The 115,343-nt window shown below is 47.1% G+C and carries 97 protein-coding genes and 1 tRNA gene (2 of these 98 only partly in view); 61 read left to right on the top strand and 37 right to left on the bottom strand.

Going from position 1 to position 115,343, the window contains the following annotated elements; genetic code table 11:
- The 4 genes from K0H59_RS15955 to K0H59_RS15940 all read left to right on the top strand — a co-directional run.
- Positions 1–1,885, top strand: the 3' portion of a protein-coding gene (locus K0H59_RS15955; RefSeq protein ID WP_220053673.1) for a pitrilysin family protein. It extends 965 nt beyond the left edge of the window; the window shows 1,885 of its 2,850 coding nt (coding positions 966–2,850); its start codon lies beyond the left edge, outside the window; the stop codon is at positions 1,883–1,885.
- A gap of 183 nt (positions 1,886–2,068) precedes the next feature.
- On the top strand, positions 2,069–3,718 hold the full coding sequence (gene gshA, locus K0H59_RS15950) for a glutamate--cysteine ligase (RefSeq protein ID WP_220053672.1): 1,650 nt from the start codon (positions 2,069–2,071) through the stop codon (positions 3,716–3,718).
- Positions 3,718–4,179, top strand: coding sequence for a hypothetical protein (locus tag K0H59_RS15945; protein WP_220053671.1), 462 nt, complete (start codon positions 3,718–3,720; stop codon positions 4,177–4,179). The genes gshA and K0H59_RS15945 overlap by 1 nt, the downstream gene beginning before the upstream one ends.
- Before the next feature lie 156 nt (positions 4,180–4,335).
- On the top strand, positions 4,336–4,953 hold the full coding sequence (locus tag K0H59_RS15940; RefSeq protein WP_011626978.1) for a hypothetical protein: 618 nt from the start codon (positions 4,336–4,338) through the stop codon (positions 4,951–4,953).
- 50 nt (positions 4,954–5,003) lie between these two features.
- On the opposite strand, the gene K0H59_RS15935 is transcribed toward K0H59_RS15940, so the two are convergent.
- The 4 genes from K0H59_RS15935 to dauA all read right to left on the bottom strand — a co-directional run bounded on the left by K0H59_RS15935 (position 5,004) and on the right by dauA (position 10,024).
- Positions 5,004–6,266: a sensor domain-containing diguanylate cyclase gene (locus K0H59_RS15935; RefSeq protein ID WP_220053670.1), complete on the bottom strand. Its 1,263-nt coding sequence runs from the start codon at positions 6,264–6,266 to the stop codon at positions 5,004–5,006.
- Between the two features lie 152 nt (positions 6,267–6,418).
- A complete protein-coding gene (purK, locus tag K0H59_RS15930; RefSeq protein WP_220053669.1) occupies positions 6,419–7,516 on the bottom strand; it encodes a 5-(carboxyamino)imidazole ribonucleotide synthase in 1,098 nt (365 codons plus the stop codon).
- A complete protein-coding gene (gene purE, locus K0H59_RS15925; RefSeq protein ID WP_220053668.1) occupies positions 7,516–8,007 on the bottom strand; it encodes a 5-(carboxyamino)imidazole ribonucleotide mutase in 492 nt (163 codons plus the stop codon). Before purE ends, purK begins: the two co-directional genes overlap by 1 nt.
- A gap of 244 nt (positions 8,008–8,251) precedes the next feature.
- Complete coding sequence (dauA, locus tag K0H59_RS15920; RefSeq protein WP_220053667.1) at positions 8,252–10,024, bottom strand: C4-dicarboxylic acid transporter DauA; 1,773 nt, start codon at positions 10,022–10,024, stop codon at positions 8,252–8,254.
- 225 nt (positions 10,025–10,249) lie between these two features.
- Here dauA and K0H59_RS15915 point away from each other — a divergent pair, with 225 nt between their 5' ends.
- From K0H59_RS15915 to K0H59_RS15900, 4 genes are all read left to right on the top strand, one after another.
- Positions 10,250–12,127 carry a VWA domain-containing protein gene (locus K0H59_RS15915; protein WP_220053666.1) on the top strand — a complete coding sequence of 626 codons (1,878 nt, stop codon included), beginning with the start codon at positions 10,250–10,252 and terminating at the stop codon, positions 12,125–12,127.
- Between the two features lie 44 nt (positions 12,128–12,171).
- Positions 12,172–12,774: a sigma-70 family RNA polymerase sigma factor gene (locus K0H59_RS15910; protein WP_220053665.1), complete on the top strand. Its 603-nt coding sequence runs from the start codon at positions 12,172–12,174 to the stop codon at positions 12,772–12,774.
- Positions 12,767–13,492 carry a hypothetical protein gene (locus tag K0H59_RS15905; protein WP_220053664.1) on the top strand — a complete coding sequence of 242 codons (726 nt, stop codon included), beginning with the start codon at positions 12,767–12,769 and terminating at the stop codon, positions 13,490–13,492. Before K0H59_RS15910 ends, K0H59_RS15905 begins: the two co-directional genes overlap by 8 nt.
- A gap of 222 nt (positions 13,493–13,714) precedes the next feature.
- Positions 13,715–14,251 carry a hemerythrin domain-containing protein gene (locus K0H59_RS15900; RefSeq protein ID WP_011717974.1) on the top strand — a complete coding sequence of 179 codons (537 nt, stop codon included), beginning with the start codon at positions 13,715–13,717 and terminating at the stop codon, positions 14,249–14,251.
- A gap of 67 nt (positions 14,252–14,318) precedes the next feature.
- Here the strand turns inward: K0H59_RS15900 and K0H59_RS15895 are convergent, their stop codons facing one another.
- From K0H59_RS15895 to K0H59_RS15875, 5 genes are all read right to left on the bottom strand, one after another.
- A complete protein-coding gene (locus K0H59_RS15895; protein ID WP_007650190.1) occupies positions 14,319–14,504 on the bottom strand; it encodes a DUF3545 family protein in 186 nt (61 codons plus the stop codon).
- Between the two features lie 216 nt (positions 14,505–14,720).
- Positions 14,721–16,358, bottom strand: a complete 1,638-nt coding sequence (gene pgi, locus K0H59_RS15890) for a glucose-6-phosphate isomerase (RefSeq protein ID WP_088210418.1) — start codon at positions 16,356–16,358, stop codon at positions 14,721–14,723.
- Positions 16,359–16,378: 20 nt separating this feature from the next.
- Positions 16,379–17,335, bottom strand: coding sequence for a transaldolase (tal, locus tag K0H59_RS15885; protein ID WP_039978392.1), 957 nt, complete (start codon positions 17,333–17,335; stop codon positions 16,379–16,381).
- Between the two features lie 248 nt (positions 17,336–17,583).
- Positions 17,584–18,705 carry an OmpA family protein gene (locus K0H59_RS15880; protein WP_176399850.1) on the bottom strand — a complete coding sequence of 374 codons (1,122 nt, stop codon included), beginning with the start codon at positions 18,703–18,705 and terminating at the stop codon, positions 17,584–17,586.
- Between the two features lie 239 nt (positions 18,706–18,944).
- Complete coding sequence (locus K0H59_RS15875) at positions 18,945–21,311, bottom strand: phosphoketolase family protein (protein WP_220053663.1); 2,367 nt, start codon at positions 21,309–21,311, stop codon at positions 18,945–18,947.
- A 430-nt stretch (positions 21,312–21,741) separates the two neighbouring features.
- Between K0H59_RS15875 and K0H59_RS15870 the strand changes: the two genes are divergently transcribed.
- The gene (locus K0H59_RS15870; RefSeq protein WP_220053662.1) at positions 21,742–23,208 is read left to right on the top strand and encodes a sodium:alanine symporter family protein; all 1,467 of its coding nucleotides are present in this window, start codon (positions 21,742–21,744) and stop codon (positions 23,206–23,208) included.
- A gap of 108 nt (positions 23,209–23,316) precedes the next feature.
- On the top strand, positions 23,317–24,090 hold the full coding sequence (gene yaaA / locus K0H59_RS15865; protein ID WP_220053661.1) for a peroxide stress protein YaaA: 774 nt from the start codon (positions 23,317–23,319) through the stop codon (positions 24,088–24,090).
- Between the two features lie 72 nt (positions 24,091–24,162).
- Here yaaA and K0H59_RS15860 read toward each other — a convergent pair whose 3' ends face one another.
- Positions 24,163–25,569 carry a M28 family metallopeptidase gene (locus K0H59_RS15860; RefSeq protein ID WP_088210421.1) on the bottom strand — a complete coding sequence of 469 codons (1,407 nt, stop codon included), beginning with the start codon at positions 25,567–25,569 and terminating at the stop codon, positions 24,163–24,165.
- Positions 25,570–25,704: 135 nt separating this feature from the next.
- Between K0H59_RS15860 and K0H59_RS15855 the strand changes: the two genes are divergently transcribed.
- Entirely contained in the window at positions 25,705–26,001 is a 297-nt protein-coding gene (locus K0H59_RS15855; RefSeq protein ID WP_006084975.1) for a metalloregulator ArsR/SmtB family transcription factor, read from the top strand.
- A gap of 60 nt (positions 26,002–26,061) precedes the next feature.
- Here the strand turns inward: K0H59_RS15855 and rpsT are convergent, their stop codons facing one another.
- Positions 26,062–26,328 (bottom strand): 30S ribosomal protein S20, encoded by a 267-nt coding sequence (rpsT, locus tag K0H59_RS15850; RefSeq protein ID WP_011623708.1) that lies wholly within the window; start codon positions 26,326–26,328, stop codon positions 26,062–26,064.
- Between the two features lie 252 nt (positions 26,329–26,580).
- On the opposite strand from rpsT, the gene murJ reads away from it, so the two are divergent.
- The 12 genes from murJ to K0H59_RS15790 all read left to right on the top strand — a co-directional run bounded on the left by murJ (position 26,581) and on the right by K0H59_RS15790 (position 40,404).
- Positions 26,581–28,140 carry a murein biosynthesis integral membrane protein MurJ gene (murJ, locus tag K0H59_RS15845; RefSeq protein ID WP_088210422.1) on the top strand — a complete coding sequence of 520 codons (1,560 nt, stop codon included), beginning with the start codon at positions 26,581–26,583 and terminating at the stop codon, positions 28,138–28,140.
- A 65-nt stretch (positions 28,141–28,205) separates the two neighbouring features.
- Positions 28,206–29,141 carry a bifunctional riboflavin kinase/FAD synthetase gene (gene ribF / locus K0H59_RS15840; protein WP_088210423.1) on the top strand — a complete coding sequence of 312 codons (936 nt, stop codon included), beginning with the start codon at positions 28,206–28,208 and terminating at the stop codon, positions 29,139–29,141.
- 32 nt (positions 29,142–29,173) lie between these two features.
- Positions 29,174–31,996: an isoleucine--tRNA ligase gene (gene ileS, locus K0H59_RS15835; RefSeq protein WP_088210424.1), complete on the top strand. Its 2,823-nt coding sequence runs from the start codon at positions 29,174–29,176 to the stop codon at positions 31,994–31,996.
- Between the two features lie 9 nt (positions 31,997–32,005).
- A complete protein-coding gene (gene lspA, locus K0H59_RS15830; RefSeq protein WP_011623704.1) occupies positions 32,006–32,518 on the top strand; it encodes a signal peptidase II in 513 nt (170 codons plus the stop codon).
- Positions 32,518–32,940 carry an FKBP-type peptidyl-prolyl cis-trans isomerase gene (fkpB, locus tag K0H59_RS15825; RefSeq protein ID WP_069454418.1) on the top strand — a complete coding sequence of 141 codons (423 nt, stop codon included), beginning with the start codon at positions 32,518–32,520 and terminating at the stop codon, positions 32,938–32,940. Before lspA ends, fkpB begins: the two co-directional genes overlap by 1 nt.
- Before the next feature lies 1 nt (position 32,941).
- Positions 32,942–33,898: a 4-hydroxy-3-methylbut-2-enyl diphosphate reductase gene (gene ispH / locus K0H59_RS15820; protein ID WP_088210425.1), complete on the top strand. Its 957-nt coding sequence runs from the start codon at positions 32,942–32,944 to the stop codon at positions 33,896–33,898.
- Positions 33,899–34,114: 216 nt separating this feature from the next.
- Positions 34,115–34,675 (top strand): type IV pilus modification protein PilV, encoded by a 561-nt coding sequence (gene pilV, locus K0H59_RS15815; RefSeq protein ID WP_088210426.1) that lies wholly within the window; start codon positions 34,115–34,117, stop codon positions 34,673–34,675.
- 18 nt (positions 34,676–34,693) lie between these two features.
- Positions 34,694–35,671, top strand: coding sequence for a PilW family protein (locus tag K0H59_RS15810; protein WP_374911698.1), 978 nt, complete (start codon positions 34,694–34,696; stop codon positions 35,669–35,671).
- Positions 35,672–35,686: 15 nt separating this feature from the next.
- Positions 35,687–36,121, top strand: a complete 435-nt coding sequence (locus K0H59_RS15805) for a PilX N-terminal domain-containing pilus assembly protein (protein ID WP_088210428.1) — start codon at positions 35,687–35,689, stop codon at positions 36,119–36,121.
- Positions 36,122–36,125: 4 nt separating this feature from the next.
- Entirely contained in the window at positions 36,126–39,701 is a 3,576-nt protein-coding gene (locus K0H59_RS15800; protein ID WP_088210429.1) for a pilus assembly protein, read from the top strand.
- 8 nt (positions 39,702–39,709) lie between these two features.
- Positions 39,710–40,108, top strand: a complete 399-nt coding sequence (locus tag K0H59_RS15795; protein WP_220053659.1) for a type IV pilin protein — start codon at positions 39,710–39,712, stop codon at positions 40,106–40,108.
- Positions 40,105–40,404, top strand: a complete 300-nt coding sequence (locus K0H59_RS15790; protein ID WP_220055619.1) for a TapY2 family type IVa secretion system protein — start codon at positions 40,105–40,107, stop codon at positions 40,402–40,404. Before K0H59_RS15795 ends, K0H59_RS15790 begins: the two co-directional genes overlap by 4 nt.
- Positions 40,405–40,429: 25 nt before the next feature.
- Here K0H59_RS15790 and K0H59_RS15785 read toward each other — a convergent pair whose 3' ends face one another.
- The gene (locus tag K0H59_RS15785) at positions 40,430–40,912 is read right to left on the bottom strand and encodes a GspH/FimT family pseudopilin (RefSeq protein WP_088210432.1); all 483 of its coding nucleotides are present in this window, start codon (positions 40,910–40,912) and stop codon (positions 40,430–40,432) included.
- 154 nt (positions 40,913–41,066) lie between these two features.
- Positions 41,067–41,579 carry a GspH/FimT family pseudopilin gene (locus tag K0H59_RS15780; protein ID WP_220053658.1) on the bottom strand — a complete coding sequence of 171 codons (513 nt, stop codon included), beginning with the start codon at positions 41,577–41,579 and terminating at the stop codon, positions 41,067–41,069.
- 237 nt (positions 41,580–41,816) lie between these two features.
- On the opposite strand from K0H59_RS15780, the gene glnB reads away from it, so the two are divergent.
- Together glnB and K0H59_RS15770 are read left to right on the top strand one after the other, a co-directional pair.
- A complete protein-coding gene (gene glnB, locus K0H59_RS15775) occupies positions 41,817–42,155 on the top strand; it encodes a nitrogen regulatory protein P-II (protein ID WP_011073353.1) in 339 nt (112 codons plus the stop codon).
- Between the two features lie 192 nt (positions 42,156–42,347).
- The gene (locus K0H59_RS15770) at positions 42,348–43,637 is read left to right on the top strand and encodes an NAD(P)/FAD-dependent oxidoreductase (protein WP_011717954.1); all 1,290 of its coding nucleotides are present in this window, start codon (positions 42,348–42,350) and stop codon (positions 43,635–43,637) included.
- 69 nt (positions 43,638–43,706) lie between these two features.
- On the opposite strand, the gene K0H59_RS15765 is transcribed toward K0H59_RS15770, so the two are convergent.
- Complete coding sequence (locus tag K0H59_RS15765) at positions 43,707–44,723, bottom strand: LacI family DNA-binding transcriptional regulator (RefSeq protein WP_086903855.1); 1,017 nt, start codon at positions 44,721–44,723, stop codon at positions 43,707–43,709.
- Positions 44,724–45,149: 426 nt separating this feature from the next.
- Here K0H59_RS15765 and K0H59_RS15760 point away from each other — a divergent pair, with 426 nt between their 5' ends.
- From K0H59_RS15760 to K0H59_RS15750, 3 genes are all read left to right on the top strand, one after another.
- Positions 45,150–47,777 carry a TonB-dependent receptor gene (locus K0H59_RS15760; protein ID WP_220055618.1) on the top strand — a complete coding sequence of 876 codons (2,628 nt, stop codon included), beginning with the start codon at positions 45,150–45,152 and terminating at the stop codon, positions 47,775–47,777.
- Between the two features lie 96 nt (positions 47,778–47,873).
- On the top strand, positions 47,874–49,397 hold the full coding sequence (locus tag K0H59_RS15755) for a tryptophan halogenase family protein (RefSeq protein WP_220053657.1): 1,524 nt from the start codon (positions 47,874–47,876) through the stop codon (positions 49,395–49,397).
- Between the two features lie 36 nt (positions 49,398–49,433).
- The gene (locus tag K0H59_RS15750) at positions 49,434–50,123 is read left to right on the top strand and encodes a SapC family protein (protein WP_220053656.1); all 690 of its coding nucleotides are present in this window, start codon (positions 49,434–49,436) and stop codon (positions 50,121–50,123) included.
- Between the two features lie 18 nt (positions 50,124–50,141).
- Here the strand turns inward: K0H59_RS15750 and K0H59_RS15745 are convergent, their stop codons facing one another.
- Positions 50,142–51,050, bottom strand: a complete 909-nt coding sequence (locus K0H59_RS15745; RefSeq protein ID WP_088210765.1) for a sulfite exporter TauE/SafE family protein — start codon at positions 51,048–51,050, stop codon at positions 50,142–50,144.
- A 490-nt stretch (positions 51,051–51,540) separates the two neighbouring features.
- On the opposite strand from K0H59_RS15745, the gene K0H59_RS15740 reads away from it, so the two are divergent.
- The 8 genes from K0H59_RS15740 to nagP all read left to right on the top strand — a co-directional run bounded on the left by K0H59_RS15740 (position 51,541) and on the right by nagP (position 63,189).
- On the top strand, positions 51,541–52,530 hold the full coding sequence (locus K0H59_RS15740; protein WP_220053655.1) for an ABC transporter substrate-binding protein: 990 nt from the start codon (positions 51,541–51,543) through the stop codon (positions 52,528–52,530).
- Positions 52,530–54,017, top strand: coding sequence for a methyl-accepting chemotaxis protein (locus K0H59_RS15735; protein WP_220053654.1), 1,488 nt, complete (start codon positions 52,530–52,532; stop codon positions 54,015–54,017). The genes K0H59_RS15740 and K0H59_RS15735 overlap by 1 nt, the downstream gene beginning before the upstream one ends.
- A 28-nt stretch (positions 54,018–54,045) precedes the next feature.
- The gene (locus K0H59_RS15730; RefSeq protein WP_220053653.1) at positions 54,046–56,853 is read left to right on the top strand and encodes a family 20 glycosylhydrolase; all 2,808 of its coding nucleotides are present in this window, start codon (positions 54,046–54,048) and stop codon (positions 56,851–56,853) included.
- Positions 56,854–57,077: 224 nt separating this feature from the next.
- Positions 57,078–57,986: an N-acetylglucosamine kinase gene (nagK, locus tag K0H59_RS15725; protein WP_220053652.1), complete on the top strand. Its 909-nt coding sequence runs from the start codon at positions 57,078–57,080 to the stop codon at positions 57,984–57,986.
- Between the two features lie 58 nt (positions 57,987–58,044).
- Entirely contained in the window at positions 58,045–59,043 is a 999-nt protein-coding gene (nagB-II, locus tag K0H59_RS15720) for a glucosamine-6-phosphate deaminase NagB-II (RefSeq protein WP_011623683.1), read from the top strand.
- 42 nt (positions 59,044–59,085) lie between these two features.
- Positions 59,086–60,222: an N-acetylglucosamine-6-phosphate deacetylase gene (gene nagA / locus K0H59_RS15715; RefSeq protein ID WP_220053651.1), complete on the top strand. Its 1,137-nt coding sequence runs from the start codon at positions 59,086–59,088 to the stop codon at positions 60,220–60,222.
- 138 nt (positions 60,223–60,360) lie between these two features.
- Positions 60,361–61,548: a transmembrane glucosamine N-acetyltransferase NagX gene (nagX, locus tag K0H59_RS15710; RefSeq protein ID WP_220053650.1), complete on the top strand. Its 1,188-nt coding sequence runs from the start codon at positions 60,361–60,363 to the stop codon at positions 61,546–61,548.
- A gap of 342 nt (positions 61,549–61,890) precedes the next feature.
- Positions 61,891–63,189, top strand: a complete 1,299-nt coding sequence (nagP, locus tag K0H59_RS15705; RefSeq protein WP_011717943.1) for an N-acetylglucosamine MFS transporter NagP — start codon at positions 61,891–61,893, stop codon at positions 63,187–63,189.
- A gap of 64 nt (positions 63,190–63,253) precedes the next feature.
- Here the strand turns inward: nagP and K0H59_RS15700 are convergent, their stop codons facing one another.
- The 4 genes from K0H59_RS15700 to K0H59_RS15685 form a co-directional block, all read right to left on the bottom strand.
- Positions 63,254–63,976 carry a TorF family putative porin gene (locus K0H59_RS15700; RefSeq protein WP_088210443.1) on the bottom strand — a complete coding sequence of 241 codons (723 nt, stop codon included), beginning with the start codon at positions 63,974–63,976 and terminating at the stop codon, positions 63,254–63,256.
- 185 nt (positions 63,977–64,161) lie between these two features.
- The gene (locus K0H59_RS15695) at positions 64,162–64,527 is read right to left on the bottom strand and encodes a cupin domain-containing protein (RefSeq protein WP_220055617.1); all 366 of its coding nucleotides are present in this window, start codon (positions 64,525–64,527) and stop codon (positions 64,162–64,164) included.
- 17 nt (positions 64,528–64,544) lie between these two features.
- Positions 64,545–66,035, bottom strand: coding sequence for a CoA-acylating methylmalonate-semialdehyde dehydrogenase (locus K0H59_RS15690; RefSeq protein WP_220053649.1), 1,491 nt, complete (start codon positions 66,033–66,035; stop codon positions 64,545–64,547).
- Positions 66,036–66,087: 52 nt separating this feature from the next.
- Positions 66,088–67,428 (bottom strand): aspartate aminotransferase family protein, encoded by a 1,341-nt coding sequence (locus K0H59_RS15685; RefSeq protein ID WP_220053648.1) that lies wholly within the window; start codon positions 67,426–67,428, stop codon positions 66,088–66,090.
- A 280-nt stretch (positions 67,429–67,708) separates the two neighbouring features.
- On the opposite strand from K0H59_RS15685, the gene K0H59_RS15680 reads away from it, so the two are divergent.
- From K0H59_RS15680 to K0H59_RS15665, 4 genes are all read left to right on the top strand, one after another.
- Positions 67,709–69,205, top strand: coding sequence for an aldehyde dehydrogenase (locus tag K0H59_RS15680; protein ID WP_220053647.1), 1,497 nt, complete (start codon positions 67,709–67,711; stop codon positions 69,203–69,205).
- 195 nt (positions 69,206–69,400) lie between these two features.
- Positions 69,401–69,766: a septal ring lytic transglycosylase RlpA family protein gene (locus K0H59_RS15675; RefSeq protein WP_258405927.1), complete on the top strand. Its 366-nt coding sequence runs from the start codon at positions 69,401–69,403 to the stop codon at positions 69,764–69,766.
- A 144-nt stretch (positions 69,767–69,910) separates the two neighbouring features.
- Positions 69,911–70,768 (top strand): sulfurtransferase, encoded by an 858-nt coding sequence (locus tag K0H59_RS15670; RefSeq protein WP_220053645.1) that lies wholly within the window; start codon positions 69,911–69,913, stop codon positions 70,766–70,768.
- An 85-nt stretch (positions 70,769–70,853) separates the two neighbouring features.
- A complete protein-coding gene (locus K0H59_RS15665) occupies positions 70,854–71,366 on the top strand; it encodes a DUF2937 family protein (protein WP_220053644.1) in 513 nt (170 codons plus the stop codon).
- Positions 71,367–71,410: 44 nt separating this feature from the next.
- Here the strand turns inward: K0H59_RS15665 and K0H59_RS15660 are convergent, their stop codons facing one another.
- Entirely contained in the window at positions 71,411–72,718 is a 1,308-nt protein-coding gene (locus K0H59_RS15660) for an FAD-binding oxidoreductase (protein ID WP_220053643.1), read from the bottom strand.
- A gap of 234 nt (positions 72,719–72,952) precedes the next feature.
- Here K0H59_RS15660 and K0H59_RS15655 point away from each other — a divergent pair, with 234 nt between their 5' ends.
- The 10 genes from K0H59_RS15655 to gabT all read left to right on the top strand — a co-directional run bounded on the left by K0H59_RS15655 (position 72,953) and on the right by gabT (position 85,191).
- A complete protein-coding gene (locus K0H59_RS15655) occupies positions 72,953–73,501 on the top strand; it encodes a cupin domain-containing protein (RefSeq protein WP_039977919.1) in 549 nt (182 codons plus the stop codon).
- 391 nt (positions 73,502–73,892) lie between these two features.
- Complete coding sequence (locus K0H59_RS15650; RefSeq protein ID WP_220053642.1) at positions 73,893–74,654, top strand: gamma-glutamyl-gamma-aminobutyrate hydrolase family protein; 762 nt, start codon at positions 73,893–73,895, stop codon at positions 74,652–74,654.
- Between the two features lies 1 nt (position 74,655).
- A complete protein-coding gene (locus K0H59_RS15645) occupies positions 74,656–76,011 on the top strand; it encodes a glutamine synthetase family protein (protein ID WP_011623668.1) in 1,356 nt (451 codons plus the stop codon).
- A gap of 617 nt (positions 76,012–76,628) precedes the next feature.
- Entirely contained in the window at positions 76,629–77,729 is a 1,101-nt protein-coding gene (locus K0H59_RS15640; protein WP_088210452.1) for a polyamine ABC transporter substrate-binding protein, read from the top strand.
- Positions 77,730–77,888: 159 nt separating this feature from the next.
- Complete coding sequence (potA, locus tag K0H59_RS15635) at positions 77,889–79,025, top strand: polyamine ABC transporter ATP-binding protein (RefSeq protein ID WP_011623666.1); 1,137 nt, start codon at positions 77,889–77,891, stop codon at positions 79,023–79,025.
- Positions 79,022–79,927, top strand: coding sequence for an ABC transporter permease subunit (locus K0H59_RS15630; RefSeq protein ID WP_220053641.1), 906 nt, complete (start codon positions 79,022–79,024; stop codon positions 79,925–79,927). Before potA ends, K0H59_RS15630 begins: the two co-directional genes overlap by 4 nt.
- Complete coding sequence (locus tag K0H59_RS15625; RefSeq protein WP_011623664.1) at positions 79,924–80,739, top strand: ABC transporter permease subunit; 816 nt, start codon at positions 79,924–79,926, stop codon at positions 80,737–80,739. Before K0H59_RS15630 ends, K0H59_RS15625 begins: the two co-directional genes overlap by 4 nt.
- Positions 80,740–81,019: 280 nt before the next feature.
- Complete coding sequence (locus tag K0H59_RS15620) at positions 81,020–82,306, top strand: FAD-binding oxidoreductase (protein ID WP_011717931.1); 1,287 nt, start codon at positions 81,020–81,022, stop codon at positions 82,304–82,306.
- Between the two features lie 56 nt (positions 82,307–82,362).
- Positions 82,363–83,811 carry an NADP-dependent succinate-semialdehyde dehydrogenase gene (gabD, locus tag K0H59_RS15615; RefSeq protein WP_220053640.1) on the top strand — a complete coding sequence of 483 codons (1,449 nt, stop codon included), beginning with the start codon at positions 82,363–82,365 and terminating at the stop codon, positions 83,809–83,811.
- 102 nt (positions 83,812–83,913) lie between these two features.
- Positions 83,914–85,191: a 4-aminobutyrate--2-oxoglutarate transaminase gene (gene gabT, locus K0H59_RS15610; RefSeq protein ID WP_220053639.1), complete on the top strand. Its 1,278-nt coding sequence runs from the start codon at positions 83,914–83,916 to the stop codon at positions 85,189–85,191.
- A 53-nt stretch (positions 85,192–85,244) separates the two neighbouring features.
- On the opposite strand, the gene K0H59_RS15605 is transcribed toward gabT, so the two are convergent.
- Together K0H59_RS15605 and K0H59_RS15600 are read right to left on the bottom strand one after the other, a co-directional pair.
- Positions 85,245–86,294, bottom strand: a complete 1,050-nt coding sequence (locus K0H59_RS15605; protein ID WP_220053638.1) for an LLM class flavin-dependent oxidoreductase — start codon at positions 86,292–86,294, stop codon at positions 85,245–85,247.
- Between the two features lie 369 nt (positions 86,295–86,663).
- Positions 86,664–88,214, bottom strand: coding sequence for a peptide MFS transporter (locus K0H59_RS15600; protein ID WP_011717927.1), 1,551 nt, complete (start codon positions 88,212–88,214; stop codon positions 86,664–86,666).
- A gap of 419 nt (positions 88,215–88,633) precedes the next feature.
- Between K0H59_RS15600 and K0H59_RS15595 the strand changes: the two genes are divergently transcribed.
- The gene (locus K0H59_RS15595) at positions 88,634–90,754 is read left to right on the top strand and encodes a methyl-accepting chemotaxis protein (protein ID WP_086903107.1); all 2,121 of its coding nucleotides are present in this window, start codon (positions 88,634–88,636) and stop codon (positions 90,752–90,754) included.
- 226 nt (positions 90,755–90,980) lie between these two features.
- Here the strand turns inward: K0H59_RS15595 and K0H59_RS15590 are convergent.
- The 5 genes from K0H59_RS15590 to rpsU form a co-directional block, all read right to left on the bottom strand.
- A tRNA-Ile gene (locus K0H59_RS15590) sits at positions 90,981–91,057 on the bottom strand.
- Positions 91,058–91,347: 290 nt separating this feature from the next.
- Entirely contained in the window at positions 91,348–93,198 is a 1,851-nt protein-coding gene (rpoD, locus tag K0H59_RS15585; RefSeq protein ID WP_086903108.1) for an RNA polymerase sigma factor RpoD, read from the bottom strand.
- Between the two features lie 135 nt (positions 93,199–93,333).
- On the bottom strand, positions 93,334–95,058 hold the full coding sequence (gene dnaG / locus K0H59_RS15580) for a DNA primase (protein ID WP_220053637.1): 1,725 nt from the start codon (positions 95,056–95,058) through the stop codon (positions 93,334–93,336).
- Positions 95,059–95,141: 83 nt separating this feature from the next.
- Entirely contained in the window at positions 95,142–95,585 is a 444-nt protein-coding gene (locus K0H59_RS15575; protein WP_011717923.1) for a GatB/YqeY domain-containing protein, read from the bottom strand.
- Positions 95,586–95,591: 6 nt separating this feature from the next.
- Positions 95,592–95,807 carry a 30S ribosomal protein S21 gene (gene rpsU / locus K0H59_RS15570; RefSeq protein WP_006080725.1) on the bottom strand — a complete coding sequence of 72 codons (216 nt, stop codon included), beginning with the start codon at positions 95,805–95,807 and terminating at the stop codon, positions 95,592–95,594.
- A gap of 214 nt (positions 95,808–96,021) precedes the next feature.
- Here rpsU and tsaD point away from each other — a divergent pair, with 214 nt between their 5' ends.
- Complete coding sequence (gene tsaD / locus K0H59_RS15565; protein WP_088210467.1) at positions 96,022–97,038, top strand: tRNA (adenosine(37)-N6)-threonylcarbamoyltransferase complex transferase subunit TsaD; 1,017 nt, start codon at positions 96,022–96,024, stop codon at positions 97,036–97,038.
- A gap of 95 nt (positions 97,039–97,133) precedes the next feature.
- Here tsaD and plsY read toward each other — a convergent pair whose 3' ends face one another.
- The gene (gene plsY / locus K0H59_RS15560) at positions 97,134–97,745 is read right to left on the bottom strand and encodes a glycerol-3-phosphate 1-O-acyltransferase PlsY (protein WP_088210468.1); all 612 of its coding nucleotides are present in this window, start codon (positions 97,743–97,745) and stop codon (positions 97,134–97,136) included.
- Positions 97,746–98,006: 261 nt separating this feature from the next.
- Here plsY and folB point away from each other — a divergent pair, with 261 nt between their 5' ends.
- From folB to K0H59_RS15540, 4 genes are all read left to right on the top strand, one after another.
- A complete protein-coding gene (gene folB / locus K0H59_RS15555) occupies positions 98,007–98,357 on the top strand; it encodes a dihydroneopterin aldolase (RefSeq protein ID WP_023266748.1) in 351 nt (116 codons plus the stop codon).
- A gap of 54 nt (positions 98,358–98,411) precedes the next feature.
- A complete protein-coding gene (gene folK / locus K0H59_RS15550) occupies positions 98,412–98,915 on the top strand; it encodes a 2-amino-4-hydroxy-6-hydroxymethyldihydropteridine diphosphokinase (RefSeq protein ID WP_086903112.1) in 504 nt (167 codons plus the stop codon).
- A gap of 18 nt (positions 98,916–98,933) precedes the next feature.
- Positions 98,934–99,734 carry an undecaprenyl-diphosphate phosphatase gene (locus K0H59_RS15545; protein WP_011717919.1) on the top strand — a complete coding sequence of 267 codons (801 nt, stop codon included), beginning with the start codon at positions 98,934–98,936 and terminating at the stop codon, positions 99,732–99,734.
- A gap of 85 nt (positions 99,735–99,819) precedes the next feature.
- Positions 99,820–100,659 carry a putative RNA methyltransferase gene (locus tag K0H59_RS15540; protein WP_220053636.1) on the top strand — a complete coding sequence of 280 codons (840 nt, stop codon included), beginning with the start codon at positions 99,820–99,822 and terminating at the stop codon, positions 100,657–100,659.
- 623 nt (positions 100,660–101,282) lie between these two features.
- Here the strand turns inward: K0H59_RS15540 and K0H59_RS15535 are convergent.
- Positions 101,283–101,549, bottom strand: a complete 267-nt coding sequence (locus K0H59_RS15535; RefSeq protein WP_011623648.1) for an Lpp/OprI family alanine-zipper lipoprotein — start codon at positions 101,547–101,549, stop codon at positions 101,283–101,285.
- Positions 101,550–101,783: 234 nt separating this feature from the next.
- Complete coding sequence (locus tag K0H59_RS15530; protein WP_220053635.1) at positions 101,784–103,034, bottom strand: multifunctional CCA addition/repair protein; 1,251 nt, start codon at positions 103,032–103,034, stop codon at positions 101,784–101,786.
- Between the two features lie 173 nt (positions 103,035–103,207).
- On the opposite strand from K0H59_RS15530, the gene K0H59_RS15525 reads away from it, so the two are divergent.
- On the top strand, positions 103,208–104,896 hold the full coding sequence (locus tag K0H59_RS15525) for an ExeA family protein (RefSeq protein WP_220053634.1): 1,689 nt from the start codon (positions 103,208–103,210) through the stop codon (positions 104,894–104,896).
- Positions 104,896–105,999 (top strand): general secretion pathway protein GspB, encoded by a 1,104-nt coding sequence (locus K0H59_RS15520; RefSeq protein ID WP_220053633.1) that lies wholly within the window; start codon positions 104,896–104,898, stop codon positions 105,997–105,999. Before K0H59_RS15525 ends, K0H59_RS15520 begins: the two co-directional genes overlap by 1 nt.
- Before the next feature lie 63 nt (positions 106,000–106,062).
- Here K0H59_RS15520 and nhaD read toward each other — a convergent pair whose 3' ends face one another.
- Positions 106,063–107,310, bottom strand: coding sequence for a sodium:proton antiporter NhaD (gene nhaD, locus K0H59_RS15515; RefSeq protein ID WP_041412728.1), 1,248 nt, complete (start codon positions 107,308–107,310; stop codon positions 106,063–106,065).
- A 533-nt stretch (positions 107,311–107,843) separates the two neighbouring features.
- Between nhaD and K0H59_RS15510 the strand changes: the two genes are divergently transcribed.
- Positions 107,844–108,041: a hypothetical protein gene (locus K0H59_RS15510; protein ID WP_011717913.1), complete on the top strand. Its 198-nt coding sequence runs from the start codon at positions 107,844–107,846 to the stop codon at positions 108,039–108,041.
- An 86-nt stretch (positions 108,042–108,127) separates the two neighbouring features.
- Here K0H59_RS15510 and hemL read toward each other — a convergent pair whose 3' ends face one another.
- From hemL to K0H59_RS15495, 3 genes are all read right to left on the bottom strand, one after another.
- On the bottom strand, positions 108,128–109,420 hold the full coding sequence (gene hemL / locus K0H59_RS15505) for a glutamate-1-semialdehyde 2,1-aminomutase (protein ID WP_011717912.1): 1,293 nt from the start codon (positions 109,418–109,420) through the stop codon (positions 108,128–108,130).
- A 26-nt stretch (positions 109,421–109,446) separates the two neighbouring features.
- Positions 109,447–110,466 carry an aspartate carbamoyltransferase gene (locus K0H59_RS15500; protein WP_011717911.1) on the bottom strand — a complete coding sequence of 340 codons (1,020 nt, stop codon included), beginning with the start codon at positions 110,464–110,466 and terminating at the stop codon, positions 109,447–109,449.
- A gap of 191 nt (positions 110,467–110,657) precedes the next feature.
- A complete protein-coding gene (locus K0H59_RS15495; protein ID WP_011626912.1) occupies positions 110,658–112,382 on the bottom strand; it encodes a chloride channel protein in 1,725 nt (574 codons plus the stop codon).
- Between the two features lie 74 nt (positions 112,383–112,456).
- On the opposite strand from K0H59_RS15495, the gene K0H59_RS15490 reads away from it, so the two are divergent.
- On the top strand, positions 112,457–113,263 hold the full coding sequence (locus tag K0H59_RS15490) for a DUF6776 family protein (protein WP_220053632.1): 807 nt from the start codon (positions 112,457–112,459) through the stop codon (positions 113,261–113,263).
- Positions 113,256–113,606, top strand: coding sequence for an iron-sulfur cluster insertion protein ErpA (erpA, locus tag K0H59_RS15485; RefSeq protein WP_011623639.1), 351 nt, complete (start codon positions 113,256–113,258; stop codon positions 113,604–113,606). The genes K0H59_RS15490 and erpA overlap by 8 nt, the downstream gene beginning before the upstream one ends.
- A gap of 126 nt (positions 113,607–113,732) precedes the next feature.
- Here the strand turns inward: erpA and K0H59_RS15480 are convergent, their stop codons facing one another.
- The 3 genes from K0H59_RS15480 to aqpZ form a co-directional block, all read right to left on the bottom strand.
- Complete coding sequence (locus tag K0H59_RS15480; RefSeq protein WP_086903120.1) at positions 113,733–114,188, bottom strand: hypothetical protein; 456 nt, start codon at positions 114,186–114,188, stop codon at positions 113,733–113,735.
- Between the two features lie 19 nt (positions 114,189–114,207).
- The gene (locus K0H59_RS15475) at positions 114,208–114,588 is read right to left on the bottom strand and encodes a DUF2750 domain-containing protein (RefSeq protein ID WP_011717908.1); all 381 of its coding nucleotides are present in this window, start codon (positions 114,586–114,588) and stop codon (positions 114,208–114,210) included.
- A gap of 155 nt (positions 114,589–114,743) precedes the next feature.
- Positions 114,744–115,343 carry the 3' portion of an aquaporin Z gene (aqpZ, locus tag K0H59_RS15470; RefSeq protein WP_023266760.1) on the bottom strand. 96 nt of this gene lie beyond the right edge of the window, so the window shows 600 of its 696 coding nt (coding positions 97–696); the start codon falls outside the window, past its right edge; its stop codon occupies positions 114,744–114,746.

Raw genomic sequence — 115,343 nt, 5'->3', positions numbered from 1 at the left:
TAAAACCTCACTCGTTTACAAAAACTTGGTTAAGGACGGTTATGCCGTGCAGGCAAGCGTGAGCCAACCCTGCCAAGAGTTAGCCTGTCAGATGTCGATTTATGCCTTAGCCAATCCGCAAAAAGGCGCGACCTTAGCCGAACTTGAGCAGCGTATTCTCGACTCGATTAATGAGTTTGAGCAGCGCGGTGTGACTGATGATGACCTGCAAAAAGTGAAAGTGCAGTTTGAGGCCGATACCATTTTTGGCCTGCAGAGCGTAAAGGGCAAAGTGTCTATGCTTGCCTTGAATCAGACCATGTTTGGTGAGCCAAATAAGATTGCAGTAGACCTTGCGCGCTACGCCAATGTGACTAAAGACGATGTGATGCGGGTATTTAAAAAGTACATCAAAGACAAGCCCATGGTGGTGATGAGTGTTGTGCCACAGGGAATGACGGCTTTAGTCGCTCATCCGGATAACTTCACCCCTCAAACCTTGCCTGTGGCGGATACGGCTGTAGAGGGGGATTTACCCGCCGCTAAGTTAGTGTCAAGTTTCGACCGCTCCAAAATGCCTGCCTCGGGCGCAGCGCCCGTGCTAAAAGTCCCGACGATTTGGACCACTAAGTTAGCCAGTGGCATCGAAGTGATGGGCACTCAAAGCAGCGAAACCCCGACTGTGGAGTTAGTGATTTATCTTAACGGCGGACACAGATTCGTGCCCGTTGAAAAGGCGGGCCTGGCAAGCTTAACCGCTGAGATGCTGAATGAGTCGACGCAAAAGCGCTCAACCGAGCAGTTGTCGCAGGCGCTTGAGATGCTCGGCAGTACGGTGGACTTTAGTGCCTCCGAAACCCAGAGCATGATTAAGGTGTCGGCGCTTACCGAGCACTTGGATGAAACCTTAGCCATTTTAGAAGAAAAGCTGTTCCAGCCTGCGTTTAACGAGGCCGACTTTGCGCGGGTGAAGCAGCAACAGTTGCAGCAAATTCAGCATATGCAGTCAGATCCTGGCTATGTCGCCAAATCTGCGCTGTATAGCTTGCTCTATGGTAAGAATAACGCTCAAGGCGTTAGCGATGCGGGAACCTTAGATTCCGTTGCTGCGCTGACACTTGCGGATGTGAAGGCGTTTTACGCCGAACAGTACCGTGGGGCAAACGCTAAGATCATTACGGTAGCGAATCTCCCTGAAAGTGCATTGCTACCTAAGCTCGCGGGATTGAGTCAATGGCAAGGGGAGGCGAGTACATTGCCGCCACTCAAGTCATTCCCAGCACTGAAGGGCGGGACTATCTATCTTATCGATAAACCGGGCGCCGCTCAGTCGGTGATTAACATTGCGAAACGTGCCTTACCCTATGATGCAACAGGTAATTATTTTAAATCTTACCTGATGAACTACCCGCTCGGTGGCGCCTTCAATAGCCGTATTAACCTCAACTTACGTGAGAACAAGGGGTATACCTATGGGGCTCGCAGCTCATTCACCGGTGGCGTCGAAGTCGGTGATTTTGTGGCCTCGAGTGATGTGCGCACCGATGTGACGGCCAAGGCGGTAAATGAATTTATCAAAGAGATCAAAGCCTATCAGCAGAATGGGATGACAGACACTGAGCTAGGCTTTATGCGTAACTCGGTTTCCCAAGGGCAAGCATTGGATTATGAGACGCCTTATCAGAAGGCCGGCTTTATGCGGATGATCCAGCGTTACCAGCTGAGCCAAGATTTTACTACCGAGCAGGACAAAATTATAAATACTGTAACAAAAGATGAACTCAATGCCCTCGCGGCTTCCGAGCTAGATATCTCGAAAATGATCATCTTAGTTGTCGGGGATAAGGCTAAAATTGAAGCAGATTTAGCAACTTTAGGCTATCCAATTGAAACTTTAGTATTGTAAATTAGCTTTTCGACCCAATATAAATTGCAGACAAGCTAATTGTGCAGCACAACCTCGCTGCCAGTCTAAAGTATTAACGAGTAAGACGGTGACAGCATTAGCTGTCACCGTCTGCGTTTTATCGCAGAAGAATGTAATTAGGCTTGCCCCACGGACAGGTTTAGATTTATTTTGAGGCGTATTTTGAAAGATAAGCCTCAAAATAAAGGTCTGACTGTTAACCTTGTCGCGATAGCGAATCACCAATCAGAGAAGCGCAAATTGAAGCCATTCAATGAATTAGTACAACATTTCTCGGACGCTCAAGGGCGTGCCGCACTCCTTGGCATGTTACGTGGAATTGAGCGTGAAGCGCTGCGTATCGACGAGTCAGGCTACCTTGCGTTAGATGGTCATCCATTAGAGCTTGGCTCTGCATTAACGCATTCGCGTATTACGACAGATTACAGTGAAGCACTGCTTGAATTTATCACCCCAGTAAACAATCAAGTTGGCCCCCTATTGCAAGGACTCACCGAGACCCATGCCTTTAGCGTGCGTCATTTGCATGGTCAGCGCCTGTGGCCAGTGAGCATGCCATGTTACGTGAAGGATGAGCAGAATATTCCGGTCGCCCGTTATGGCACTTCGAACACGGGTAAGATGAAAACCTTGTATCGCAAGGGCTTAACCTACCGTTATGGCGCCCTGATGCAGATCATCTCCGGGGTGCATTTTAACTTCTCGGTATCGCAAGAATTGTGGCAAAGCCTCTATGAGCTGAGTGATAAAAGCGTGAGCTTTGAGGATTTTATCTCCGAATCTTACTTTGGCCTCATTCGCAATTACCGCCGTTTAGTCTGGGTGTTACCTTACCTGTTTGGGGCGTCACCTGCACTATGTAGCTCGTTTATCAAAGGGCAGAAGACCGATTTACGCTTTGAAAAATCGGGCCGTGGCACCCTGTATCTACCCTATGCGACTTCGCTGCGGATGAGCGATCTGGGTTACACCAATAAAGAGCAGGAAGATCTCAACATCAGCTATAACTCCCTGCCCGAGTATCTAGCAGGGGTGAGAGCCGCGATTAAGATGCCATCGGCCAACTTTGCCAATATCGGCGTGAAGGTGGATGGTGAATATCGCCAGCTCAATGCCAATGTGCTGCAAATTGAAAACGAATTTTACTCGCCTATCCGCGCTAAGCGCGTCACCAAAAGCGGTGAGAAGCCCTCTGAAGCCCTTGCCCGTGCGGGGGTTGAATATATTGAGGTGCGTGCATTAGATGTAAACCCTTTCAGCCCGATTGGGATTGAAGAGAACCAAGTGCGTTTCCTCGACTTGTTCTTACTCTATTGCTTACTAACCGAGTCGCCTAAGTGCGATGCGGCAGAAGAAGCCCGTTTAAGTGCTAACTTAAAATCCGTCGTGCTTGAAGGCCGCAAGCCTGGGCTCGAGTTATTAACCGAGACAGGTACACGCTCACTGCAAACGTGGCTTTTGGATCTGTTTGAGCATTTGGATGCATTGGCCAAATTACTCGATGGTGATAAACAGGAATACCAAGCAGCCTTAGCCCATTGGCGCGAAGCCGTGAATGACCCACAAAAGACCTTGTCAGGGCAAGTCATCCAACAATTAATCACTAACGGCCAAGATCATGGACAATGGGTGATGTCACTGGCGCAGCAATATCACCAATACTTTATGGATTACCCCTTGTCAGCCGAGGTTGTCAGCGATTATCAAGCTGAGGCGCAAGCATCGCTTAACAAGCAAGCGGACATCGAAGCGGCGCAAAGTGCGGTATCCTTTGATGATTATCTGACGGACTATTTCGGGACTTCATCCTAATGAGTCACTATTTTACCGGGCACAAACTTACACTGGCCGCCAGTCTACTTGGGCTGACAGCATTGTTGTCTGGTTGTGCCTCTTCGCCTGAAGATGACTTAAGTTGCGGCACTGTGTCCGGGTATTTACAGCCCGATGCCAGCACCCATTGGTATCGCGTAGTAGTGACCCATCTCAATGGTAAGCCTGTTGTGTCTAAACCTAATTATCAATTGGCGCCGGGGGAATATGAGTTCACTGTCGCCGAGCTGATTGATGATCCTTCCCTTGGGGTTTCCCTCAGTGCGCGTACTCCTAAAACCTTTAAGTTAATGGTGGAAGGGCATCAGCGTTACCATATTGGCGCCTTATTCCACACGGATAAGCGCTATATGGGTAAAGATACCAACTATTGGGAGCCCGGCGTGTGGCAGCAAGAAAACCATGAATGCCAGTTTGATCTCAGCCCTGAAACAAAATAGTCCGATTTAACAATGGATTGTCATTTCTGTTAATGAGTTTGGCCTGATAATAGGCGCTAAGGTGATCTTAGCGCCAAAAACAGGATTGGCGCTTTGCCTCACCCTATGACTGTGCGATGATGGGCCAGTTTTATTTCTTGGGAGAACAAGCGATTAATGAAATGGCTTTCGACAACTCTGTTATGTGCATCCATAGGTTTTCTCTCTGGCTGCGCCACGTCTCCGCCTAAATCTCCCGATAACCTTTGCGATATTTTTCAAGAGCATCGTTCATGGTACGAAGCCGCTAAGGACACCCGTGATAAATGGGGCGTGCCTGTGCATGTACCACTGGCGATGATGTATCAAGAAAGCTCCTTCAAGCATAATGCTGCGCCGCCAATGGAGTACTTTTTAGGGTTTATTCCCATCGGTCGCGCCAGTGATGCCTATGGCTATGCGCAGGCCAAAACCATGACCTGGGATGATTATGTTCGCGAGACGGGAAACAGTTGGTCTTCGCGGAGTAATTTTGATGATGCCATGGATTTTATGGGCTGGTTTATTTACAAGACCAATAAGATCAATGGCGTTTCCAAGTGGGATGCGAGGGCGCAATACCTCAATTATCACGAAGGCTGGGGAGGCTATCGCCGCGGGACTTATAAGTCTAAGGCGTGGCTGGTGAAAGTCGCGGCTAAGGTGGATGACAGGGCTAAGCGCTATGCGGCCCAGTATAAAACTTGTCAGGAGGATTTAGATTCTTCTTGGCTGTGGCGCTTATTCTTCGGCTAGTAATAGATTTATGCGTTCAGGAGCTTATGGTTGATAAGCTCCTAATGTCACTACTGCGCTAATTGGTTATTGGCAGCAATCGCTTCGAGTGCTTTTATCGCTTTCTTCTTACCGCGTTTTTGCTCATACATGGCTTGGTCTGCCAATTTAAATGATTTTGCCCAATCATTGTCGTATGCGGCTATACCCACGCTGAAGTTAAGATTTAAGGATGACTCTTGGTGTAACTTGACGCGCATAGCATCCAAATCGCTTTCAAGCAGCTCTAATGGACCATGGCAGAGGGCGACAAACTCATCCCCCCCGAAGCGCGAGATAATGCCTTTATGCTTCCAATAACTCAGAATGGTATTAGCTACTCGCTTAATGGCCATATCGCCGGCTTGATGCCCATGCTGATCATTAATGGTCTTGAGATTATCCATATCGATAATCACCAAAAAGCTGCCTAGATGAGCCTTAGGTTGCCAATGTTGCAAAGCATCTTCGAAGTTTTTACGGTTATAGAGTCCGGTTAAGTTATCGAAGTTGGCGAGTTTAGTGATTTGCAATGACTTCTGGTACAGGGCAATCGCATTGCTGGCCTCATGGGTGAGAATAGAGACCAGATTGCGGTCGTAATCACTAAAGGCTCCGACACTACTGCTGTCGAGATTAAGCATGCCATAGAGTTTGCCATCGATGCGTATTGGGCTTGAGAGTGTAGAACGTATCGGTTGCTTAGCAGCGGTGAGCAAGATGTGCTGCTCTTCACCGGTGAGCGTACTGGCGGCATTGATGTTTTTCATATCATCCACTACCACCACGCGATCGCATTTGCCCTTAGTGAGTCGATATTCGAAGGATTGCTCGAGGGAAAAATTCAATTGCTTGAGCATGTTAAGATCAAGCCCAACAACGGATTCGAAGTGCAGTTTATGGGTCTCTTCGTTGACTTTGATGATGCTACCCATTTCGGCACCGTTAATGATGCAAACGGCTTTATTCAGCAGTGCATCGAGAAACGCATGTTCATTTTTATACTGGCTCGACAGATGGGCAAGCTCGTAAATGGCGTCGTTAATGCTCACCACTTGCTCTAAGTGTTGCCATAGGCGGGTTAAGCGACCCTGGTGCAGGTAGTAAATAAGGCTGTAGGCAATCACATAGATAAGACAGACAAACAGCAGCGGCAGGATAGTCCAGCCTTCGGTGGGAGCATTAAACACAAACAGTAAGACGAATAATACTATTGGCACTATCAGCAGCAATAGATGATAGCGATAGTCCAAGCGGTCTATGGTTTTACGTTTAAAATTATCCCTTAATTTCACTCGGCAGTTCCTTTGTTCGTGCTCCGGTTAGTCTGCTTTAATCACTACATCACTAACTCATTCACGCTGAGTATGGATAAGTATATAACGAAGATAAAAAAATGACTGATAAGGGAACAAATTTGCTCCCTTATCAGTGGTCTGCGGATCGGTTAGGCTTTAGCGAACTCAGCTAAAATCCACGCGAGTGGCGCTTGGTATTGGCTTGGCATCCAAGTTTGCAGCGCGCTAATGCTGTCTTTTAACACGACAGTATTCGGCACAGAAAGGTTTAAGTGCCCGACTTTACGGCCAGGACGAACCTCTTTGTTGTACCAGTACAGTTCGGCATTAGGCAGGCTTAACCAGCGGGGATCGTTTTCGATACCAATCAAATTGACCATCACGCATTGAAAGTTCACCTGTGGCTGCGGAATCGCAATACCGCACAGGGCTCTTAAATGCAGTTGGAATTGATCCATATGGGTGCCTGCTTGGGTCCAATGGCCAGAGTTGTGTACCCGTGGGGCTAACTCGTTAACCAGTAGCTTATCGCCAACACGGAAACACTCCATCGCCATCACGCCGACATATTCCAGCTCATGCATAATGGCGCTAAGCATGCCTTCCGCTTGGGCTTGCAGGTGATTCAGGCGAGTCAGTGGCGAAATTGAGGCCATCAAAATGCCGTCTTGGTGCAGGTTGAGTGTTAATGGATAAAACACGCATTGACCTTCACGGGTACGTACGCCGACTAAGGAGACTTCTTCATCGAAGTTAATTGCTTGCTCGGCAATGGCCAAGTTACGCCAATCTTGGGGGATCTCTCCCGCTTCGGCTTGTTTTAGCCAATGTTGACCCTTACCGTCGTAGCCACCCGTGCGGCGCTTCATCAGCACGCGAGGACCAAAGGCTTGGTATAGGTTTTCGACGTTGGTCTTATTATCGACGAGTGTCCAAGGCGCGGTTGGGACTTGGATCTGATCGAGTAAGCTTTTTTGGCTGTAACGGTCGGCCAAACGGCTAAATACTGGGCCGTTAACAAAATGAGGATGGGTGCTGAGTTGTAAGCTTAGGGCGGATTCAGGCCACTGCTCGCGTTCGGCGGTGATGATATCCTGAGGTGCCAGCGGCAGGATTTCATCGGTTGGCGTCATGATATCGACGGCGCGAACATCAATAGCCAGAGGTTCGCCCGCATGGGTCAGCATGGCGCCAAGCTGGCCATTACCTAATACCCAAACCTTAGGTTTTGAACTTGCTTGAGTCATTAGGCTTCCCTCGGATCGGGATTGTCCAGCACTGCGCGGGTTTGTTCTTCTCTAAAGGCTTCTAAACGTGTGGCAAGTTCGGCATCGTTATTCGCAAGAATTTGGCAGGCGAGTAGTCCGGCGTTAAAGGCTCCTGCGGTTCCGATGGCCAGAGTGCCAACGGCAATGCCTTTTGGCATCTGCACGATAGACAGTAAGCTATCCATGCCCGACAGCGCTTTGCTTTGTACTGGTACACCTAATACGGGTAAGCGAGTTTTTGAGGCAATCATACCGGGTAAGTGAGCAGCACCGCCCGCACCACCGATAATAATTTTAAAACCACGGTCAGCGGCTCCGGCTGCAAACTCCATCAGTTTATCTGGCGTTCTATGGGCAGATACGACTTCAACATGGTAAGGCACTTGCAGTTTATCCATGATCTCAGCGGCGGCTTCCATTGTGGGCCAATCACTCTTAGAACCCATAACAACAGCAACAAGGGCTTGCATGATAACTCCTTAACTCACTAATTTTAATTATATTTTGACCTTGTATCAGGTCTGGGTACAGTCGATGTCCGCAACCCTTATCAGAGCTGGGAGCATCATGGCGCAGAATAATAGCATGTAAAGCCTGATTTCTGACGTTTTTTGCGCGTAAAAATAGCGCTTTTAGCGTGGATAAAGTGTTCGCTGAATGAGCTTAAATCCCCTGAGACCATTAAAGGTTTCAGGGGACAAGGTATAAGAAGGGTTAACTTGAGGGTGACTGAGTGACAGTCGTGCTTGATTCGAGAATCTGCTCAGGCATAGGCGCTTCTGCCAAGGCTTCGCGCAGGGTGGGATAAAACTTCAGTACGCCCTCAATTGGTTGCACTTTAGCTCTCGCTAGGGTGCGAATAGGCTGGAACTGCAAATCGGCAATGATCAGCTTAGTGTGGTTAAGCTTACATTTATCGATGAGTTTATTGAGCGCCGCAAGACCACCCGCATCGAGAATGGACACCCCATCTAAGTAAAGGACGATGACTTGTTTGTCTTGGGTGAGGCTCGCTATCTCGGCAAAAATTCGATCAGCTGCGGCAAAAAATAATGGGCCGTTAATTTTTATAACCGCCCAGTCAGCGGGTAGGGGTTGATCGACATAGCGCTTATTACTGCTGATATCATAAAGCTTGGTCATCTCAGCAATTTCTTTCATAAACAGCAGTGCGGCTAAGATAATCCCCACACTGATGGCGATCACCATATCGAAAATGACTGTGAGAGAAAAACAGGTTAGAAACACCAAAATATCGCTGGTGGGTGCCGTTTTCAATAAATGCACCGCTTTGGGAGCTTCACTCATATTCCAAGCCACCACCAATAATAATGCGGCCATGGCTGACATGGGTAAGTAGGCTAATACTCCTGCGAGCGCGACTAACCCAACCAAGACCACTATGGCGTGGATCATCGATGCTATCGGACTCTGGGCTCCCGCCTTAACGTTTGCCGCGCTGCGCGCAATGGCCGCCGTTGCTGGGATACCGCCAAAAAATGGGGTAATGATGTTACCTATCCCTTGGCCGAGAAGCTCACTGTTCGCGCTGTGGCGTTTTCCAGTCATGCCATCGAGCACTACTGCACACAGCAGCGATTCAATCGCACCTAACATGGCAATCGCAAAGGCGGCGGGCAGTAAGGCTTGAAAGGTCGCCAGATTAAATTCAAAGGCTTGACCGTTTGCGCCTGTTTGTAACCAAGGCCATTCAAAGTGTGGGAGAACTGCGGGAATACCAGTGCCGAAACTGCCGTCGCTTAATTGATAATGAAAGCGTGTCCCTATGGTTTCAATATCGGCGCCCATGGCATTTAGTACTAGGGCAAGAATACTGCCTAAGGCGATTGCGGGTAGATGGGCTGGTACTGGGATCTTCAATTTAGGCCAGAGTAACATAGTGGCTAAGGTGGCCGCGGCGACTAACAAGCTCGGCAAGTGAAGGCTGGGTAATGCCTGACCTAAGGCCATGATTTTGGAAAAATACTGCTCCGGCATGTGCTCTATATGCAGGCCAAAGAAGTCTTTTAGCTGCAAGGTTGCAATCACTACCCCAATCCCTGCGGTAAAACCTAAGGTAACGGATTCTGGGATGTAGAGGATCAATCGACCCAGTCTTAACATCGCCATGGCGACTAACATCATGCCTGACATCACAGTCGCAATGAGCAGTCCCGCCAAACCAAATTGCTGGGCGATGGGATAGAGTAATACGACGAAGGCGGCCGTTGGCCCTGACACGCTATAACGGGAGCCGCCCGTCATCGCAATGATAAAACCACCGACAATGGCGGTGTATAGGCCATATTGTGGGGCGACGCCACTGGCAATCGCCAGTGCCATTGCGAGCGGAATGGCAATAATCCCGACGGTGAGCCCCGCCAGCAGATCTTGTCCAAAACGTTTAACCGAATACTTATCTTTTACGCACGCCTCGCTAAGGGCGTGGGCAATTCTTAATGAAAACAAATGAGCAGAGTGTGACACGTGTGGGTCCATAAACGCGGCTTGTTACAAGGCTCTATTTTAGAGTCCAGAAAAATGTCCTTGTGTGATCATAGTTGCAAAAGACGGTTAAATGTCTTTGTTTTTGATAAATACTGTGCTTGGTAAAGTGAATGTGACAATTTCTCTTATCAAATAACCCTTTTGTGTCGAAGCTGCGTTTATAGGGATATCCACCATTGAGAACACTTTGATTAGGTAACTGCCATGAGATATCCATCTTCAGTCTTTCGCCATAAAACGCATTTAAGCTTTGTTGTTTCGGGATTAACACTCGCTATTTTGCTCGGCTTGAGTGGTTGCAGTGATAAAGCCGCGGAACAGCAAACCCCTGCAGAATTAGCCGCTCAAGCAAAACTCGTCGCCGAGCAACAGGCGGCGCTTAAACAAAGTGCAGAGCGTCATGAAAGAGCAGAGCGTCAGGCCAATAGGCAAAGAGATGCCGCAATCGCGATGCATGAACAAGCTTCGTCAGCAAAATTGCGGACAATGAGTGCTGAGAGTCGAGCCTATATCGCGCAACCTGCTGCTAGTATCAGTGCGGCGCCCGCGTTAAATGGTGATTGGCCAGGGGCTGTGCCACCCGAGCGCAATCGCTTCGAGAAGCAAGTGCAAAACGGCATCATGGTTGCGGGGGAAATCCCGGTCTCCACCTTTGCAATCGATGTCGATACCGGTAGTTACACGACCTTAAGACGAATGTTGAAGGAAGGGCGATTACCACAGAAGGACACGCTGCGAGTTGAGGAAATGCTGAATTATTTTTCCTATGACTATCAGTTGCCGGGAAAAAATGATGCGCCCTTTAGTGTCACGACCGAGCTTGCTCCATCGCCCTATAACGATGACATGATGTTACTTCGCATCGGTTTGAAGGGATATGAGCAGAGTAAGGCTGAACTGGGGGCCAGTAACTTAGTGTTTCTGCTGGATGTGTCAGGGTCGATGGCATCGCCCGATAAGTTACCTTTGCTGCAAACTGCTTTGAAAATGCTGACTCAGCAATTGGATGCTCAGGATAAGGTATCGATTGTCGTCTACGCCGGCGCCGCTGGCGTAGTGTTAGATGGCGCAGCAGGTAACGATACCCAAACCCTTAACTATGCGTTAGAGCAGCTCAGTGCTGGCGGTTCAACCAATGGGGCGCAGGGAATTCAGCTTGCCTATCAATTAGCACAGAAACATTTTGTTGAAGGCGGTATCAATCGAGTCATTCTCGCGACCGACGGTGACTTTAATGTCGGCACGACCAACCTCGATGAGTTAATCGATTTAGTTAGCATACAGAAACAACAGGGTATAGGGCTCACGACACTCGGCTTTGGCATGGGCGACTACAATGACCATTTGATGGAGCAATTAGCCGATAAGGGCAATGGGCAATACGCCTATATCGATTCTCTCAATGAGGCGAGAAAAGTGCTGGTGGAACAGTTAAGTGCAACCTTACTCACCATAGCGAAAGAAGTGAAAGTGCAGGTCGAGTTTAATCCCGCTCTTGTGGCCGAGTATCGCTTGATTGGCTATGAGAACCGAGCCCTCGCGCGTGAAGATTTTAATAACGATAAGGTGGACGCGGGCGAAATTGGCGCAGGGCATACGGTCACGGCGCTTTACGAGTTGCGTTATGTGGACGCAGGGAATTTGGCCAATGATAAGCTTCGCTATGGTTATAATCCCAAAACGGGCAATGAAAAATATAGCCGCGACGAAATCGCCTTTCTGAAATTACGTTATCAGCTACCGGATGCGACTCAAAGCCAGTTACTGAGTTATCCGATTCGAGCTGAGCAAAGGGTAAAATCATTAGCGCAGGCGAGTGACGATTTTCGTTTTGCCGCTGCAGTGGCTGGTTTAGGACAGTTGCTGAATCAAAGCCACTATTTGCATCAATTTGATTATAATAAGCTTAGTGCGCTCACTCGTTCTGCGCTGGGGGAAGATACCAGCGGTTACCGACATGAATTTATACAACTTGTCGATACCGCTGCGGCACTAGCACAAACACAGCGAGCGCCAATCAAAAAATCCTTTGATGCCGGAGATAGACCTTTCCCGCCCGAGGACAAACTGCATCAGCAATGAGCCAGATAATTATTTTTCAGTTAGTTAACCATTAGGGACCTGCCATGGCCCTAGCGATACCGCAAATGCATGCCCATGAGCATACCGATGAACAGTTAATGCTGCGCTATGCCAAGGGCGATGGCAAAGCGTTTGAGCAGCTTTATCTTAAACACAAAGGCGCTTTGTACCGTTACTTTGTGCGCCAACTCGGTGATAAACAGTTAGCCGAAGATTTATATCAAGAAACCTGGGGACGGGTGATCCGTGCCGCCGCAAACTATGAGCCGAGCGCTAAGTTTAATACTTGGCTCTATCGGATTGCCCATAATCTGTTGATTGACCATGTCAGGGCCGTCAAACCCGTCGACTTAGTCAGCCACGATAACGAGGAAGGGCTAGATACCTTTGTGGGAGCAGAGCAGGAACAACCCGAGGTGCATTGGCAGGAAATACAAAAGAGTCTGTTGCTGAAAACCTGTATTGCCCTGTTACCCCAAGTGCAGAAAGAGGCCTTTATTCTCAATATTGAAATGGGCTTTACCGCAGCTGTGATCAGCGATATTGCCGGGGTGACACTTGAGGCGACTAAGAGCCGCATTCGCTACGCGTATCAAAGCTTAAAAGATTGTGTCAATGCTAAATGGCAGGAGGTTGGCCATGAGTAATTCCACTCTGTCATCGGAAGAAGAGGCACTACGTCAGGAAGTCTCGGCTTGGTATCACAAACAAGCACTGGAAATGCCGCCAGAGAGGCTCGACCAAGATATTTTGCGCCTATCACAGGCCCGCCTAGCTGAAATGAATGTGAGCCAGCTTAAGCCTGTAGCTACGCCCGTGTGGCGCCGTTTTCCATGGGCGTTATCGAGTGCGGCCTCCTTAGTGCTTGTTGTTGGTTTAGTGATCCTTAACCGAGGCCATTTTGAGGAGGAGTTAGTCGCGCCAGCCGCTTTGACTATGAGTGCGCCAATGCCCGCTCAAACTCAGTTAGATAACGCTGCGCAGCAAGCCGAGATGGCGCATCAAGCCAAAGTGGAAGAGGCCGCCACACAAAATCGGCAAAGGGAAGTGATAAAGGCACAGGCTAAGATGTCTGCGCAGGAAAATCAGCAAGTTGAGTCTCGTGCTGCACCACAAATTGCGCGGGCACTGCCGCAGCCAGATCAAGCTGTAATACCTCGTGATGAGGCTTTGATGGAGTATTTAACACGCTTACAAGCCTTGATTGAAGCCAAAGAAACCCAGGAGGCATCTGCCTTAGCGCAAACGCTGCTGAAGCAATATCCTGAGTTGGCAAAAAGCGAAACAGAGCCTGTAATGGTTGATGCTAAGATGATTGCCAAATTTAAAGAATTGCAACAACAGCTTAGTGATTTAAATCCATAATCATCAAGTTACAGTGGGTTAGAGATAGTTGTCCTAACTCACTGTCAGTGCTCACTATTGTGACATAAAGATGTTTTGCCTATTAATATTGCCTTTTTTACAGACTCTCGTGTTAATTACTTGATCATGGTCATAAAGTGAACAGGAATTCGCCTGTTATATTGGAGATCGATAAACGACTTGACTAGTATCAATAGTCAGAGCCCAATTTCAGGAGGCGATATGCTTAAAAGACTCATGCATGATCATAAACATATAGCAGTTTTATTGAATGTCTTGAAAAACAAGCAGATGAAATTAGCTGAAGGCGAGGCGATTAATTTTATCGTGGTTCGGGACATAGTAGAGTATATGCAAGGATATGCTGAGCGTAGCCATCATCCTGTGGAAGACATTATCTATGCTTATTATTTGGCAAATAAGGCAAATGATGAAATTGATAAGCTTAGCGCCGAGCACCAAGTGGTAACCGCGGCCTCCTCGGCATTAATGAATACCTTGAATTTGATCCTGAGTGACATAGTAGTCGCGAGAGATAAATTGGTGGCTGATTTTGCCGAATATGTCGACCTGCAAGAAAAGCATATGCAAATGGAAGAGCGGGAAATCTTCCCGTTATTGGCTAAAACCTTAACTGATAAGGATTGGCACCTTATTGAGCAACAATGCCAAGCCTCGTTAATCGATGATCCGTTATTCCTAGACCGTGAGCAACAGGCCTTTGATGAGCTGCGTTCTTATCTCAGGACAGCTGAGTAGATGAGTGTAGAAACAGAAAAAGCGCCATTGGCGCTTTTTCTTTATATGCTGTTTATCAAACAATGGGTTACAACTGGATAGCGTCTATATCGTAATCAAAGTTGTTATCAATCTCTTGAAGTTCCTTGAGTAAACGATGTTTGTCCTTTAACGCTTCAATTTCTCGCCACTTACGCTTTTTATTGGAGCCTCGCGAGCGATCGGGTCTTTCTACGACTTCATCTAGCGCACAACCATAATCTAAACGATCCATGGTAACCTCCTGTTGTTGTATGTTTTGTCAGCGATTAAATAACATATTTTCAAAACAGGGTGCAAGAATTATGTTTCATTTGTGTTAACTTGAAATGAAGTTTGAATGATATGTCATTGATCTTCGCGAGAGCGCTAGAGGAAGTTGTGAGCGAATATTTTAGGTTTATTAATAAGATAAAATAAAAAAGCCAGCGATTGCTGGCTTTTTGTTCGATCAGATTTTACCCTGTCGATATAGGTTAATTAACCCATTGCTTGAGGCATCTAAGGCGGTGGCGTCTTGCTCGGCGCCGATGCGGGCGAGGACGTCATTACCTAAGCTTTTTCCGAGTTCAACACCCCATTGGTCGAAGGAGTTGATATCCCAAATGGCGCCTTGGACAAAGGTTCTGTGCTCATAGAGCGCAATCAGTGCACCTAAGGTTTCAGGAGTCAGCTTATCCATTAACAGCGTGTTGCTTGGCTTATTGCCTGGCATGACTTTGTGTTTGGCGATAAGTAACTTCTCTTCATCACTTAAGTTGCTCTTGCTCAATTCGGCCAGTGCTTCATCCAAGGTACGGCCTTGCATGAGTGCTTGGGTTTGTCCGAAGCAGTTAGAGGCTAACTGATCATGGTGCTCTCCGATAGGATTATGGCTTTGCAGCGGCATAATGAAATCGGCAGGGATTAATGCGGTACCTTGATGTAGCAGCTGGTGGTAAGCGTGCTGACCGTTTGTGCCTTCGCCGCCCCAAATTACAGGACCCGTGCTGTAATCCACATGAGTACCATTGAGCGTGACCGATTTACCATTACTTTCCATATCCAGTTGTTGGAAGTAAGCGGGAAGTCCGCGTAGGTAATGATCGTAAGTCAGTACCACATGGCTCTGGGCATTAAAGAAATTGCCATACCACAGAGAGAATAAGCCCATGATGACGGGCATATTTTCGGCCAGAGGCGCATTGGCAAAATGGGTATCCATTTGGTGCGCGCCCTTTAATAGGGAGCGGAAGTTATCCATGCCGATAAGTAAAGCGATGGGTAAGCCAATGGCTGACCAAAGTGAATAACGACCACCAACCCAATCCCACATCGGGAAGATATTGTCGGCATCGATACCAAAGTCAGTCGCTTTTACCACGTTAGAGGTCACGGCAACAAAGTGCTTCGCCACATCAGACTGTGAACCACCTTTGGCTAAGAACCACGCCTTGGCAGTTAAGGTATTGGTCAGCGTCTCTTGTGTACCAAAAGACTTAGACGACATGATAAACAGGGTGGTTTCTGGATCGAGCAGCTTAAGTTTTTCACTGATCGAGGTGCCATCTACGTTGGCGACAAAATGGCAATTGAGACCTGTTATCCAGTAAGGGCGTAATGCTTGGGAAACTATCTTAGGGCCAAGGAACGAACCACCGATACCAATGCTGACGATATCGGTAATAGTTTTGCCAGTGAAACCTTTCCATTGTCCAGAGGTAACTGAAGTGACAAATTGCTGCATCTTGTTCAGCGTTTGCTGTACTTCAGGAACGATATCTTGACCCTCGGCAATGATGGTTTGCTCGGCGGTGCTGCGCAGTGCGGTATGCTGCACGGCACGTTTTTCGGTGGTGTTAATAATATCACCAGCAAACATCGCCTTGATTTTAGCGTCAAGCTTTGCCTCTTGCGCCAGTGTCAGCAGCAAGTTGAGTGTCTCTGGTGTCGCTCTATTTTTTGAATAATCTAAAAATAAGCCACAGGTAGAAAGCGACATATTGCTAAAGCGTGCAGGATCGCCTGCAAAGAGTTCCCGCATATGCGGGATCTGCTGGCTATGCGCGGCTAACGCTTGCCAAGTTGTGCTTTGGGTCAAGATAGTCATCGAATCGTCTCCGAAGATACTTAGTTTGCCAGTTTTGCCTTGAGCATGACTTCGAGTTTGCCTTGGTCGATGGCGAAGTTGCGGATACCTTCTGCTAACTTGTCGACAGCCATAGGATCTTGGTTGAAGTCCCAGCGGAATTGCGCTTCGGTTAAAGGCTCACCCGCAGCAACTGTGGTGCTGGCAGGAAGCAGTTTAGGCTGAATAGCAACTTGAGAGTTTGCCAGCTCTTCGAGTAATGAAGGGCCAATAGTCAGGCGGTCACAACCCGCTAATTCGATGATTTCACCGATATTACGGAAACTTGCGCCCATGACGACCGTGTTATAGCCATGCTGTTTGTAGTAGTTGTAAATTTCAGTCACAGAAACGACACCTGGGTCATTTACTGCGTCATAGTCTTTACCTGTGTCTTTTTTGTACCAATCGAGTATGCGGCCAACGAATGGAGAAATTAAGTACACGCCAGCTTCAGCACAGGCACGCGCTTGAGCGAAGCTAAATAGTAGGGTTAAGTTACAGTTGATGCCTTCTTGCTCTAACTCTTTGGCGGCACAAATGCCTTCCCAAGTTGAGGCTAATTTGATCAGAATGCGAGATTTATCCACGCCAGCTTCTTGGTATAGACGTACTAGTTTGTGCGCTTTCGCAATGGATTTTTCTTTATCGAAGGACAAGCGGGCATCGACTTCAGTTGAAATACGGCCTGGAACCAGTTTCAGAATTTCCACGCCAATGTTCACGGCAAGTTTGTCGCTGGCATCATCAATCTGTTGCTCAATATCAGCACTTTGTAATTTAGCCCATGCGATAGCATTGTCGATTAGAGCGCTATACTCGGGGATTTGAGCCGCTTTTAATATGAGTGATGGGTTGGTCGTTGCGTCTTCTGGCTGATAGCGTTTGATCGCTTCAATATCGCCAGTATCGGCCACAATCGTAGTGTATGACTTGAGTTGCTCTAGTGTATTTGCCATGAAAAACATCCTTCTCAGATAGCGGTCTAAACTCAGAAATGAACTGATGACTATTAGAAGCGATTTTGCCAACTTTTCCAACCATCAATGTAAAAAAATTACAAAAATGGTAAAACTATATCGTATTAGCGCGAAAAGCTGTGATTGCATTACAACGATTAGCTAAGCATCATCAGATTGCATAGTGTAGATGTTATAAAAATAAAAAGTCGCTGCAAGCAGCGACTTTTTTATTCTTAAGAGTGCAATTACTTCAGAACAGGCTGTTTTTCAGTAGTTGTCACGATAGCTTCGATGCGACGGTTAGCTGCATGAGCTTCTTTAGAGTCACCAGCCACTAATGGCTTAGTGATACCGTAACCGTTAGAAGTTACACGGCTTTGGCTGATGCCATATTTTTCAACAAGGATCTTAGCAACAGCGTCAGCACGCTTGTCAGACAGAACCATGTTGTATTCTGGTTTACCTACGTTAGAAGCGTGACCCGCAATTTCAACAGTGAATTCTGGGTTCTTGTTCATGTAGTTAGCCAGTCTTTCGATGTCTTTGTAGTACTCTTTCTTCACTACTGCAGAATCGTTAGCAAACTGGATAGAACCTACATCTTCTTGCTTCTTAACGTTTTCGTAGATAGTACAGCCAACAGAGTCAACTTTGTGAGTTGCTGGAGTTGCTGGGCACTGATCTTTATCGTCGTAAACACCATCGTTGTCAGAATCAACTGGGGTTGCTGCAACAACGGCCGCTGCCACTGGTGCTGCCGCGGCAGTACCAAAACGGTAGCTTAATTCTAAGCCCCAGTAGTTGCTGTCTGCATTTACTGGAACGATCGCACTGGCACCAGCGTTATCGTCTAAGTTTTCATAGCGACGGTATTTAGCTTGTAACTTCAGGTTATCAGTGAAGTTATAGCCAACACCCGCACCGAAGTAAGGTGCGAAGTCGTTTTCGCTGTAAGAACTAGATACGCCACCAACGCGTTGGTTGTTTTCTAGGGTGTAGTACATTGCGCCAGCTTCAGCAGACAGACTCCAACGGTTACCTAGTGGCCACACGCCCACTAAGCCAAGAGTTGCACCTTTTACATCTGCATCATTGCCAATGCCTGCATAGGTCCAATCTGCACTACCTAGATCACGATAGCCGATTTCAGCACCAAAGTAGTCATTAAACATATAGCCTGCGAAGATGTCCCATGCGTATGGGTTGTCATCGCCGTTGTCAGTTGCAATGTGTTCATAGTTATTAACGCCTAAACCTGCACCAACATACCAAGGTGTTAGCTCTTGAGATGCACTGGCAGCAAGTGGAAGCATTGATGTAAGCAAAACTACTTTTAATGTATTCTTCATCATTTTCTCTAAGTCCATTGTTTATGATTCTCCACCAATATGCTTTGCAGGTTTTATGCAAAACATTGCTAGCACTTAGTGTGGGGATCCTTTGGTATTGTAGCCAGCGATTAATTATCACTGCATTTGTTAAATTTTTCCAGTGCTTACTCTGAAGTTTTTTTATCGAATAGAATATTGTTACTTTTGATTGATGTTAAAAAGGCATCCCGAAGGATGCCTTTTAATTGTATCAAACTTGTTAATTAAGTTTTGAATTAACGAGTCCAAACCCAATTTTCAATTTCAACAGGGTCAACACCGTTTGCTTTAATATAGTTGCGATGATCAACCAGTCGTTGCAGCATATCGGTCGTGATTGAAACGTGCTTAGTTTCATCAATGACGCCTTGCTGGAATAGTTTGTAAGCCATATCAATAACAAGGTGATAGCGAGAAGTGCCATTGCGAACACCCATATCAAATGGTGTTGTTGTTGAACCTTCTTCCTCATAACCTTTAATTCTGAAACGGCGACTTCCTTTGTAGTCAAAAATTAACTTTTTGATCGTATTTGGATAACCGTGATAGTTAAATACTACCCCTTTATCTTGGGTAAATATTTCATCCATCATCCATGGTTTTTCTTTAAATTTACGGCTACCTAAGCCATCACTGCTTAATTCGGTCACGCTGACAAAACGAATTCTGACCCTTGGTAACAGTTCACGAATAATCACTAAAGAGGCCATACATTCTTGAGTGACATAATCACCACAACCTGCAAGCACGATATCTGGATTTTCATCTGAAGCAAAATCCCATACCATCACACCGTCTTTCGCTTGTTTACGTGCTTCTTCTAAGCTCAACCATTGTGGTAGTTCTTTTTTACCGGCAACTAGGATGTTTAGTTTGTCACGATCTGCAAAAGCGCGTTCGGTATAAACTAAGGTGCTGTTTGCATCAGCAGGTAAATAAGCAGAGATAATCTTTGGATGTTTTTCTAACATCGCACCGAGGAACGATGGGTTTTGATGCGAGTAACCGTTGTGATCCTGACGCTCTAATAGTGAAGAAAGTACCACGTTGCACGCAGGTAAAGGTTTGCGGAAATGCACCCCTTGGCTGGCGTAAACATATTTACAGTATTGGTCGGCCATTGAAGATACAACCTGTGAGAAAGACTCATAGGTTGGGAACATGCCGTGGCGACCCGTTACTGTGTAGCCATGTAACATACCAAATAGTAAGTTCTCAGAGAGTAACTCGAGCACGCGGCCATCACGAGTCATATCCTCGTCCCAACTTTCAATTGGCCATTGCCATGCGCGGTCGGTTTCTTCAAATACTGCTTGCAGTTGGTTTGAATAGGTTTCGTCTGGGCTAAAGATACGTAAGTTGCGTTGGTCACGGTTCAGTTTGAATGCATCACGCATCCATTGACCCATTTTCAACATAGAGTAACCACGGTGTCCACGTGGCACTTCTGGACCGTAGCTGAGTTTTTCGAGATCAGGATTGGATAACGATCTAACAACTTCACCACCATAAGTGAGATGTTGGCGACCACAAGCTAAATGCTTAGGTGGGATCAAGGAGCTAATATCTGCATCAAAAATCAGTTCACCCTGGCCATTGATTTGGTAAAGCTCTTGGAACTGATAGCTAGCCAACCAGCTATCCAGTGCGCTGAGGTGGCCTTTATCGGTCGCACATTTGTTGACGATAACTTGGTGCGATTCGCAGTTACCTTCTAATTTTGTACCATTATATTCGCTTACACCTGTCCAGCCTTTGGCGGTGCGCATTAAGATCACTGGCCAGCGAGGTTTGACAATATCTTCACCCTTGCGTGCGCGGGTTTGGATATCGTTGATCATGCTATAAGCGGTATCCATCGCGGTTGTCATTTGGACGTAGATATCTTCTTCCGCTTCGCTGTCGACAATAATGGGATGATAACCAAGACCGCGGAATTCAAGATCTAGCTCTTCATGGCTCATGCGTCCCATACGGGTTGGGCCTGAAATCTTATAGCCGTTGATATGTACTATAGGTAACACTGCACCGTTGGTGGCAGGGGAGACTAAACGGTTCGCATACCAAGAGGCTGCTAGAGGACCGGTTTCTGATTCACCGTCACCCACTAATACGGTTGCGATAAGATCAGGATTGTCTAATACCGCGCCCCAACCTACAGCTAACGAGTAACCTAATTCGCCCCCTTCAAGGATTTGACCGGGTGCTTCTGGGTTTGCGTGAGAAGGGTAACCATAGGCTGCCGAAAACTTCTTACAGATATCTTCGATACCGGTTTCATTATAAGGAATGGTTTCTGGATAAAAGTGGCTGAGTGAGCCTTCGATGAATAGGTTAGCTTGTACTGCGGGGAAACCATGGCCTGGGCCGACTAAGTAAATAAAAGGACGATTATGTTTTACAATGAGTCGGTTGACGTTGGCATAAACGAAGTTAATCCCTGGACAAGTCCCCCAGTGCCCTAACAGGCGAGGTTTAATGTCCGAATGCGCAAGTGGGCGCTTATGTAATACGTTTTGCTTTAGGTAAATCTGAGAGGTGGCGAGGAAGTTAGTGGCTCTTACATATTTTTTAAGAGCATTTATCTCATGTGTAGTCGTCATATTAAGCCTCACTAGAGCAGACGGAATTGAACTGTGTTGTGTTGGGATTACTATATTTGTAATTTTCTTACAAAAATGTGCCCTGCATCCAAATTTTAAAACTTGTGTTCGTCGTTAACGCATGTGGATTAAGTTTATTAAATTGTTAATTTAATATTAACAGTGACTTATCTAAGCTTTGCGAGTGTGAGGTTGTAGCTATTTAACGATGCAAACCTAGGCTTGATCACATGAGTAATTTCGAATACTGTGCTATTTTGCTGCGTTGAATTCGGTAGCCGTGATGTTGTAAATTCACGGAAGGATAATTTGAAAGAATAAATCTACCGATATTCTTACCTTTATTTGGAAGGATTCATTCACCACAAATGTTGCACCTCGCTAAGTATAGGTGGAGGCGGGCATTTGCTACGGGAAGAAGTAAAATAATATGTTAGAAACGATTGTAAACTTTTTGAACGCACTGCTCTGGGGCAAATTGCTCGTTTACGGATTGGTGGGTGCGGGGCTTTATTTCACCTTACGACTTGTATTTATTCAACTTACACACTTCAAGCACTCTCTAAAAGTCATGACCATGAGTCGCCAAGGCTGTGAAAGTGGTCTGTCTTCATTCCAAGTATTCTGTACGAGTATGGCCGCTCGGGTTGGTGCCGGAAACATGGCCGGTGTTGCCGTGGCGATTGGCGCTGCTGGACCTGGCGCTGTGTTCTGGATGTGGTTAATCGCCATGTTGGGTATGGCTACGGCTATGGTGGAGTCGACGCTTGCACAAGTATATAAGGTACGAGATACCAACGGTCAGTTTCGAGGAGGTCCTTCTTATTATATGGAGAAGGGACTTGGTCAAAGATGGATGGGGGTGTTGTTCGCTTTCTTCCTGATCATCGCCTTTGGTTTGGTGTTTAACGCGGTGCAAGCCAATACCATTACGGGTGCAATGGAGCGGGTGTTTGGCTTCAACCCGACCTATGTGGGTATCGGCTTAGTGTTAGCCAGTGGTTTTGTGATTGTCGGTGGCTTACGTAAAGTTGCGCGAGTGTCTGAGTTTATCGTGCCTATCATGGCACTGGCTTATATTCTGATTGCCTTTATTATCGTGCTGTTCAATTTAGATCAACTGCCAGCCATCATCAGCTTGATTGTAAAGAGTGCGTTCGGTTGGCAAGAGGCCGCCGCAGGTGGTGTTGCCTATACGGTCGCTCAGGCTATGCAAGCAGGTATTGCCCGTGGTTTGTTCTCAAACGAGGCGGGGATGGGCAGCGCGGCAAACGTGGCGGCGAGTGCCTCACCTAATCCTAATCATCCTGCATCCCAAGGTTTTGTGCAAATGATGGGAGTGTTTGTCGATACCATCGTTATCTGTACAGCAACTGCGGCGATTATTTTGCTTTCAGGCGATATCGGTTCTAGCGAAGATGGCATTCGTCTCACCATCAATGCGATGTCAAACCACGTAGGAGATTGGGGCGGCGCCTTTATTGCGATAGCCATCTTCCTATTCTGCTTTACCTCTATTATTGCTAACTATTCCTACGCCGAAACCAATGTGATGTTTTTAACGGGTAACAGCACTAAGGCGTTACCACTATTTCGTCTGTGTGTATTAGGCATGGTGATGTTTGGTGCTGTAGCCAAAATCAGCTTAGTGTGGAACTTAGCGGACGTGTCTATGGGACTGATGGCCACGGTCAATATCATAGCATTGCTGCTGTTATCTGGTTTGGCAATACGGGTTATCAACGATTACTGTGAACAATTGAAGAGTGGCAAAATGCCTGAGTTCGATCGCAGTAAGTTCCCCGAATTGATGGAACAACTCGATGACGGTATTTGGCAGGATAATAGTGCCAACGAGCAGGCGAAAACGCGTACAGAATCTGCGCTTAGTCGCTAAACTCAAGTTCACTGATTAGCGCTATCGGAAAAACCACGTCATCCGTACGTGGTTTTTTTATGCTTGTTCAGTATCATAGTGGCGTATTTTATTTGTTGGAGCGTGTTAATGTTGATTTTGGTTTCACCGGCGAAAACCCTAGATTTTGAGCAACCTCCCTTGACTCAAACCCACACTCGGCCCGATTTTTTAGCTTATAGCCAAGAGCTTATTCAAGTCTGCCAACGGTTAACCCCCAGTGACATAGCAACATTAATGAAGGTGAGCGATAACATCGCAGGTTTAAATGCCGCGCGTTTTGGGGAGTGGGCACCCGATTACAGCATTGATAATGCTAAGCAGGCGATTTTTGCTTTTAGAGGCGATGTTTACACGGGGTTTGATGCTGATACGTTGACACCCGAACAGCTCGAACGCAGCCAGTCACAGTTGCGTATTTTATCTGGGCTCTACGGTTTACTGCGCCCCTTGGATTTGATTTTACCTTACCGCTTAGAAATGGGGACGGCGCTTGCCAATCCTAAAGGTAAGAATCTCTACGATTTTTGGGGTAATACACTCACCGAAGCGGTCAATAATGCGGTCGCTGCGCAGGGGGATGACATCATTATCAACCTCGCATCCAATGAATATTTCAAGGCGATAAAACCAAAACAATTAGCAGGTCAATTAATCACCCCTGTCTTTAAAGATTTTAAAAATGGCCAATATAAAGTCATCAGTTTTTTTGCTAAAAAGGCAAGGGGAATGATGGCAAGATATATCATTGACCAGCAAGTGAGTTCGATTGAGGAATTAAAGGCGTTTGATGTGGCAGATTATTACTACAGTGAAGAATTGAGTAAACCGAATGAGCCAACATTCTTGCGTGAAGCGCAGTAACTCATAATGCGTTAAATAAAAAGAGCAGCCTAGGCTGCTCTTTTTATTTACGAAGGATGTGCTGGCGGAAGATTATTTCGACTCAGTACTAATCGGTGTTAACACTAAATTCGAGTTCGCCATGATATAGGCAAATTGTGCATATGCCGCCACATTTTGCGCGAGCGCCTTAGGATCGATTTTATCTAAGGTATCGTTAGGGGTATGGTGATAATCGAAGTAATCGTGGCCATCCTGTCTTAATGACGCAACAGGTACGCCTAATGCGGGCAACATAGAGACATCAGGGCCACCAGAGGCTTGATTATTACCAAGGGCGACACCGTTATATGTCATTGGCTTTATGCTCTCTTGGACTTGTGCAAAAACGCTATCATTTACCTTGGTATCGATTTGATAAATCGGGCCTGCGCCAAAATCCGATTCGGCAGCAATATAATGCAGAGGTAGCTCGGCTTTGTGTGCTTCAGCATAAGCTTTGCCTCCCACTAAGCCAATTTCTTCGGCAGCGTAAAGTACCACTCGTACAGTACGCGCAGGCTTTTGCGGAAGATCTTGAATATGTTTCGCCGCGGCAGTCACAATCGCAACGCCAGCGCCATCATCAATCGCCCCCGTCCCTTCATCCCAAGAATCTAAATGGGCGCCAATCAGCACGATTTCATTGGGTTTACTACTGCCAGTGACTTCTGCAATCACGTTATAAGAGGTATTCGTACCTAAATCCTTCGGTGACATATGCAGCTCGAGCACCGCATTAGGATCGCGTTTTAACATGGCATCGATTAAGTCGGCATCGGGATTTGACATCGCCGCCGCAGGGATTTTAGCGACTCCATCTTGATAACGCATCACGCCAGTATGCGCCATGCGGTCATGATCGGTGCCAATTGAGCGAATGACAATTGCAACGGCTCCCTTTTGTGCCGCAGCGACTGCGCCTTTTGAGCGGCCGCCGACACTTTTGCCATAACCTTCACCCGTGATGTGACGTTCTGTTTTTTGATCGATAAAGGCAATCTTGCCTTTTACATCATTAGGATTTGCCGCTTGCAGTGCCGCAAGGCTATCAAAACGAGCAATTTTAGCCTTAATACCTTCAATTGGCGTTGCAACACTACCGCCTAGGGCTGTGATCACTAAAGGTTGTTCCACTGGCGAGATAATCTTGGCTTTGGCTTCTCCACGTTCCCAAATAGGAACCTGCACTGGCTCTTTATAAACCTTATCAAACCCGAGGCTGGTTAACTTATTCATTGCCCAGTTCACGGCAATAATGTCTTTTGGGCTACCAGCAAGGCGCGGTCCAACTTCAACCGTAAGGGATTCGACGATGTCATATCCCAAAGAAGAAGCTAACGCGGTTTGCTGTAATTGCACGGGAATATCATTTTTTACGGGTGTTTCTACGTGGGTTTGACAAGCGCTCAAACCGCCAATAAATAGACCAGTTATCAATGTTGTTTGGTAGGATTTCATAGGTTTCCTTTATTTTTATTAAGCATGTCCCATTTTTGAAAACAATCTAGCAAAAAGTGTGCTTTATGTCCCGACTATATCTGTAAGGCAACGCTATATTAGCGCAGGGGTTAGTTTTAGGAGAAAAAGTGCGTAATGAATATTGAATTGATGCAGGAGCGAGCCGATCATGCCGTAGTGCTATTAAAAGCACTCGCAAACGAACGCCGTTTATTTATCCTTTGTTATTTATTGAACGAAGGTGAAATGTGCGTTGGCGAAATGAATAAAAAATTAGGCTTAAGTCAATCGGCACTATCACAACACCTTGCTTGGTTACGCAAAGATAATTTAGTAACCACACGCAAAGAAGCGCAAACCGTATTTTATTCGCTTAAGAGTGATGAAGTGCGTGAGATGATCCATTTACTGAACAATATTTATTGTCATTAATGGTAATCATCAGATATAAAAAAACCGGCAATTGCCGGTTTTTTATATTCACTAAGAAAATTAAGCAGCCAGTGCTTTGATCTTAGCGTTCAAACGAGCCTTATGACGGGCAGCTTTATTCTTGTGAATAAGACCTTTAGTCGCCATACGGTCAACGATTGGTTGTGCAGCAGCGAAAGCTTCAGTTGCTGTTTTGTGATCGCCAGCTTTGATAGCAGCGATTACTTTTTTAACGTATGTACGTAACATTGAGCGACGGCTGGCGTTGTGCTGACGACGCTTTTCAGATTGAAGCGCGCGCTTCTTTGCAGACTTGCTATTAGCCAAGGTGCAACTCCTAAAAACTGGATTTGATACTTTTAAAGGCCGAGGAATATGCCTGCATTTAGTCACTTTGTCAATGACTATGATTGAATAATCATCATAAAGATAAATTAATTCAACCCGCCTTGGCTATCTTCAACCCAACTCGTGTAATATGTGGCGCAATTCTAACAGCTATTGCCGCAGTGTGACAGAGCCTGAGTCGATTTTTTGAGATGAATCACCTAATCCATTCGATGTAGGTCTGGGGGACGTTTGAGTAAAAAATTATTGAAATCTGGCATGATTGTTAGTGCTATGACGTTGATTTCTCGTGTTTTAGGTTTGGTTCGAGATGTAGTTGTTGCCAATTTAATGGGGGCAGGGACAAGCGCCGACGTTTTTTTCTTCGCTAATAAAATTCCTAACTTTTTACGCCGATTATTTGCTGAAGGTGCTTTTGCTCAGGCATTTGTTCCCGTACTGACCGAATATCAAGAAAAAAATACATCGGATGAGACCCGAGAGTTACTCAGTAAAGTGGCGGGGACCTTAGGGCTGTTGGTGACCATTGTGACGCTTGTCGGTGTCATCGCATCCCCCGTATTGTCGGCCTTATTTGGTGGCGGCTGGTTTGTAGCTTGGCTTAACAATGAGCCCGATGGCGCTAAGTTTGAGCTGGCAACCGTTGTGCTTAAAATCACCTTCCCGTATCTGTGGTTTATCACCTTTACTGCGTTAGCGGGATCCATCCTTAATACCCGTGGTCGTTTTGCGGTATCAGCTTTTACCCCTGTATTCTTAAACGTCGCTATTATTGCGGCGGCAATGTTTTTTGCGCCGACGTCTTCCCAGCCTGAAATTACCTTGGCATGGGGGGTGTTCTGTGGCGGTTTAATTCAGTTTTTATTCCAGATTCCCTTCTTACTTAGAGAAAAGGCCTTAGTTAAACCATCATGGGGTTGGAAGCATCCAGGTGTGGTGAAGATCAGAACCTTGATGATCCCTGCGCTGTTTGGTGTGTCAGTTTCACAAATCAATCTATTATTCGATACTTTTATCGCCAGCTTCCTCATGACGGGCTCCATCAGCTGGCTTTACTATTCAGACCGCTTATTAGAATTTCCACTCGGTTTATTCGGTATTGCCATTGGCACCGTGATTTTACCAGCTTTATCTCGCAATCATGTGAATGCCGAAGGGGATGGCTTTGGTAAAACCATGGATTGGGGCATTAAGGCGATTCTTTTATTAGGATTACCCGCCATGATGGGGCTGATTGTGCTGGCCCAACCTATGTTGATGGTGCTGTTTATGCGCGGCGCCTTCTCTATCCAAGACGTCGAGATGGCATCCTACAGCTTGATGGCTTATGGCAGTGGTTTACTCAGCTTTATGCTTATCAAAGTGTTAGCGCCTGGATATTACTCACGCCAAGACACAAAGACTCCTGTGCGTTACGGCATTATCGCCATGATCACTAACATGGGCTTTAACCTCATTTTTGCGATTCCCTTTGGTTATGTTGGCTTAGCGATTGCGACATCGATGTCGGCTTTACTGAATGCGACCCTTTTATATCGCGGCCTACACAAAGCGGGTGTTTACCGAATTTCTAAGCCAACAGTGGTGTTTTTCCTTAAAGCCGTGGTTTCAACGGCCTTGATGGTGGTAGTCTTGTACTATTTCTTACCTACGCAATCCCAATGGTTGGAATGGCAGTTAGTTGGGCGTGCTAAGGCTTTGATTGGTTTGATTGCTGTTGGCGCTATGACGTATTTACTTGGCTTATTGGCGTTAGGAATTCGTCCTTGGTCAATGAAACGGGGAGTTTGATTGCTGATTCTTATCGTTAGCTGTTATATAATCAGCCGATTTGCGCTTGGCAGTTGTCTAAAGTTATGGAATTAATCCGCGGTATACATAACATTTTGTCATCTCACCATGGCTGTGTGCTGACGATAGGTAATTTTGATGGCGTGCATCGCGGCCATGCACAGGTGATTGCTAATCTGGTGCAAAAGGCCAAACAGCTCTCGCTACCGTCGACTGTGATGACATTTGAACCTCAACCACAGGAGTTATTCCGTGGTGAGAATGCGCCCGCGCGTCTGAGTCTATTGCGGGATAAAATCATCCTGCTCGATGAGTTAGGCGTTGAACGGTTAGTGTGTGTTAACTTCAATCGCGCCTTTGCCGATCAACCAGCGGAGCATTTCATCGAAGAACTGCTGGTGCGCAAGCTCGGGGTAAAATACCTTGTCGTTGGCGATGACTTTTGCTTCGGTCAAGGCCGAAAAGGCAATTTTGAAATGCTGATGCAGGCGGGAGCTCGTTATGGCTTTACCGTGGTTAGCACCCAGAGTTTTATGGTGGGCTCGCAACGTGTGAGTTCGACCGCGGTAAGAGAACAATTGGCTAAAGGAAACCTAGAGCAGGCGAGACGCCTACTCGGTCATCCCTTTACCTTAAGCGGCCGCGTGGCCCATGGCCAAAAAATTGGTCGAACCATAGGTTTTCCTACCGCTAATATCGCCCTCAAGCGCAATGTAGTGCCGGTGCGCGGGGTGTTTGCGGTGAAACTCTATTGGGAAGATAGCGATATTTATGAAGGGGTTGCCAACATTGGTTTCCGCCCGACCGTAAATGGTCAAGTTTGTCAGCTTGAGGTGCATCTTTTTGATTTTGAAGGTGACATTTATGGCAAGCATGTTGAGGTTGAGTTAGTGGCAAAACTTCGTGATGAACAACCCTTTGATTCATTGGATGCACTAAAACAACAGATTTTGAATGATGCAAATGAGGCCAGAGCTTTATTTGGTAACGATGCAGGCTGATATTTATCAGTTTAATTAACGGTATAGGATCAATGAGCGACTATAAATTTACTTTGAATTTGCCGGAAACTGAGTTTCCGATGCGTGGTAATTTGGCAAATCGCGAGCCAGAGATGTTAGAACGCTGGACGAAAGACGGTCTGTATCAGCAGATCCGTGATAGCCGAATTGGCCGCACACCTTTTATTTTGCATGACGGCCCACCGTATGCGAACGGCAGTATTCATATTGGTCACTCAGTAAACAAAATTCTTAAGGACATTATCGTTAAGTCAAAAACCATGGCTGGTTTTGACGCGCCATATGTTCCAGGTTGGGATTGCCATGGTCTGCCAATCGAACTAAAAGTGGAGCAAAAAGTCGGTAAGCCAGGTCAAAAGATTTCAGCAGCCGAATTCCGCGAAGAATGCCGTAAATATGCCGCCGAGCAAGTTGATGGCCAGCGCGCTGACTTTATTCGTTTAGGCGTATTAGGTGATTGGCAAAAGCCATATCTGACAATGGACTTTGCGACCGAAGCTAACATCGTTCGCTCGCTATCTAAGGTCATTGAAAACGGTCACCTACATAAAGGTGTTAAACCAGTTCACTGGTGTACTGACTGTGGTTCTGCGCTGGCTGAAGCCGAAGTTGAGTACGAAGATAAAACATCTCCTGCAATCGATGTGGCATTTACTGCGACCGATAGCAAAGATGTGGCCGCTAAGTTTGGTGTAAGCGATTACTCACATCCAGTATCTATGGTGATTTGGACTACTACACCTTGGACACTGCCTGCCAACCGCGCCTTATCTATCAGTCCTGAGCTTGATTACAGCTTGGTTGAATTTGTCAAAGATGGCGTGACGAAAGCCGTTATCCTAGCAGACGTCTTAGTTGAAGCCTGTATGACACGTTACGGCGCCGAGAGCCACAGCGTTTTAGGTAAAATCAAAGGCGCTGTACTAGAGTTGGTTCGCTTCCAGCACCCATTCTTAGCCTTTGATGTACCTGCGATTTTAGGCGACCACGTGACCACTGATGCCGGTACTGGCGTAGTTCACACTGCACCTGGTCACGGTCAAGACGACTTCGTTGTAGGTCAAAAATACGGCTTAGAAGTGGCAAACCCAGTTGGCGATAACGGTGTTTATAAGCCAGATACCGAGTTCTTCGCCGGTCAACACGTATTCAAAGCCAACGATAACGTGGTAGCTCTGCTGAAGGAAAAAGGCGCGCTATTACATCATGTTGCCTATCGTCACAGCTATCCACATTGCTGGCGCCACAAAACGCCAATTATCTTCCGTGCAACGCCGCAGTGGTTTATCTCTATGGATAACCATGGCCTGCGCAAAAATGCACTGAGCGAAATTGAACAGACGCAATGGATCCCTGATTGGGGCCAAAGCCGTATCGAGAAGATGGTTGAGAATCGCCCTGATTGGTGTATCTCACGTCAACGTACCTGGGGCGTGCCTATTACCCTGTTTGTACACCGCGAAACCGAAGAGCTGCACCCTGAAAGCGTCTCGTTAATGGCACGTGTTGCAAGCCGTATCGAGCAAGAGGGTATTCAAGCTTGGTGGGATCTCGATGCTGCAGAGCTATTAGGTGAAGAAGCCGACCAATACCGTAAAGTAACAGATACCTTAGACGTATGGTATGACTCAGGTTCTACCTTTGCATCGGTTGTGGCCGCTCGTCCTGAATTCCATGGCCATGGCGTTGATTTATATCTTGAAGGAAGCGACCAACACCGCGGCTGGTTTATGTCATCACTGATGATTTCTACCGCCATGACTGGTAAAGCACCTTACAAACAAGTTCTGACCCACGGCTTTACCGTTGATGGTAAAGGTCGCAAGATGTCGAAATCTATCGGTAACGTCATTGCGCCGCAGCAAGTCACTAACAAGTTAGGTGCAGACATTCTGCGTCTTTGGGTTGCTGCAACCGACTACAGCGGTGAAATGACGGTATCGGATGAAATCTTAAACCGTAGCGCCGATGCTTATCGCCGTATTCGTAACACCGCTCGTTTCTTACTGGCTAACCTTAATGGCTTCGATCCTGCTAAGGATTTAGTGGCTGTAGAAGATATGGTGGCGTTAGATCGTTGGGCGGTGCGCCGCGCGGCAGCTCTGCAGCAAGAAATTATCGAAGCTTACGAGCAATATAACTTCCATATCGTGACCCAAAAGCTGATGCAGTTCTGCTCGGTTGAGTTAGGTAGTTTCTATTTAGACATCATCAAAGACCGCCAGTACACCGCCAAGCAGGAAGGACATGCTCGCCGTAGCTGTCAGTCGGCACTGTTCCATATCGCCGAAGCTATGGTGCGTTGGATTGCGCCAATCTTAAGCTTTACAGCCGACGAAGTGTGGCAATTACTGCCAGGTCAACGCGATGCCTATGTCTTTACTCAAGAGTGGTATCAAGGCCTTCAATCGGTCACCTTAGACACTGACTTAAGCGATGCCTACTGGGAAAATCTGCTGACCGTTCGTAACGAAGTCAACAAAGTGATTGAGCAGGCTCGCCGTGATAAACGTATCGGCGGTTCATTAGAAGCGGAAGTGACTTTATTTGCCGATGCCGCATTAGCTGAGCAATTAACCCATATCGGTGACGAGCTTCGCTTCGTGTTGTTAACGTCAGAAGCTAAAGTGTTGCCATTGGCGGATGCGACAAGCGATGCAGTTGAGACTGAACTTGCTTCGTTAAAACTGATTGTTAGTGCGACACAAGCGCAAAAATGTGAACGTTGTTGGCACCATAGGGAAGAGGTTGGCACTATCGAAGCCCACTCGACTCTGTGTCATCGCTGTGTAACCAATATTGAAGGTGACGGCGAAGTTCGTCTGTTTGCGTAAAGGATCTGTATGCCATTAACTTGGAAAGACAGTGGCTTACGTTGGTATTGGGTAGTTGTATTGGTGTTTTTGGCCGATCAACTATCCAAACAATGGGTCTTAGCCAATTTTGATTTGTTCGAATCGGTGAAGTTATTACCTTTTTTTAATTTCACCTATGTACGTAACTATGGCGCCGCATTTAGCTTTTTAAGTGAAGCAGGTGGTTGGCAACGTTGGTTATTTACCTTAGTGGCCGTTGGTTTCAGTACCTTGTTGACTGTGTGGCTGCGCAAGCAATCGGCATCCCTATGGAAGTTAAATTTGGCTTACACCTTAGTGATTGGTGGCGCCCTAGGTAACTTAATCGATCGATTGATGCATGGTTTTGTAGTGGATTTTATCGATTTTTATTGGGGTAAGAGCCATTATCCTGCCTTTAATATCGCTGATTCCGCGATTTTTATCGGCGCAGTGCTGATCATTTGGGATTCGTTTTTTAACAGCAAATCCGAACAAGATAAAACCGAAGAGGTGAAGTAGTGACTGTGACACGTTCGTTATTGTGCCATATGAATATTGTGCTTGAAGATGGTTCGACCGCCGATAGCACTAAAGCCTCGGGTAAGCCAGCACGTTTAAATATCGGTGATGGTACTTTAAGTCCTGCATTTGAAGCGCAGCTTGCTTCCTTAAATGAAGGCGACAAGCACAGCTTTACGCTTGAAGCCGTCGATGCATTTGGTGAGTCAAATCCCGATGCGATTCATTATATGGATAGAACCCGTTTTCCTGCTGATATGGAGCTTGAGGTTGGCGTTATCGTCAGTTTCGCCGGCCCTGGTGGCAGTGAGATCCCCGGTATTGTGCGTGAGGTTGCGGGCGATTCGATTACGGTCGATCTCAATCACCCTCTAGCTGGACGGAAAGTCACATTTGAACTCGACGTGGTGAAGGTACTGTAAGATGAAATTAGATCCTACCAGCCCAAGTTTAAATATTATGCTGGCTAATCCTCGCGGCTTTTGTGCTGGTGTGGACAGAGCCATTAGCATTGTTGAGCGCGCGCTCGAGTTATTTTCGCCGCCAATTTATGTTCGCCATGAAGTCGTGCATAACCGCTATGTGGTGCAAAACCTGAAGGACCGCGGTGCGGTTTTTGTTGAAGAGTTAGACCAAGTACCGGATAACAATATTGTTATCTTCAGTGCGCATGGGGTTTCTCAGGCGGTACGCGCCGAGGCTAAAGCGCGTGGGTTGCGAGTATTCGATGCGACTTGTCCGTTAGTCACCAAAGTGCATTTACAAGTGACCCGTGCGAGTCGCAAGGGGATTGAATGTATTTTGATTGGCCATGCGGGGCATCCTGAAGTTGAAGGCACAATGGGACAATATGATAACCCCAATGGTGGTGTTTATCTGATTGAGTCCCCTGCAGATGTCGAGACTTTAGAAGTTCGCGATCCTAATAACCTCTGTTTCGTGACTCAAACGACGCTGTCGGTGGATGATACGCTCGATATCATCAGCGCCTTATTAAAGCGTTTCCCGTCCATCGAAGGCCCGCGTAAGGATGATATTTGTTACGCGACGCAAAACCGTCAAGATGCGGTACGTAATTTATCCGCCGATGTGGATCTGTTAATTGTGGTCGGTTCGAAAAATAGCTCTAACTCTAATCGCTTGCGTGAGTTGGCATTAAAAACCGGAACTCAATCTTATCTGGTTGATACCGCTGATGATATCGATTCATCTTGGTTTGAAAATGTGACAAAAGTTGCAGTGACCGCTGGCGCATCGGCACCAGAAGTGCTGGTTCAGCAAGTGGTTCAAGCGATTGCAAAATTAGCACCGAGTGTCGTCACCGAAGTTGAAGGGCGTAAAGAAGATACCGTCTTTGCCGTACCAGCGGAATTACGCTAGTTCATTCTAATCAATGTGATGAATAAAAAGAGGCCAATGGCCTCTTTTTTTATTATCAAAATTCACCAAATACAAACAAGGCATAATGGAATTAACGCTTATATGCTATTGTTACTGGCTACTTACATTTTACTCATCTATTATTAACTGCTAGCAATGTTTTTATCGTAAGATTAAGATTTAAAAGGGTAAATAGCTGAAAAGCTTGTCAAAAATATGACTAAATTCGAACGGTTGACGCATAACAGAATTCAACGGGGCTTCTCTTTAATTGAAGTGCTTGTCGCATTGGTGATTCTAGTGATTGGCTTGATCGGTATTTTTAATTTACACATTGTGGCCAAGCGCGGCAGCTTTGAATCTTTTCAGCAAACACAAGCCTCCTATTACGCCAATGATATTATCAACCGCATGAAGCTAAATCGAACGCAGCTTGATAGCTATGCAGGAGAATACACTGGCGCGCCAAGTTCCGTCGCAAAGGTGTGTGAAAACGCAACACTTTGTAATCCAGCAGAATTAAAGTTGTGGGATATTTTTGAATGGCAATCTTCGTTAACCGGAGAGTCTGAGACTGTTGGCACTCAAAACGTTGGGGGATTGGATTCTCCTACAGCTTGTATTGAAGTGAATAATCGTGATGTTCTAGTTGTGATTACTTGGCGAGGCATACGTGAGACCAACATTGATACTTCAGCCGTTGCGGATGCTGCAGACACTTGTGGTGCTGACACTGAAAATAGGCGCATTTTTTCACTTAAAACAGTGATTATTTAGATGAAAAAATCATTTCGTATGACGTTAAGTAAAACCATGGAACGGGGAATGTCACTCGTTGAGTTGATGGTCGCTATGGTTATCGGGCTTTTTTTGACTGCCGGTGTATTTACCATGTTTAGCATGTCGTCATCAAACGTGACAACGACAAGCCAGTTTAATCAGTTGCAAGAGAATGGTCGTATAGCCTTGGCCATAATGGAAAGAGATATTAGTCAGTTAGGTTTTATGGGGGATTTAACGGGAACTGATTTTATCGTCGGGACAAATACTAACATCGAGGTTACTACCATAACCGCTGATTGTGTTGGTGATGGGTTGAATAACGCGACGCTACCTAACAATCAGCCGGCCCATTTTAGGCGTTTGTGGGGATATGAAAATACCGCAACAAGTACTCATCTTAGTTGTTTAGGGAATAGTGATGTTAATGCGGATACAGATGTTTTGCAGCTAAAACGCTTTATTGGACCCAATGTCGCGGCTGGGAGTGCAAACTCAGTGTATGTCGCTGCAAATTCTTCTCAGGCGGTATTTTTTGTTGGTGCGACTCCAACAACGACGCTTGAAAATCCGAGAACATGGGAATATCAACACCATGTGTATTTTATTGCAAATGATGCAAATCAAATTCCTATCCTAAGGCGTAAAACCTTAACCAGTACAGGCATGAGTAACGATGAGCAGTTAGTTGAAGGCATTGAGAACATTCGATTCTTATATGGTTTTGATAATGACGGGGATAGCACTCCTGATAGCTTTATGCCTGCTGAAGATGTCACATCATTGATGTGGGATAACGAAGGCTTTCAGCGATTGGTCGCGATAAAAGCGTTTGTACTGGTGAGATCGATTAACGAAGACAAGAGCTATACCAACGAGACTGAGTACCTTTTGGGAGACAAAACCATCACTATTCCTGCTAACGACCATTATCGTCGTAAGGTATTATCGACAACAATAGTATTGGAAAATCCTGTGCTTATACGCAGTTAATTGAGGCCATGAGTGATGAGAAAGCAGAAAGGGATAGTGTTATTTTTTGCATTAATTGTCTTGGTCCTTATGACAGTTATTGGTGTTGCGTTGGCGGTTAACTCTACACAATCGTTGCGAATGTCAGGGGCGGGTGCAGAAAGAATCGAAGCTAAAGCCATTGCCGATGGTGGTTTAGAACAGGTGATTTCAGATTATTCGGGTGAGCAATTGGCAAACCTTAACGCAGAAGCAGATACAACAGTATTTAATAGTCGTCAGACATTGAAGCCATTGCCTGAAACTGGTGTGCGTGATGTAGGATGTCAAAGAACCTCAAATGCGACAGGGGCAAATTTGGTTAGCTGTAGAAGGGCCGAGATTAGCAGTTCAGTGACCTTTGGTCGGGACAATCTTGGCTCATTAACCGTTGTTTCAGGTGTAGAGCAACAAGTGCTAACAGGAAACTAAAGTTATGTTGAAAAAAATCTTTTGTGCTCTTATGGCTGCTACAGTCATTATTGCAGGGCAAATACATGCAGATGATACAGAGCTTTATCTTGTTGACTCAACGGTAAGGACTGGCAAGCGCCCACAGGTGTTATTTATCTTTGATAACTCAGGGAGTATGTCAACGGAAGATCAGAATGCTGTCAGCTCATATTGTTCCCAAGCTGGTCATGCTGCAGGTACTTGTACCTATCCTGCAGGATTTGAGACATATATGAATAGTTATTCTGGATATATCAATGATAAAGGCACTTATTGGAATGCTGGCGGTATAGATAATACTAGCAATATGCCTACACCTGATGATCCTAACGATGGTCGTCGTTTTTATTTAGGGAATAATAATTGTAATACGGCAGCCAAAGCTTTAGTGGATAAGGGGCGTTACACTGGATACTTACGTGAATTTAACAAGAATAGGTGGGAGTCTTTAGCAAACAATAATGGTTTTAATCAGAACGATATTGTTGACTGCTACGAAGATATTCTCAATAAAGACCCTAAAAATCCAGGTTCAACTAATAAAAACACAACGTTTGCAAATGGTTATCCTGTTGATTCTAATAAAATGTATACATCGGGAAGCTCTGAGACAGATCGTTTATATAGCTTAAATAATACAAAGTTTGGAACTGAAACACCGGTGACACTTTACTCTGCACATTACTTAGTGTGGTACAAGTGGGCTACAACTACAACAGAAGGGCAGAACAGTGGCGGTACTGGTACTCGTTTAGATGTCGCGAAAAATGCACTTAAGTCAGCATTAGAGTCATTGGCTATTCCTATTGATGCTGCTCTTGCCGTTTATAACTTGAACTATCCAACCGAAAATTATGCTGACGGCGGACGTATTATTTATGATATGACCGAAATGACGGAAGCAAATAAGTCGTCTTTAATCTCTTTAATCAGAGATATGCCTGCTCAAACCAATACACCTCTGTGTGAAACATTATATGAGGCTTATCAGTTTTTTAGTGGCGGCCCAGTCACCTTTGGTAATGATGATAAAAACGCGACTGGAAATAACAAAGTTGATAACTATACGCCAAATAGTCCTTCAAGCATCTTGATGAGTGGAAACTACGCAACGAAGTTTAAAACATGCCCGGACACCGCATATGTGATTTATATTACCGATGGTGCGCCAACACTCGATCATGCAGCGGATGATTCGATTAAGCAATTAACTTCAACCGCTAAAGTCGCTGGTGACTACAGTGCGATGAGTTTCAAAAATGACCGTAATCAAGATGATTTTAGCTATTTGCCTGCTTTAGCGGCTTATATGTACAACAATGATATTGTTGTTGGGCCGAAAGATTCGAATGGTGTTGATAACAAACAAAACGTGAGATTGTTTACCATTGGCTTTTCTGACGGTGCGGACAAAGCAGCAGCGCTATTGGAAGAAGCGGCTTTTAGGGGCGGAAGTCCAAGAGTGAATGGTGTATCTAAAGGTTATTACGTTGCTAAAACGGGCCTTGATTTAGTCGAAGCGATGAACGACGCATTAAAGTCTATTCTGACCATAGATTCATCATTTACCTCTCCGAGTATTGCCAGTAACAACTTCGATAAAACACAGACCTATAACTCAGCTTACTTTGCTATGTTTTTACCCGGTGGCGGACCTCGCTGGAGTGGCAATTTGAAAAAGCTGAAGGTCAATTCCTCTGGTGAGATTGTCGGTCCCGGTGGAACAACGGGAGCAATTGATACTAATGGTAATATTTCAAGTGATACTTGTACCTATTGGAATACCTGTCCTGCGGGTAACATCGATGGTAATAAGGTTAAATCGGGTGGGGTGTTACCGACCTTAAAGTCCCAATTGAAAAATAGAAAAATATACATAAATGATGGAAGTGGTTTGAGTTTGCTTACCACAATAAGCGACTCGAGTTTTTATTCTCTTCTAGGAAGTCCTGCAACTAGCTCCGTTTCTGATACTGTCTCCAAGAATAGAGATTGGATTTATGGTGTCGATGTTGATGATGAAGATAATGATGAAACCTATACCGACCCCCGAGATGATATTATGGGGGATCCTCTTCACTCGAAACCTCTCGCTATTAACTTCGGTAATAAACCTACAACAGATGCAGATGGCAATGTGACATCTGAAAATCTTGATGTTCGAATCTTAGTTGGTACCAATCAGGGATTGGTACATATGTTTAAAGATTCAGACACGGGTAGTGGCGACTATGCTGTTGGTTCTGTTACTGAGTCCTGGGCATTTATGCCATCTGAATTAGTGCATAACATTCCAACACTAAGACAGGATGATTCGACAGGTACTCACAGTGTTTATGGGATGGACTTATCACCCGTTGCTTATACTGAAACGGATTCGGTTGGCAAGGTCAATAAGGCTTGGGTTTTCCTTGGAATGAGGCGCGGCGGCACATCTTACTATGCGTTAGATATCACAAATCCAGATTCACCACAGTATAAGTGGATGATCAATTCTAGTACGGAAAAGTTTGAAGACTTAGGTCAAAGTTGGTCTGAACCTGTCGTGACTTTTATCCCATCAATCTCTGAACCTGTGTTGATTTTTGGTGGCGGGATGGAATCAGCAGATGGTTCTGGGGCGGCTGTTTATATTGTCAAAGCATTTACGGGTGAATTTGTGACCAAGTTTACCGCAACGGGAATGAGCAGTATCCCAAATAAAGTGGCTGTTTTAGACAGTAATAATGACGGTATATCTGACCGGATATATGCAAGTGATATTGAGGGTAGTATTTGGCGAATAGATTTACCTTCGACCGATAAAACCAATTGGTCTGTATTCCAATTTGCTAAAATTTCAACAACGAGTGCCCCTAATAACAGGATGTTTTTTGCTGAACCTACAGTGGCACAAACCCAGTTTAATAATATTCATTCTGAAAATGGGGTCTTATCCTATCAGAGTATCCCTTATGACGCTGTCACAGTGGGTACGGGTAATAGAACGCATCCATTGGACATCGCCACTAATGACATGTTTTATGTATTTCAGGATAGAAATGTTGTCACTAAACAATTCACTGGGACCGATATACCGGCCCCTCTAACAATTTCTAATCTATATGATGTTACCTCTGCAGCACCTAGTTCGCAGAGTGATAATATTGCTTTTGGGCAAAAGAGAGGTTGGTATTATGATTTCCCTGCCACGGGAGAGAAAAGCCTATCTTCCTCACTAATTTTTGATGGTAAGGTTTATTTCACCTCATTTGTTCCGCCGACGAACCAAGCCGTTGATTTGGATGCGGGGGTATGTGGTTTTTCAGGACAGGGACGACTTTACGTATTTGACCTACATAAAGGTACTCGAACATCAAATACACTTTACTATGAGGTTGGTGAACGTATTCCTGATACTCCCCAGATTGTTATCCCTGAGCCAAAACCAGGTGAAGAGCCGAAAGCGTATGTTATCGGTGTAGGTAAGGGCGAGTGTGAAAACGGTGAATGTAAGGGAACGATCGAATTGGGTAGCGGCTTAAAGACTAACAAAATTTATTATCATATTGATGAGTAAGAACATTAATGAAAAAGAATAGACTGCTAGGGTTTACGTTAATTGAAGTCATGATCGCTGTTGTTATTGTGGGGATTTTGGCTTCGATAGCCTATCCCTCATACATTGATTACGTGGTTAAGAGTGGGCGGTCTGAAGGTGTTGCGGCGGTTATGAAGGTTGCGAATCTTCAAGAGCAGTATTATTTGGATAACCGAGCCTATGCGACAGATATGACCAAGCTGGGGTTAGCCGCTAGTCCTTTTGTTACAGAGCATGGGCGTTATAGTTTAGCGTCAAGTGGTACCAGTTCATTCACTATTACTGCGACTGCACAAGGTTCGCAGGCTAGTCGAGACTCAACGTGTGCGACTATTACGATGACATCTGCTAGTGTAAAGGGGCCTTCTGCGGAGTGTTGGAAATGATAAGATATTGTATTGCTTTAGCATTAGCTTTGCCTACATTTGTGTTTGCTGCGGAACCTACAGTTGTTATGCAGGATTACAAATGCCATGTCACAACGACAAATGGTGATAAAGTGCTGTTTTATCGATGGAGGATTAAAGATGTCAATTTGAATATGGCTAGTCTTCCTAGTAAGCAAAAAGTAGGTGGAGATAAAAAGAAATTCTTTATTAAAGAGGTAGTCGAGTGTGTTGAGCTTAGCAAAGAGTTCACTAATGAAAACAGTAAAAAAATGGATGAGCTAACCTTGAGATAAGCTAATGTGTGCGGAATATCTTCTGTCACGAACAGCTTTTACCATCTGCTCCGTAAGAGATTAGCCCACTAGAGCTTATGTTTACACTCTTGGAGTTTGTCGCGGAGCCACCTGGGCAATAGATGATTTCTACAGCACTGTTTGCTGATAACATGCCTTCAGAGCTAAAGGTAAAACTCGCCGAATTGCTTTTTACACTGTCATTTGTATTGAATGCGTCAATAACACGAATATCTTTATTATCAGGGCTGACAACTTTAATCCCATTTCCCCAATTCGTACCACATGCACTTCCGTTTGATGCACAAACTTTAATTGTTGCGCCATAACTGACCGCTTGATTTCTGGCAAAAACCATAATGTCATGAATTTTGGCGATATTATTATTAACGCGCACACCTTCATAGACGGATATTAAAGATGGTACACCGATGGTTAATAATATTGCGGCCACTGCAATCGTAACCATCAGTTCAACCAGTGTGAAACCAAGCAATTTATTTAGCATGCACTCAACCCTCACTTATACAAACTAAAGTATAAGCGAGAATAGGCGGGATTTCAGTATCTAAGTTGCATCCTTTGTGCTGTTTAGTTTCTAAAAGGTAGTCTTAATCCTGTTATGCTGTCAGTTGATAATGCCTTCAATCAATACGCGTCATTTATCCGCAGCGGATCTTGGCATCAGTCGATAGTCTTGCCCTGCCAGCTTGATTTACCACAATCCCTCGCGAGTAGGGGCTCGTGGGACTTGATGGGCAATACTTCAATGTTCCATTCGTACCAGACGCAAGACCATCTGGTTGAAAACGAATTAAGGTTCGATTGTAGATAACTGTATCTCTGGTATTAAAAGCATTAGTGGTAAAAATAGTCGTTTCATTGCTATCGAGTTGACTATTGCTGTTAACATCGATAAATACCGTCAAACCAAGCTGCCAGTTAGATATGCACTGATTGTTGCTTAAGGCGCAGACTGTCACTTTTCGGTTGAAGGAAATGGCATGATTTCGGGCGAGCATCAGTGTTTGCTGGATGACTTTGATATTACTATCAGCTCTAAATCTCGTGTTGAAATCGCTTAACGAGGGAGCACCAATCGATAACAGAATGGTAGAAATGGATACCGTAGTGATGAGTTCAATCAAGCTAAAACCATGTGATAGAGTTTTCATAACAGATCCTTTGTTATAAATGTCGCTCGCATCCTACGAGCCTATGGAGCAAAACTGCTGCTGTTTAAGTATAGAAGCGTACCAATGAGCCTTTTAGATTTTTACGGACTAAGAATTGTTTTATAGAAACTGTGTTTTATGAGGAAAGCGCTGCCTATACTTCAATAATCGCCTAACCCCGTGTAAGCTAATGGCATTCTATTTGATTATCTGTCAGCAAGTGCCGAGGAATGTTTGATGAAAAAAGTTGAAGCGATTATTAAGCCTTTTAAATTGGATGATGTACGCGAGTCACTTGCTGAGATAGGTATCACCGGGATGACAGTGCTTGAGGTAAAAGGTTTTGGCCGTCAAAAAGGGCATACAGAGCTTTACCGCGGCGCTGAGTATATGGTCGACTTTTTGCCTAAAGTTAAAATTGAACTCGTCATTCAAGATGATTTAGTCGACCAAGCGATTGATGTCATTGTGGAAACGGCTCGCACAGGTAAGATCGGCGATGGTAAAATTTTCGTGACTGATGTGGAACGTGTTATCCGCATTCGAACTGGTGAAGAGAACGAAGAAGCGGTGTGATTTATCCGTTTCAAGAGGGGGCCATTAGGCCCCTTTTTGTTGCTTAAAATTTATGAATGATGGAACTAAGTCTTTCTGTTCCTGAAATATCTTTAATGCAAAATAGCCTGTTTAGTTAGACTAAAGTAGTTATCTCTTATCTGTTCCATGGTATAACTTAGCCACTTAAATAGGCTTGTTGAGGTTGTTATTTTGGCTACGAAACGAATCGTGATAGTAGGTGGTGGGGCGGCAGGTTTAGCGCTAGCCTCTAAATTAGGCCGCAAGATGGGCGGTAGTGATGTCGTCGATGTTTGCTTAATTGATAAAAGCCCAATCCATATTTGGAAGCCAAAATTACACGAAGTCGCAGTTGGGGTTATTGACCAGTCTATCGAGGGATTACTGTATCGAGATCATGGTCTTAAGAATGGTTATCGATATATTCGTGGCGAAATTGAGCAATGTGAGCCCGATGCCAAAACAATCCAACTTGCTGCGGTTTACAGTGACTCGGGTGAATTGCTACTGGAGCCCCGTCAAATTGAATACGATTACTTAGTGCTGGCCTTAGGTGGGGTCTCTAATAGTTTTAATACCTTAGGTGCTGAGAAGCATTGTATTTTTCTTGATAGTTTAGATAACGCTAACTTATTCCATCAAAAATTATTAGATGCATTACTGCAACTCAATGAAACACAAGAGAAAGTCAGCATAGGTATTGTTGGCGCTGGCGCCACAGGTGTCGAATTAGCCGCTGAGCTTCACCATGTCATTGAGTCGGTGAAAGAGTATGGTTACCTCAATATCTCTAAGCATCATTTAGATGTGCATCTTATTGAAGCATCACCAAAAATTCTCCCACAGTTACCCGAGCGTGTGAGCGCAAGAGCCCAAGCGGTATTGGATAAAATTGGCATCCGTTTGCATATCGGGGTGCAGGTTAAAGAAGTCACCCGCGATGGCTTTATTACACAGGATGGTGATGTTATCGAAGCGGGGCTTAAAGTGTGGGCGGCTGGTGTAAAAGGTCCAAAAGCGTTTCAGAACTTCTCTAAGTTGCCGATTACGCCGCGCAATCAAGTGGAAGTTGATGCTTGTATGCGAGTAAAAGGTCATCAAGATATTTATGCGCTTGGGGATTGCGCTTTATTAATTCTCGAGTCTGGTCAACCTGTGCCACCGCGCGCTCAAGCGGCTGCACAAATGGCGGATACTCTGTATGAGAATATTGTGAACCGTTTGCAAGGGAAGGCGGAAAAACCTTTTGTGTATAAAGACTACGGTTCTCTGGTGTCTTTAAGTCGTTTTTCTGCGGTCGGTAATCTAATGGGGAATTTGCGTTCAGGAACTTTCTTCGTGGAAGGACATATCGCAAGGATCATGTATATCTCGTTATACCAAAGACACTTAGCGAGCCTATATGGCTGGTTCTCCGCAATTATTTATCGCATTGCGCAAAAGCTACTGAAATGGCAAAGGCCAAAGCTGAAATTGCATTAACTCATTAATTGAAAAATAAAACAGAGAGCCTTGGCTCTCTGTTTTGTTTTAGTCTTACTGGGCTGGAGATTAATGCTTTGGAGAGGCTGAAGAGTCTCGTATCACAGGCTCTGGCGTAAATGTTTTTGCAAACTTGGCATCTTGCTCGCGGCGTTTCGCGATTAATAACTCGGTTGCCACTTGGGCAATTTCAGCGTTAGGTTGATGCACTGTTGTCAGTTTCGGCCATGTTTGGCGTGAGAATGGGCTGTCTTCGAAGCCGACAATGGATAGATCGCCCGGGATATCTAGCCCTGCTAAACGAGCAGCAAAAAGTGCCCCAGCAGCAATTTCGTCGTTACAGGCAACAATTGCTGTTGGACGGTTCTTTTGTTTGATCAGAGTGTTAGCACCTTCTACGCCCGACTCAAATGAGTATTTTCCTTCAATTATGTAATCTTCATTCAGAAGCAGGCGATTTTTTGTTAATGCTTGTTTATAACCAAGTAACCGCTCTTTGGTAGACTCGTGGTGTAGATCGCCACTTAAAAAGGCAATTTCTTTATGGCCTAAGTCGATTAGATGTTGGGTAATTTCCACCGCACCAAATTTGTCATTGACTAAAATCGTCAGCCCATCCTGCTCTTTATCACCTTCGCCGGCAATAATTCGCACATAGTTAGCGTCAATATCACTTAAGGCTTTAAGGACTTTAGGATCTTCAGAAAGAGGCGGTGTTAACACTAAACCTGCCAGTCGCGAATGTTTCACTAGTTGAGTCAGTTCATCGCAAATGGTGTCAGATTTGGCGTTACAAGGATGAATAACCAGCTCATAGCCTTTATCTTTACAGGCCGACAAAATCCCGTTTTGCATATCAATAATGTAATAAGCGTTGGGATTATCATAAATAAAACCAATGGCATAGGATTTTGTGCCAGCAAGGTTTCTGGCGGCGAGATTGGGCTGGTAGTTTAATGCCTTGATGGCCTCGTTCACTTTATCAACCGTGGCTTGTTTTACCGAAGGTTCGTTATTGGTTACGCGGGAAACTGTCTTGATTGACACTCCAGCATATTTAGCGACGTCGTTGATAGTGACTTTCATTGATCTACAAACTCTTTATTCAAATGTGCGAAGGGCTAGCTAATTGATGAACCTAAATCCTTTAGGCGCAATTTACAAGCCGACAGCGTTGTCAGCTTACTTTTTATTATGCTTCTTATAGTGCGAGCATTTACCGCGTATAGCAATGCTGAATTGTTACAAACTGAGGCATTTTTCAACTGTTAACACTCGGTTATAAGTTGTAATTTTACATCAAAATATCTAAGTGATTATTTTTGCTTGATTATATTGGTTTTTCTCTTCTCAATACTTCGCTTTATGACATTTTTTTTCGTCCAGAGTTATTTTGTTGTGGCAAGGCTGTTAATTATTGTGTAATGTTTGCACTAGACATGACAGCGTTGTCATTCCGTCGGAATGGTTATGAATACTAAAACGATAATAAAGTTATGGAAGGGAAACGAGATGCGACCATCATCCTTTAAGAAAAGTGTACTAGCTACAAACATTGCTATCCTACTCGGCAGCGCTGTTTCAATCGGAGCTGTTGCTGCTGAGGCTGAAGCCGCCGTTGCGGCAGTGCCAGAAAATATTGAGAAAATTGAAGTTCGTGGTATGAGAGCTTCGATGAAAGCTTCTGTTAACGACAAACGTTTTTCTGACTCAGTCGTTGATGCTGTGACTGCTGAAGATATCGGTAAATTCCCTGATGGTGACGTAGGGGAGTCCTTAGGTCGTATTCCTGGCGTTGCTGTAAACCGTCAGTTTGGTCAAGGACAGCAAGTTTCTATCCGTGGCGCTTCAAGCCAATTAACGAGCACCTTACTGAACGGCCATTCAGTTGCTTCGACTGGTTGGTTTGATCAACAAGCGATCGACCGTAGCTTTAACTACAGCTTAATGCCTCCAGAAATGGTTGGTGGTATTGAAGTTAAGAAATCTTCACAAGCCGATATTGCAGAGGGCGGTATTGGCGGCACAGTGTTAGTTAAGACACGTAAACCGCTTGATTTAGATGCTAATTCGGTATTTTTAAGTGCAAAGGGGGATTACGGAACCGTTTCAGAAGAAATTGATCCACAAACTTCAGGCTTGTACAGCTGGAAAACGGAAGATGAGAAGTTCGGTTTCCTAGTGGCTGGTTCTCTGGATCAGACAGAATATCAACGTAACGGTATTGAAACTCTATTAGGTTGGGGGGAAATTGTTCCCACGACTTTCCAGCAAGAGCGTGAGCGCACAGCTTTAAATGCTGCATTCCAATACAGACCAACTGATAATCTCGAATTCGGTCTGAATCTGATGAGCTTACAGCTCGATGCTAACAACGCGAACACATCAATTTTCTTATTCCCAACCCAGCAAGGTGAGAATACTTGTCTTAAGAAAAATGCTGCAGGCGTATGTACTTTAGTTGAACACACTGGTAACGGCGGATTTGCTTGGGCACAAACATGGGCTCGTAAAGCAAGTATGTCATCAGATACTGTGGATTTAGATTTCGCGTATCAAGCAGATAACTTCAAATTAGAAGGCCGTATCGGTAAAACTAAAGCTGAAGGTGGTACCGATCTTACTTCTAACTACGGTCAATCAATTGGTAAACCAGAAGATTTCGCAGGGACTTATGATGCAACTGGTGATGTGATTGACATCAACATTGCAAACAACTCATTTGATGCTGGTGACTTCAACGGTCAATTAGAAACGGCTGGTTGGGCACTGAAAAAACAACCTAACACAGACGAAGAATCATTTGCGACCTTCGATATTACAGTTCCGGTTGAATTTGGCGTTATTACCTCAATTAAATCAGGTATTAGCTATGCAGACCACGATGTAACTCAAACGACAGAGGCTGCACAATCATCTAATATCGTCGCAAAAGATGCCTCAGAATATTACTCTGGCACTATGTCATCTGGTGCAGGTTTTACCTTACCTAAGCCAATTTTTGACAATATGATCAGAGATGCTTATGGCGCAATCGATGGCTTTACTTTAGATAAGTCTGGTTACGGTACTCTGCAAGAGAAAAACTTAGCCCTGTACACTATGGCTACTTTTGCTGGTGAAGGCGTACGCGGTAACTTCGGTTTAAGATATATCTCTACCGATGTTGAGTCTGACTACTACGCGTTTAGCCAAACTGGTACCTATGCTGATGATTTAAGTACTGATAAAGCAAGCTATCACGATGTCTTACCAAGCATGAACATTGCGTTTGACTTGGCAAGTGACTTAATTTTAAGAGCATCAGCTGCGCAAGTTATTTCTCGTCCTAACTATGCAGATCTCTTCGCCACGTCTAAGTTACCAGGTTTTAACGATGGTACGCCTGGCAACGAGAAGAAAGTGACTGGTAGCGTGAATCTGCAGCCGTTCAAAGCCTCTCAGGCGGATCTGAGCTTAGAATGGTACTTCAGCGGTGAAGGCTTATTTGCTGTTACTTACTTCATTAAAGATGTTAACTCTTTCATTTCGACTAGAGAAAAGCTGAACCAACAGATTGGTATTGATGACCCTAACTTAGTTGCTCAAGGTGGCAGTTCTTGTGGTGCTGGCATCTATGACTGCTGGACCGTCAGTGAAAACTATAATGCTAACGGTGGCTCTATCGATGGTATTGAGTTGCAGTTGCAAGACTCATTTGACAATGGTTTTGGTTACTCAGCTAACTACACCTTTGCAGATGCTTCATCTCCAGCTGAAAACTATGCGGACCGCGTAGGTGTGTTCTCAGACTCATCTAAGCATACCGTTAACTTAGTGGGTTACTATGAAATTGATGATTTCTCTGCTCGTGTAGCTTATAACTGGCGTTCTGAGTACATGATGCGTGAATTACCAGGCTTCTATGGTAACCGCGAGCATCAAGCTTACGGCACGCTAGATTTAAGTGCTAACTACGATGTAACTGATTACTTATCTGTGACATTTGAAGTGGTTAACTTACTTGAAGAAGATAGCATTCAGAAAGGTGTATCACCTGTTGATGCTGAAGGCGTTATCAGTGAGTTTAAAGATAACTACCCAGTGTGGAGCTTCGATGGTGAAGCTCGCTACAAACTTGGTGTAGCACTGCGCTTCTAATTCAATTCAGTGACGAAAAAGCCTAGCAATCGCTAGGCTTTTTATTATCAAAAACACCAACAATAAACTCAGCTTACGCAATTTTAGAGGCGCGTTATGACAATCAGAAAAATAGCCATTATAGGGGGCGGGACTTCAGGTTGGTTAGCGGCGAATCATTTAGGACGAGTGTTGCAGGGGCGCTCTGAACTATCCATCACGCTGATTGAATCTCCTGATATTCCTATCATCGGTGTTGGTGAAGGTACTGTTCCGTCCATTCGGAAATCACTACAGAGTTTTGGGATCAGTGAATCAGAGTTTATTCGCTCATGCGATGTGACGTTTAAGCAGTCAATTAAATTTGTAAATTGGTTAGATAAAGCGCGACATGGTAAGGATAATTTCTACCACCATCTATTTGATATCATTAATTTACAAGGCATAGATACTGTTTCTGCTTGGTTGGCCGAGAAACAAGGTGACTTTGCTGATTATGTTTCTCCCCAGCATCTTGTTTGTGAGGCCGCCAAAGCGCCAAAGCTGATCACTACACCTGAATATGCCGGGGTGTTAGGTTATGCCTATCATCTAAATGCGGCGAAATTTGCCAAATTACTGGCGAAAAACGCGATTGAGAAATTCAACGTTGAGCACATTTTTGCCACGGTGCAGGATGTTCGTTTAGGCGATGATGGTGCAATTTCATCTTTGCTGACTGAGCAAGGGACTCTCTCTTTCGATTTCTATATTGATTGCAGTGGCTTTGAATCTATTTTGTTAGCTAAAGCATTAAAAGTGCCATTTATCAGTAAAGCGCATCAACTGTTTATTGATACTGCATTAGTCGCGCAAATCCCAACGCAACCTACGGATATCATCCCCCCTTATACTCAAGCAACGGCCCATCAAGCGGGTTGGATTTGGGATATTGCATTGACCCAGCGCCGAGGCACGGGATTTGTCTATTCGTCCGCTCATATGACGCAGTCAGAGGCTGAGCGAAAGTTTGACCATTATCTTGGTGGCAAACTTGCCGATGTTCCGCATCGTAAAATTCCAATGACAGTGGGCCATCGTCAACAGTTTTGGGTAAAAAACTGCGTAGCTTTGGGGCTAGCTCAAGGATTTTTAGAGCCGATTGAAGCGACATCCATATTATTAACGGATTTCTCCGCGCGTTTTCTGGCAGAACGTTTCCCTGCACATACAGATGATGTTGATTACTTAGCAAAGCGGTTTAATGATACCGTGGGCTACGCATGGGAGCGGGTCGTAGAATTTGCCAAACTGCATTACTGTTTATCGAATAGAACTGACTCATCATTTTGGCTCGATAATCAGGCTTCAGAGACCATTCCCGAAGGATTAAAACAACGACTCGAACTATGGAAATCCTATAGTCCTATTGCTGAAGATTTTCCATCTAAGTTTGAAGTGTTTAACTTAGACAATTATTTATACGTTCTTTATGGCATGAAATATCAGACTAATTTGCGTGCCGGCTCGTCGGCAACACCGGCCTCTTTGAACATGTATATGAACAAAATGTCGAAGCTAAAACAACGGATGCTAGATGGTTTGCCTGAGCATAGGGAATTGCTCGATAAAATCTGTACCTATGGTTTGCAATCTATTTAATCGTTTTAAATTTAATGGGTAAAAAGGAAAAATATAATGAAAACACAATTTGTACCTTTAAATGACTCGAGTCATAAGAATTTGGCTATTGGTGATAAGGTCGATTACAGCTACTTTGAAACTGTGCATATGCTACCACTGCAAGTGCAAGAGTTTATGTCGGCTGTGACAAGCTTTCCTATTGTTTTTACAAAGAATAACCAAACAGGTGAGTTTGTCTCGATAGCGATTACCGCGCTAAAACCGAATACCAATAAGCTACTAAAAAATGGGCTGTGGCAATCACGGTACTTACCAATTCAAGTGCAGTTATATCCATTAGGCATGACCCATGTCGATGAGGAAAAGATTATTTTAGGCATAGATATTAACAACTCATCCGTGGCTGAAAATGAAACTCACCGGTTATTTACTGAGACAGGAGAGAAAACGGACTACTTGTCCAAGAAGCTCGAACTCGCGGGTTTACAAGCTAGCTATCAAGATATGACGAAGTACTTTATCAAAGTATTGTTGGAGCACGAGTTATTACAACCAAGAACACTTACTGTTACGGCGCTGGATGGCACAAAAACGAATATCGACGGTATCTATACGATTGATGAGCCTAAGCTGCAACAGCTTGATGATGCAACTTTATTGAATTTTGCGAAACGGGGCTTCTATTCGGCCATTTATGCGCATCTTTGTTCATTAAGTTTAATTGATTTAGTAATGGATAGATAAGATAGCGAGCTTTCTATTCTAGTTTGCGAGCATGACGCTCCCAGTCAAGATAATCCAACTTGAGAAAAACAGCTTTAAGGTTTTGACTGGGAGAAATAGCGCCAGTTTTCGCGCTAATAAACCGCCGATAATTGCGCCTGGGCCCGCAAACAGTACCAGCTCGAATAGGGCATGACTGCTACTTGCAAACACATGTATCGGGCTTGCTGACCAGACGGTAATCGCCGATACCACCACTCCGATGGCAACAGCCATCTTGGCACACACTCCCCGTAACATCAGATAGATCACTAAGAGTTCGCCCACGCCAACTGATAACCAAGCGGTGATAATCCCGCCCAAATAACCAATTATTGCTAGCCAGCAATAGTCTCGGGCGTTGAGGCGATGGCTTTGAAGGGGGCGGCGCTGGTTGCTGATAATGATCGCTATCCCTAATGCGATAGAAAAAAGACTAAAGCTAGTATGCAGCGAAGAAGGGGAGTTCAACTGCCATAACTGACTGCTCCAAAGGCCAAGCATTGAGCAGGTCGCCGCTAATAAAATACTCGGAATAAAACCTGACCAGGTTTTGTCATGGTGATGGTGTCGTCGATAGTAGCCTGACCATGAAATCGCCCCTGCCGTCATACCAAAACATTGGATCATGAATGAGGTGGAGACACTCTGAGTTTCACTGAAATTTAAGCTAGAGAACACCGGAATAAAGATCACGCCACCTCCCGCACCCGTAGCATTTGCAAAGATGGCTCCCGTTATCCCCAAAAACAGAAACTGACCGTATTGTTTTATTAACTCAACGGGTTGATGAAATTGGACTAACCAACATAGCCATGCACTCAATAGCACAAGGACGATTGCCATCGCTCGATAATATTGGCCGAGGTTAATCTTTCTGCTTTTGAGGATAAGGCCATATGGCAGCATTTTGAGTGATCGCGAGGGATGGGTGAATTGTTGCATGCATGTTATCAGTCGAAGACAGCGTTGTCACACTGATGTGGAAATAAAAAGTTAAAATATAATCTATTGATATTTAATGGTTAAAAGTGTTTCGACTAAAAAAATACCGATAAATGTCAAAAAAATGTAGAAAACCTGTTCTTTCTTGTGTAATTTAATCAATGACAACGCTGTCATCTGCTTGTGTGATTCGTTGTTTTGTAAGGTCTGCATGAAGAGGATGAGGTCTCCTTATTCATGTACTTGGCAGAAGTATTGCTGGTCGGGCGGCGATACGTTTGTCTTTAATATTTTGATAGTCTCTCCCCAGAAACTAGCGTTGGCTGGGTACTGTAAGCAGTGCCCAGCCATTTTTTTAGGTAGAGCGACCTTGCTTAGGATAAGCAGACAAGTTAGCGGCATTAAAAAATAAAACTCGCTGGATATTCCAGTCATAAAAAAGAGGCTGCGATTCATGGTTATTCATATTGCTACACTGCTTGGCAGTGTAGTAACGATTTTAGCTAAACGTTTGTTGATGTCCATGCTAGGACTCTGGGCGAGCGCTGTGGTTTGTGCTTTTAGTTTCACTGTGATAGCCGCAGTGGCGTCCACATCGTTGACGCTTGCAAATGCCGCCTATGCGGCTGGCAATTCTACGGCAAGCAATCCCGCTCCCATCAAGATAGTGACTACCATCCAACAGCAATGGCAGTTTAATCTCCTCAAAGAGGCGCTGCGCCGCTCTGGTCAGTCCTATCAGGTCGAGCAAATGTCGACGCAGATGAACCAGAAACGTAAGGTCGAAGAAGCGCTGGCTGGTACAGTCGATGTTTTTTGGAGCATGACTTCCAAGGAGCTTGAGGAAACCGTGCTCCCGGTTCGTATCCCCTTGTTTAAGGGATTGCTCGGTAACCGCCTGTTAATTATCCGCAAAACGGATGAGGCCAGATTCGCTAATGTAAAAACGCTGGCGGATTTTAAGCAATTAAAAGCGGGACAAAACCGCTATTGGCCCGATGCCAGCATTCTCGAAGCCAATGGCTTGCCTGTTGTGACTAGCTATCAATATACCAATCTCTATCCGATGTTAGAGGGTGGCCGATTCGATTACCTCGCCCTCGGCGCACAGGAAATTGGCGATGAGCTCGCAAGCCACCCCGATCCCGCGCTGAAAATCGATACTCACATCCTGCTGCAATATCGATCGCCGGCATATTTTTTTGTGTCCCCAAAACGTCCCGAGTTAGCGGCGGCAATCTTAGCGGGGCTCGAAAATATGATAAGCGACGGCAGCTTCGACGAGATGTTTAATCGCGAGCTTAAGATAGACAAGCTCTACCGTGATGCCCAGTTTGAGCAGCGCGTCATTATTCGTCTTGATACGCCTGATTTAAGTCCCTTAACCCCCATTGAACGCCAAGAGTTGTGGTTAGATCTATTTAGTATGCAAGGTGCAAAATAATGAAAACATTAGCCTTAAAAGTACAAATTGGGTTAGCAGCTGCGATATTTATGATAGTCAGCGTGCTATTTGGGGTGTCCTATTGGTTGGCGAGCGATAGTTTGACCAGCAACGAAATGGCCTTTGAAGACAATACCGTTGCGAATCTTCAAGTCACCATGGTACAGCCGATTTTTACCTACGACTACGAGCAGATCCGTGCCGTGTTGTCTGTCATGTTAAAGTCTGAGCAAATCTATCAAATCACCGTTGTGGATCATCGGGGTAAGTTGCTCGCCGAAGACAAACAAGCCGAGACCGTTGCCGCAAGCGACCTACAAACAAGAGAGCTACAGTTCAGCGACCAAGGGAATCCGACTGGGCGTTTAACCATTGCCTTCTCTACTTTGCCAGTTAAGGCGCAACTATCCGACTTATTGCTGGGGTACTTTTTACAGGCGCTGCTGATTTTAGCGGGCAGTCTGTTAGTGATTTTCATCATTCTCAAACGCTTAGTGATTAGCCCCTTAGAGAAGGTCGTCGCCGCATTAGAAGAAATCGCCAATGGTGATGGCGATTTAAGCCACAGATTACCCGTGGAGAGCGAAGATGAAATCGGCAAACTTGCTAATGCTTTCAACGGGTTTGTCGAGCAAATTCATGGCACTATTACCAGAGTGCATGAAACCTCGGGCTTGCTTTTGGGCGATGCTAAGGCGCTGGGCACGCTGTCGCAAAGCAACAATCAAAGGGTGCAAGCGCAGCTTAAAGAAACCGAAGCCGCGGTCACGGCCGTGACTCAATTGAGTGCCAGTGCCAACGAAGTGGCCATCAATGCTAAACGTACCGCCGATGCGGCAACCCAAGCCGATAGAGCGGTCGACGATGGTCAGCGTCAGTTTGACTCGGGCTTAGCCATTACCCGTCAATTGGCGGGGGAATTAGCGCGTTCTGCCCAATCGGTATCGCAGTTACAACAGGAAACCCAACGCATCGATGAAGTCGTGGTGGTGATCAGCAGCATTGCCGAACAGACTAATCTACTCGCCCTAAATGCCGCCATTGAAGCCGCCAGAGCGGGTGAGCAGGGGCGTGGTTTTGCCGTTGTTGCCGATGAAGTGCGCTCTTTAGCGAGCCGTACCCAACAGGCAACGGGAGAAATCCAAAAAATGATCCAACAGGTGCAGAGCCGAGTTGCCGAAACCGTGAATGTGATGCAATCGAGCCAGACTCTCTCCAATCAAGGGGTCAACCGTTCGGAAGAAATTAAGCTAGTGCTGTCTAAAGTGACTGATTTAGTTTCCAATATCAGTAATATGAATATCGAAGTTTCCCATGCGGCGCAGGAGCAAACCTGTGTCACCGAAGCGATTTCTCGTACATTAAATGATCTTGCCAATGTCTCAGGTTCAGCCTCCCTCGATAGTGAGCACTTAGCACAATCAAGTGAGCGACTGTTTCACCAAGGGGAAAGACTGCGGACGTTAGTAACTTCCTTCAGATTGTAGCCATTTCTGAAGCTAGAAAAGGAATATCATGAATAAAACGATTGCCGCCACCGCGATTTTATTGGCTCTGGGCTTAACGGCCTGTAGCGACGCGCCTAAAACCGAGGCAGTGCCTAGCTCAAGCTCTGTTGAGCAAGCTAAGTCCAGCCAATTAACCCAAGCGCAATTGCAGCAGTTTGGGGATACCTTGGGCGTGAGTTATCGCGTGCTCACCAACAGGCCCGATGATAGTTGTGACAAAGCCGCTGCCGAAGGTCGTTGTTTTGTTGCTGAAATCGATTTTGTCCCAGAGGTTGAGCTTAAGAGCCTAGATTGGGCAATTTATTTTAGTCAGATGCGGCCAGTTCAAGCCGTTGAAAGCAAAGAGTTTAGTATTACGCATATCAAGGGCGATCTGTATCGCATCGCGCCCACCGAGGCATTTAGCGGTTTTAGCAAGGGCGAGAAAAAGACCTTAAAATTCCGCGGTGAGCTATGGCAGCTCTCTGAAACCGATGCCATGCCAAACTATTACATAGTTGCTGGCGAATTATCGCCAGTGGTGATCGTCAGCACGCAAGTGCAGCAAGATCCTGAAACGGGGATGGAAGTGCGCCCCTATGTTGAGGCGTACACCGATATGGTGAAGCAGTATCGCCGTACCGATGCGGATAAATTAGCGCCTGCCACACCTGCACAGCTATTTAGCAATAATCAACACGTCAGTGAAGATGCCAGCTTAGCGGTCAATACCATTATTCCGACGCCGCAAAAAGTCGCTATCCACAGCCAAGATAAAGCCGTGTCACTGACCTCTGGTATTAAACTGGATTTCGGCTCGGTCACCAACGCATCTGCCGCACAACAAGCTTTGGATCCTGAACAATTGGCGGCGGCACTTTCTCGTTTAGCACGCTTAGGTGTTAACGAGTCTGAACAAGGTCTAGCGGTAAAGCTGAACTGGCGTCAAGGCGCTGAGGGCAGTTATCTGCTGGATATCAAGGCGGATGCGATTGAGATTGCTGCTGCCGATGCTGCAGGGTTTTCCTATGCGTTATCGTCGCTTGCCAGTTTGATTGATGTGCAAGATTTGCATGTAAATGCCATGACGATTGAGGACAGTCCAAGGTATCCATTCCGTGGTATGCATATCGATGTGGCCCGTAACTTCCATAGCAAGGCGTTGATCTTTGACCTGCTGGATCAAATGGCGGCGTACAAGCTCAACAAATTACATTTACATATGGCCGACGATGAAGGTTGGCGCCTAGAGATCGATGGCCTGCCTGAATTGACGGACATCGGCAGTAAGCGTTGCCACGATTTGGAGGAAAATACCTGTCTGTTACCACAGCTTGGCAGCGGGCCTTTTGCGGATGTTCCCGTTAACGGTTTCTATAGCAAACAAGACTATATCGACATAGTCAAATATGCCGATGCGCGCCAGATTCAAGTGATCCCTTCGATGGATATGCCAGGCCATAGCCGCGCAGCGATTAAAGCCATGGAGGCGCGTTACCGTCGATTACTGGCGGAAAACGTAGAGCTTCAAAACACGGGCAAAGTGCAGGTTGTCCCTGTGCAGGAAGCGGCAAATCAAGCTAACACAGCGGTAAAAGCGTTAGATGCGGGCGCTCGTCAATTGCAAGCTGAAGGGAAAACCACGGCAGCCGAGCAATATTTGTTATCCGATGCAAACGACAAAACGGTTTATTCTTCGGTGCAGTATTACAACGATAACACCCTGAACGTTTGCATGGAGTCGACCTATCAATTTGTCAATAAAGTCATTGATGAAATTGCCAAGTTACACCAAGCCGCGGGCCAGCCATTAACCCGCTACCATATCGGTGCCGACGAAACGGCAGGGGCGTGGAAACAATCACCCGCCTGTTTGGAGTTTGTGGCTAATAACGATAAAGGCGTTAAGTCGATAGATGACTTAGGCGCTTATTTTATCGAACGAATTTCGACTATGTTAGCGGCAAAAGGCATTGAAGCGGCTGGTTGGAGCGATGGTATGAGCCATGTTCGCCCAAGCAATATGCCTGCAAAAGTTCAATCCAATATTTGGGATGTGATTGCCTACAAAGGCTATGAGCATGCCAATCAGCAAGTCAACAACGGTTGGGATGTGGTGCTGTCAAACCCTGAGGTGCTGTACTTTGACTTCCCCTATGAAGCCGATCCTAAGGAGCATGGCTATTATTGGGCAAGTCGTGCGACCAACGCGCACAAAGTGTTTAGCTTTATGCCGGATAACTTAGTGGCAAACGCGGAGCAGTGGACCGACATTCAAAATCTGCCTTTTGAGGCTGACGATAGGGCCAGAACCGATGAGAAGGGCAAACAATCTGGCCCAAGGGAACAAGGTAAAGCCTTTGCCGGATTGCAGGGCCAGCTCTGGAGTGAAACCATCCGCAGCGATAACACTGTGGAATATATGATTTTCCCGCGTTTACTGATGTTGGCTGAGCGTGCTTGGCATCAAGCCGCGTGGGAAGTGCCATATCAATATCAAGGCGCTTTGTATAATCAAACTACAGGGCATTTCACCGAAGTTATGCGTGAGGCTCAGGCGCAATCTTGGCAGCAAATGGCTAACACTTTAGGGCATAAGGAGTTTATCAAACTCGATAAAGCGGGTATCGATTACCGAGTGCCGACCGTCGGCGCCGAGATCCGTGACGGTAAACTGTTTGCCAACGTGGCTTATCCGGGACTTAAGCTTGAATGGCGACAAGCGAGTGGGCAATGGCAATCCTATCAAACTGGGCAGGCGGTAACGGGACCCGTTGAGATCCGCGCGATCGCGGCCGATGGGAAACGTAAAGGTCGCAGCTTAGTCGTTAATTAATGAAGTAGTTATATCTGGCTGTATTTTAAATTAAAAATACAGCCTTTTTCTTTTTCACTTTCAGCCATTTCTTCCGTCTGACATTTGATTAGAAATTGCTTCAAAAAGTAAATGACAACGCTGTCATTTTTGCTGTAACATTGAGTTAACTAAAGTTGAGTGTCGTATTAACGGCATAAGTATAAGCAACGGTAGCGCTGCATTAAGAGATGAAGAGGGGTGTCATGGGGTTAGTCCAGACAAAAGATCAACAACTGTTTATCGGTGTTGATGGGGGCGGCAGTAAGTGCCGAGCCACTATCTATACTGCGGACGGTACCGTTTTAGGGACAGGTGTTGCTGGGCGCGCTAATCCGCTGCATGGTCTTGCACAAACATTTGCATCTATTGAAGCATCGACTCGCCAAGCTCTGCTGGATGCGGGCATGAAGGAAACCGATAGCCATTTACTCGTCGCGGGCTTAGGGCTGGCGGGAGTCAATGTGCCGCGCCTGTATCAGGATGTGATCAGCTGGCAGCATCCGTTTGCCGCCATGTATGTCACTACGGATCTTCATACCGCTTGTATCGGTGCACATCGCGGCGCGGATGGTGCGGTGATCATTACGGGTACAGGTTCTTGCGGTTATGCCCATGTAGGTGATGACAGCTTAAGCATTGGCGGACACGGTTTTGCGCTGGGCGATAAGGGCAGTGGGGCTTGGCTTGGCTTAAAAGCTGCCGAGCATGTGTTACTCGCCCTCGATGGCTTTGCTGCACCGACCGCTTTAACCGAGATGTTGTTAAAGCATTTTGGGGTAAGGGATGCCTTGGGCATCGTTGAGCATCTCGCTGGTAAATCTTCTAGTTGCTATGCCGAATTAGCCAGAAGCGTACTCGATTGCGCAAACACGGGGGATGAAGTCGCTCGCGGGATTGTGCAGGAAGGGGCTGATTACATCAGTGAAATGGCACGCAAGCTGTTTAGTCTCAATCCGGTGCGTTTCTCGATGATCGGCGGCCTTGCCGAACCGCTACAGGCATGGCTTGGCAGCGATGTGGTGGCCAAGATTTCTGAAACCTTAGCACCGCCAGAATTGGGTGCCATGTACTTCGCTCTGCAGCAATTTAACTCAGTCAACATTAATGAATAAGCCGTTTTAGCCCATCAGTGCTAAAGCAATACCCGTATTGATTTGTAAGGTAAATAACATGACAAACACTATTATGGAGCAAGAAGCTCGCACCGCGCCGCAGAAGATTGCGGGTCAGTTAGCCGCTAACGCCGATTTAATGCAGCAGTTAGGTGAAAAACTGCGTGCTTTCGATCCCCGTTTTGTGATGATTGTGGGCCGTGGTTCATCGGACCATGCGGGTGTCTTTGCTAAATATCTTTTTGAAATCGAAGCGGGTGTACCCACTTTTGCTGCTGCGCCATCTGTGGCCAGCGTTTACGGTAAAACCTTGAAGTTAGAAGGCGGATTAGTGATTGTGATTTCGCAATCTGGCCGCAGCCCTGATATTTTAGCCCAGGCGCGTATGGCGAAAAACGCCGGCGCGTTTTGTGTGGCGTTAGTAAACGATGAAACCGCGCCAATCAAGGATATCGTCGATGTCGTCGTGCCACTACGTGCAGGCGAAGAAAAAGCCGTTGCCGCAACTAAGAGCTACCTTGCAACCCTGTCGGCGATTTTACAATTAGCCTCGGCGTGGACGCAGAGCGAATCCCTCGCCGCCGCTGTTAACTCATTACCTCAAGCACTGCAAACTGCGGTTGATGCTGAGCCACAATTGACCCCAGCATCGGTTGAAAACGTGAAAAACTTAGTCGTGTTAGGCCGTGGTTTAGGTTATGCCGTATCTAAGGAAATCGCACTCAAGTTAAAAGAAGTGTGCTCTATCCATGCCGAAGCCTTTAGTAGTGCTGAGTTCCTCCATGGTCCTGTGACCTTAGTGGAGAAAAAACTTACGATTGTGGATGTCTGCATCGGCGATGAGTCCTACGCTAGCCATATCGAACAGATTGAAAATGTGAGCCAACGTGGCGCAGATTTAGTGCATTTAAATCAAACGTCGACGGATATTCACCCACGTGTTGCGCCGTTAGCCTTGTTACAACGTTTTTATATCGACGTGGCCGCAGTCGCGATTGCCCGTGGTATTGACCCAGACCAACCCGCTGGGCTGAAAAAAGTCACTCAAACGCTGTAATGGATGGCCGTTGTGCCGCGTTAATTTGAAAAGAGGTTTGGGATGAAATTCACCTTAATTGCCGAGCAACTGTTTGATGGTGAAGCCTTCCATCGGGATGTGCCTGTCACCATTGAAGATGGTCTGATAGCCAGCTTAGACACCGCATCGGGTGCTAAGGAAATTCGCTACCTAGGCACCCTAGTGCCAGGTTTTATCGATGTGCAAGTTAACGGCGGTGGCGGCGTGTTATTCAATAGCAGCCCAACGGTTGCTTGCATTGAAACCATAGGCAAGGCGCATGCTCGCTTTGGTACCACTGGCTTTTTACCTACGCTTATCACAGATGATGTGCAGGTGATGGCCAAGGCTGCCGATGCGGTTGCCAGTGCGGTCGCGCAAAAGAGTGCAGGCGTATTAGGCGTACATTTTGAAGGCCCGCATCTTTCGGTACCCAAAAAAGGCGTGCATCCACAAGGTTTTATCCGTGAGATCACCGAGGCTGAATTGGCGATTTTTTGCCGTCAGGATTTAGGTATTCGAGTGGTGACCTTAGCGCCTGAAAATGTCTCGCCTGAGATGATCCGCCTGTTGGTCAAGTCGGGCGTTAAAGTGTGTTTAGGCCACTCTAATGCGGACTACGATACCGTTGTCGAGGCATTAGCGGCGGGGGCGACAGGCTTCACTCACCTCTACAATGCCATGTCACCCTTAGGTTCCCGTGAGCCTGGCGTGGTGGGCGCGGCGATTGAGAGCGAAACCGCTTGGTGTGGTTTGATTGTCGATGGCCACCATGTGCATCCAGCGGCCGCAAGAGTTGCCCTGCGCGCTAAACCCCGTGGCAAAGTGATGTTGGTAACCGATGCCATGCCGCCAGTAGGCATGGAGGATGAAACCAGTTTTGAGCTGTTTGGTACTCAGGTACTGCGAGTCGGCGATAGATTAAATGCGGTGACGGGTGAACTGGCAGGCTGCGTATTAGACATGGCGACCGCAGTTGAGAACAGTGTGAAGATGCTCGGTTTACCGCTCGGTGAGGCCTTGAGAATGGCGTCTTTGTATCCTGCCGAGTTCCTTGGCATTGCCGAGAGCGTTGGTCGGTTAGCAGTAGGGCAGCGTGCCGATTTAGTACTGCTAGATAATCAACACAAAGTGCTGGCCAACTACATTGCTGGAAATGCGGTTTATGTTCGCCCTTAGTGTGGGTTGAGTCAGTAAAGCGTTAACCTTGGCCCTTGTTGTATTTTGATGACAGGGGCTAAGTTTTTTTATTGTACAGTCTGCATTTTGCTCAAAAGTTATAAAATAATTTAAATAACAATAATAAAGGATAATGGTATGAGTACGACTGCGCCGGGAACTGTCGCCAATACGGGCGTGAACGCTCAGGATGCGGCCACGAAAAAGAGTCCGTCAAAACCGCGGTTGATGTCCCTTGATGCCCTGCGTGGCTTCGATATGTTTTGGATTCTAGGTGGTGAAGCCCTATTTGGCGCCTTGCTTATGTTGACGGGCTGGGCGGGCTGGCAATGGGGTGATACCCAAATGCACCATAGTGAGTGGAATGGGTTTCGCTTCTATGATTTGATTTTTCCGCTGTTTATTTTCCTCTCCGGTGTTGCCCTTGGATTATCGCCAAAACGCTTAGATATACTGCCGATGCAGGAGCGTATGCCTGTGTATCGCCACGGGATTAAGCGGCTGTTTCTTCTTTTATTGCTTGGCATTCTTTATAACCATGGTTGGGGAACTGGGGCGCCTGCCGACCCTGAAAAAGTCCGTTATGCCAGCGTATTAGGTCGAATTGCCTTTGCATGGTTTTTTGCCGCCTTGCTGGTGTGGCATACCTGTTTACGGACCCAAGTGCTGGTGGCCTTGGGCATCTTAGTGGCCTATGGCGCGGTGCAACTCTGGTTGCCGTTTCCTGGTGGACAGGCTGGTGTGTTATCACCGACTGAGTCAATCAATGCTTATGTAGACAGCCTGTTACTGCCGGGTGTGAGCTATCAAGGACGAACGCCTGATCCTGAAGGCGTGTTATCGACACTGCCCGCCGTAGTCAACGCCTTAGCGGGGGTGTTTGTCGGTCATTTTATTGTGAAATCCCATCCTAAAGGGGAGTGGGTAAAGGTTGGCCTCTTGAGCGTTGCCGGTGGTGTTTGTTTGGCCCTAGGCTGGTTGCTGAATGGGGTTATTCCCGTCAATAAAGAACTTTGGACCAGCTCTTTTGTGTTGGTCACTAGCGGTTGGAGCATGCTGCTGTTAGCGCTGTTTTATGCCCTAGTGGATGTGCTGAAATGGCAAAAGCTCGCCTTTATTTTTGTGGTGATAGGCACTAACGCCATCATTATTTATCTGGCCTCCAGCATAGTGGATTGGAAGTATATCGCCCAGAGTGTGTTCGGTGGCGTTATCGCGGCATTGCCAGAAAATGCTCAGCCCTTAGGAGCCGTGATTGGTTTGCTCACCGTTCAATGGTTAGTGCTGTACTGGATGTATCGTCGCAACATTTTTGTGCGGATCTAACGTCGATATCTGATTTTCCCTCAAGCCACAGACTCACCACCTCTGTGGCTTTTTTATTTCTAGCAACCAAAGGGCGCAGAGCATCTTTGGTTGTAAATCAGCGGTTAACTGAGTGTTTATGGCTCATTTGGGGGCAAATCGGACCATTTTGCGGACTAAATTGCAAATGACAGCGTTGTCTTTTTGCGTTGTTTGTTTTAACATCACTGAAACAATGGTGCGTTTGGATGATAACATTAGCCATTGCAGAAGAGTTGCTATACGGATGTGCGGAATACTCAGCGGTTTTTTGTCCCGCCATCACCTTAAAAATTAATTACTATAAGAAGCAGGTTTATGGAAATGACACTCGATAAAAGCCAGCAGAAAAGCAGTTTTCTCCCCATGGCGATAGTGGCAGCACTCTTTTTCATCCTCGGATTCGCAACCTGGTTGAATGGATCCTTGATGCCCTATTTAAAACAAATTTTGCAACTCAATCCCTTCCAAGCCTCACTAATCCTGTTCTCCTTTTACATTGCGGTGACCTTTACCGCGCTGCCTTCGGCGTGGGTTATCCGTAAAGTCGGTTATAAAAATGGTATGGCACTGGGGATGGGCATCATGATGCTCGCAGGCCTATTATTTATTCCTGCGGCTAAGACCCAAATATTTGGCCTGTTTTTATGTGCACAATTAGTGATGGGCACAGGCCAAACCCTACTGCAAACGGCAGTAAACCCCTACGTGGTTCGCCTTGGGCCTGAAGAGTCTGCCGCGGCCCGTGTGAGTGTGATGGGCATTTTGAATAAAGGTGCTGGAGTGATTGCACCGTTAGTTTTCTCCGCATTGATTTTAGATAGCTTTAAAGACCGCATTGGCACTACGTTAACCCAAGTGCAAATTGATGAAATGGCAAACAGCTTGGTTTTCCCTTACCTTGGTATGGCGATATTTATTGGGGTGTTGGCGCTGGCTGTTAAAAAATCGCCTCTGCCAGAACTATCTAATGAAGATGAAGTGGCCGAGCACACAGATAAAGGCCAAATCAAGGCTGCTTTGTCCCATCCTAACCTCGCATTTGGGGTTATCGCGCTATTTGTGTACGTGGCCGTTGAGGTGATTGCTGGCGATACTATCGGTACCTTCGCCTTATCGCTCGGGGTTGAGCATTACGGCGTGATGACCTCCTATACAATGGTGTGTATGGTTCTGGGTTATACTTTAGGCATTATCTTGATCCCTCGCTTTATCTCTCAGCCAACGGCACTGATGATTTCGGCGATTCTTGGGCTATTACTGACCCTTGCTATCCTGTTCGGGGATAATAATTCCTACGCGATTGCCAATGCGCTGTTAGTGCCTTTCGGCGGTGTGGCCTTGCCTGATACCTTACTCTTCATTGCCTTCTTAGGATTAGCCAATGCGATTGTTTGGCCTGCGGTGTGGCCTCTGGCGCTGTCGGGTTTAGGTAAGCTCACCAGCACAGGTTCGGCATTACTCATCATGGGGATTGCGGGTGGTGCTTTTGGTCCACTGTTTTGGGGACTCACGAGTTCGGCCACAGATATGGGGCAGCAGGGCGGTTATATGGTGATGTTACCTTGCTACCTGTTTATCCTCTTCTATGCCGTGAAAGGCCATAAGATGCGTCACTGGTAATCGGCTATCACGCGATGTAAAAAAGCCCTCAACAGAGGGCTTTTTGCTATTTGCTAGATATGAATTAGAAGGCGTAGCTGACTGTTGCTAATACGGTATCGTCGTTTTTCCACACGCCGTCAGAGACTTTCTGATCGCCGCTCAAATCAGTGCCAAGCCATGCGAGCGACAGGCCAAATCCCATAAATTCCGTGGATACGCCAACGGAATAATCCGAATAGCTATCAAAGCCTTCACCATCGTCTAAGGCATCACCTACGTTGTAGCCGTAATGCAGGTCGAGGTTCCAGTTTTCAACAAACTCATAGGAGTAATTGATTTCGCCGTAGTGGTAATCTAAATCGCTGCCACCGTAATCATTGGTGTACCAATAGGCTACGCGAAAGCCGCTAAACTCGACGCCAGCTGTGACTTCGAAATAGCCGAGATCACTCTCGCCCGAATAGTTATAGCGGTTGAGGGTCACGTCGTAACTGACGTTGTCATTGATGTCACCGCCGTAGGCAACATAGAAGTCATACTCGATATCTGGACCGTTGTAACCTGGCTCATCAAAGTCGACATTACTGGCCCAGGCGCCGACCGAAAATCCGGACTCAAAACTCCAATCGACACCGCCTTGAACCGCAGGATCGCCCGCGGTTTGCGAGATGCCTCGGAAGCGATAATCATTGGTTACGCTAATTTCCCCCGACACTTCTGCGGCGGCAATGCCGGAGAATAAGCTGGTCGTCAGCGCAAGCCCAACAACTTGTGCCAGCCGTTTTTTATTTAGGTTGTTATTCACGGTATTTCTCCCATTTTCTTGATTGACACGGATGTACTAAGTTCTTTTAGCTTTTAAAACAGGCTAGTACATTCGTTGCTTTGCCAAACAACAACCCAGGAAACCCCGTAGCTGTGACCTCATGGCGAGTTAAGCTAAATTGCTTTAGCTTGGTTAATCGAGGCAAAAAGCACCCCCTATGAAACTCACTTTTGTTCGAAGATGACATAAACCTTGCGGCAGGGCTCTACAACTTGCCACAGCCCTTGGAACCCCGCAGGAATAATAAATCGGTCGCCGACAGTGAAGGTTTGTGACTGCCCCTCAAGATCTGTGATGACGCTGGTCCCTTCGAGGATCTCGCAATACTCGTATTCAGTGTAGTTGATTTTCCAAGCACCTGATTCGCTTTGCCAAATTCCACTGTGGAATTGATTACAGGGACTAGAGTAATGATTCTGTAATTGCTGGGTGGGATTACCATAGATGCGCTTTTCTGGGGCAACTTGGTAACTTTCCATCGGCGACTGTGCGCTAGCAAAGCGAATGATCGACGTGATGCTCATTGTTATATTGGCTCCAGTCGAAGTTATTTCATGGTGGGCATAACAAACTCAGCTTGAGTCTGTTTGCCTACGGGCCAGCGTGCCGTGATGGCTTTACGTTTGGTATAAAAACGTACCCCGTCAGGGCCATGCATATGCAGGGGACCAAAGAGCGAACGTTTCCAGCCACCGAAGGAGTGGAAGGCCATAGGCACAGGGATGGGCACGTTAACGCCCACCATACCCACCTGCACATGGTGGCAAAAATGTCTGGCGGCCTCACCGCTTTGGGTAAAGATGGCGGTGCCATTACCAAATTCATGCTGGTTGATAAGCGCCAGTGCGCTGGCATAGTCCTTAACCCGCACAATCGACAGCACTGGACCGAAGATTTCTTCGCGGTAAATACGCATCTCAGGGGTGACGTTATCGAATAAACAGGCGCCTAAGAAGTACCCCTGCTGATGGTCGGCAACGGTTAACTGGCGACCGTCCACCACTAAGGTCGCACCTTCTTTAACGCCGGCGTCGACAAATTCCGTGACTTTGGCGAGGTGTTGGCGGGAGATCAACGGTCCCATTTCCATCTCAGGGGTGAGGCCATTGCCCACTTTTAACTGTTGAATTTGCGGTAATAATTTATCGACCAGCTTATCGCCCACATCGCCCACGGCCAATACCACTGAAATGGCCATACAACGCTCGCCTGCGCTGCCATAGGCGGCGCCCATGAGGGCACTAACGGCTTGATCTAAATCTGCATCCGGCATCAGTAGCATATGGTTTTTTGCGCCGCCGAGGGCCTGCACCCGTTTACCGTGTTTAGATGCGGTGCTGTAGATATACTCGGCGATTGGCGTTGAACCGACAAAGCTGACGGCTTGAACATCTTCATGGCTGAGCAGGGTATCGACGGCCTCTTTATCACCGTTGACCACGTTAAATACCCCAGCGGGAAGCCCGGCCTGCGTGAGTAATTCCGCAATGCGCATCACTGCGCTTGGGTCTTTCTCCGAAGGCTTCATAATAAAGGTGTTACCGCAGGCAATCGCGATTGGGAACATCCACATGGGAACCATCACGGGGAAGTTAAAGGGCGCTATGCCTGCGACAACACCTAAAGCTTGATTGACTGACCAAGCGTCGACGCCACCGCCAACCTGCTGGGTATGTTCCCCTTTGAGCAAGTGTGGGATACCACAGGCAAATTCGACGACTTCGAGACCACGGATGAGTTCTCCCCGCGCATCATCAAGCACTTTGCCGTGCTCTAAGGTAATCAGCTGCGCCAGCTCATCCATATGTTGCTCGACTAGCGCCTTAAACTTAAATAACACACGAGCACGATTGAGGGGCGTTACCTGTGACCAAGTGTCGAAGGCCGATTTGGCGATAGCAATGGCGGCAGAGACTTCGTCGCGACTCGCGAGGGAGACTTGGCCTCGGCATTCTCCCGTCGCGGGTTCGAAAATCTCTTGGCTTCTTGTACTGGCGGCGGTGTGCTCGCCATTCACATAATGAGTCATTGTCAGCATAGGTAACCTTTCAATTGTCCCCAATTTGGGCGTTAGATAAAAAAATTGTGCATCATCCTACGGCGCGAATTGCATCGCTTAGGCTATTAACTATTTGGTCTATTTGATGTTTCTCTACGATTAACGGTGGGGATATGGCGATAATATCGCCCGTCGCCCGCACGAGCGTGCCTTGATGGAAGCAATGCTCGAACACGCTGTAACCGCGTTTACCGACACCTTGGCTATTCGGCGCGAGTTGGAAACCTGCGACCAATCCGGTGTTGCGGATATCAATCACATTCGGCAAACCTTTGAGACTATGAACGGCATCCTCGAAATAACGCTCAAGTTCGAAGCTGCGTTCAAATAGCTGTTCGTTTTCATAGATGGACAGCGTGGCGAGCGCCGCCGCAGCTGCAACTGGATGCCCTGAATAGGTATAGCCGTGGAAAAACTCGATGAGTTCGGTGGGGCCTTGCATACAGGTATCGTGAATAAAATCCTGCACAAACACGGCGCCCATAGGGATCGCGCCATTATTGATGGCCTTGGCCGTAGTGATTATGTCGGGGATAACGCCCCAGCGCTGGCTAGCAAAGGCAGCACCAACGCGGCCAAAGGCGGTGATCACCTCATCAAAAATCAACAGGATGCCGTATTTTTGGGTGATTTCACGTAGGCGTTTTAAGTAACCTAAGGGCGGTAAAATCACCCCCGCCGAACCCGACATAGGTTCAACTATGACGGCGGCAATATTCTCGGCGCCGTGGAGTGTGACGAGTTGTTCTAATACTTCGGCTTTTTCCGCACCAAGGCTAGGTAAGCCACGGCTAAAGGCTGAATTTTGAATATCTAAGGTGTGGGGCAGGTGATCCACGCCTTGCAGCAGTTGGCCACTGAAGGCTTTACGGTTATTGCTCAAGCCTCCCACTGAAATGCCGCCAAATCCTACGCCATGGTAGCCCAGTTCACGGCCAATAAAACGGGTGCGCGACGCTTGGCCATTGGCTCTGTGGTAACAGAGTGCCATCTTAAGCGCGGTATCGACGGACTCTGATCCCGAGTTGGTAAAGAAGACCTTATTGAGTCCTTCAGGGCTGAGTTCAGTTAACCGCTCGGCGAGTTCGAAGGCGAGGGGATGACCCATTTGGAAGGACGGTGCGTAATCCATCTCGCGAATTTGCTTGCTAACGGCTTCGCTGATCTCACGGCGCCCATGGCCGGCGTTACAACACCACAAGCCAGCCGTTGAGTCTAATACCTTATTGCCATTGATATCCGTGTAGTACATGCCTTCTGCTTGGGCGAGCAGGCGAGGGCTGGCTTTAAACTGGCGGTTGGCGGTAAAGGGCATCCAATAATGCTCGAGGGAAGGATGCTCATGTGTTGTGTTGTAGGATGAATCGGCCATAGTGTTTACCTTGTCCTTTTCCTTGCTAAATGAGGTCAGGTCTTCGTTAAGGGTGGCTAATATTTGCTATGCTATGTTAGAAATAATGAACATGGAAGAGGTGTGTGCAGTTATTTGTGGCAAAAATGCTATTTTTGTAAAAAATATTGAATATTAATGATTGAACAGCGTAATCTAAGCAGCAGTTAATGACTTAGGTCATCTTTGGCATTTGGCCGTCGAGATAGCCCTCATCCCAATAAAGCTAAAATAAACAAATACAAACGATTAAGAGGTCATCATGAGTACACCTAAAAAACGGAGTGATTGGGAAAGCCTCGCTGCTAGCCTAGCAATCAATGGCAAGGCTTATATCAACGGCGAATACCGCGATGCGGCAGCGGGCAGCACTTTTGATTGTGTCAGCCCAATCGACGGACGCGTATTAGCCAAGGTCGCCAGTTGCGATCTGATGGACGCCAATATTGCCGTCGCTAATGCCCGTGAGGTGTTTGAATCTGGCGTATGGTCAAAGACTGCCCCGGTTAAACGTAAGCAAGTGATGATCCGTTTTGCCGAGTTATTGGAAGAAAATGCCAATGAACTTGCCCTGCTAGAAACCTTGGACATGGGTAAGCCAATCCGTTTTTCAAAGGCGGTAGATATTGCCGGCGCCGCCCGTGCTATCCGTTGGTCGGGTGAAGCCGTTGATAAACTCTACGATGAGCTGGCGCCTACAGCACATAATGAAATCGGCATGATCACCCGCGAACCCGTAGGCGTGGTGGCGGCGATTGTGCCTTGGAACTTCCCGTTATTGATGGCCTGTTGGAAGCTGGGGCCAGCACTGGCGACGGGTAACAGCGTTATTCTTAAACCTTCGGAGAAATCCCCCTTAACGGCCATTCGTATCGCCGAGCTTGCGGTGCAGGCAGGGATCCCTAAGGGCGTGCTAAACGTACTGCCGGGTTATGGGCATACGGTCGGCAAGGCGCTGGCGCTGCATATGGATGTGGATACCTTAGTCTTTACGGGCTCAACAAAAATCGCTAAGCAATTAATGATTTATGCGGGCGAATCGAATATGAAACGGGTGTGGCTCGAGGCTGGCGGTAAGAGCCCGAACATTGTATTTAACGATGCGCCCGATCTTAAAGCGGCAGCGGTGGCGGCGGCCGAGGCCATTGCCTTTAACCAAGGTGAAGTCTGTACTGCGGGCTCGCGTTTACTGGTGGAGTCTGGGGTTAAAGATCAACTGATTGAGCTTATCGCCGAAGAACTTGCCTCATGGCAGCCTGGGCATCCGCTGGATCCCGCTACTGTTAGCGGCGCAGTGGTCGATAAGCAGCAATTAGATACCATCTTAAGCTATATCAAGGCGGGCCAAGACGAAGGCGCGAGTTTAGTCCATGGTGGACAGCAAGTGCTGGCCGAAACGGGCGGTGTGTATGTGCAGCCCACTATCTTTAGCCAAGTGCACAACAAGATGAAAATCGCCAGCGAGGAAATCTTTGGCCCTGTGTTATCTGTCATTGAATTCAATGGCATGGAAGAGGCGATTGCAATCGCCAATGATACCATTTACGGCTTAGCGGCTGGGGTGTGGACGGCGGATATCAGTAAGGCGCACAAAACCGCGAAGGCGCTGCGTTCGGGAATGGTGTGGATTAATCATTATGATGGTGGCGATATGACAGCGCCTTTCGGTGGTTATAAACAATCGGGCAATGGCCGCGATAAATCCATGCACTCCTTCGATAAATACACTGAAATTAAGGCGACTTGGATAGCTCTCTAAGCTGCTTTTACTCCCTCTCAAGCCTCTTTACGCCGATGTGAAAGGGGCTTTCTTTATTTTCTGGTTAACCCTCTAATTAAATGGATAAAGTGGCGCAAGGGTGCCTCTTGGGGATTTTTGCTGTACATTGCTCGGATGGTGAACTCATTTGCTAAGGGATGTTCTGTGAGTCTCAAATACTTATCTTTGACCTTAATGCTGCTAGCCAGCTTGGTCTTGTCGGGGTGTTCTTCTACCCATTCGGGAAACTGGCAAGGGTTTACTGAGTCTGGCCAAGCCTCTTTCTACGGCGATAAACATCAAAATAAGAAAACCGCCAGCGGTGAGCGTTATAACCATAAATTAAAAACGGCCGCACATAAGGAAATTCCTTTTGGTTCAGTGGTTAAAGTTACCAATCTTAAGAACGGTAAAACGGTTGTGGTTAAGGTCAACGACAGGGGGCCTTTCGTGCGGGGCCGAATTATAGATTTATCCAAATCCGCATTTAGCAGCATAGGTAATACCTCGGCGGGTTTACTGGATGTCAAAATTGAAGTGATTCAAGCCGCGAGTCAGTAATCGACTCTCAATGAGCTTGGCATGTGTGCTTTACCAAAACAGTATCGGTTCGAATGGTTTGAATAGGGCTTGGGTTTTGCATGTGCAGCAAAACGCAGGCTGATAAGTCATTATCCCAGTTGGAAATCAGAATAAGGACAGCCAATGGAATATCCTCTCGTGAGTACTCAATGGCTCGAAGAGCATCTCACCTCGCCAGATCTCGTGTTACTCGATGCCAGCATGGCCGTAGTGTTGGGCAAAGAGCCTATTCTCTATTCCGAACCTGTGTGCATTCCGCGCTCGAGGCGCTTTGATGTCGAAACGGATTTTTGCGATAAAACGTCTTCTCAAATCCACGCCTTACCAAGGTTTGAACAGTTTGTTGAAGGCATTGCCAAGCTCGGAATAGACCCGCAAAGCGTGGTGGTTATCTATGATAATCAAGGGATTTATTCTTCTCCGCGCGCTTGGTGGATATTCAAGGTGATGGGATTTCACCGTGTGTATGTGCTCGACGGTGGTTTACCCCAATGGATTGCTGAAGACAGAGTCACCTCATCCCGCTATCAGGAAGAAGGGATAGATTATGGGGCAAGCGATAGTGAAGAACTCACTGCTGTACTGGAATATCAGTCAGCCAAGGTGATGGATGCCGAGGCTGTGTTGGCCAAGCTTGATGATAGCGGCAGCGCGATTATCGATGCCCGCGGCACAGCCCGCTTTTTAGGCCAAGTGAGTGAGCCGCGCCCAGGTGTGCGTAGTGGGCATATTCCCCATTCGGTTAATTTACCTTTTACAGAGGTGCTCGATGGCTTCAAAATCAAAAGCTCGGCCGAATTACACACCCTGTTTCAAGGGCTTGCTGGCGATAAACAGTTAAGGATTTTCAGCTGTGGCTCGGGCATTACCGCCTGTATCTTAATCTTAGCGTCGATCGCTTCTGGCCATGCCGATGCAGTGCTCTACGATGGCTCTTGGGCCGACTGGGGCAGTCGCAGCGATTTACCCATAGCACAATAAGCGCTGATAGCAGGAGTGCTGAGCAGGATAATTAGCAGCACTCCATTGGCAGTGATATATCCTTTGACTTATCAAGGAGTTTGCCATGATAACTCGATTGTTTGATAAACTGATCTTCGGCTTTATCTTAGTGATGGCGCTGCAACTTCCCCAATTAGCCGATCATTATCAGCAATTTTTGGCAGGGCTCTATACCTCGACTCAATGGCAAGTTGAGGGCTACGAGGCCACGGCGAAGCAATATCACTATGGCGATGTTGAAACCATGATTGCCCGCCATTTGCAAAACGAGGAACCTAGTGTCAGAGCAGATGCCGAGCAAAAGCGCCAGACGCTAGACTTGTATCAAGCGCTGCAGCAGGGAATGCAGACCTTTGCGCAGGGGAATCTCTTCGAGAAAACCGCCTATATGTTCAATCCCGCTCGTTTTGAATATTTACAGCAAACCATAGTTAACTTTAAGCCTGGCATCCCGTTAACCACCAGTGGGATAGGCTTTGGCGTGCTGGTGGCATTAGTCGTGCATTATCTTGGCTCGCTGCCCTTTATTCTGTGGGCAAGGCGCCGTAGGCGGATTAAATTAGCCCGCACCATTTAGTGTCATTGGATAGCTTGCTCGCATATCCAACGATAGGGCAAACCTCAGAATAAGTCCTTAAACCTGTGGTACATCATGCCCGCAGCCAGCATGGGCGAGCGGAATGTGGGGCCGCCGGGGAAGGTCATATGCTTGATTTTGGCGAACACATCAAAATATCCCGCCTGCTGACATATGGCTTCGGCGAGCAGTTTGGCGGCCATATGGGTGGCATTGACGCCGTGGCCTGCGTAGGCTTGGGCGTAAAAAATATTACTCGCATCGGGGAGGCGACCGATTTGGGGCATACGGTTGGCGCCAATGCCTATCATGCCGCCCCATTCGTAATCGATGCGTACGCCTTTTAACTGTGGGAATACCTTCTCTAGGTTCGGTCTGAGCGCTGCTTCAATATCCTTGGGGTCTTTGCCTGAATACGTACAAAGTCCGCCGAAGAGTAAGCGTCTATCCGCCGATAAGTGGAAGTAATCTAAGGCGATTCGCATGTCTGCAAAGGCCATATTTTGCGGGATAATGCTTTGGCATTGCGCTTCTGTCAGTGGCTCAGTTGCAAGCAAGTAACTTCCCGCGGGCAGGACTTTACCGCCTATGTAGCTATTCAGTTTATGGCCAATATAAGCATTGCCCGCGAGCACCACATATTGGCAGGTTACTTCGCCTTTTGCCGTTAATACTCGCGGTTTATCCCCAGGAATAATCTTTTCTGCGGCGCTGTATTCAAATAATTGAGCGCCCAAGTCACGGGCAACACGAGCCTCGCCCAGAGCCAAATTCAGCGGATGTAAATGGCCGCTGCCCATGTCGACTAGGGCGCCTTGGTAAAAGTCTGAGCCGATAACGTCTCCGAGCTGAGACTGAGTTAATAGTTTGATTTCATGCTGATATCCAAGGCGTTTAAGGTGGTCGAACTCTTGTTCTAGTTCGAGCTTATGCCGAGGTTTAACCGCCAAATCGCAATAGCCCATTTGTAAGTCGCAATCGATGTGATGTGTCTGTATGCGATTTCGTACAATCTCTACCGCCTCAAAGCCCATCTGTTCAATGGCGCTCACGCCTTCTTGGCCTATCTCATTGATAAATTGCGCAGGATCATGGCCAATACCGCGGATCAGCTCACCGCCATTACGCCCTGAGGCGCCCCAGCCAATGCGCTTGGCCTCGAGTAGCACCACGTTTAGGCCCTTTTGCCGCAGTTCGATAGCCGTGTTAATACCGCTGAAACCACCGCCGATAATGCAAACGTCGGTGCTTACCTGGCCCTCAAGTTGGGGATGGGCGTAAATTTCTTTTGCAGTATCAACATAATAAGACTGGGGATATTGTTCACTATGAACCGGAGGTTTGGTGGTCATTTGAGCTCCAAAAAATTGTTTTTATTGTAAATTGGGCTTGTCCCAGTATACTCATCACACTTTTGTGATACTGCTAAAAAGTGTGCATTTTATTTAACACACTTTTTAGATAGAATACAACGGAAGCGATTAAACTCACGCTTTTAGGGCTAAAATGTGTTTGGGATGATGTTTATCCTGAACAACCTGTTCTTCATCTATCGGGGCAACCGATCCTTTGGGGAGATGCGAAATTTGGATATTGGAGCCAGTCTCAGAACTGTTCGAAAAATGAAAGGCTTATCCCAGCGTGAGCTGGCTAAGCGTGCTGGTGTGACTAACAGTACGATTTCAATGATCGAAAAAAACAGTGTTAGCCCATCCGTCAGTTCTTTGAAAAAGGTATTGTCGGGTATCCCTATGTCTTTAGTGGATTTTTTCTCGATTGAAGCCTCGATTGAGAGTGAGCAAAAAGTAGTTTATCGCTCCGATGAACTCCTCGATATAGGTACTGGGCCTTTAGAATTTAAGTTGATTGGCCGTGACTTTCCCAATCGTGCCATGTCGGTGATGAGTGAAACCTATCCACCGGGTTCGGACACGGGCGAGGAAATGCTGAAACACGAAGGTGAAGAGGCGGCCATGGTGATCGAAGGCAAATTCGAACTGACCGTTGGCGACGAGGTATATATCTTAGAAGCGGGTGATAGTTACTACTTTAACAGTGAGTTACCCCATAGATTTCGTAACCCTTTCGATGAGCCCTGTCGATTGGTGAGTGCAACAACGCCTGCTAATTTCTAATCGCATAGCCAGTTGTATAGCGCTGTCCTAGATTGTCTAGGATGGCGCAATCTTGACATTTCCTCTTATCAACCTCATCTCAAACTGGCTTTGGATTACAAAATATTATTCAAAGTGTAAATAATATTTTTCAAATGAGCCTAAATCAGCGCTATCTATCTTTGCCTGATTTTCATCCAAAACAATCGCTATAAGCCGATTCTGTTACCCTTAGGCAACACAATACCCCCTAATTTCCTGTATTACATCCCAAAATGCTGTCTTGCAACTAAACGATCATTAACAAGTGTTTAACCTCTTGCCTGAGGTTAAAATTCGGTGTACTGTGTGAAAAAATGAACATTAAAACTTAACATGTTCATTATGCAGTCATTCAAGGTGAAGGTGAGTTATGTCTGTCGAGTTGCCCCTTATTGGTGTTATTGCGTGTAATCAACAATTGGGATCACATCCCTTTAATATTGTTGGTGAAAAATACCTCTTAGGTGTAGTGAATGGTGCTAAGGGCTGGCCCTTAGTGATCCCCTCATTAGGTGCTGAACAACCTATAGAGGCGATTCTGGCAAGTCTCGATGGCATTCTCTTTACCGGTTCGCCTTCGAATGTTGAACCCCATCTCTATGCGGGTGATCCGAGTGAAGTCGGTACTCACCACGATCCCAAACGCGATGCCACCACCTTACCGCTCATCCGTGCGGCCATTGCGGCGGGTGTGCCTGTGCTTGGGATTTGTCGTGGCTTTCAAGAGATGAACGTCGCTTTTGGTGGCAGTTTGCATCAGAAGTTGCACGAAGTGGGCGGTTTTATTGAACACAGAGAAGATAAAGAGGCCTCGTTAGAGGTGCAATATGGGCCATCCCACAGTATTACTGTGGAGCCTGGGGGGGTCATTTACGAGGCCTGGGGCCGTAACTCGGCAGAGGTAAACTCTGTACATACTCAGGGCGTGGAGCGTCTTGGGATTGGGTTGCGGCCAGAAGCTTATGCTCCAGATGGTCTAGTGGAGGCGTTCTCCGTTATAGACGCAAATGAATTTGCCCTCGGTGTGCAATGGCATCCTGAATGGAAGGTGAGTGAAAACCCATTTTTCCTCTCTATATTCAATGCTTTTGGTGATGCGTGCCGTCGTAGGGCTACAACTCGAGTGAAATAAAATGAATAAGCTAATCGCTTTTTTAAAAGAACGAAAAATCACAGAAGTCGAATGTGTTATCAGCGATATGACAGGTATCGCCCGCGGAAAAATTGCCCCAGTGGATAAGTTCCTCGACGAAAAAGGCATGCGCTTACCCGAAAGCGTGTTGCTGCAAACCGTGACCGGTGACTTTGTCGACGATGATATTTATTACAGCTTACTCGACGATGCGGATATCGATTTTGTCTGTGTTCCCGATGAAAATGCGGTGTTTATGTTGCCTTGGACCATTGAAGCGACGGCGCAAGTGATCCACGATTGCTACGACAGAATGGGCAATCCCATCGAATTATCGCCGCGTAACGTGTTGAAAAAAGTGCTTTCGCTATACGAGCAAAAAGGCTGGGAGCCAGTCATTGCACCTGAGATGGAGTTTTATCTGACCAGCCGTAGCGATGACCACGATTTACCCCTTAAGCCACCTATTGGTCGCTCGGGCAGACCAGAAGCAGGGCGTCAGTCTTTCTCGATTGATGCGGCTAACGAATACGATCCGCTTTTCGAAGATATGTATGACTGGTGCGAGCTGCAAGGTTTAGATATCGATACGCTGATCCACGAAGACGGCCCAGCGCAAATGGAGATTAACTTCAGCCACGGTAATCCATTATCTCTTGCGGATCAGGTGTTTGTATTTAAGCGTACCCTGCGTGAGGCGGCATTAAAGCACAATGTGTGCGCCACCTTTATGGCTAAACCTGTGACCGATGAGCCAGGCAGTGCGATGCACATTCACCAAAGCGTGATTAATAAGGAAACGGGCAAAAACATCTTCACTAATGAAGACGGAACTCAAAGCCCGTTATTCCTAAGCTATATCGCTGGGTTACAAAAATTTATTCCTGAACTCTTGCCCTTGATGGCGCCCAATGCCAACTCATTCCGCCGTTTCTTACCGGGCACCTCTGCGCCAGTAAACTTGGAATGGGGTGTTGAGAACAGAACCTGCGGTCTGCGTATTCCTGAGTCTTCACCGCAAAACCGCCGCATTGAAAACCGTATTCCCGGGGCGGATGCGAACTGCTATTTAGCCATCGCTGCGAGCTTACTCTGCGGTTACATCGGTATGGTGGAAGGGTTAAAACCTTCGACACCAGTGCAGGGTAAATCGAACGAAAGCCGTAGCAACAATCCACATTGCCTGCCGTTAACCTTAGAAGAAGCCTTAGCGGCGATGGAAGAGAGCGATGCCTGTAAGGAATATTTAGGTGAAGCCTTTACCACCGGCTTTGTGGCGGTTAAACAGGCCGAGCTTGAAAACTTCCGCCGCGTCGTGAGTTCGTGGGAGCGGGAGTTCCTGTTACTCAGTGTGTAATTTGCACTGTTTTTGTTCAAAACTGTCATGGCCTTAACGGATTTAGGGTCAAGATAGCGGGAATATTTGAACAATCAGCAAAAATGCTCTGCACTAATTTGGTGAGTTTGCTTAACTTTGGTGCAGAGCGCTTTTAAATTGAAATGCTTACGTATGCTTTACGGTTACTGAGTTGCGGTGTGAAATCCCATTCAATGAACTCAAAGTGATGATGATTTTGTACCTTGGTAGCGTGTGCATAAATTTGATTGAAATAAGCGTTTTGTAACTCACTGTTAGTTAAGCTTAAAAAGAGTTTTTTCTGAGATGGTTTCAGCGGTTTTTCTAGGGGCTTGAGGCATTTGTCTTAATGTTGCAAGATGTAGGGCGTACAAATATCTAGTCTGTTTTACTGCTTGTTAATGCAAGTGTATAAATCGACAAATTTGGCATGAAATCTGATACTCCCATCAATTGCAGCCACCTAGAGATGAAGGCATTATGGTGCTGTAGAGACTGCCGATGCGGTTTTTAAGGTGTAGCATTGGTCGAGAATAACAACAATAACCGAGCAGATGGTCGGTGACACAATTTCAGAATTGTTAAAGGCAATTCTGCTACCCGAGAAAGGAGAAAGCATGAAGCTATTTAATAAGATGACGACTTTGGCTTTAGTAACCGCGGGCGCCCTCGCAAGCGTTGCTGCCCAAGCTGAAGAAGTAGTGCGCGTATATAACTGGTCTGATTATATCGCGGAAGATACCTTAGAAAACTTCAAGAAAGAAACGGGCATTCGGGTGATTTACGATGTGTTTGATAGTAACGAAGTGCTGGAAGCCAAGTTACTGTCTGGCCGCAGTGGTTACGACATCGTGGTTCCATCTAACCATTTCCTCGCTAAACAAATTAAGGCTGGCGCATTCAAGCCGCTAGACCGCTCTAAACTCAGCAACTTTAAAAACCTCAACGCCGATCTGATGAAACAGTTAGAGAAGGCTGATCCTGGTAACCAATATGCCGTGCCTTACCTCTGGGGTACCAATGGTATCGGTTACAACATCGATAAAGTGAAAGCCGCGGTAGGTGAAGATGCGCCATTTGATTCAATGGAGCTGATCTTTAACCCAAAATATGCTGAAAAAATCTCTAAGTGTGGCTTTGCTATGCTGGATTCGGCCGATGATATGGTGCCACAGGCGATGATCTACTTAGGTCTTGACCCTAACAGCACGAAAGCCGAAGACTATGAAAAAGCAGGTGAATTACTCGAAAAAATTCGCCCTTACGTGACTTATTTCCACTCATCACGCTATATCTCTGATCTCGCGAACGGGGATATCTGTGTGGCATTCGGCTTCTCTGGTGACGTATTCCAAGCTGCGGCCCGTGCCGATGAAGCGGGTAACGGTAACAAGATTGGTTACTCGATTCCAAAAGAAGGCGCGAACCTGTGGTTCGATATGTTAGCTATCCCTGCGGATGCGGCTAACGTTGAAAATGCTCACAAACTTATCAACTACTTACTTCGCCCTGAAGTGATTGCGCCTATCTCTAACTATGTGGCTTATGCTAACCCTAACGACCCAGCACAGCCTTTAGTTGATGAAGCGATTCGCAATGACCCTGCGATTTATCCACCAAAAGAAGTGTTGGAGAAATTGTATATTGGCGAAATCCGTCCATTGAAAATCCAACGCGTATTAACCCGCGTCTGGACCAAAGTGAAGTCTGGCCAATAATCGAGATGGGGCAAGCACTGCTTGCCCCTTTTAATCGCACAGACATTGGCTTGCTCCTTGAGCATTCGGCCTACAGATTTTATCTCTATTCATTAATTCATTGTGTAAATCTCAAGTATTGAACGCCTTGTCGCAGCAATACTCGGGTGGAGAAGTACTATGGCAAGCACCTCGGGCGTCACCAACAAACCCACTACAAAGACGCAAGAAAAAGTCCTGCTTAAGATTGAGCGGGTCAGTAAATTGTTCGACGATGTACGCGCGGTTGACGACGTATCATTGACGATTAATAAAGGTGAGATTTTTGCTTTACTTGGGGGCTCTGGCTCGGGTAAGTCGACCTTATTGCGTATGCTCGCGGGGTTCGAAAGACCAACCTCTGGGCGGATTTTTCTCGACGGTGAAGATATTACCGATTTGCCCCCCTACGAACGTCCCATCAACATGATGTTCCAATCCTATGCGCTCTTCCCCCATATGACGGTCGCGCAAAATATCGCCTTCGGTTTAAAGCAAGATAAGTTACCCAAAGCGGAAATTGAGCAAAGGGTGCAAGAAATGCTCAAGCTGGTGCATATGGAACAATATGGCAAGCGTAAGCCGCATCAGCTCTCCGGTGGTCAGCGTCAGCGGGTGGCGTTAGCCCGCTCCCTCGCGAAACGTCCTAAGTTATTGCTGCTCGACGAGCCGATGGGCGCGCTGGATAAAAAGCTGCGCACTCAGATGCAGTTAGAAGTGGTTGAAATTCTTGAGCGTGTTGGCGTGACTTGTGTGATGGTGACCCATGATCAGGAAGAAGCCATGACCATGGCGGGCCGAATTTCGATTATGAGCGACGGTTGGATTGCCCAAACCGGCTCACCCATGGACATTTACGAGAGCCCCAACAGCCGCATGATTGCCGAATTTATCGGTTCAGTGAATCTCTTTGGCGGCGAAATTGAAGTGGACGAAGTCGACCACCTCATCATTAAACCCAATGATTTAGCACAGCCTTTCTATGTGGGGTACGGGGTAACGACCAGTGCCGAAGAAAAGCATGTGTGGTTAGCGGTACGTCCCGAAAAAACCATTATTAGCCGTGAGCAACCTGAGGGCGAGTACAACTGGGCCAAGGGCATAGTGCATGATATTGCCTACTTAGGTGGCATCTCTGTGTACTACATTCGCCTCGAAAACGGTCAAATAGTGCAATGCAGTATGACTAACCGTGAACGCCGTGCCGACCATGCGACATGGGATGATGAAGTGTTCATCAGCTGGGAGGACACCAGTGGCGTGGTGTTAAGATCATGAAGATGAAGTCAAAACTTAAATGGCTTAAGGGACGTTTCTGGACGATTAGCTTCCCTTACGCTTGGCTGTTGTTGTTCTTCGCCTTGCCCTTTGCCATTGTCCTTAAGATCAGTTTTTCGACGGCGGCGATTTCGATTCCGCCCTACGAGGCGACCTTTCAATATGCGGATGATGTATTAAACATCTTCCTGCATTTAGGTAACTACTTGATGTTGCTAGATGATTCGCTGTATTACACCGCGTATCTCAGCTCATTAAAAATGGCGCTCATTTCGACCATCGGCTGTTTGATCATTGGTTATCCCATGGCCTATGCCATTGCCCGTGCGCCAGCAAGGTTGCAAACCGTGCTGCTGCTATTGGTGATGCTACCTTCTTGGACCTCGTTCTTAATCCGCGTTTATGCTTGGATGGGGATCTTAAGTAACACGGGGATTATCAATAACACATTGATGTGGTTAGGAATCATTTCTGAGCCATTGCAAATCCTCAACACCAATATCGCCGTCTATATCGGGATTATCTACGCCTATTTGCCCTTTATGATTTTGCCGCTGTATGCGACCTTAGTGAAGTTAGATATGAGCCTGATTGAAGCCGCATCAGACTTAGGGTCCAGCCGTTTAAATACCTTCTGGAAAATCACTTTCCCGTTGTCTAAGAGCGGAGTGATTGCAGGTTCTATGCTGGTGTTTATTCCGGCGGTAGGGGAGTTTGTGATCCCTGAGCTGCTCGGCGGCCCAGATTCTCTGATGATAGGTAAAGTGCTGTGGCAGGAATTCTTCAATAACCGTGACTGGCCAGTGGCCTCATCACTGGCGATTGTGATGCTGGCACTCTTGATTATTCCTATTACCTTATTCCATCGCTATCAGGCGCGTAGTTTGGAGAAAGACCTATGAAAAAGCTGAGTTTTTCTTCGGTGATGCTGTGGTTCGGCTTGTTCTTCTTGTACGCACCTATGCTGATCCTAGTGATTTATTCTTTTAACGAATCTAAGTTAGTAACAGTGTGGGGCGGGTTTTCACCTAAATGGTACGGCGAGTTATTTGCCGATCAGCAAATTCTCGATGCGGTGTGGACCAGCCTTCGGATTGCGTTTTACAGCTCAACCATGGCGGTGATTATCGGCACTATGGCCGCCTTTGTGATGACGCGGTTTAAGCGCTCATGGGCCAAGCTCACCCTGTCGAACATGATCACTGCGCCCTTGGTGATGCCTGAGGTGATCACGGGTCTGTCATTGCTGTTGCTATTTGTGCATATGGCGGATCTCCTTGGTTGGCCGAAAGAGCGCGGCATGGTGACAGTTTGGATTGCCCATTCGACCTTCTGCGCGGCCTATGTGGCTGTGGTAGTGTCGTCAAGATTGCGTGAGTTAGATATGTCAATCGAAGAGGCGGCAATGGATTTAGGCGCAACGCCGCTTAAGACCTTCTTCCTGATCACTGTGCCCATGATTTCACCGGCATTAGTGGCGGGCTGGTTGTTATCCTTTAGTCTGTCACTCGATGACTTAGTGATCGCAAGCTTTGCCTCAGGCCCTGGCGCGACCACCTTACCTATGGTGGTGTTCTCCTCGGTGCGTCTGGGGGTATCGCCTAAGATCAACGCCTTGGCAACACTTATCATTCTATGTGTGTCGTTAATCGCCTTCCTGTCTTGGTATATGGCAAGGCGCGCCGAAAAACGTGAGCGTATGCCGCTGAACTAATAAGTGGTGATACAACACAGAGTGAATAAACATTGAGTTATCATTCTCTCGCGAAAAGGATGGCCTTGATTGCCAAGGCCATCCTTCTCTCAGCCCTCCAAGTCTTCTTATCTGTGCCTCCACAGTAATTTTCAAATCCGTTTAAGGCATCAAGGATACTTTGTTTGAAATATAAAACATTGTGTAAATTATTGTGCTTTTATGGCTAGTGTTTCCCGATTTGAAGGTGTAGGATGTGATAGTTGTTTAAAATAATGAACATAAAAATCAAGGGAACATCATGTCAGCCATACCTCACACTGGATCATATTATGCGGCATCGGCCAACGATAAGGTTGAACGCGCGCGTTTACAGGAATCGATTGAAGCCGATGTTTGTGTGATTGGCGCGGGGTATACAGGCCTATCTGCCGCACTGCATTTACTCGAATCGGGTTTTAGTGTGGTAGTGCTCGAAGCCGCGCGAATTGGCTGGGGAGCATCAGGGCGTAATGGCGGACAAATCGTCAACAGCTATAGCCGTGACATTGATACCATTGAAAAAACCGTTGGCAAAGAACAAGCCAAGCTTTTCGGTCAAATGGCCTTCGAGGGCGGACGCATCATCCGTGAACGTATCGCTAAGTACAATATTGATTGCGATCTAAAGGATGGCGGCGTATTTGCGGCGATGAACGAAAAGCAAATGGGCCATTTACGCCATCAAAAGCAGTTATGGGAAAGCCATGGCCACGTGGGCAAGCTGGAGCTGCTCGATGCAAACAGCATTCGCTCTGTGGTAAATACTGAGCGTTATGTCGGTGGTATGTTGGATAAGAGCGGTGGTCATATTCATCCGCTGAATTTAGCCTTGGGTGAAGCCCGCGCGGTAGAATCCCTCGGCGGAAAGATTTTTGAAGACTCAGCGGTATTGCGGGTCGATGAAGGCGATAGTCCTGTGGTGCACACCGCTAAGGGCAGCGTAAAGGCCAAGTTTGTGGTAGTGGCGGGTAACGCTTACCTAGGTAAACTCATGCCTGAATTACAAGCTAAATCTATGCCCTGCGGCACCCAAGTGATCACCACAGAGCCCTTGGACGAAGAGTTGGCTGCAAGTCTGTTGCCCCAAGACTACTGCGTCGAAGACTGTAACTATTTGCTCGATTATTTCAGGTTGTCTGGTGACAAGCGTCTGATCTACGGCGGTGGTGTCGTGTATGGTGCCCGCGATCCCGCGGATATCGAATCTCTGATTATTCCGAATATGCTCAAAACCTTCCCGCAGTTAAAAGGGGTTAAGGTTGATTATGCGTGGACGGGTAACTTTTTATTGACCTTATCGCGTTTACCACAGGTCGGCCGTATTGGTAAAAATATCTATTATTCACAGGGTTGTAGTGGCCATGGCGTCACGTATACCCACTTGGCAGGTAAGTTAATTGCCGAAATGCTCAATGGTCAAGCCACGCGTTTCGATGCTTTTGCGGCGCTGCCCCATTATCCCTTCCCCGGCGGTCACGCCTTACGTGTGCCTTTTAGTGCGCTGGGGGCATGGTATTACAGTCTAAGAGACAAATTAGGTATCTAATTTATTTAATTTTTTATACGAGGTAAGACATTACCTCGCAGCGAGAGGAATTTCCTGTGTTGTTAAAAGACCCGAGTCTGCTGCGTCAGCAATGTTATATCAATGGTCAGTGGTGCGATGCGCAGTCAAAAGAAACTGTCGCTATCGCCAATCCCGCGACGGGTGCGGTGATCGCCAGTGTCCCAGTGATGGGGCAAGCCGAAACTCAAGCGGCAATTGCGGCAGCCGAAGCGGCCTTGCCCGCATGGCGAGCACTTACCGCAAAAGAGCGTGGTGCCAAGCTGCGTCGTTGGTTTGAATTACTCAATGAAAACAGTGATGACTTAGCGCTAATGATGACCACTGAGCAGGGCAAGCCCCTTGCCGAAGCTAAGGGGGAAGTCACCTACGCCGCCTCCTTTATCGAATGGTTCGCCGAAGAGGCGAAACGCGTCTATGGCGATACGATTCCTGGGCATCAGGGCGATAAACGCATCATGGTGATTAAGCAGCCCGTGGGTGTGACAGCGGCCATTACCCCCTGGAATTTCCCTGCGGCGATGATCACCCGCAAAGCCGCGCCAGCACTGGCTGCTGGTTGTACTATGGTGGTGAAACCAGCACCGCAAACGCCTTTTACCGCATTAGCCTTGGCCGTGCTTGCCGAGCGCGCCGGGATCCCCGCTGGGGTGTTCAGCGTGATCACTGGCGATGCTATCGGCATTGGTAATGAGATGTGTAGCAACCCAGTCGTGCGTAAGTTGTCTTTCACCGGCTCGACCCAAGTGGGCATTAAGTTAATGGAGCAATGTGCGCCGACGCTGAAGAAATTATCTTTAGAATTAGGTGGAAACGCGCCATTTATCGTATTCGATGATGCAAATATCGATGCGGCGATCGAAGGCGCCATGATCGCTAAGTATCGCAATGCGGGGCAAACCTGTGTCTGCGCTAACCGCATTTATGTTCAGGCGGGCGTGTATGACGAATTTGCCCGCAAGCTCAGCATTGCCGTGGGTAAATTAAAGGTGGGCGAGGGCATTGGCGAGGGCGTAACTACGGGACCGCTTATCAATCGCGCGGCGGTCGAAAAAGTCCAGAGCCATCTTGAGGATGCGCTCTGTAAAGGGGCGACAGTGGTTGCGGGCGGTAAGCCCCATAGCTTAGGTGGCAACTTCTTCGAGCCAACGGTACTGACGCATGTTGATAGCAGTATGCGTGTCGCCCGTGAAGAAACCTTTGGCCCACTGGCGCCGCTGTTTAAGTTTACCGATGTGGACGATGTGATTAAGCAAGCCAATGATACCGAGTTTGGCTTAGCAGCTTATTTTTATGGTCGTGATATTTCACTCGTGTGGAAAGTGGCCGAGGCATTGGAATACGGCATGGTTGGGGTCAACACTGGCTTGATTTCCACCGAAGTCGCGCCGTTTGGCGGAATGAAATCCTCAGGGCTCGGTCGAGAAGGTTCTAAGTTCGGCATCGAAGAATATTTAGAAATCAAATATATCTGTATGTCTGTTTAAGCATCAGTTTGGGATAGACCGCCAGTGGTAGCCCTTTGGGCATAGGCATTGTTATCGACATTTGTGTATAGCCAAGTTAGGCATGCGAGCAAGGAATACTAAATGAGCACAACCAATGATTCATTGATGGCGCGTCGCCAAGCCGCAGTCGCAGGCGGTGTTGGTCAAATTCATCCTGTTTTTACCGCTCGCGCCGAAAACGCGACCGTGTGGGATGTGGAAGGTCGAGAGTTTATCGATTTTGCGGGTGGTATTGCGGTGCTTAACACTGGGCATTTACATCCTAAGGTGAAGGCGGCCGTTGCGGCGCAGCTTGAGGATTTCTCCCATACCTGTTTTATGGTGCTTGGCTACGAAAGTTATATTCAAGTCTGTGAAAAACTGAATCAGTTAGTGCCGGGGGATTTTGCCAAAAAGACGGCCTTATTCACTAGCGGCTCAGAAGCAGTTGAAAACGCGGTTAAAGTGGCTCGTGCATACACTAAGCGGGCGGGTGTGATTGCCTTTACCTCGGGTTACCATGGTCGCACAATGGCGGCACTGGCGTTAACGGGAAAGGTCGCGCCTTACAGTAAAGGCATGGGATTAATGTCGGCCAATGTGTTCCGCGCCGAGTTCCCCTGTGCGCTGCACGGCGTGTCCGATGATGATGCGATGGCCTCTATCGAACGTATCTTTAAAAACGATGCCGAGCCGAGCGATATTGCGGCCATCATCCTCGAGCCTGTGCAGGGTGAGGGTGGGTTTTATGCCGCATCGCCAGCCTTTATGCAGCGTTTACGCGCGCTTTGCGACCGTGAAGGTATTATGTTGATTGCCGATGAAGTGCAAACGGGTGCGGGTCGTACCGGGACCTTCTTCGCCATGGAGCAAATGGGCGTGAGCGCTGATATCACGACTTTTGCTAAATCCATCGCCGGTGGTTTCCCCCTTTCAGGTATTACGGGTAAAGCTGAAGTCATGGATGCCATCGGTCCCGGTGGCCTTGGCGGCACCTACGGTGGTAATCCGCTGGCCTGTGCGGCTGCGCTCGCCGTACTCGAAGTGTTTGAAGAGGAAAAGCTGCTTGAACGTGCCAATGTAATTGGCGAGCGGATTAAGTCGGCGCTAAATACTATGCAGGTTGAACATCCACAAATTGCCGATGTGCGCGGTCTAGGGGCGATGATCGCTATTGAATTGATGGAAGAGGGCAAACCCGCGCCTCAGTACTGTGCCCAAATTTTAGCTGAGGCAAGAAACCGAGGTTTGATCCTCCTGTCCTGTGGTACCTACGGTAACGTGCTGCGTATATTGGTGCCATTAACAGTTCCAGACGAGCAGCTCGCTGCGGGGCTGGGCATTCTTAAGTCCTGCTTCGATGCCGTGTTAAAAGGTTAACAGATATAAAAAATCCCGCTTAGGCGGGATTTTTTTATGGCGTGGTTTAACGCTTAAGAGCCTTTTATCTCCATCAGGATTTGCAGTGCTCGCTCGCGTTTGTCCTGATCATACAAATCGTTGGTAAAGATAAATTCATCGACACCCAGCTCCTTCACTATCATCTCTAAGCGGTGTTTGATGGTCGTGGGGCCACCAGTGACGGATAAGCCTAAGAAGTTATCGACATAGGTTTTTTCCTGCTCACTCCACAGGCCATCCATGCTGTTTACTGGCGGTTTTAACCACAGCGGTTCACCACGGATCAGCGCAAGCACCCGTTGCTTGGAGGTGGTGCTCAGGTATTCGGCTTCGGCGTCCGTCTCGGTGGCGATAAGCGGCAGGCCAAGCATGACATAGGGCTTATCCAACACTTTAGATGGCTTAAAGTCGCGGCGGTAAATCTCTATCGCATCGTAGAGGAATCTTGGCGCAAAATGCCCTGCAAAGACATAGGGTAAGCCGCGCTGTGCCGCAAGCTGGGCGCTAAAGAGGCTAGAGCCGAGTAGCCAAATCGGCACATGGGTGCCTTCGCCGGGAATCGCTCTTACGGGATGACGGCCATTGTAGTCGCCGAGTAAGGTTTGTAACTCGCTCACCTCGGCGGGAAATTGCTCCGCGCGGCTCATATCGCGGTTAAGGGCTCGGCTGGTGATTTGATCGCTCCCAGGGGCGCGGCCAAGCCCTAAATCGATACGCCCAGGATAAAGACTCTCGAGTGTACCAAACTGCTCGGCAACCACTAAGGGCGCATGGTTGGGCAGCATAATCCCACCCGCGCCGACGCGAATGTGTTTAGTATTTTCAGCAATATAACCAATTAATACCGATGTCGCGGCGCTGGCGATACCGGGCATATTGTGATGCTCGGCAAACCAGAATCGATTAAAACCTAAGTCATCGGCCACCTTAGCGTATTGTAGGCTGTCGCGTAGCGTGTCTCCGATGCTCGCGCCTTGGCGTACGGGGGCAAGCTCTAACAGTGAAAAGGGAATATCCGCTAGGGGAGATTTAGTCACTGCCTGCGATGGGGTGGCAGATGTTGAAGTCGATGATGTAGCCATAAATGAAGCGCCTCTTTGCGTGAGTCAGCTCTGTGGCAACGGCTTTATTTGTCTCCCACGGATGAATGTGGTGGGCGCTAAAGCGATTGCTCTGTCAGTGCTGATGGAGTCTTACCCTAGGATATGGTGACGTATCAATGATAAACAAGCTCAAGGCTTGAACTTAACACTGCACTAAAATTGGAACCGAACATCTTAGTTTTGCAAACAGGGGTGAAAGCCTTATCCCAAGCCGATGCATGAAAAATAAGCACAGCAAGTTCAGATTGTTTGGTGCTGAGCTGTAACCTAAAGGTATAAAAAAACTGCCGCAAGCGGGGCTTGTCGGCAGTTTTTAGCGCTCACAAATAGCGAATGTGAGTGGGAGGATTATTGCTCGGCTTTCACATCACGTAGTGAGGCCGCAGCGTTATCTTCAATACTGTTATGGGCGTGATGACTTTCGGTCAAACGGCGCATCAGTGGTAATACGGCTAAGGCGATAAAAGTACAAACCACGGCCGCAATACCTAATTTATTGAATAGATTGGTATAGACTGGCAGTGTCTGCAGCGGATCGACTAAGTCCTGTGGCACGCTGGCAAAGTTAGCCACAACGCCGCCCAAGTACTGGGAAATACCCGATGCCACGAAATACGCGCCCATCATAAAGCCGCCCATGCGAGCGGGGACATAGCGGGCGATCATCGCTAAACCAAGACCACTCACCAGCAGTTCACCGAGTGAGTAAGAGGCGTAACCCCAAATCATCACCCAAGAAGAGGTTTTACCCTCAACGGCAAATTGGCCCGCAAAACCGTAGATAAAGAAGCCAATCGCGACAACCGCAAAACCTAAAGCGAACTTAGCGGCAATCGAAAAGTCCTTATTGTTGCGACCTGCCCATGAATAACTCCAAGCCAGAACAGGGCTTAACACCATGATCCAGATTGGGTTCAGTGCTTGGAACTGTGCAGGAGACCAAGTCCACAAATGGGTACCAAAGACTTGGAAATCCCAATCGACGTTACGCAGCGCAAACAGGGCCAGTGAGGTCGACATTTGTTGATAGAAGATAAAGAAGAATACGGTTTGCACCGTAAGGATTAGCGCTGCGATAAGACCGGCACGCTCACTTGGCTCACTGGTACGAATTAAGTGGAAGAAAATCCCTAATACCGCCACACCTGCGGCATACACGAATACTCGAGCAACATCTTCGTATTCAAGAATAATGGCTGAAGCCACAACCGAAAGCGCCGCTAATACCAACACGATAGCCAAGTTCTTCTTGTTGACTGGGCGAGTATCTGGCTCTGAACCATAGTTGGCGAGGCTCTTGTGCATCAGGGCATAGTTACCTAAGCCGACGATTAAGCCCACACAGCACACCGCAAAGGCGGCATGCCAGCCAAATTCGTTACCGTATTGCGCGTTAACATAGTCCTTAATCCAAGGCGTTAACAGCATAGAGAAGGTCGAACCTACGTTTACCGCCATGTAGTAGATGGTAAAGGCGCTGTCGATTTTAGAATCGTCACCTTCGTAAATCTTACGGACTAAGTTACCGGCATTGGGTTTAAATAGGCCGTTACCGACCACAATCACACCAAGGGCGGAGAACATAAACCAAGTGTTTTCGGTCGGCACTGTCATCAATGCATAACCTACCGACAAAATCCCCGCACCGAGCAGCATAGTGCGTTTGGTGCCGAGAATTTTATCCCCAACCCAACCGCCGATGGCCGGCGACACGTAAATCAGCGCCGCACAGGCACTCCAAACTAAGTTTGCACGGGAGTCATCAAAGCCAAGACGCTGCACCATAAAGTACACGATCAGCGCCTGCATGCCGTAATAACCAAAACGTTCCCACAATTCGATAAGCGACACTGTCATAAACGAATGTGTCTTGCTTACCTGATTGGTACCAAGAGTCATAAAGCTTGCTTCCGTTATTGTTGTTTTGTGTTAGAGGCCAAGAGTATAAGGCGATAGTCTGCGCAAACCAATGCCACAACGCCGCAGAATAGACTTTGTTACAAATGAAATGGGCATTTTTAATCTGGAATTAATTTTTGTAAAAAAATGTCGGCTAGTTAACCGAGGCTGATTGTGAGTTTTGTCTTATCACCCCATGGCATTTCGCGATAAATATCAAACTTTCAGCGATGGAGATAAAAGTGAAGATTGACGCTAAATGAGTCAGTGAAAAGTTTTACTTACGCTTAACAATTCACTATCTTAAAGGCTGGTAATCTCGTGACTGAGTGCTATTTTTTAAACTGAGAAGCAAAAATAAAAATGAACTAGATCAAAATAATTAGGCTCTTGACCTTCTATCTTTTGGAGTTTACTCGATGAAGCATTTGTCCATCAGTACTAAGTTGTTGTGGATCACTTCCGCCTTATTCCTCTCAATTGTTGCCATTCTTTCCATCAGCCTCTGGTGGACCCTTTCGGACCAAAACACAGAGCTGTCTAATCAGGTTCAAGAGACATTACAAACCGAAACCCGTGACAAACTCGAAGCCCGTGCGGGCGAATACGGTGAGATGGTGGCGGGCTTTATCAATGAAGCCTATCGGATCCCGTACTCTTTTTCCGGCATGTTAGAGAGCACTGCGGAAGAGTTGCCATTAAAGCGTGATCGCTTAGAGCTGGCCGTGGCGGCGGTATTAAAGAAAAACAACCAAATATCCTCCATGTACGCGCAGTTTGAGCCTAATGGTTACGACGGGCTCGACAGTGAGTTTTTAAATGTCGAGGTTAGCCATAGCGTCGCATCATCGGGATCATTGGAGGTGTATTACACTCGCAACGATGATGGCACGGTCGAGCATAATCAAGTAGATGATTCAGCAGAAAAATATGTCACGACCTTAAACGAGTTTGGGATCCGTGAAGCCGAATGGTATCTCTGTGCTAAGGAAACCTTAAAGCCTTGTTTGATGGAGCCCTATCTCTATGAGATCACCCCAGGTAATAATGCGCTGATGACCTCTTTAACCGTGCCAGTTGTCAAGCATAAGCAGTTTATTGGGGTGGTGGGGGTCGATGTGAACTTGCCTGTATTTCAGGCCCTAATCGATAAATTGTCTAAGAGTCTTTACGACGGTCAAGCCAAGGTAACCTTACTCAGTACCCGTGGGTTAGTGGTTGCTGCGAGTCATTACAGCAAAAAAGCGCGCCCTCTGAGCGAATCTATTGACCCTAAGCTTGCCTCGCAGATAGTCGCACTACATAAAAATGGCGGCTATATGGCAAACGATGATGAGATTATCGTGGCCTACCCGATAAAAATCCCACTGGCGAAAGCGGAATGGTCGTTGGCTATCCAAGTCCCTAAGGCTCAAGCCTTTAAGAGCTCCATTGAGTTGAATGACAAAATGGATGAAATGGCCACATCCCTTGGCAGTATCTTGTTGATGGTCGGTTTAGCCGTGTCCATTCTGGCTGTGGTTACCATCAGCATAGTGATCCGCAGTATTATTGCGCCGCTCAAGATGATCCAAGGCCGTGTGGAGCACTTGGCCAGCGCCGATGGTGATTTAACCCAATCGATTGTGGTCGATGCCCATGCGGAACTGATTGCACTGGGTAAAGGCTTTAACTCCTTTATTCATAAGCTGAAAGACTTGATCAGCGAGTTAAAAACGCTCGCGGGACGCACTCAGGAGGAAAGTCTCTCCTCGGCGCAAATTGCGGAGTTGACCCGCGATAGTGTTCATCGTCAGTATGGCGAAATCGAGAGTGTGGTAACCGCGGTTAATGAGATGAGTGCCACGGCGCTTGAAGTGGCGAAAGCTTCTGAGCAAACGGCTGCGGAAACCGAAGCCATGTCCCGCAATGTACGTCTCAGCGAAGAGAGCCTGACTAAGGCGATGGAATATGTGACCACAATGTCGCAGGAGTCGATGCAGGCGAAAGTGGCGGTGAGCAAAGTGGCTGAAAGTAGCACGAATATCAGCCGTATTCTCGAGGTAATTAGCTCGATTGCCGCGCAAACTAACTTGCTAGCCCTGAACGCCGCAATTGAGGCGGCGCGGGCGGGTGAACAAGGGCGAGGTTTTGCCGTAGTGGCCGATGAGGTGAGGGCGCTTGCTTCTAAAACCCAAAGTTCGACCGATGATATCAGCGTGCTGATTGATGCACTGCAGCAAGAGGTGAATAGTGCCTCAGGCATTATTGATAAAGGTGCTGAGCGCGCGCAAATGGCCGTGTCGCAAACAGAGCAAGCGCTCACATCGCTTAATTCTATGGTCAGTCAGATAGAGGAAATTTCTTCTCAGGTGACGCATATTGCCGCCGCAGCGGAGGAACAAAGTGCGGTAACTGAAGAAGTTAATCGTAATATCACCGGGATTTCTGACTCGGCCTCTGAGCTGGCTCGCCTTGCGGGTGAAGCGCAGCAAAGCAGTGTGGTCCTCGCCGAACTGGTGAAACAGCAGCATCAACAATTAGGTAAGTTAAAGACCTAAATCGAGTATCCTTGCACAGCTTGCACAAGGGAAAGTCACCAAGGCGCTTAAGTGAATTTCACTCAGCGCCTTTGTTTTTGGTCTTATTTTAGCAATAGCCTAAAAGGGCAAATCGAAATCACGTTTGAATGGTTATTGGAAATGAAGTGGGTGGGGATGAGTGAATATCGACAGATGACAGACACAAAAAAGCCCATTATCAAATGGGCTTTTTTGTTGAATTGGGTGGTGGCCCCTCACGGACTTGAACCGTGGACCTAACGATTATGAGTCGTGTGCTCTAACCAACTGAGCTAAGGGGCCGACTAAAGGCAATCGTCATTACCTAAAGCGAGTGGCAGTATACTAAGCTTGTTTGCGCTTGTCACCCGTGTTTTTTGATGAAATTCACCGAATTGATTCAAGTGGTTATCTGTTAATCAACTGTGGTTTTTGCTTCTGGACTTCATATCGTCTGAATGGAGAAGTAATTTTTAACCATCTGATTTTGAAAGAGAGCTTAGCAATAGCTATTCAGGGGGAATTTTAGGGGATGTTAATGGGGGCAATAAAAAGCCCCGCTAGGCGGGGCTTAGAATCGATGCTTCGGTTGACTATTCGTCTAAGAACGACTTTAAGATTTCCGAACGTGAAGGGTGGCGCAGTTTACGCAGGGCTTTCGCCTCGATTTGACGGATACGCTCACGGGTTACGTCAAATTGTTTACCCACTTCTTCCAGCGTGTGGTCGGTATTCATATCGATACCAAAACGCATACGCAGTACTTTCGCTTCACGGGCCGTTAAGCCTGCTAATACCTCATGGGTGGCGCTCTTCAGGCTTTCGCTGGTGGCGCTGTCCAGTGGTAATTCGAGGGTGGTATCCTCGATAAAATCACCTAAATGCGAATCTTCATCGTCACCGATTGGGGTTTCCATGGAGATAGGTTCTTTAGCGATTTTCAGTACCTTACGGATCTTATCTTCCGGCATCATCATACGCTCTGCCAGTTCTTCAGGTGAGGGTTCACGACCCATTTCCTGCAGCATTTGACGAGAGATACGGTTCAACTTGTTGATGGTTTCGATCATATGTACTGGAATACGGATCGTACGGGCTTGGTCCGCGATTGAGCGGGTGATTGCCTGACGGATCCACCAAGTCGCATAGGTTGAGAACTTGTAACCACGACGGTATTCGAACTTATCAACAGCCTTCATCAGACCGATGTTACCTTCTTGGATAAGATCCAAGAATTGCAGACCACGGTTGGTGTATTTCTTCGCGATAGAAATTACCAGACGTAAGTTTGCTTCAACCATTTCTTTCTTCGCACGGCGAGCCTTGGCTTCACCGATTGACATACGACGGTTGATATCTTTAATGGCGGCAATCACTAAGCCGGTTTCTTCTTCGATGGCGGCCAGCTTGCTACGGCAACGCTGTACGTCTTCTTCAACCATTCTTAAGCCTTCGGCATAAGGCTTGTTTGAGTTCTTTTCTGCATCGAACCAATCGAGATTGGTTTCGTTACCGGTGAAGAATTTAACAAAGTTCTTCTTCGGCATTTTGGCCTGTTCGACACAGAGCTTCATCAGTAGACGCTCTTGAACGCGCACGCGATCCATCATAGAGCGCATGCTTTTCACTAAGCGGTCGAATTGCTTAGGTACAAGGCGGAACTCTTTGAAAATCTCACCGATTTCAAACAGTGCTTGAATCGATTCTGGGTGTTCACGACCTTTGGCATCGATGATCTTAAGCGCGTTTTCGTAGGCGGTTCTTAATTGGCTAAAGCGTTCACGCGCTTCTTCAGGATCGGGACCCTTGTTGCCATCGTCATCGCCTTCGCCATCACCGTCTTCGTCTTCGTCGTCTTCATCGTCATCTTCATCATCGAGATCTTCTTCCGATAATTCAGAACCGATATGAGTCGCGGTTGGACCTAGGTCTTCTTCGTCCGGGTTAACAAATCCAGAGATAATATCAGACAGGCGCAGTTCGTCGGCTTCGTACTGGTCGTACTGCTCAAGGATCATGGCGATCGCTTGTGGGTATTCGGCGACAGAGCTTTGAACTGTGTTGATGCCTTCTTCGATGCGTTTGGCGATAACGATTTCGCCTTCACGGGTCAGCAGTTCAACGGTACCCATTTCGCGCATGTACATACGCACTGGGTCTGTGGTGCGGCCTAGCTCACTTTCTACGGTGGCAAGGGCGGCTGCGGCTTCTTCCGCTGCATCTTCGTCTGTGTTGTCTTCCGACATCATCATGTCATCGGCATCTGGTGCTTCTTCGAACACCCGAATACCCATGTCATTTATCATCTGGATAATATCTTCGATCTGGTCAGAATCGACCATGTCTGCAGGTAAGTGATCGTTCACTTCTGCATAGGTTAAGTAACCTTGCTCTTTACCTTTGGCAAGCAACAGCTTGAGTTGCGACTGCGGAGTATGATCCATAGATATCATCCAAGTTGGGAAACTGTTACAACGACGGACAGTTAGCTTGTGCTAAGTGCCGCGCAAATCGTCAATTATAGCCATGTGCACTTACCTGTGCTAGTCACTGGGATACTGATTGAGGACATTTTTGCCTCAGTTTAGTCCTTTCATGACTGAGATCAGCTTCTGCAGCTGGATCTTCTCTTCCTTAGTATGGGTCTGTTTTAGACTCAATTCCTGATATCGTTGTTCAATATATTGATTGTTCAACCAAACCAGGGTCTGTTTAAACTTTTCGAGCAGGTTTTCATCCGCCACTTGATGGTCCCATTGGGCTAATTTATGCAGCGTCCCGCTGTGGGGGCTGTCTCTGAATTGCTCAAGTAGTTGTGCGCTGTTTAACCTATGCTCTCGTGTTAATTCCAACAGCAATGGCAGCAAGTCGATGCCTGGCATTTGCAGATGGTTTAATGCTGGTTGTGGGGATAACCCCACTCCCAGCTCGGGATGCTGTACTAACAAGGCGATGGCAAGTCGCAATGGTGTACCGCGTCCTTTGAGTCCCGTTGATGCTGTGGGCTTAGTTTGTTTGACACTAAAACCCAGTTTTTTCTTCATATCGTCTGAGCTGTTCATGCCTAACTTGTGAGCTAAGTTCTCAAGCAGTAGGTTTTGCAGCACAGTATCTTGAATTTTTTCAATTAGGCCAAAGGCTTGTTTGGCTAAGTTACCTTTATCGGTACCAAATTTTGTCGCTAATGTATCAAACAAAAATTCGGGCAGGGTGATGGCACTTTCCATCATTTGCTCGAAGGCGTCTTTACCTATCTTACGAACCATTGAATCCGGATCTTCAGATTGGGGTAAAAACATAAAACGCACTTTGTCCCCAGGTTTGAGTAGGGGTAAAGCGGTTTCTAAGGCGCGCCAGGCGGCCTCATTACCGGCTCTATCGCCGTCATAACAACAAATCACTTCCTTAGCACTACGCAGCAACAATTGGAATTGTTCAGCCGTCGTCGAGGTGCCAAGGGAGGCGACCGCGTAATCCACGCCATATTGGGCGAGGGCGACCACATCCATATAGCCTTCGACAATCAGTACCTTATCGGGATCGCGATGACGTTGTTTTAGCTCGTATAGTCCGTAGAGTTCATTGCCCTTATGAAATATGGGCGTTTCTGGCGAATTCAAGTACTTGGGAGTGCCATCTCCCAATACTCTGCCACCAAATCCAATCACACGACCACGGCGGTCGCGAATAGGAAACATCAGGCGGTCACGGAATCTGTCGTATCTTTTACCGCTGTCATTGCTGATCAGCATGCCTGCGGTCAGGAGTTTATCCTGTGCATCTTGACTGTGTCGGTAGCGGCTTAATAAGCCATCCCAACCGTCGGGCGCAAAACCAATCCCAAAATGCTCAACAATATCATCAGATAATCCGCGATAGACGAGGTAGTCGATGACTTTTTGTTTGTCTTGGTGTTGTCTTAACTGAGTTTGAAAAAAGCGGCTCGCTTCTTCCATTAATTGGTATAGATCACGGCTTAGGCCATCGTCTTGGCGTTTACCCGAGCCTTGTTCCCTTGGGACTTCTAAGCCCAGTTGTCCGGCAAGATCTTCTATGGCATCGACAAAGTCGAGTCTGTCGTACTCCATCACAAAATCGATGGCGTTGCCGTGGGCACCGCAGCCAAAACAATGATAAAACTGCTTATCGCGGCTAACGGTAAACGAAGGTGATTTTTCGCTATGAAAAGGACAACAGGCCGAGTAGTTTTTACCCGCCTTTTTCAAGGGCACCTTGCGGTCGATAAGCTCGACAATGTCGGTGCGAGCGATTAGCTCATTGATAAAATCACGAGGTATTGCCATTGAGTGCTTAAAATCTCGCCTTGCGCGAATTTAAACAAACAAGCCGCGCATAGGCACGGCTTGTTCATACATTGAAACGCTAATTATTGCAATTTTGCACGGATCATAGCGCCGATAGCGCCCATGTCTGCACGTCCTTGAACTTTAGGTTTTAATGCTCCCATTACTTTGCCCATATCCGCCATGGAGGATGCGCCTATTTCAGCAATAGCGGCATCGATGAACGCGGCAATTTCCGCCTCAGAGAGGGGAGTCGGCAGGAAAGTTTCAATAACTTGAATCTCTTCTGCTTCTGCTGCGGCCAACTCGCTACGACCCGCTGCTTCATATTGAGCAATCGAATCGCGACGTTGTTTCACCATTTTGGTTAAGACAGCTATAACCTGCTCATCATTCAGGGTTTCGCGGGTATCCACTTCAATCTGTTTGATGGCTGCAAGTGCCATACGAATAGTACTCAATCTCGCCTTCTCTTTGGCGATCATGGCCTGTTTCATATGGTCTTTTAGCTGATCAATTAGGCTCATAAGAGATTAGTATAAACGTACGCGACGTGCGTTTTCGCGAGAAAGCTTTTTAGCTAAACGTTTAACTGCAGCTGCTTTAGCGCGCTTACGTGCAGTAGTTGGCTTCTCGTAGAATTCACGAGCACGCACGTCAGCTAAAATACCAGCTTTTTCACAAGAGCGCTTGAAACGACGCAGAGCTACGTCGAATGGTTCGTTTTCACGTACTTTAATAATTGGCATACGCCATCACCCCTTAGGTGTAGGTTGTGTGGTTCAATTGCTTGAACCAAGTGTATTTAAAATGGTGCGGAATTTTATACCGAGACAACTAGGCTTGTAAAGCCCTAATCCTGTGTGGCGGGGTTGGCCTCGGGAATGTGATGATCGGCGACTGGAGTAATTGTCATCATACAGGTAGAATTAGCGCCCTTTGGTAATTTGGATATGAGGCACCATGCGGGTTCTAGGTATTGAGACATCTTGTGACGAGACAGGTATTGCCGTCTATGACGATAAGCAGGGGTTACTTTCCCATGCTTTATATAGTCAGGTTAAGTTGCATGCGGATTATGGTGGGGTTGTGCCTGAACTGGCTTCCCGCGACCATGTGCGCAAAATTGTCCCGCTGATCCGCCAAGCGTTGAAAAATGCCAATACCGAGATTGCCGATTTAGATGGGATTGCCTACACCAAAGGCCCTGGCCTTATCGGTGCTTTATTAGTGGGCGCTTGTGTTGGCCGCTCACTTGCCTTTGCTTGGAATAAACCCGCCATCGGTGTGCACCATATGGAAGGGCATCTGCTGGCGCCAATGCTGGAAGACGATGCGCCTGAGTTTCCCTTTGTGGCACTGTTAGTGTCTGGCGGCCACTCCATGTTAGTGAAGGTTGATGGTATCGGCCTTTATGAAGTCTTAGGTGAGTCGGTCGATGACGCCGCCGGTGAAGCCTTCGATAAAACCGCTAAGTTGATGGGGCTGGATTATCCTGGCGGTCCACGGCTTGCGAAACTGGCCGCCAAAGGCGAGCCAGCAGGTTATCAATTTCCGCGGCCAATGACCGACAGACCCGGACTCGATTTTAGTTTCTCTGGCCTGAAAACCTTTACCGCCAATACCATTGCCGCTGAGCCCGATGATGATCAAACCCGCGCGAACATCGCCCGCGCCTTTGAAGAAGCGGTCGTCGATACGCTCGCGATTAAATGTCGCCGCGCGTTAAAACAAACAGGCTATAACCGTTTAGTGATAGCAGGTGGCGTGAGTGCCAATACGCGCCTACGGGAAACCTTGGCCGAGATGATGACCTCTATCGGTGGCCGAGTTTATTATCCTCGTGGTGAATTCTGTACTGACAATGGTGCCATGATCGCCTTTGCTGGCCTGCAGCGTTTAAGGGCGGGGCAACAGGAAGACTTAGCGGTCAAAGGTCAACCTAGATGGCCGCTCGATACCTTACCGCCTGTTGCATGAGTTATCGCAGGCTAAGTCAGCAGAATAAAAAAACAGCGCATGATGCGCTGTTTTTTTTATTGTTTTCTTGGATGAGTCACTATGACGTTGCGTGACTAAGGTGCTTTAGGACGCTTTTTACGTGACACCTTAGACTCTTCACCTTTCAGTAACCGCTGAATATTTTCTTTATGGCGGATGATAATCAGCGTTGAGAGCATAGCGACGGGGATCGTAAATCTGTCATCCAGCCACCAAGTATAAAGTGGTGCCAGCAGGGCGGTAATAATTGCCGCGAGTGAAGAGTAGCGGCTGATCAGGACTAAGACGACCCAAGAAGCCATTAAGCAGATGGCTAAGTCATCGCCAATCGGTGCCATAGCACCAAAAGCGGTCGCTACGCCTTTGCCACCTTTAAAACCAAAAAATACCGGATAGATATGGCCAAGGCAGGCGGCGATTGCGATCAAACCGAGGGAAATGGCGTCGATTCCCATTAAATAGGCAAGATAAGTGGGTAAGGCGCCCTTAAGCATATCGAAAAATAACACCATGGCAGCCGAGCTTGCGCCGCCAATGCGCAGCACGTTGGTGGCTCCGGGGTTGCCTGAGCCTTGCAATCTGGGGTCGGGTAGGCCTCTCATCCTACACACTAGCACAGCACTTGAGACAGAACCGGCTAAATAGGCGGCCACAATCATCAAAAGTGTCAGTGTTAATTGACTCACATTGGTTTCCTTACACGTCTTAAGGTATTATCGCGCCACAATTAAACAGCCTCTTGGCAAGCATTCAGTCATAAGCGATAGCGATAACGCGACTTATCAAGTTGCGATAGTTTCTGAACGAACAAATCCATTTGGGCGTTATCCTACTTCGGATTGGTCCGAGTAGAAAGTAAATTAGTCGTTCCATCGAACGGCGGATTATACAGACACTATCGCGTTTAGCTTATCAGACCTCATTGGCATGAGTTAGTAGGAATTAGTATGGATAAAGTGCTTATTCGACAATTACGTATTGATACTGTGATTGGCGTCTATGAATGGGAAAAGAAAATCCAGCAGAGCCTGTTTTTGGATCTCGACATGGCTTGGGACAATAAAGCCGCCGCGGCAAGCGACGACTATCAATACGCGCTCTGCTATGAGACGGTTTCGAACCGCCTGACTCAGCTCGTCACCGAAAAGCCCATCGAGTTAATCGAAACCGTTGCCGAGCGAGTGGCCGAATGTGTGCTCAACGAGTTTAAGGTCAATTGGGTGAAAGTCGTGGTGATGAAACCCGGTGCCGTGCCTTCGGCTGCTGCAGTTGGGGTTGAGATTGAACGCTCACGCTAATCGTTACTGTAGATTCGGGTTTTAGCTTAGTAGGCAGGCGGTTCGGATATGGGTATGGCACGTATATACATTAGTTTAGGCAGTAATATAGAACCTTCTCGCTATCTGAAGGCGGGCTTGCAGTCATTACGAGAGCACTTTGGTCCACTGCAGCTTTCCTCTATGTATGAGAGTGAAGCCGTAGGGTTTGATGGCACTAACTTTTTAAACATGGTGGCCTGTGCACAAACGAGCCTGAATATTGCTGAGGTAGTTGCGCAGTTTAAGCAAATCGAGCAAAATCACGGCCGGTTGGTGGGGGCCAAAAAGTTTAGTCCAAGAACCTTAGATATTGACCTATTGCTTTACGATGATGTCGTTTGTCAGACCCCTGTGGTACTGCCCCGCGCCGAAATTGTCACTAATGCTTTTGTGCTTTGGCCTTTAGCGGAAATCGCCCCCAATTTGGTTCACCCATTGCAGCAGAAAACCTATGCCGTAATGTGGGATGAATATGATAAAGCGTCGCAAAAGCTGTGGCCAGTAGCCTTTGAATGGCCTCATGGGCTCACTTTTTAATTGATTGATAGGATTGTCATGGATACGTTTCAGGTAATTATTTTAGCGTTAATTCAAGGATTAACAGAGTTCCTCCCCATTTCAAGTTCGGCGCACCTTATCCTACCCGCACAGCTTTTAGGCTGGGAAGACCAAGGCTTATCCTTCGATGTTGCCGTGAACACGGGCTCATTATTCGCCGTGGTGATTTATTTTCGCAATGAACTCTGGGCCATGTTCAAGGCCTGGATTGCCAGCATGGTGAAAGGTCAGCATTCCGATGACAGTAAGTTAGCCTGGTGGATCATTCTTGCCACTTTACCCGCAGTGTTTTTTGGCTTTATGGCCAAAGACTTTATCGAAACCCATCTGCGCAGCGCTGGCGTGATCGCTGTGACGACTGTGGTATTTGGTTTACTGCTCTGGTGGGCAGATAAGATGTCGCGCCGTGACTTAACGGTTTATCAAACGGGTTGGCGCAAGGCGTTATTAATTGGTTTTGCTCAGGCGCTGGCGTTAATCCCTGGTACTTCACGCTCGGGCGCGACGATGACGGCCGCACTGATGTTAGGTCTTAGCCGCGATGCCGCTGCGCGTTTCTCGTTCTTGATGTCTGTGCCTGTCAGTTTGGGCGCGGCGATTTTAGTGGGTAAAGATTTGGCTGAAAGCCCGCTTCCCATTGATTATCAAGCACTGACACTTGGCACTGTGATTTCATTTGTGGCCGCCTATCTGTGTATTCACTATTTCTTAAAAATCATCAGCCGTATGGGTATGACGCCATTTGTGATTTATCGCCTTATCCTCGGTGCTGTGTTATGTGGATTTATCTTCCTATAATACAGGGGCGTCATGGCTAAAAAATCGGGTCTAGTACCCGATTTTTGTGTTTTTAGGCGCGGATTTTTCGTTAACGGAGTAAGTTATGGGCCTTCAATTTCAATGTCCTACCTGTGGTTCGGCACTGATGCAGCATCAGGCATCCCAAGGTTTTTACTGTGCGAACAAGCACCATTTTGATAAAAACGAAGCGGGTTATTGGATTTTTACTAAACCAGCACGACAAAAGCCGACTGGCGACTCTCGTCAGCAAGTGCGGGCAAAGCGCTTCTTGCTTGAGTCGGGGATTTTTTCACCTTTAGTTGAAAAAATGGCGGCGATGCTCGCCCCCCATCTCAAAGTGGATGATTGCCTATTGGACTACGAGTGCGCTGACGGCTTCTATTTGCGTGCTTTAGCTTCTGCGCTACCTAATCTCACAAACGAGCTAAACGTCCAGTACAGCGGCGTAGCGGACGCAGAAAATACTATTTTTGCTGCGGCCAAAGCGCAAACCCCTGCAACACTGTGCTTAAGCACCTCAAAAGTGCTGCCTTTTGCCGACAATTGCATTGACCTTATCACTGTGGTCGATAAGCCGTTGAAGGGGAAGGAATGCGTTCGAGTACTGAAAGAACATGGCTTGATATTACAGGTGATCCCGGGTGCGCGGCATTTGTGGCAAATCAGGGAGTGTATTTATCCGGAACTGGCTGAAAAAACTCCCCAAATTAATTTGCCTTCGGGATTAATTGTCAAAGAGCAGCAGCGATTGCAATTTAGTTTGTCTGTCACGGGTGAACAAGCGCTGGTCTTGTTGGATATGACACCCTATGCGTGGCGCGCCTCTGAACAAGTCAAACACCTTATTCGGACGAAAGCCTTCGATGTGCTGGAAATTGATTTTGTTTTGGTCTTAGCGCAAAAGTCTTTAATTGAGTCCTAACTGGCCAAAATACAAAATTAAATAGGATGTTTTTTAGTCTATTCATTAGCTTAGGGAATGCGTTTCTGGGTGCTTGAATAGGGCGAATTGCGCAAGTCTATGATACTAATCGAGCTTTTTATGTTGTTTTAATGTAAATGCGAAACGGCGTCCCTTAAACTTTATCTTTATTACGCTTTTGTCTCTCACAATTATTACCCTTTTATTGCCTTTGTTTCCCTAATAGCCTCAGTTTGTCGCGTTGCAGTTTCTTTAAAATGCTAGCGATAACACTGGGGCAAAAATAAAGTTTTAAGTAAAAAGATTCATCGGGATTAACAAAACTTCAAATCTCAGTTTATGGATGAGATTAAAACTCAAATCCGCTTAAAACAAATGTGTGGTTCACTTCTGTGTTGAATAGACAATGCCATCAAGTCGAATGAGTTTTAAAGAGATGGTGAGTGTAAAGGGCTAAAGAGACGAGAAAGTGCAGGCTTAAATGAGAGAGGGGGATTAAAGATAAGATTGGTGCTTGGATTAACTGAGGCCATAAAAAAAGGCTTGGATGGATGTGCTATTCGCTTTCATCTCTCTCAAGCCTTTTATGCTAACCTGCTGAATTACAGGTTAATTACTTATCATTACTTCTTGTAACGAGAAGCAACGTTGTCTAGACGGTCGTTAGCGCGCTTAGCTTCTGCTTGTGCGTCCATAGCTGCTGCTTTAGCATCTTTAACGTCTGCAGACAGTTTGCTTTGCTCTGATTTCAGAGAGCTAACATCAGCTGACAATTGATCAACTTTGTTGCCCAGAGTTGCAACGCTTTCTTCCAGAGCAGTAGTGTTTGCACAACCACCTAGTAGGGCAGTCATTGCTAAACCAGCAATCATCAGTACTTTTTTGTTCATTGTAAAAAATCCCTTAAAATAGGTTGGATTTGAATGTTTCGTCACTTTGGAATCGAAACTGCCTAATTATGACATAGCTATTTTAATTTGCTACGAATATTAATGCGTTTAACCACTATAGACATATAAATTTTTTTTAAAAGCGTTTTTTCACGGTTATATCGGCCTTTTTCATCGAAAAATGGCACTGTATTTACCAGAAAGTGTGGTCGCATTTACAAAAATATTACAATTTTATGGCGTTTGTTTGGCTTGGGATTGCTGCCAGTTGAGTTTCACTTGCTTAACGACCTCTATCCGCTTCGAATTGAGCGCCTGTTTTATCTGTGCACCTTGAAAACCTGCCGCAATAATAGCCTTCACATCGACCGTATTGGCGGCTAAAAAACAAGCAAAAAGATAATCGCCTTGTGGATAGGCGTGATGCTCGAATCCGGTTCGGCCACGCATATCGGCGAGACAGGCTAATAGAAGTTGCTTCAGCCGTTCTGGTTTACGCCAAAAATCGGCTTTATCGAAGAGTTTGATGATGGTTTCGCTTCTTAACTCAAAAGCTTGGTGCACATTCTGATGTTGATCGCTCACCAAGAGCGCTAGATCGCGATACTCGTTGGGGATCCGCAAGCGTTCACACAGACTTTTAATGACGGGCAAGCCTTTTTGTCCATGACCATGGTGTTTAGGCCAATGCTCTTTAGGGCTTAATGCTTTACCCAAGTCATGCACTAGGGCGGCAAAACGCACGGCTTTTTCCTCTGTCAGAGCGGTGGCTTGGGCTAACACCAACATAGTGTGCAAACCTGTGTCTATCTCCGGGTGCCATTTTTCCGGTTGCGGCACACCAAAAAGCGCCTCAATCTCAGGGAAAAGAATATTCAAGGCGCCGCATTGGCGTAGCACCTCGAAAAAAACTTCTGGGTGAGGGCCGCCAAGGCTCTTATCGACTTCTTGCCAGACGCGCTCAGGCGTCAGCGCTGTTAACTCCTCGGTTTGGCTCATGTGCTGCATTAACGCCATAGTTTCAGCGGCAATCTCGAAACCTAAGTCATGAAAACGTGCGGCAAAGCGGGCCACCCTTAATACTCGCAGTGGATCTTCAGCAAAGGCGGCCGACACATGTCGCAGCTGACGCGCGTTGATATCTGCGATGCCATGGTAGGGATCGTACAAGTTACCCGCCTCATCTTGGGCGATGGCATTAATGGTTAAATCGCGTCTCAGCAAGTCTTGCTCTAGGGTGACATCCGGACTGGCATAACAGCTAAAGCCGCCATAGCCGAGACCGACTTTGCGCTCCGTTCGCGCTAAGGCATATTCTTGTTGGGTTTTAGGGTGTAAAAAGACCGGGAAGTCTTTACCCACTTGGCGATAGCCTAACTGCTGCATCTGCTCTGGAGTGGCGCCGACAACCATAAAATCTTTATCTTTTATTGGGAGATTGAGCAGGCTGTCTCGTACAGCGCCGCCCACTAAATAAATTTTCACAGGAATATTTTGCTAGTGTGTCATAAAGCTAGCTTAACATGATGAGGCGATGGCGAGGCGAATTTGGATGCAGATATTTATTGGGATGTCACATCCATGTTGCGGATGTTTTGACAATATCCCTGGGACGTTTTAACGTGGGGCGTTATTTTTAGCTTAGGATGATTGGTGGTATGTACAAGGCCTTTTATGGACTCAGTGATAACCCTTTTTCGATTGCACCCAATCCCCATTATTTATTTTTGAGTGACAGGCACAGAGAGGCCTTAGCCCATTTGACCTATGGACTGGGAGAAACTGGGGGCTTTGTGTTGTTGACGGGGGAGGTCGGCACGGGGAAGACGACAGTATCTCGTTGTTTGCTTGGGCAATTACCCGATCATACCGATACGGCTTTTATCTTAAATCCTTCGCTGACGGAGTTGGAATTACTCGCCACACTCTGTGATGAATTAAAGATCAGCTATGGTGAAAACCCGACTCTTAAACAACTCACAGACCATCTGAGTCGTTTCTTACTGGCCAATCATGAGAAAGGCCGCAATACCGTACTGATCATCGATGAGGCGCAGCATCTACGCGCCGAAGTATTAGAGCAGTTAAGGCTGCTCACGAATCTCGAGACTGACACGAAAAAATTGCTGCAGGTGATCTTAATTGGTCAGCCCGAGCTACAATTGCTGCTTAAACGGCAAGAGCTTAGACAGTTAGCCCAGCGTATCACCGCTCGTTATCATCTATTGCCTCTTAATGAAGATGAAATTGCACTCTATGTGTTGCACCGTTTGCAGGTGGCGGGTCGTTTTGAACCGCTATTTACCCGTAAAGCGATTAAAGTGCTGCACAAATACAGCGGCGGCATTCCGCGGTTAATTAACTTGCTGTGTGAACGCGCTTTGATGGCGGGTTATGCACAATCTAAGGTACCAATCGATCACCATATGGTGAGACAAGCGGCGGCCGAGGTACTCGGGGAAGAAGAACCACAGCCAAATAAACTCTTGTGGCCGAGTGCTATCGCGGCGGCATTGATTGTGGCTTTCGGGGTGTCTTATTGGTTATTTACCGAAAGTCCAGCGGTTGCCAATGTGGCCAACTCGTCTGTGACACAAGCGAGCCAAGCGACACCAGAAGTGACTCAAGCATCGATTCAAGATAAGAGTATTCAGCCTGAGCAAACACTGGCTGCAACCCAGAGTGCGCCAGTGGCTAGCGAGCCGCAAACGCTCGCGGCGCCTGATCCGAGTGTGCGGGTGTTGCAGGAGGCTATTAAACAAAGCCGCAGTATCGATACCGCCTTTGCAGGCCTCTTTAATGTGTGGGGGAAAGTCCCCTTTAAAGGCCTAACCGCGTGCCAGTCGGCGCTAGAACAAGGGCTTTCCTGCTATCAACAGCAGGGCAATTGGATGTCGCTCACAAGGCTCAATTATCCCGCGGTTGTGTATTTAGTGGATGATAATCAACAAGATTTTTATGGCGCCGTGATAGCTATCGATGCTGACCAACTCTTAATGCAGTTGGGCGAGCAGCAGCTTTGGGTCGATAGGGCCTGGTTCAATCAACATTTTAGCGGCACCTTTGAGATCCTCTGGCAGGCGCCTAATTTACCTATGCTGGAAATCAGCCAGAAATCGAGCCCTGGACAATTACAATGGCTTGAAAACGCCCTTGCCCATGTAGCGAACCGACCTTCGCGCCGAGTGTCTCAATTCGATCTGAAATTAGAGAACGATCTGAAAGCATTCCAAAGCCAACATGGTTTAAAGGCCGACGGTATTGCAGGTAATCAAACCTTAGTGAGACTGAATTTGTATTTAAGTGATCAGGGACCGCGCCTCACCGATAAGGGAGCGCAGAGTTAATGTCCATTTTACTCGATGCGGTAACCCGTAATAAGCAGCAACAAACCTCGCCCTTACCGGATGCGGTATTAACGCCAAGGGCAAGTTATCCTACGGCGCGTAAACCGGCATTCCCCGTGGCCAAATTATCCTTACTCGCCGTTGCTGTGGCGCTGGGTGTAGGTGTGGCGTGGGGCGTGGCGAATTGGCAACAGCAAAATGCGATGCCGATAGTAAATGCGGCGCCTAGCAGTAGTATCAATCCAAGCATGGCTGATAGAAAGGTTGAAAACACGCCGCAGACAGCCTCCGCCGTGCAGCAATCTGCCGAAGGTGTTCGCGCCTCATCAGGTGCCGTTACTAACGCTGCGTTGCAAACTGGTGGAGCAGGGCAAACCTCAGCAGAATCATCAGGGTTTCGATTAGCGGGCAAAGTGGCACTGCCAAGGGAGCAGGTATTAAATGAAGCGCCAGCAAACGTGCAGCCTTATCAGAACCCCAACATGAGTTCGACTCCGGCTGCTACGGCATCCGCTTCAGCCAGCGCGGATCCGAGCTACGATGACTATCTGGCGACGTCTGCCGCCTTAGATGAAACGACTAGAAGGCAGCAACCCTTTGTCGAAAACGTTGCGCCACAGGATACGAGCGAGTCAGAGCCTATTATGCTGGGCGCTAATGCTAATCGTCAGGGCTTAGCGACACTCGAGGCACTGCGTGAGCAAGTTAATGCAGCGGCGGCCGATGTGGGCTTAGAAACGGCGCAGAGCCGCAAAGAAGATGAGTTAGTCGCGAATTTTCAGGATGCGCTCAAGGATGTGGAATATGTGAAAGCGGCTAAGACGCCGGTAACAGAGCCCAAGCTTGATCCTATTCCTAAGGTCGAAAACGACGATATTCCTAAATATGGGCAACTGCCCGCAGGGTTACAGCTTCAAGTTCCTGAATTTAATATTGTTGCCCACGTTTATTCGACGGATGCGAGTCAGCGTTGGTTGAATGTTGATGGCGCAGAGTTACAGGAAGGCGACCAGATAGGGGGCAAGTTAAAGATTATTGCGATTCGCCCGCGGGATGTAGTGCTCGAAATTCAAGGCACGCAGTTTAGGGTGCCTGCGATTTAACTTGTTATATTACAAACAAAAAAGGCGCCGATAGGCGCCTTTTTTATCGCTTAAAATCAAAACTTAAGCGAAGAAGTTGTAAGCCAAGAATAAGGTCAGGGCGTAACCCACGCTATAGCATAGGAACAGGGCTGGCACATATTTCAGGTAGCTTACGAAAGTCAGCTCTTTTACTTTGCTCATGGCGACGATACCCGCAGCCGAACCAATCACTAATAGTGAACCACCCACGCCCACACTGTAGGTTAAGCCTAACCATTCTGGGGTGTTGAGTACTGGCTCTGCTTTAAGCAGCGCAGCCGTCAATGGCACGTTATCGATAAGGGCTGAACCCATACCTGTAACGAAGTTAGAGATGTTTGGATTAAACAGGCTGTAAGCTTCGGTCAGCATATCTAAGGTGCCGATTTCTTTAAGCATACCAACCAGCAGTAAAATCCCTAGGAAGAACAACAGAGTGTCGTATTCGACTTGGCGAATATATTCGAGGATCTTGATTTCTTCTTTATCACTGCGGGTGGTGTGGCCGATAAGGAACATAATCGACAGACCGGTTAGGAAGGTCAGTACTGGTGGAATACCGAAGAGAATGTTCAGCAGCATGGTCATCAGAATCGTGCAGAAGAACACTAAGGCAATTAGCAGATCCACGGTTTGATAGCTGTGCTTAATTGGGGTGGTGGACACCACGCCTTCAGCCTTCAATGAGAACAGCGTTGCCAGTAAAATCACACTCACGGCTGATGGGATAAACAGCATTAACAGTTCGGAGATGTGTACGTGGCCGCCTAAGAAGATCATCAGGGTGGTAACGTCACCGGTGATCAGGGCGACACCGCCAGAGTTCACGGCGAAAATAATCAACACCGCCATTCTGCGGCGCATTTGCTTTTCGAGCTTAAAGGTCGTTAACAAGCCTAAAGATACTAAGGTCGCGGTGACGTTATCACAGAAAGCCGACAGGATAAGCGCGAATAAGGCCACTTGGATCATTAACAAACGTACAGAAACCTTCTGCGGGAACAGCTTCTGCACCATGATTTGGATCATACCTTTGGCGTTAAGATAGGCCACAAAGGTCATTGTCGACATCAAAAACAGCCACAGGGTGGCAATTTCGAGCAAGTTTTCATTGAGTTGATGGGCAACCAATTTCTCATGGTTGGCGTCTCCGGCAGCCATAAACAGTGCTACCCAGGAAATACAGCCAAAGAATAAGGTGGTTTTTGCTTTATTAAGGTGGGTGACTTCTTCGAAAATAATACTGAGCAATGCAAGCACCGCCAGTATGATCAGAAAGGTATATAACATAACTGCAATTCCAACTGCTGTTTTAATGTCGTGGCAAGCCAAAGGCGAGCTATTGAATGGCATTATCAAGGCTAAATTAAGCTTGCCGTGTTAATGCGTGCGGATCAGAACATAATGGGGTGAATAACGCAACTGTTAGCTGTAACTCGGTTTTGCGTCATTTTGTGATATTGGTCTCAATGGAAATGGTTTGATTTTAGCGTTAAACACTATTTATCTTTCAATGTGTAGTTTTTTATCTTGTTTGGTTGAGATTGCCAAAGGACTGTAAAGTAAGATCTACGATTAAAGTCTAATCAGTTATTTTGCCGATCCCGCAATTAATTTTTCTTTATGCAGGAAATATTGCACGAAAATGCAGTCACAGAGGCGAAGGATCGGATTTTGTGCTGTTTACGGTGCTGAGTGCGGGATTCTTTAGCTGTGTCACAAAAATGACCAAGTCAAAATATTGACTGGATAGAAAGTGAGCTGTATCTTGTGCCACTTTAGTAGTTAAGACACTGGATGTTGTATCTTAAGGATAACGCAAAATGACATTTGTGCTCCGCAGTCTGATGTTATTAGGCTCATTAGTGTGGTTAACATATAGTGGCAAGCAGCTGATCGCATTAGGAATATTACATAATCCTAGCCTGATGGTTGACCATATTACTTTGACTTTACAGGTCTTAGTCGCGGCGGTGGTATTTAAATCGGCTTTAGGCTCTAAACGATCCGATAGCTATTGATGGAGTCAGGCTCACGCAATAGCCAGTCCAAACGCCAAGCAATAAAAAGGGACGCAAATGCGTCCCTTAGTGTTTTAAGCTATCGCTTACATTGCCGCTTTCATACGACCTAATACACGGTCAGCCGCTTCTAGCGTGAGGCGCAGTTCTTCTTCGCCATGGGCCATCGACAGGAAGCCTGCTTCATAGGCGCTCGGTGCTAAGTAAACCCCTTCATCTAACATGCCGTGATAGAAAGTGCGGAAGTGTTCGATATTGCACTTAGTCACTTGGTCGAAGCGCGTGATCTGCTCTTGCTCGGTAAAGAAGAAGCCGAACATGCCACCGACATAGTTGATGGCCATTGGAATACCGTGTTTGTCGGCCGCCGCTTTAAAGCCTTCGGCGATACGTTTGGTTTTCGCGCTTAGCGCTTCGTATAGACCTTCTTCACACAGGGCTTCCATTTGCGCTAGACCCGCTGACATCGCAATGGGGTTACCTGACAGGGTACCCGCTTGGTACACAGGACCCGTTGGAGCGATAAACTGCATCACTTCTTTACGACCGCCAAATGCACCCACAGGCATGCCGCCGCCGATGACTTTACCCAGTGTGGTTAAGTCAGGAGTAACGCCATAGTGGCCTTGAGCGCCGCTTCTTGATACTCGGAAACCAGTCATCACTTCGTCGATGATGAGCAGCGCACCAAACTCATCACACATAGCACGCAGACCTTCGAGGAAGCCTGGGATAGGCGGGATACAGTTCATGTTGCCTGCGACAGGCTCGATGATGATACAAGAGATTTCAGTCGGATATTGCTCGAACAGGCTACGAACTGAATCGAGATCGTTATACACAGCGGTTAAGGTGTGCTTGGCGAAATCTTCAGGGATACCTGGAGAGCTTGGTTGGCCTAAGGTCAAAGCACCAGAACCTGCTTTAACTAATAGGCAGTCAGCGTGACCATGGTAGCAGCCTTCAAACTTTAAGATCTTGTCACGATTGGTAAAACCGCGCGCTAAACGAATCGCACTCATAGTGGCTTCTGTGCCTGAGCTCACCATACGTACTTGTTCGATAGAAGGCACCATGGCGATGACTTTCTCAGCCATTTGCACTTCAAGCTCGGTTGGTGCACCAAAAGACAGACCATTGTGCACCGCAGCTAATACGGCTTCACGGATCTTTGGATGGTTGTGGCCTAAAATCATCGGGCCCCATGAGCCAACATAGTCGATATAAGCTTTGCCATCGGCATCGTAAATATAAGCGCCATCAGCTTTTTCAATAAACAGCGGCGAACCACCTACACCGTTAAATGCACGAACCGGAGAGTTAACACCGCCGGGGATGGTTTTTTTAGCCTGTTCAAATAGCGCTTCGGAACGGGTCATGTTAAGTCCTTAAAGTAAGTAGCCGATTAGCGATCGGCTTTACGTGAATACCAATTAACGGGACACTCATATTTTTCGAGTTGCGAGTCAACCCCGAGTGTCAATGCAAACAGTGCCATACGAATTAGCAGTCCATTGTCCGCCTGTCTGAAGATAGCGAGATTAGGATGGCTGTTCAAATCATTATCTAACTCATTAGCTTGCGCACGCGAATCCCGTGGCAGCGGGTGCATGATCACAGTGTTAGATTTGCAATGTTGGGTATAAATACTGCGATTCAAACGGAATTTACCGCGGTATTTGTTCGCTTCTTCCTGGGATGGGAAGCGCTCTTCTTGAATGCGGGTCAGATAAAGTATGTCGGCTTTATCTAAGTGGCCTTCAAGCTGGTCTGTTATTTTGATGCTATGGCCAGCATTTTCAATGTCGGAGATCACATAGTCAGGCATTGCTAATTCAGTTGGCGAAATCAGTGTGAAGCTGATGTTCTTATACATGCACAGTAGGCGCGACAGAGAATGAACGGTACGACCAAATTTTAAGTCGCCGACCATGGCGATATGCATGCCATCGATACCGCGGCCAGCATGGCCTAACTCTTTTTGAATGGTGAACAAATCGAGCAGGGCTTGGGTCGGGTGCTCGTTCGAACCATCACCACCGTTGATTACAGGCACGCGGCTACCTTCAGCAAACTCTTTCACCGAATAAGAGTCGGGGTGGCGCATCGCAATCACATCGGAATAGGTCGAGAGTACACGTGCGGTATCGTACAGTGACTCGCCCTTAGATAAGGACGAAGAGGCCATGCCAGTGGTTTCACGCACATGGCCGCCGAGTAAGTTAAAGGCACAGCCAAAACTCACGCGGGTACGGGTACTAGGCTCGAAAAACAGGTTACCTAAAATGGCGCCTTCGAGCACCTTAGTGCGCTTCTCACGAAGTGCATAGGGCATCATACGATGGGCAACATTAAAAATAGTTTGGATTGAATCAAGATCTAACTGGTTTACGGAGAGGATATGAGATCCTTCGAACTGGTTCATCAGCCTGTTTTCCAATTGCTAGGGGGCGTTAAAGTGCAATGTCGCGCTTTGTGCCCTGATGTATATGTAGGGTGGCTGAGGCGCGATTGTAACAGATGCACTGGGGCAGCGAAATAGTCGCCGCGCCCTCGTATAGATTTTTTAAGCAGCTAATACAGGATTTTGTGAATCTAAGCTCATCTTTACAGGGCTTAGACTTGGCCGGAGCGAATTTCCTGTTGTAGGTTCGACCAACTGACTACTCCCACCACATTGTCTGGGGTGTCTTGGTAGATAAATACCTCACCGCTGCGCTTGGGCGACAACAAGTTATACACCTCATCGAGGGTTTTAGTGTCACTCAAGCCCTGCATCGGATGGCGCGAGAGGGTGATGTTGTCATCGTAGGATTGCATCTCGAGGCTGAGCATTTCAATCACCCCATCGGCGTTACGCACTAACACTGGGCGACCTTCGGCGCGTTTTAACACTTCGAGCAGCAGCTCGTCGTTGTTGTTGACGATAACAAAACGCTTATCCATCAGGGCGCGCACGCCTTTTTTCTGTAGCGCTAGATTTACCGGGGCGACTTTATAGCCTAAGCCCATAATCTCTAACTGCTTGAAGAAAATAGAGTTGGTTTTAAACCCTTGATATGCAATCAAGAAGGCGGGAATGGTCACAAACATCGCTGGCAGAATGATACTGGCATCGTTGGTCATTTCGAGCAGCGCCACTAGGGCGGCGAGCGGCGCACTGAGACAAACCCCCATCATCGCTGTCATGCCGATAACCGTATAGAGACCAACGTAAGGCGCAATCGAAGGGAATAGAATGGCGCTAACTAAAGCTAAGATGGCACCGATCAAGGCGCCAATGCCGTAGAGCGGACCAATCAAGCCGCCCGGGATCCCAAGTCCGATTGCCGCTATGGTGGCGATAATCTTGGCCGCAAGCAGGGCGATGAGTAGTAATAAACTAGGATGCTCGCTAATGGCTTCACTGATGGCCAAATCCCCAGTGCCGAGGGCTTGGGGCAAGATTAAGCCAATCAGTGTAGTGATACTGCCCGCCAGTAATAGCCGATAAATCAGTGGCCAGTTTTGCCCTGTGGCGGTGACTTTAAGGAGCGCGTAGTTGAAGAAGGCGGCGGCGCAGCCCAGTGCAATGCCGCCCAAGGCTAAAATGGGATAATGATCCAATGGAATATGGATCACCTGAATACGGTCAAACTCGTGCACATTACCAAAAACCAGCTGGCTGGAAACTGCGCCACAAATCGCGGACAGCATAATGGGGAAGAAGTAATGCACCTTGTATTCGCGCACTATCACTTCGAGTACAAATATCACTGCCGCGAGCGGGGCGTTAAAGGTGGCGGCAATCCCTGCGGCGATGCCGCTGGCGCACATTATCCGCACACTATTGTCGGGAAGATTAAATTTTTCGGCCAAAACACTGGCACTTACTGCGCCAAGGTGAATGGCGGGGCCTTCGCGGCCCACCGAGAAATTGGTGCCTAAGGCAAACAGGGCTTGAAAAAATTGCCCTGCGGCAGACTGCAGTGGAATTTTGCCATAGTGCAATTTAACCCTATGTAATACATAGGCAATCCCCATACGCTTGTAACGTTTGGAGCCGAGTTTAGCAACAATCCAGATCAACAAGGCACCAAAAAGTGGCAACAGGGCTCGCCAGTCGGCGATGTTACCCGTAAAATCCAGCGTCTCGATTTGGGTGTAATGGTTCGCCCACAGGAGCAAGAGTCGAAACAACAGGATCACGCAGGAGGCGAAGATGGCGAATAGCAAGGCCAGTAAGCACAACTGCGCACTGATCTTGGCTTGGGATAAATGATCACGCAGCTCGTTAGTTAAGTACTTTTTAGCTGTGCTGATGGCGTCTTGAATCGCGGCTTTATTTATCGTTAATTGCACTGCATTGGCCTGAGTTGTATTGTATCGAACTCGTTCTTGAGTTGATTGTATTTTATATAAGGGGCTGTTACCTAATGCCAAATTATCATCGTTGGCTAGATCGGCTGCAAGTCATGGATCTAAAGTATCGTCCATCGACCAAGTATTTATTGTCGTTAGTCTTAGTGGCATTTCTGTTAGGCGCTTGGGTGAGCTTTATTGTGCTCAACAGTGACGAGCCCGTCGTAAAGCATATTGGCGGCGGTAAGCTGCAACGTGTTACCGCCGAACTTGAGACACAAACCCAGGAACTCGCGACCCGCAATTTAGAATTATCTGTCGAGCGCGAAGCCAATGCGCAAATGCAAGATATGTTTGCACAGCAGATGAAGAAACAAAAAGAGCTAGAGCACGAATTAGCCTTTTATCGCAGTATTATGTCGCCGGATGACAATGCCGAAGGGGTGGCCATTCACGGCTTAGAAATGACGCCGGGCGTCCTAGCAGATGAGTATAATTTCAAGTTGATTTTAACTCAGCTGCAAAAACGTAAGCAGGCGATTCAAGGTCGTACCGAAATCACCCTCATTGGGGTGCAAGACGGAAAATCCGTTGAGTTAAGTGTGAACAAACTCACGGGTTCTAAGCTCGAGTTTGATTTTCGCTATTTTCAGGTCATAGATACCAAAGTTACTGTGCCTGCAGGGTTTAATGTGGTGCAGGTCAAAGTCAAAGTGGTGGTGCCTTCGAGCCGCTGGACCAAAAATTCGCAGACAGAACATGTCTATAGTGTCCCTGAGCTTTTACAGGGTGAAAAAGAACCGCGGGTAATACTTGAACAAAATAGTCAGGTAACGGATAATTTGCCCCAGAAAACTGATGTAAGAGGTAGTAATGACTGATCAAGCTGACGCAGCAATGCCTATCAAATTTACCGATGCGGCAGCCGCTAAGGTAAAAGGCTTGTTGGAAGAAGAGCAAAATCCTGCACTTAAACTACGTGTGTACGTGACGGGTGGTGGTTGTTCTGGATTTCAGTACGGCTTTACCTTTGATGAAAAGGTCAACGAAGGCGACTTCACCGTTGAGAAGCAAGGCGTCCAATTGGTCGTCGATCCCATGAGCTTACAATACCTCGTTGGCGGTGAAGTGGATTACACTTCTGGTCTCGAAGGTTCGCGTTTCTTTGTGAAGAACCCGAATGCGACTACTACTTGTGGTTGTGGCGCAAGTTTCTCTGTGTAAGTTTGTTCTACGAATGTAGTGAACTGATATAGAAGATAAAAAAGCCGTCGAGATGACGGCTTTTTTGTTGGTCTTTCCTGTGTTGCTAGTATTGGCAAAGCAAGGCGTAGGCGCGTTGCTTTGGAGTTAATTCATAATATTAAGATTAAGCTTAGGTTTAAACCAAGCCTTCACTTTCTTATCGAATGCCACCCACACCTGCAATAAAGATAAGACAATCAACACGATAAAAATCACGTAATCGGGTAGCTTTTCTTGCCATTCGCCAAGATGCACTGTGGTTGGCCCAGCGACTAGGTTGTCAGGATCATAAAGGATCACAGGTAACATGCTGACTAGCGCCAATTGCACTAAGGTGTAACCCCTTAACATAATCAACCCAGCCTTTTGGCGACCGATAATCCCGAGCACCATCAATAGGGTTAACAGGCAGAAAAGTACCCCTTGTTTGGCAATTAAGCCGCTTACCGATGCTGCGACATAGAGTAGCAGCAAGGCAATTAAGCGTTTAGGTAAACGGGCTTTAGCCAAGGGCGGCGTAGCCTGTGTTGCCAAAGAGGATTCTTGCTCGTTCAGCGACATTGTGGTTTGCCCTTATGGATTAGTGGCTTTGTTTAGTGACTAAACGTTGATCTAATTCATAGGGTGGAATGACCACACCTAAGTCATCTTGCACAGGGAATACGGCAACGAACAGATCGTCTTCTTCCATGCCAGGCACCCATCTTTCATGCCATTCATCATAGGGAATCGCTAAGGTTTGGCAGTCACTCCAGTCATCGACTGCCCATGACTCGGCCGCTTCTTCGGTTGGCCACATTGGGATGCAATCTTCATCTTCTGTGGTCAGCATGACGCAACCATCTTGGTCCTGTAGCGTCCATAACACTTTGTGTTGTTTAACTTGTTCAACGAGGTAATCGTAACGACCTTCTGGAGTCATGCCAGCGGCTTCTGCAAAGGTTTTAACAGTCTTGCTCATGAAAATATCTCTTATGCGTGAATAGGGCGAAGCCTGTTGTGCCACTCATGTATAGCGTCAGCACAGCAAAACTCACCAGTTGGCAAGATGGTAACATTAGAGCGGGGTTTGAAAAAGCACAACAGCGCCGCGAAGGCGCTGTTGCTAGCGGGGAATTACTCTGCAGCGTTGAAATAACGGTAAATCACACCAGCGAGAATAGCACCTACGATAGGAGCAACCCAGAAAATCCACAGTTGTGATACGGCCCAATCGCCGACAAACAGCGCAGGGCCAGTACTGCGGGCCGGATTGACCGAGGTGTTTGATACGGGAATGCTGATCAGGTGAATAAGGGTTAAACATAGACCAATCGCAATCGGCGCAAAGCCTTTAGGTGCGCGCTCATCGGTCGCCCCTAAAATCACCAATAAGAAGAACAAGGTCATCACGATTTCGCAGATCAACACCGACATCATGCTGTAACCGCCGGGGGAATGTTCGCCAAAGCCGTTAGAAGCAAAGCCCGCCGCGAGACTAAAGCCTTCTTGCCCTGAGGCGATTGCGTACAATACACCCGCGCCGACAATACCACCCGCCACTTGGGCAATGATATAAGGCAGCAGTTCCGATGCCGGAAAACGTCCGCCAGCCCAGAGTCCAAAGGATACCGCTGGGTTTAAGTGGCAACCTGAAATATGACCAATAGCAAACGCCATGGTCAGAACCGTTAAACCAAAGGCTAACGCCACCCCGAGTAAGCCTATGCCGACTTC

The organism is Shewanella sp. FJAT-51649 (assembly GCF_019457435.1).
Classification (GTDB): Bacteria; Pseudomonadota; Gammaproteobacteria; order Enterobacterales; family Shewanellaceae; genus Shewanella; species Shewanella mangrovisoli.
Note: the sequence above shows the minus strand (reverse complement) of the source record. Positions and strands in the feature narration are given on the sequence as shown.

What these genes read in the sequence shown, in the direction of transcription:
- K0H59_RS15795 (WP_220053659.1), top strand. Translation starts at nt 39,710, where the DNA reads ATGAAAAAGAATAGACTGCTAGGGTTTACGTTAATTGAAGTCATGATC.
- K0H59_RS15855 (WP_006084975.1), top strand. Translation starts at nt 25,705, where the DNA reads ATGAATATTGAATTGATGCAGGAGCGAGCCGATCATGCCGTAGTGCTA.
- folK (WP_086903112.1), top strand. Translation starts at nt 98,412, where the DNA reads ATGGCACGTATATACATTAGTTTAGGCAGTAATATAGAACCTTCTCGC.
- K0H59_RS15620 (WP_011717931.1), top strand. Translation starts at nt 81,020, where the DNA reads ATGTCAGCCATACCTCACACTGGATCATATTATGCGGCATCGGCCAAC.
- K0H59_RS15895 (WP_007650190.1), bottom strand. Translation starts at nt 14,504, where the DNA reads ATGGATCGTTTAGATTATGGTTGTGCGCTAGATGAAGTCGTAGAAAGA.
- K0H59_RS15545 (WP_011717919.1), top strand. Translation starts at nt 98,934, where the DNA reads ATGGATACGTTTCAGGTAATTATTTTAGCGTTAATTCAAGGATTAACA.
- K0H59_RS15525 (WP_220053634.1), top strand. Translation starts at nt 103,208, where the DNA reads ATGTACAAGGCCTTTTATGGACTCAGTGATAACCCTTTTTCGATTGCA.
- K0H59_RS15510 (WP_011717913.1), top strand. Translation starts at nt 107,844, where the DNA reads ATGACATTTGTGCTCCGCAGTCTGATGTTATTAGGCTCATTAGTGTGG.
- K0H59_RS15750 (WP_220053656.1), top strand. Translation starts at nt 49,434, where the DNA reads ATGAAAACACAATTTGTACCTTTAAATGACTCGAGTCATAAGAATTTG.
- K0H59_RS15520 (WP_220053633.1), top strand. Translation starts at nt 104,896, where the DNA reads ATGTCCATTTTACTCGATGCGGTAACCCGTAATAAGCAGCAACAAACC.
- nagX (WP_220053650.1), top strand. Translation starts at nt 60,361, where the DNA reads ATGAGTACGACTGCGCCGGGAACTGTCGCCAATACGGGCGTGAACGCT.
- K0H59_RS15675 (WP_258405927.1), top strand. Translation starts at nt 69,401, where the DNA reads ATGCTGCTAGCCAGCTTGGTCTTGTCGGGGTGTTCTTCTACCCATTCG.
- K0H59_RS15805 (WP_088210428.1), top strand. Translation starts at nt 35,687, where the DNA reads ATGAGAAAGCAGAAAGGGATAGTGTTATTTTTTGCATTAATTGTCTTG.
- K0H59_RS15785 (WP_088210432.1), bottom strand. Translation starts at nt 40,912, where the DNA reads ATGCTAAATAAATTGCTTGGTTTCACACTGGTTGAACTGATGGTTACG.
- K0H59_RS15745 (WP_088210765.1), bottom strand. Translation starts at nt 51,050, where the DNA reads ATGCTGCCATATGGCCTTATCCTCAAAAGCAGAAAGATTAACCTCGGC.
- K0H59_RS15490 (WP_220053632.1), top strand. Translation starts at nt 112,457, where the DNA reads ATGCCAAATTATCATCGTTGGCTAGATCGGCTGCAAGTCATGGATCTA.
- nhaD (WP_041412728.1), bottom strand. Translation starts at nt 107,310, where the DNA reads ATGTTATATACCTTTCTGATCATACTGGCGGTGCTTGCATTGCTCAGT.
- K0H59_RS15870 (WP_220053662.1), top strand. Translation starts at nt 21,742, where the DNA reads ATGTTAGAAACGATTGTAAACTTTTTGAACGCACTGCTCTGGGGCAAA.
- K0H59_RS15605 (WP_220053638.1), bottom strand. Translation starts at nt 86,294, where the DNA reads ATGGCTACATCATCGACTTCAACATCTGCCACCCCATCGCAGGCAGTG.
- K0H59_RS15645 (WP_011623668.1), top strand. Translation starts at nt 74,656, where the DNA reads ATGAATAAGCTAATCGCTTTTTTAAAAGAACGAAAAATCACAGAAGTC.
- K0H59_RS15905 (WP_220053664.1), top strand. Translation starts at nt 12,767, where the DNA reads ATGAGTAATTCCACTCTGTCATCGGAAGAAGAGGCACTACGTCAGGAA.
- K0H59_RS15740 (WP_220053655.1), top strand. Translation starts at nt 51,541, where the DNA reads ATGGTTATTCATATTGCTACACTGCTTGGCAGTGTAGTAACGATTTTA.
- K0H59_RS15600 (WP_011717927.1), bottom strand. Translation starts at nt 88,214, where the DNA reads ATGACTCTTGGTACCAATCAGGTAAGCAAGACACATTCGTTTATGACA.
- K0H59_RS15790 (WP_220055619.1), top strand. Translation starts at nt 40,105, where the DNA reads ATGATAAGATATTGTATTGCTTTAGCATTAGCTTTGCCTACATTTGTG.
- rpoD (WP_086903108.1), bottom strand. Translation starts at nt 93,198, where the DNA reads ATGGATCATACTCCGCAGTCGCAACTCAAGCTGTTGCTTGCCAAAGGT.
- gabT (WP_220053639.1), top strand. Translation starts at nt 83,914, where the DNA reads ATGAGCACAACCAATGATTCATTGATGGCGCGTCGCCAAGCCGCAGTC.
- folB (WP_023266748.1), top strand. Translation starts at nt 98,007, where the DNA reads ATGGATAAAGTGCTTATTCGACAATTACGTATTGATACTGTGATTGGC.
- K0H59_RS15875 (WP_220053663.1), bottom strand. Translation starts at nt 21,311, where the DNA reads ATGACGACTACACATGAGATAAATGCTCTTAAAAAATATGTAAGAGCC.
- K0H59_RS15810 (WP_374911698.1), top strand. Translation starts at nt 34,694, where the DNA reads ATGACGTTAAGTAAAACCATGGAACGGGGAATGTCACTCGTTGAGTTG.
- K0H59_RS15500 (WP_011717911.1), bottom strand. Translation starts at nt 110,466, where the DNA reads ATGAACCAGTTCGAAGGATCTCATATCCTCTCCGTAAACCAGTTAGAT.
- K0H59_RS15670 (WP_220053645.1), top strand. Translation starts at nt 69,911, where the DNA reads ATGGAATATCCTCTCGTGAGTACTCAATGGCTCGAAGAGCATCTCACC.
- lspA (WP_011623704.1), top strand. Translation starts at nt 32,006, where the DNA reads ATGCCATTAACTTGGAAAGACAGTGGCTTACGTTGGTATTGGGTAGTT.
- K0H59_RS15650 (WP_220053642.1), top strand. Translation starts at nt 73,893, where the DNA reads ATGTCTGTCGAGTTGCCCCTTATTGGTGTTATTGCGTGTAATCAACAA.
- K0H59_RS15575 (WP_011717923.1), bottom strand. Translation starts at nt 95,585, where the DNA reads ATGAGCCTAATTGATCAGCTAAAAGACCATATGAAACAGGCCATGATC.
- K0H59_RS15660 (WP_220053643.1), bottom strand. Translation starts at nt 72,718, where the DNA reads ATGACCACCAAACCTCCGGTTCATAGTGAACAATATCCCCAGTCTTAT.
- K0H59_RS15910 (WP_220053665.1), top strand. Translation starts at nt 12,172, where the DNA reads ATGGCCCTAGCGATACCGCAAATGCATGCCCATGAGCATACCGATGAA.
- ribF (WP_088210423.1), top strand. Translation starts at nt 28,206, where the DNA reads ATGGAATTAATCCGCGGTATACATAACATTTTGTCATCTCACCATGGC.
- ileS (WP_088210424.1), top strand. Translation starts at nt 29,174, where the DNA reads ATGAGCGACTATAAATTTACTTTGAATTTGCCGGAAACTGAGTTTCCG.
- purE (WP_220053668.1), bottom strand. Translation starts at nt 8,007, where the DNA reads ATGCAAGCCCTTGTTGCTGTTGTTATGGGTTCTAAGAGTGATTGGCCC.
- hemL (WP_011717912.1), bottom strand. Translation starts at nt 109,420, where the DNA reads ATGACCCGTTCCGAAGCGCTATTTGAACAGGCTAAAAAAACCATCCCC.
- K0H59_RS15685 (WP_220053648.1), bottom strand. Translation starts at nt 67,428, where the DNA reads ATGGCCGATTCATCCTACAACACAACACATGAGCATCCTTCCCTCGAG.
- K0H59_RS15630 (WP_220053641.1), top strand. Translation starts at nt 79,022, where the DNA reads ATGAAGATGAAGTCAAAACTTAAATGGCTTAAGGGACGTTTCTGGACG.
- erpA (WP_011623639.1), top strand. Translation starts at nt 113,256, where the DNA reads ATGACTGATCAAGCTGACGCAGCAATGCCTATCAAATTTACCGATGCG.
- K0H59_RS15880 (WP_176399850.1), bottom strand. Translation starts at nt 18,705, where the DNA reads ATGGACTTAGAGAAAATGATGAAGAATACATTAAAAGTAGTTTTGCTT.
- K0H59_RS15680 (WP_220053647.1), top strand. Translation starts at nt 67,709, where the DNA reads ATGAGTACACCTAAAAAACGGAGTGATTGGGAAAGCCTCGCTGCTAGC.
- pgi (WP_088210418.1), bottom strand. Translation starts at nt 16,358, where the DNA reads ATGACTATCTTGACCCAAAGCACAACTTGGCAAGCGTTAGCCGCGCAT.
- K0H59_RS15690 (WP_220053649.1), bottom strand. Translation starts at nt 66,035, where the DNA reads ATGCTGACAATGACTCATTATGTGAATGGCGAGCACACCGCCGCCAGT.
- K0H59_RS15940 (WP_011626978.1), top strand. Translation starts at nt 4,336, where the DNA reads ATGAAATGGCTTTCGACAACTCTGTTATGTGCATCCATAGGTTTTCTC.
- rpsU (WP_006080725.1), bottom strand. Translation starts at nt 95,807, where the DNA reads ATGCCAATTATTAAAGTACGTGAAAACGAACCATTCGACGTAGCTCTG.
- K0H59_RS15535 (WP_011623648.1), bottom strand. Translation starts at nt 101,549, where the DNA reads ATGAACAAAAAAGTACTGATGATTGCTGGTTTAGCAATGACTGCCCTA.
- K0H59_RS15900 (WP_011717974.1), top strand. Translation starts at nt 13,715, where the DNA reads ATGCTTAAAAGACTCATGCATGATCATAAACATATAGCAGTTTTATTG.
- ispH (WP_088210425.1), top strand. Translation starts at nt 32,942, where the DNA reads ATGAAATTAGATCCTACCAGCCCAAGTTTAAATATTATGCTGGCTAAT.
- potA (WP_011623666.1), top strand. Translation starts at nt 77,889, where the DNA reads ATGGCAAGCACCTCGGGCGTCACCAACAAACCCACTACAAAGACGCAA.
- glnB (WP_011073353.1), top strand. Translation starts at nt 41,817, where the DNA reads ATGAAAAAAGTTGAAGCGATTATTAAGCCTTTTAAATTGGATGATGTA.
- K0H59_RS15760 (WP_220055618.1), top strand. Translation starts at nt 45,150, where the DNA reads ATGCGACCATCATCCTTTAAGAAAAGTGTACTAGCTACAAACATTGCT.
- tsaD (WP_088210467.1), top strand. Translation starts at nt 96,022, where the DNA reads ATGCGGGTTCTAGGTATTGAGACATCTTGTGACGAGACAGGTATTGCC.
- K0H59_RS15755 (WP_220053657.1), top strand. Translation starts at nt 47,874, where the DNA reads ATGACAATCAGAAAAATAGCCATTATAGGGGGCGGGACTTCAGGTTGG.
- K0H59_RS15640 (WP_088210452.1), top strand. Translation starts at nt 76,629, where the DNA reads ATGAAGCTATTTAATAAGATGACGACTTTGGCTTTAGTAACCGCGGGC.
- K0H59_RS15860 (WP_088210421.1), bottom strand. Translation starts at nt 25,569, where the DNA reads ATGAAATCCTACCAAACAACATTGATAACTGGTCTATTTATTGGCGGT.
- K0H59_RS15780 (WP_220053658.1), bottom strand. Translation starts at nt 41,579, where the DNA reads ATGAAAACTCTATCACATGGTTTTAGCTTGATTGAACTCATCACTACG.
- K0H59_RS15800 (WP_088210429.1), top strand. Translation starts at nt 36,126, where the DNA reads ATGTTGAAAAAAATCTTTTGTGCTCTTATGGCTGCTACAGTCATTATT.
- K0H59_RS15730 (WP_220053653.1), top strand. Translation starts at nt 54,046, where the DNA reads ATGAATAAAACGATTGCCGCCACCGCGATTTTATTGGCTCTGGGCTTA.
- dnaG (WP_220053637.1), bottom strand. Translation starts at nt 95,058, where the DNA reads ATGGCAATACCTCGTGATTTTATCAATGAGCTAATCGCTCGCACCGAC.
- tal (WP_039978392.1), bottom strand. Translation starts at nt 17,335, where the DNA reads ATGGCAAATACACTAGAGCAACTCAAGTCATACACTACGATTGTGGCC.
- pilV (WP_088210426.1), top strand. Translation starts at nt 34,115, where the DNA reads ATGACTAAATTCGAACGGTTGACGCATAACAGAATTCAACGGGGCTTC.
- K0H59_RS15475 (WP_011717908.1), bottom strand. Translation starts at nt 114,588, where the DNA reads ATGAGCAAGACTGTTAAAACCTTTGCAGAAGCCGCTGGCATGACTCCA.
- K0H59_RS15480 (WP_086903120.1), bottom strand. Translation starts at nt 114,188, where the DNA reads ATGTCGCTGAACGAGCAAGAATCCTCTTTGGCAACACAGGCTACGCCG.
- K0H59_RS15595 (WP_086903107.1), top strand. Translation starts at nt 88,634, where the DNA reads ATGAAGCATTTGTCCATCAGTACTAAGTTGTTGTGGATCACTTCCGCC.
- K0H59_RS15765 (WP_086903855.1), bottom strand. Translation starts at nt 44,723, where the DNA reads ATGAAAGTCACTATCAACGACGTCGCTAAATATGCTGGAGTGTCAATC.
- nagA (WP_220053651.1), top strand. Translation starts at nt 59,086, where the DNA reads ATGAAATTCACCTTAATTGCCGAGCAACTGTTTGATGGTGAAGCCTTC.
- K0H59_RS15540 (WP_220053636.1), top strand. Translation starts at nt 99,820, where the DNA reads ATGGGCCTTCAATTTCAATGTCCTACCTGTGGTTCGGCACTGATGCAG.
- K0H59_RS15915 (WP_220053666.1), top strand. Translation starts at nt 10,250, where the DNA reads ATGAGATATCCATCTTCAGTCTTTCGCCATAAAACGCATTTAAGCTTT.
- K0H59_RS15625 (WP_011623664.1), top strand. Translation starts at nt 79,924, where the DNA reads ATGAAAAAGCTGAGTTTTTCTTCGGTGATGCTGTGGTTCGGCTTGTTC.
- K0H59_RS15665 (WP_220053644.1), top strand. Translation starts at nt 70,854, where the DNA reads ATGATAACTCGATTGTTTGATAAACTGATCTTCGGCTTTATCTTAGTG.
- nagK (WP_220053652.1), top strand. Translation starts at nt 57,078, where the DNA reads ATGGGGTTAGTCCAGACAAAAGATCAACAACTGTTTATCGGTGTTGAT.
- K0H59_RS15945 (WP_220053671.1), top strand. Translation starts at nt 3,718, where the DNA reads ATGAGTCACTATTTTACCGGGCACAAACTTACACTGGCCGCCAGTCTA.
- nagP (WP_011717943.1), top strand. Translation starts at nt 61,891, where the DNA reads ATGACACTCGATAAAAGCCAGCAGAAAAGCAGTTTTCTCCCCATGGCG.
- nagB-II (WP_011623683.1), top strand. Translation starts at nt 58,045, where the DNA reads ATGACAAACACTATTATGGAGCAAGAAGCTCGCACCGCGCCGCAGAAG.
- yaaA (WP_220053661.1), top strand. Translation starts at nt 23,317, where the DNA reads ATGTTGATTTTGGTTTCACCGGCGAAAACCCTAGATTTTGAGCAACCT.
- purK (WP_220053669.1), bottom strand. Translation starts at nt 7,516, where the DNA reads ATGACTCAAGCAAGTTCAAAACCTAAGGTTTGGGTATTAGGTAATGGC.
- K0H59_RS15735 (WP_220053654.1), top strand. Translation starts at nt 52,530, where the DNA reads ATGAAAACATTAGCCTTAAAAGTACAAATTGGGTTAGCAGCTGCGATA.